Origin of the sequence: Chondromyces crocatus, assembly GCF_001189295.1 — a bacterium.
GTDB lineage: Bacteria > Myxococcota_A > Polyangia > Polyangiales > Polyangiaceae > Chondromyces > Chondromyces crocatus.
In genome coordinates, this window is the sequence record NZ_CP012159.1 from 10,714,561 (window position 1) to 10,829,011 (window position 114,451).

At 68.5% G+C, this 114,451-nt stretch carries 96 protein-coding genes, 1 tRNA gene and 1 pseudogene (2 of these 98 running past the window's edge); 60 read left to right on the plus strand and 38 right to left on the minus strand.

Translation table 11 applies throughout. From position 1 onward, the window contains the following. Nucleotides 1-1,947, plus strand: partial view of a TonB-dependent receptor domain-containing protein gene (locus CMC5_RS38885; RefSeq protein WP_245678120.1) — the 3' portion only. It extends 957 nt beyond the left edge of the window; only the last 1,947 of its 2,904 coding nucleotides appear in the window; the start codon falls outside the window, past its left edge; its stop codon occupies nucleotides 1,945-1,947. A 216-nt stretch (nucleotides 1,948-2,163) separates the two neighbouring features. On the opposite strand, the gene CMC5_RS38890 is transcribed toward CMC5_RS38885, so the two are convergent. The 6 genes from CMC5_RS38890 to CMC5_RS48820 are packed head-to-tail and all read right to left on the minus strand — an operon-like array spanning nucleotide 2,164 to nucleotide 13,232. Continuing rightward, on the minus strand, nucleotides 2,164-2,571 hold the full coding sequence (locus tag CMC5_RS38890) for a PAAR-like domain-containing protein (protein ID WP_050435139.1): 408 nt from the start codon (nucleotides 2,569-2,571) through the stop codon (nucleotides 2,164-2,166). Between the two features lie 15 nt (nucleotides 2,572-2,586). Then, nucleotides 2,587-3,453 carry a DUF3540 domain-containing protein gene (locus tag CMC5_RS38895; protein ID WP_050435140.1) on the minus strand — a complete coding sequence of 289 codons (867 nt, stop codon included), beginning with the start codon at nucleotides 3,451-3,453 and terminating at the stop codon, nucleotides 2,587-2,589. A 17-nt stretch (nucleotides 3,454-3,470) separates the two neighbouring features. Continuing rightward, nucleotides 3,471-6,971 carry a type VI secretion system Vgr family protein gene (locus tag CMC5_RS41800; RefSeq protein ID WP_063796434.1) on the minus strand — a complete coding sequence of 1,167 codons (3,501 nt, stop codon included), beginning with the start codon at nucleotides 6,969-6,971 and terminating at the stop codon, nucleotides 3,471-3,473. A 16-nt stretch (nucleotides 6,972-6,987) separates the two neighbouring features. Continuing rightward, nucleotides 6,988-7,614, minus strand: a complete 627-nt coding sequence (locus tag CMC5_RS38905) for a YkgJ family cysteine cluster protein (protein ID WP_050435141.1) — start codon at nucleotides 7,612-7,614, stop codon at nucleotides 6,988-6,990. Next, nucleotides 7,615-9,294, minus strand: a complete 1,680-nt coding sequence (locus CMC5_RS38910; protein WP_050435142.1) for a pentapeptide repeat-containing protein — start codon at nucleotides 9,292-9,294, stop codon at nucleotides 7,615-7,617. Next, nucleotides 9,291-13,232 carry a DUF2169 family type VI secretion system accessory protein gene (locus CMC5_RS48820; RefSeq protein WP_169796787.1) on the minus strand — a complete coding sequence of 1,314 codons (3,942 nt, stop codon included), beginning with the start codon at nucleotides 13,230-13,232 and terminating at the stop codon, nucleotides 9,291-9,293. Before CMC5_RS48820 ends, CMC5_RS38910 begins: the two co-directional genes overlap by 4 nt. A 108-nt stretch (nucleotides 13,233-13,340) precedes the next feature. Here CMC5_RS48820 and CMC5_RS38920 point away from each other — a divergent pair, with 108 nt between their 5' ends. From CMC5_RS38920 to CMC5_RS38930, 3 genes are all read left to right on the plus strand, one after another. Next, nucleotides 13,341-13,964, plus strand: coding sequence for a recombination-associated protein RdgC (locus CMC5_RS38920; protein ID WP_050435144.1), 624 nt, complete (start codon nucleotides 13,341-13,343; stop codon nucleotides 13,962-13,964). Between the two features lie 10 nt (nucleotides 13,965-13,974). Then, complete coding sequence (locus tag CMC5_RS38925) at nucleotides 13,975-14,658, plus strand: hypothetical protein (RefSeq protein ID WP_050435145.1); 684 nt, start codon at nucleotides 13,975-13,977, stop codon at nucleotides 14,656-14,658. Between the two features lie 140 nt (nucleotides 14,659-14,798). Continuing rightward, nucleotides 14,799-15,179, plus strand: coding sequence for an Hpt domain-containing protein (locus CMC5_RS38930; protein ID WP_050435146.1), 381 nt, complete (start codon nucleotides 14,799-14,801; stop codon nucleotides 15,177-15,179). Between the two features lie 3 nt (nucleotides 15,180-15,182). Here the strand turns inward: CMC5_RS38930 and CMC5_RS38935 are convergent, their stop codons facing one another. From CMC5_RS38935 to CMC5_RS38945, 3 genes are all read right to left on the minus strand, one after another. After that, on the minus strand, nucleotides 15,183-16,628 hold the full coding sequence (locus CMC5_RS38935; RefSeq protein ID WP_050435147.1) for a protein kinase domain-containing protein: 1,446 nt from the start codon (nucleotides 16,626-16,628) through the stop codon (nucleotides 15,183-15,185). A gap of 91 nt (nucleotides 16,629-16,719) precedes the next feature. Beyond that, nucleotides 16,720-17,520 (minus strand): hypothetical protein, encoded by an 801-nt coding sequence (locus tag CMC5_RS38940; protein ID WP_050435148.1) that lies wholly within the window; start codon nucleotides 17,518-17,520, stop codon nucleotides 16,720-16,722. A gap of 126 nt (nucleotides 17,521-17,646) precedes the next feature. Next, nucleotides 17,647-20,445, minus strand: coding sequence for a serine/threonine-protein kinase (locus CMC5_RS38945; RefSeq protein ID WP_218920184.1), 2,799 nt, complete (start codon nucleotides 20,443-20,445; stop codon nucleotides 17,647-17,649). A 205-nt stretch (nucleotides 20,446-20,650) separates the two neighbouring features. Here CMC5_RS38945 and CMC5_RS38950 point away from each other — a divergent pair, with 205 nt between their 5' ends. Beyond that, on the plus strand, nucleotides 20,651-21,292 hold the full coding sequence (locus CMC5_RS38950) for an RNA polymerase sigma factor (RefSeq protein WP_050435150.1): 642 nt from the start codon (nucleotides 20,651-20,653) through the stop codon (nucleotides 21,290-21,292). Between the two features lie 74 nt (nucleotides 21,293-21,366). Here CMC5_RS38950 and CMC5_RS38955 read toward each other — a convergent pair whose 3' ends face one another. After that, nucleotides 21,367-23,760 (minus strand): FG-GAP repeat domain-containing protein, encoded by a 2,394-nt coding sequence (locus CMC5_RS38955; RefSeq protein WP_050435151.1) that lies wholly within the window; start codon nucleotides 23,758-23,760, stop codon nucleotides 21,367-21,369. A 236-nt stretch (nucleotides 23,761-23,996) separates the two neighbouring features. Here CMC5_RS38955 and CMC5_RS38960 point away from each other — a divergent pair, with 236 nt between their 5' ends. The 6 genes from CMC5_RS38960 to CMC5_RS38985 all read left to right on the plus strand — a co-directional run bounded on the left by CMC5_RS38960 (nucleotide 23,997) and on the right by CMC5_RS38985 (nucleotide 33,325). Beyond that, nucleotides 23,997-25,271, plus strand: a complete 1,275-nt coding sequence (locus CMC5_RS38960; protein WP_050435152.1) for a hypothetical protein — start codon at nucleotides 23,997-23,999, stop codon at nucleotides 25,269-25,271. A gap of 81 nt (nucleotides 25,272-25,352) precedes the next feature. After that, on the plus strand, nucleotides 25,353-25,742 hold the full coding sequence (locus CMC5_RS38965; protein ID WP_050435153.1) for a DUF4280 domain-containing protein: 390 nt from the start codon (nucleotides 25,353-25,355) through the stop codon (nucleotides 25,740-25,742). A gap of 90 nt (nucleotides 25,743-25,832) precedes the next feature. Then, nucleotides 25,833-28,340: a type VI secretion system Vgr family protein gene (locus CMC5_RS38970; RefSeq protein ID WP_050435154.1), complete on the plus strand. Its 2,508-nt coding sequence runs from the start codon at nucleotides 25,833-25,835 to the stop codon at nucleotides 28,338-28,340. 3 nt (nucleotides 28,341-28,343) lie between these two features. After that, nucleotides 28,344-28,970, plus strand: coding sequence for a peptidoglycan-binding domain-containing protein (locus CMC5_RS38975; protein WP_050435155.1), 627 nt, complete (start codon nucleotides 28,344-28,346; stop codon nucleotides 28,968-28,970). 26 nt (nucleotides 28,971-28,996) lie between these two features. Further along, complete coding sequence (locus CMC5_RS38980; RefSeq protein ID WP_050435156.1) at nucleotides 28,997-32,023, plus strand: Ig-like domain-containing protein; 3,027 nt, start codon at nucleotides 28,997-28,999, stop codon at nucleotides 32,021-32,023. Between the two features lie 6 nt (nucleotides 32,024-32,029). After that, on the plus strand, nucleotides 32,030-33,325 hold the full coding sequence (locus CMC5_RS38985; RefSeq protein ID WP_050435157.1) for a hypothetical protein: 1,296 nt from the start codon (nucleotides 32,030-32,032) through the stop codon (nucleotides 33,323-33,325). Between the two features lie 83 nt (nucleotides 33,326-33,408). Here CMC5_RS38985 and CMC5_RS38990 read toward each other — a convergent pair whose 3' ends face one another. The 11 genes from CMC5_RS38990 to CMC5_RS39045 form a co-directional block, all read right to left on the minus strand. After that, nucleotides 33,409-34,026: a DUF4328 domain-containing protein gene (locus CMC5_RS38990; protein ID WP_050435158.1), complete on the minus strand. Its 618-nt coding sequence runs from the start codon at nucleotides 34,024-34,026 to the stop codon at nucleotides 33,409-33,411. A gap of 14 nt (nucleotides 34,027-34,040) precedes the next feature. Further along, complete coding sequence (locus CMC5_RS38995; RefSeq protein WP_050435159.1) at nucleotides 34,041-34,337, minus strand: hypothetical protein; 297 nt, start codon at nucleotides 34,335-34,337, stop codon at nucleotides 34,041-34,043. A 50-nt stretch (nucleotides 34,338-34,387) separates the two neighbouring features. After that, nucleotides 34,388-35,977 (minus strand): PPC domain-containing protein, encoded by a 1,590-nt coding sequence (locus tag CMC5_RS39000; protein WP_156339198.1) that lies wholly within the window; start codon nucleotides 35,975-35,977, stop codon nucleotides 34,388-34,390. Nucleotides 35,978-36,235: 258 nt separating this feature from the next. Continuing rightward, nucleotides 36,236-37,531 carry a glycoside hydrolase family 19 protein gene (locus CMC5_RS48825; protein ID WP_218920186.1) on the minus strand — a complete coding sequence of 432 codons (1,296 nt, stop codon included), beginning with the start codon at nucleotides 37,529-37,531 and terminating at the stop codon, nucleotides 36,236-36,238. 280 nt (nucleotides 37,532-37,811) lie between these two features. Further along, entirely contained in the window at nucleotides 37,812-39,050 is a 1,239-nt protein-coding gene (locus tag CMC5_RS39015) for a glycoside hydrolase 5 family protein (RefSeq protein WP_245678121.1), read from the minus strand. Nucleotides 39,051-39,173: 123 nt separating this feature from the next. After that, nucleotides 39,174-40,286, minus strand: a complete 1,113-nt coding sequence (locus CMC5_RS39020) for a hypothetical protein (RefSeq protein ID WP_156339199.1) — start codon at nucleotides 40,284-40,286, stop codon at nucleotides 39,174-39,176. Beyond that, nucleotides 40,270-41,757, minus strand: a complete 1,488-nt coding sequence (locus CMC5_RS39025; RefSeq protein ID WP_050435164.1) for a carboxypeptidase-like regulatory domain-containing protein — start codon at nucleotides 41,755-41,757, stop codon at nucleotides 40,270-40,272. Before CMC5_RS39025 ends, CMC5_RS39020 begins: the two co-directional genes overlap by 17 nt. 66 nt (nucleotides 41,758-41,823) lie before the next feature. Then, nucleotides 41,824-43,305, minus strand: coding sequence for a carboxypeptidase-like regulatory domain-containing protein (locus tag CMC5_RS39030; RefSeq protein WP_050435165.1), 1,482 nt, complete (start codon nucleotides 43,303-43,305; stop codon nucleotides 41,824-41,826). Nucleotides 43,306-43,378: 73 nt separating this feature from the next. Beyond that, on the minus strand, nucleotides 43,379-45,037 hold the full coding sequence (locus CMC5_RS48260) for a serine/threonine-protein kinase (RefSeq protein WP_050435166.1): 1,659 nt from the start codon (nucleotides 45,035-45,037) through the stop codon (nucleotides 43,379-43,381). A gap of 264 nt (nucleotides 45,038-45,301) precedes the next feature. Next, complete coding sequence (locus CMC5_RS39040; RefSeq protein ID WP_050435167.1) at nucleotides 45,302-45,697, minus strand: response regulator; 396 nt, start codon at nucleotides 45,695-45,697, stop codon at nucleotides 45,302-45,304. Further along, nucleotides 45,694-47,310 (minus strand): DUF7125 family protein, encoded by a 1,617-nt coding sequence (locus CMC5_RS39045; protein WP_245678123.1) that lies wholly within the window; start codon nucleotides 47,308-47,310, stop codon nucleotides 45,694-45,696. The genes CMC5_RS39040 and CMC5_RS39045 overlap by 4 nt, the downstream gene beginning before the upstream one ends. A gap of 437 nt (nucleotides 47,311-47,747) precedes the next feature. Between CMC5_RS39045 and CMC5_RS39050 the strand changes: the two genes are divergently transcribed. Then, nucleotides 47,748-48,356: a class I SAM-dependent methyltransferase gene (locus tag CMC5_RS39050; RefSeq protein WP_050435168.1), complete on the plus strand. Its 609-nt coding sequence runs from the start codon at nucleotides 47,748-47,750 to the stop codon at nucleotides 48,354-48,356. Between the two features lie 29 nt (nucleotides 48,357-48,385). On the opposite strand, the gene CMC5_RS48830 is transcribed toward CMC5_RS39050, so the two are convergent. Next, complete coding sequence (locus CMC5_RS48830; protein WP_082363233.1) at nucleotides 48,386-48,598, minus strand: SDR family oxidoreductase; 213 nt, start codon at nucleotides 48,596-48,598, stop codon at nucleotides 48,386-48,388. 206 nt (nucleotides 48,599-48,804) lie between these two features. On the opposite strand from CMC5_RS48830, the gene CMC5_RS39055 reads away from it, so the two are divergent. Beyond that, a complete protein-coding gene (locus CMC5_RS39055; RefSeq protein ID WP_156339200.1) occupies nucleotides 48,805-49,980 on the plus strand; it encodes a hypothetical protein in 1,176 nt (391 codons plus the stop codon). A 471-nt stretch (nucleotides 49,981-50,451) separates the two neighbouring features. On the opposite strand, the gene CMC5_RS39065 is transcribed toward CMC5_RS39055, so the two are convergent. Continuing rightward, a complete protein-coding gene (locus CMC5_RS39065; protein ID WP_063796744.1) occupies nucleotides 50,452-51,801 on the minus strand; it encodes an ISNCY-like element ISChcr1 family transposase in 1,350 nt (449 codons plus the stop codon). Nucleotides 51,802-52,221: 420 nt separating this feature from the next. Here CMC5_RS39065 and CMC5_RS39070 point away from each other — a divergent pair, with 420 nt between their 5' ends. Together CMC5_RS39070 and CMC5_RS39075 are read left to right on the plus strand one after the other, a co-directional pair. Continuing rightward, entirely contained in the window at nucleotides 52,222-53,241 is a 1,020-nt protein-coding gene (locus CMC5_RS39070) for a hypothetical protein (protein WP_050435172.1), read from the plus strand. 296 nt (nucleotides 53,242-53,537) lie between these two features. Further along, the gene (locus CMC5_RS39075; RefSeq protein ID WP_050435173.1) at nucleotides 53,538-54,290 is read left to right on the plus strand and encodes a hypothetical protein; all 753 of its coding nucleotides are present in this window, start codon (nucleotides 53,538-53,540) and stop codon (nucleotides 54,288-54,290) included. Nucleotides 54,291-55,332: 1,042 nt separating this feature from the next. On the opposite strand, the gene CMC5_RS49335 is transcribed toward CMC5_RS39075, so the two are convergent. Continuing rightward, nucleotides 55,333-55,620: an alanine-zipper protein gene (locus CMC5_RS49335; protein WP_425394822.1), complete on the minus strand. Its 288-nt coding sequence runs from the start codon at nucleotides 55,618-55,620 to the stop codon at nucleotides 55,333-55,335. A gap of 342 nt (nucleotides 55,621-55,962) precedes the next feature. Then, complete coding sequence (locus tag CMC5_RS39080) at nucleotides 55,963-56,268, minus strand: hypothetical protein (RefSeq protein WP_050435174.1); 306 nt, start codon at nucleotides 56,266-56,268, stop codon at nucleotides 55,963-55,965. Nucleotides 56,269-56,288: 20 nt separating this feature from the next. Here CMC5_RS39080 and CMC5_RS39085 point away from each other — a divergent pair, with 20 nt between their 5' ends. The 10 genes and pseudogenes from CMC5_RS39085 (at nucleotide 56,289) to CMC5_RS43710 (ending at nucleotide 64,081) form a co-directional block, all read left to right on the plus strand. Further along, nucleotides 56,289-56,516, plus strand: coding sequence for a hypothetical protein (locus CMC5_RS39085; RefSeq protein WP_050435175.1), 228 nt, complete (start codon nucleotides 56,289-56,291; stop codon nucleotides 56,514-56,516). 64 nt (nucleotides 56,517-56,580) lie between these two features. Further along, entirely contained in the window at nucleotides 56,581-57,147 is a 567-nt protein-coding gene (locus CMC5_RS39090; RefSeq protein ID WP_218920192.1) for a TetR/AcrR family transcriptional regulator, read from the plus strand. Nucleotides 57,148-57,167: 20 nt separating this feature from the next. Further along, nucleotides 57,168-57,830, plus strand: a complete 663-nt coding sequence (locus tag CMC5_RS39095; protein WP_050436388.1) for a Rossmann-fold NAD(P)-binding domain-containing protein — start codon at nucleotides 57,168-57,170, stop codon at nucleotides 57,828-57,830. Then, a complete protein-coding gene (locus tag CMC5_RS39100; RefSeq protein ID WP_245678127.1) occupies nucleotides 57,827-58,528 on the plus strand; it encodes a TVP38/TMEM64 family protein in 702 nt (233 codons plus the stop codon). Before CMC5_RS39095 ends, CMC5_RS39100 begins: the two co-directional genes overlap by 4 nt. A 101-nt stretch (nucleotides 58,529-58,629) precedes the next feature. Continuing rightward, nucleotides 58,630-59,505, plus strand: coding sequence for an SDR family oxidoreductase (locus CMC5_RS39105; protein ID WP_050436389.1), 876 nt, complete (start codon nucleotides 58,630-58,632; stop codon nucleotides 59,503-59,505). Between the two features lie 296 nt (nucleotides 59,506-59,801). Further along, complete coding sequence (locus CMC5_RS39110; protein WP_050435177.1) at nucleotides 59,802-60,284, plus strand: tellurite resistance TerB family protein; 483 nt, start codon at nucleotides 59,802-59,804, stop codon at nucleotides 60,282-60,284. Nucleotides 60,285-60,494: 210 nt separating this feature from the next. Then, complete coding sequence (locus tag CMC5_RS39115; RefSeq protein WP_156339202.1) at nucleotides 60,495-61,193, plus strand: hypothetical protein; 699 nt, start codon at nucleotides 60,495-60,497, stop codon at nucleotides 61,191-61,193. Next, entirely contained in the window at nucleotides 61,174-62,484 is a 1,311-nt protein-coding gene (locus tag CMC5_RS39120) for an N-acetylmuramoyl-L-alanine amidase (RefSeq protein WP_050435179.1), read from the plus strand. Before CMC5_RS39115 ends, CMC5_RS39120 begins: the two co-directional genes overlap by 20 nt. A 24-nt stretch (nucleotides 62,485-62,508) precedes the next feature. Continuing rightward, nucleotides 62,509-62,640 carry a hypothetical protein gene (locus CMC5_RS48835; RefSeq protein ID WP_281180784.1) on the plus strand — a complete coding sequence of 44 codons (132 nt, stop codon included), beginning with the start codon at nucleotides 62,509-62,511 and terminating at the stop codon, nucleotides 62,638-62,640. A gap of 208 nt (nucleotides 62,641-62,848) precedes the next feature. Beyond that, nucleotides 62,849-64,081, plus strand: a pseudogene (locus CMC5_RS43710) (IS701 family transposase). A gap of 124 nt (nucleotides 64,082-64,205) precedes the next feature. On the opposite strand, the gene CMC5_RS43715 reads toward CMC5_RS43710, so the two are convergent. Next, nucleotides 64,206-64,960 (minus strand): IS5 family transposase gene (locus tag CMC5_RS43715; protein ID WP_425394823.1). Its coding sequence is split into 2 segments (ribosomal slippage): nucleotides 64,206-64,649 and nucleotides 64,652-64,960, totalling 753 coding nucleotides; the frame shifts between segments, so codons are not numbered across the junction. 149 nt (nucleotides 64,961-65,109) lie between these two features. Between CMC5_RS43715 and CMC5_RS43720 the strand changes: the two genes are divergently transcribed. The 3 genes from CMC5_RS43720 (at nucleotide 65,110) to CMC5_RS39145 (ending at nucleotide 67,598) form a co-directional block, all read left to right on the plus strand. Continuing rightward, nucleotides 65,110-65,559: a helix-turn-helix domain-containing protein gene (locus tag CMC5_RS43720; RefSeq protein WP_082363236.1), complete on the plus strand. Its 450-nt coding sequence runs from the start codon at nucleotides 65,110-65,112 to the stop codon at nucleotides 65,557-65,559. Beyond that, nucleotides 65,528-66,337, plus strand: coding sequence for a serine/threonine-protein kinase (locus tag CMC5_RS43725; protein WP_082363238.1), 810 nt, complete (start codon nucleotides 65,528-65,530; stop codon nucleotides 66,335-66,337). Before CMC5_RS43720 ends, CMC5_RS43725 begins: the two co-directional genes overlap by 32 nt. Nucleotides 66,338-66,398: 61 nt before the next feature. After that, nucleotides 66,399-67,598, plus strand: a complete 1,200-nt coding sequence (locus tag CMC5_RS39145; RefSeq protein ID WP_050435183.1) for a serine hydrolase domain-containing protein — start codon at nucleotides 66,399-66,401, stop codon at nucleotides 67,596-67,598. Nucleotides 67,599-67,703: 105 nt separating this feature from the next. Here the strand turns inward: CMC5_RS39145 and CMC5_RS39150 are convergent, their stop codons facing one another. Further along, nucleotides 67,704-68,258, minus strand: coding sequence for a hypothetical protein (locus CMC5_RS39150; protein ID WP_050435184.1), 555 nt, complete (start codon nucleotides 68,256-68,258; stop codon nucleotides 67,704-67,706). 222 nt (nucleotides 68,259-68,480) lie between these two features. Between CMC5_RS39150 and CMC5_RS39155 the strand changes: the two genes are divergently transcribed. From CMC5_RS39155 to CMC5_RS39215, 13 genes are all read left to right on the plus strand, one after another. After that, nucleotides 68,481-68,960, plus strand: coding sequence for an acetyltransferase (locus CMC5_RS39155; protein WP_050435185.1), 480 nt, complete (start codon nucleotides 68,481-68,483; stop codon nucleotides 68,958-68,960). Nucleotides 68,961-69,038: 78 nt separating this feature from the next. Beyond that, complete coding sequence (locus CMC5_RS39160) at nucleotides 69,039-69,548, plus strand: GyrI-like domain-containing protein (protein ID WP_169796791.1); 510 nt, start codon at nucleotides 69,039-69,041, stop codon at nucleotides 69,546-69,548. Nucleotides 69,549-69,711: 163 nt separating this feature from the next. Continuing rightward, nucleotides 69,712-70,371 (plus strand): ankyrin repeat domain-containing protein, encoded by a 660-nt coding sequence (locus CMC5_RS39165; protein ID WP_050435187.1) that lies wholly within the window; start codon nucleotides 69,712-69,714, stop codon nucleotides 70,369-70,371. Between the two features lie 156 nt (nucleotides 70,372-70,527). After that, on the plus strand, nucleotides 70,528-70,971 hold the full coding sequence (locus tag CMC5_RS39170; protein WP_169796792.1) for a YybH family protein: 444 nt from the start codon (nucleotides 70,528-70,530) through the stop codon (nucleotides 70,969-70,971). Between the two features lie 255 nt (nucleotides 70,972-71,226). Then, entirely contained in the window at nucleotides 71,227-71,649 is a 423-nt protein-coding gene (locus CMC5_RS39175; protein ID WP_050435189.1) for a YybH family protein, read from the plus strand. Nucleotides 71,650-71,820: 171 nt separating this feature from the next. After that, nucleotides 71,821-72,945 carry a serine hydrolase domain-containing protein gene (locus CMC5_RS39180; RefSeq protein ID WP_169796793.1) on the plus strand — a complete coding sequence of 375 codons (1,125 nt, stop codon included), beginning with the start codon at nucleotides 71,821-71,823 and terminating at the stop codon, nucleotides 72,943-72,945. A gap of 56 nt (nucleotides 72,946-73,001) precedes the next feature. Beyond that, the gene (locus CMC5_RS48840) at nucleotides 73,002-73,916 is read left to right on the plus strand and encodes an AgmX/PglI C-terminal domain-containing protein (RefSeq protein WP_050435191.1); all 915 of its coding nucleotides are present in this window, start codon (nucleotides 73,002-73,004) and stop codon (nucleotides 73,914-73,916) included. A 65-nt stretch (nucleotides 73,917-73,981) separates the two neighbouring features. After that, complete coding sequence (locus CMC5_RS39190) at nucleotides 73,982-74,515, plus strand: AgmX/PglI C-terminal domain-containing protein (RefSeq protein ID WP_218920195.1); 534 nt, start codon at nucleotides 73,982-73,984, stop codon at nucleotides 74,513-74,515. A gap of 130 nt (nucleotides 74,516-74,645) precedes the next feature. Beyond that, nucleotides 74,646-75,434 (plus strand): AgmX/PglI C-terminal domain-containing protein, encoded by a 789-nt coding sequence (locus CMC5_RS39195; protein WP_156339204.1) that lies wholly within the window; start codon nucleotides 74,646-74,648, stop codon nucleotides 75,432-75,434. 123 nt (nucleotides 75,435-75,557) lie between these two features. Then, nucleotides 75,558-76,439, plus strand: coding sequence for an AgmX/PglI C-terminal domain-containing protein (locus CMC5_RS39200; protein ID WP_050435194.1), 882 nt, complete (start codon nucleotides 75,558-75,560; stop codon nucleotides 76,437-76,439). A 246-nt stretch (nucleotides 76,440-76,685) separates the two neighbouring features. Beyond that, entirely contained in the window at nucleotides 76,686-78,194 is a 1,509-nt protein-coding gene (locus CMC5_RS39205) for a hypothetical protein (protein ID WP_156339205.1), read from the plus strand. Nucleotides 78,195-78,339: 145 nt separating this feature from the next. After that, on the plus strand, nucleotides 78,340-79,776 hold the full coding sequence (locus tag CMC5_RS39210) for an MFS transporter (protein ID WP_218920197.1): 1,437 nt from the start codon (nucleotides 78,340-78,342) through the stop codon (nucleotides 79,774-79,776). Nucleotides 79,777-79,932: 156 nt separating this feature from the next. After that, entirely contained in the window at nucleotides 79,933-80,616 is a 684-nt protein-coding gene (locus CMC5_RS39215) for a type 1 glutamine amidotransferase domain-containing protein (RefSeq protein ID WP_050435196.1), read from the plus strand. A 66-nt stretch (nucleotides 80,617-80,682) separates the two neighbouring features. On the opposite strand, the gene CMC5_RS39220 is transcribed toward CMC5_RS39215, so the two are convergent. After that, nucleotides 80,683-81,606 carry a fibro-slime domain-containing protein gene (locus CMC5_RS39220; RefSeq protein WP_082363603.1) on the minus strand — a complete coding sequence of 308 codons (924 nt, stop codon included), beginning with the start codon at nucleotides 81,604-81,606 and terminating at the stop codon, nucleotides 80,683-80,685. A gap of 180 nt (nucleotides 81,607-81,786) precedes the next feature. On the opposite strand from CMC5_RS39220, the gene CMC5_RS39225 reads away from it, so the two are divergent. Beyond that, a complete protein-coding gene (locus CMC5_RS39225; protein ID WP_050436392.1) occupies nucleotides 81,787-82,971 on the plus strand; it encodes a thiolase family protein in 1,185 nt (394 codons plus the stop codon). Between the two features lie 42 nt (nucleotides 82,972-83,013). Then, nucleotides 83,014-83,880 carry an MBL fold metallo-hydrolase gene (locus CMC5_RS39230; protein ID WP_050435197.1) on the plus strand — a complete coding sequence of 289 codons (867 nt, stop codon included), beginning with the start codon at nucleotides 83,014-83,016 and terminating at the stop codon, nucleotides 83,878-83,880. On the opposite strand, the gene CMC5_RS39235 is transcribed toward CMC5_RS39230, so the two are convergent. Continuing rightward, on the minus strand, nucleotides 83,875-84,318 hold the full coding sequence (locus tag CMC5_RS39235) for an acyl-CoA thioesterase (protein WP_050435198.1): 444 nt from the start codon (nucleotides 84,316-84,318) through the stop codon (nucleotides 83,875-83,877). The two genes, CMC5_RS39230 and CMC5_RS39235, sit on opposite strands and share 6 nt — an antisense overlap. A gap of 75 nt (nucleotides 84,319-84,393) precedes the next feature. On the opposite strand from CMC5_RS39235, the gene CMC5_RS39240 reads away from it, so the two are divergent. Then, entirely contained in the window at nucleotides 84,394-84,852 is a 459-nt protein-coding gene (locus CMC5_RS39240) for a hypothetical protein (protein ID WP_050435199.1), read from the plus strand. Beyond that, entirely contained in the window at nucleotides 84,849-86,318 is a 1,470-nt protein-coding gene (locus CMC5_RS39245) for a hypothetical protein (RefSeq protein ID WP_156339206.1), read from the plus strand. The genes CMC5_RS39240 and CMC5_RS39245 overlap by 4 nt, the downstream gene beginning before the upstream one ends. A 12-nt stretch (nucleotides 86,319-86,330) precedes the next feature. On the opposite strand, the gene CMC5_RS39250 is transcribed toward CMC5_RS39245, so the two are convergent. Continuing rightward, the gene (locus CMC5_RS39250; protein ID WP_050435201.1) at nucleotides 86,331-87,974 is read right to left on the minus strand and encodes an AMP-binding protein; all 1,644 of its coding nucleotides are present in this window, start codon (nucleotides 87,972-87,974) and stop codon (nucleotides 86,331-86,333) included. Between the two features lie 127 nt (nucleotides 87,975-88,101). Here CMC5_RS39250 and CMC5_RS39255 point away from each other — a divergent pair, with 127 nt between their 5' ends. The 4 genes from CMC5_RS39255 (at nucleotide 88,102) to CMC5_RS39270 (ending at nucleotide 92,739) form a co-directional block, all read left to right on the plus strand. Further along, complete coding sequence (locus CMC5_RS39255; RefSeq protein ID WP_169796796.1) at nucleotides 88,102-90,171, plus strand: serine hydrolase domain-containing protein; 2,070 nt, start codon at nucleotides 88,102-88,104, stop codon at nucleotides 90,169-90,171. A 54-nt stretch (nucleotides 90,172-90,225) separates the two neighbouring features. Then, nucleotides 90,226-90,300: transfer RNA gene (locus tag CMC5_RS39260), tRNA-Cys, on the plus strand. Between the two features lie 134 nt (nucleotides 90,301-90,434). After that, a complete protein-coding gene (locus CMC5_RS39265) occupies nucleotides 90,435-92,078 on the plus strand; it encodes a glycosyl hydrolase family 28-related protein (protein ID WP_050435203.1) in 1,644 nt (547 codons plus the stop codon). 196 nt (nucleotides 92,079-92,274) lie between these two features. Further along, nucleotides 92,275-92,739: a hypothetical protein gene (locus CMC5_RS39270; RefSeq protein ID WP_050435204.1), complete on the plus strand. Its 465-nt coding sequence runs from the start codon at nucleotides 92,275-92,277 to the stop codon at nucleotides 92,737-92,739. A gap of 16 nt (nucleotides 92,740-92,755) precedes the next feature. Here CMC5_RS39270 and CMC5_RS39275 read toward each other — a convergent pair whose 3' ends face one another. After that, a complete protein-coding gene (locus CMC5_RS39275) occupies nucleotides 92,756-93,703 on the minus strand; it encodes an FHA domain-containing protein (protein ID WP_050435205.1) in 948 nt (315 codons plus the stop codon). Nucleotides 93,704-93,771: 68 nt separating this feature from the next. On the opposite strand from CMC5_RS39275, the gene CMC5_RS39280 reads away from it, so the two are divergent. After that, the gene (locus CMC5_RS39280; protein ID WP_050435206.1) at nucleotides 93,772-96,423 is read left to right on the plus strand and encodes a bifunctional serine/threonine-protein kinase/formylglycine-generating enzyme family protein; all 2,652 of its coding nucleotides are present in this window, start codon (nucleotides 93,772-93,774) and stop codon (nucleotides 96,421-96,423) included. On the opposite strand, the gene CMC5_RS39285 is transcribed toward CMC5_RS39280, so the two are convergent. Continuing rightward, entirely contained in the window at nucleotides 96,424-97,071 is a 648-nt protein-coding gene (locus CMC5_RS39285) for a hypothetical protein (RefSeq protein ID WP_050435207.1), read from the minus strand. It lies immediately after the preceding gene. Nucleotides 97,072-97,271: 200 nt separating this feature from the next. Next, entirely contained in the window at nucleotides 97,272-98,351 is a 1,080-nt protein-coding gene (locus tag CMC5_RS39290) for a hypothetical protein (protein ID WP_050435208.1), read from the minus strand. A 30-nt stretch (nucleotides 98,352-98,381) separates the two neighbouring features. Between CMC5_RS39290 and CMC5_RS39295 the strand changes: the two genes are divergently transcribed. The 5 genes from CMC5_RS39295 to CMC5_RS39315 all read left to right on the plus strand — a co-directional run bounded on the left by CMC5_RS39295 (nucleotide 98,382) and on the right by CMC5_RS39315 (nucleotide 103,516). Then, the gene (locus CMC5_RS39295; protein WP_050435209.1) at nucleotides 98,382-99,581 is read left to right on the plus strand and encodes a class I SAM-dependent rRNA methyltransferase; all 1,200 of its coding nucleotides are present in this window, start codon (nucleotides 98,382-98,384) and stop codon (nucleotides 99,579-99,581) included. A 626-nt stretch (nucleotides 99,582-100,207) separates the two neighbouring features. Then, on the plus strand, nucleotides 100,208-100,561 hold the full coding sequence (locus CMC5_RS39300; protein ID WP_050435210.1) for a hypothetical protein: 354 nt from the start codon (nucleotides 100,208-100,210) through the stop codon (nucleotides 100,559-100,561). Between the two features lie 111 nt (nucleotides 100,562-100,672). Continuing rightward, complete coding sequence (locus CMC5_RS39305; protein ID WP_050435211.1) at nucleotides 100,673-101,878, plus strand: radical SAM protein; 1,206 nt, start codon at nucleotides 100,673-100,675, stop codon at nucleotides 101,876-101,878. Nucleotides 101,879-101,934: 56 nt separating this feature from the next. Then, a complete protein-coding gene (locus CMC5_RS39310) occupies nucleotides 101,935-102,678 on the plus strand; it encodes a hypothetical protein (protein ID WP_156339207.1) in 744 nt (247 codons plus the stop codon). Nucleotides 102,679-102,715: 37 nt separating this feature from the next. Further along, nucleotides 102,716-103,516: a hypothetical protein gene (locus CMC5_RS39315; protein WP_050435213.1), complete on the plus strand. Its 801-nt coding sequence runs from the start codon at nucleotides 102,716-102,718 to the stop codon at nucleotides 103,514-103,516. Between the two features lie 75 nt (nucleotides 103,517-103,591). On the opposite strand, the gene rd is transcribed toward CMC5_RS39315, so the two are convergent. Further along, nucleotides 103,592-103,765 (minus strand): rubredoxin, encoded by a 174-nt coding sequence (gene rd, locus CMC5_RS39320; RefSeq protein WP_050435214.1) that lies wholly within the window; start codon nucleotides 103,763-103,765, stop codon nucleotides 103,592-103,594. A 152-nt stretch (nucleotides 103,766-103,917) separates the two neighbouring features. Between rd and CMC5_RS39325 the strand changes: the two genes are divergently transcribed. The 3 genes from CMC5_RS39325 to CMC5_RS39335 all read left to right on the plus strand — a co-directional run bounded on the left by CMC5_RS39325 (nucleotide 103,918) and on the right by CMC5_RS39335 (nucleotide 106,728). After that, nucleotides 103,918-104,952, plus strand: coding sequence for an AAA family ATPase (locus CMC5_RS39325; RefSeq protein WP_050435215.1), 1,035 nt, complete (start codon nucleotides 103,918-103,920; stop codon nucleotides 104,950-104,952). Nucleotides 104,953-104,996: 44 nt separating this feature from the next. Next, nucleotides 104,997-106,397: an MFS transporter gene (locus CMC5_RS39330; protein WP_050435216.1), complete on the plus strand. Its 1,401-nt coding sequence runs from the start codon at nucleotides 104,997-104,999 to the stop codon at nucleotides 106,395-106,397. Nucleotides 106,398-106,548: 151 nt separating this feature from the next. Then, nucleotides 106,549-106,728 (plus strand): DUF1328 family protein, encoded by a 180-nt coding sequence (locus tag CMC5_RS39335; RefSeq protein WP_050435217.1) that lies wholly within the window; start codon nucleotides 106,549-106,551, stop codon nucleotides 106,726-106,728. 78 nt (nucleotides 106,729-106,806) lie between these two features. Here the strand turns inward: CMC5_RS39335 and CMC5_RS39340 are convergent, their stop codons facing one another. After that, entirely contained in the window at nucleotides 106,807-107,841 is a 1,035-nt protein-coding gene (locus CMC5_RS39340; protein WP_050435218.1) for an aldo/keto reductase, read from the minus strand. A gap of 240 nt (nucleotides 107,842-108,081) precedes the next feature. After that, a complete protein-coding gene (locus tag CMC5_RS39345) occupies nucleotides 108,082-109,116 on the minus strand; it encodes an aldo/keto reductase (protein ID WP_050435219.1) in 1,035 nt (344 codons plus the stop codon). A 299-nt stretch (nucleotides 109,117-109,415) separates the two neighbouring features. Between CMC5_RS39345 and CMC5_RS39350 the strand changes: the two genes are divergently transcribed. Further along, the gene (locus CMC5_RS39350; RefSeq protein ID WP_050435220.1) at nucleotides 109,416-109,922 is read left to right on the plus strand and encodes a DUF1993 domain-containing protein; all 507 of its coding nucleotides are present in this window, start codon (nucleotides 109,416-109,418) and stop codon (nucleotides 109,920-109,922) included. A 194-nt stretch (nucleotides 109,923-110,116) separates the two neighbouring features. Here CMC5_RS39350 and CMC5_RS39355 read toward each other — a convergent pair whose 3' ends face one another. Then, nucleotides 110,117-110,923 carry a hypothetical protein gene (locus tag CMC5_RS39355; protein ID WP_156339208.1) on the minus strand — a complete coding sequence of 269 codons (807 nt, stop codon included), beginning with the start codon at nucleotides 110,921-110,923 and terminating at the stop codon, nucleotides 110,117-110,119. Nucleotides 110,924-111,822: 899 nt separating this feature from the next. After that, nucleotides 111,823-112,905: a hypothetical protein gene (locus tag CMC5_RS39360; RefSeq protein WP_050435222.1), complete on the minus strand. Its 1,083-nt coding sequence runs from the start codon at nucleotides 112,903-112,905 to the stop codon at nucleotides 111,823-111,825. A gap of 72 nt (nucleotides 112,906-112,977) precedes the next feature. On the opposite strand from CMC5_RS39360, the gene CMC5_RS39370 reads away from it, so the two are divergent. After that, on the plus strand, nucleotides 112,978-114,451 hold the 5' portion of the coding sequence (locus CMC5_RS39370) for a hypothetical protein (protein ID WP_156339209.1). It continues 113 nt past the right edge of the window; 1,474 of the gene's 1,587 nt are visible here — the first part of the coding sequence; the start codon lies at nucleotides 112,978-112,980; its stop codon lies off the right edge, out of view.

The following is a 114,451-nucleotide window of genomic DNA, read 5'->3' on the forward strand; positions in this document are numbered from 1 at the left end:
CAGGTGCCTCCGATCTCGCTGGAGCCGCTGCGCGAGGTGACGGCGGTGTCGCGAACGACGGAGCTTCTGGACGACGCGCCGAGCTCGGTGACGGTCCTCGATGGACGAGAGCTCCGGGCGTTCGGCTACCCGACGATCGCAGAGGCGCTGCGCGGGGTGCGCGGGGTGGCGTTCTCGAACGACCGGGGATACGCGTCGGCGAGCATCCGGGGGCTGGGGCAGCCCAACGATTACGGCAACCGGCTGCTGGTGCTGTCGGACGGGCAGCCGCTGAACGACAACCTGCTGAACAGCGCCTACATCGGGTCGGACGGGCGGGTCGATCTGCACGATGTGGATCGGATCGAGGTGGTCCGGGGGCCTGGGTCGCTGCTCTACGGCGCAGGGGCGCTGTCAGGGGTGATCAACCTGGTGACGCGGCCGCGGGATCTGCCCACGGGGGCGCATGTGGGCTTCGGGTCGTACGACGACGCGGTGCTGCACGCGCGGATGGGCGGGCAGCTCAACCTCGGGAGGGATCGCGGGGCGTGGGCGAGCGTGTCGGGGGCGCAGTCGGACGGGTTCCCGGTGAGCGTGCCGCTGCGGGATGGCAGCGGGTCGGTGGTGGTCCAGGGGGCGGAGTCGTTCAAGAGCGGGGGGACGGCGGGGCGGGTGTGGTGGGGGCCGGCGACGTTGCAGTGGCTCGCGCACCACCGGGCACAGTCGATCCCGGTGGGTGGGTACGCGACGATGCTCGGGAACCCGCGGACGCAGTTCGAGGACACGCGGATGATGGCGGAGCTGCGGGTGGAGCCGAAGCTCGGTCAGCAATTCCAGTTGATGACCCGGCTGCACGGACACCATTACGCGTTCGATGGGCTGTATGCCTTCGATGGGGGCGCAGCAGGCGAACTCGCCAACGAGGAGTCGTACCGGGGGACGTGGTTCGGTGGGGAGGCGCGGCTGGTCTACACGCCGCGGTTCCCGATGCGGCTGACCGTCGGCGCGGAGGGGCAGCACCACCCGCAGGCCACGATGACGGGAGACACGGTGACGGCGACGGCGACGACGAACTACCTCGACACGCAGCGAGCCTACAGCTTCGCGGCCGCCTACGCGCTGGCAGAGAGCACGCTGTTGCCCTGGCTCAAGGTGTCGCTCGGCGCGCGTGTGGACGTGTACACGACGTTCGGTCCGATCGTGGTGCCGCGCGCCGCCGTGATCATGAAGCCCGTCAAGGGCGGGACGCTGAAGCTGATGGGGGGGCGCGCGTTCCGAGCGCCGAGCATCTACGAGCAGCTCTACGAGGACGGGGGGCTGTCGCAGGTCCCGGCGATCAACACGGCGCGTGGGCGGTCGCTGGGGCCGGAGTCGGTGTACTCGGGCGAGGTCGAGTACGCCCAGCGGTTCCTGAAGGACTGGGTGGCGCTCGCGGCGGCGCACGCGACCCGCATGGACGGGATCATCACCACGATCCAGGACGAGCCCGGTTCGACGCTGGTGCGCTACGCGAACAGCGCGATCCCGGCGCTGGTGTTCGGAGGGGATGTGGAGCTGCGGCGGGAGTGGCGGAACGGGTGGATGCTCTCCGCGTTCTACGGCTATCAGCGGGCAGAGTACGTGGACGACACGCTCGAGGATACGCGGCTGATCAACGCGCCCGAGCACCTGGCGTCGCTGAAGGGGGTGGCGCCGCTGGTGCAGGAGCTGGCGTCGGTAGGGCTGCGGTTGACCGTGGAGGCGCCTCGCCGGATCAACGAGCAGGACAGCGCGACGACGGGGACGCAGGTGGTGGCCGACGCGACGGTCTCCGGGCTCGCGAGGGCGATCGGGCTGCGGTACGTGCTCGGGGTGTACAACCTGGCCGACCGGCGCTGGAACGCGCCAGTGACCGATACGTTCGCGAGCCGGGTGATGCCCCAGAACGGGAGAACCTTCCGGCTGGATCTGCTGCTGAACTATCCCTGAGCGAGGCGCGCGGCGGGGGCAGGGCTGCGGCGTACCCGCAGAGCTGGAGGCATCCTCATGGCTGCGGTCGAGGGCTTCGCCTGCTCCCCCGATGCAACGAACGTCAGGCCCGAAGCGGCGAGACGTACCTGATGGCCTGAGTGGATCGCGGGGTGGTGGGGCCCCGACGAGCTTTGCTCGGCGGGGCGGCGGGGGCGCGTGCCCCCGCTGCGGGCATCAGAAGGCGACGAAGACGGTCGCCTGGGAAGGGACCATGTGCACGCCGGCGGGCATGTTGGCGTTGGAGCCGTTGTGGCCCGTCATGGCGGTGAGCATCACGGCCTTGCGGCCCGCGAAGAAGACCTTGGAGCTGAAGGTCTTCGCCTCGACCGGCCCCATGAAGGTGCCGGAGGTGACGCCGCCGCTCACGCCCGCTTCGTCGCCGCTGCTGTTGGGGATCTTGGTCCCCTCGGTGACGGTCTCCTTGTTCTCGACGAGGACCGTGAGGACGGCGTTCAGCGCCGCCGGCCACTGCGCCATGTTGGGGTACGGCACGGGGACGGGCGGGGCCGGGGGCGCAGGCGTCAAGCAGACGTCGGGGACCCCGAGACACATTCCACCGGCTTTGGTCGCTGCAGGAACCATGATCGTGTCCTCCTCCTAGCCGAGCAGCACCTTGCTGCCGTCGATGCTCGTCTCTTCGCGTGAAGCCAGGGTGGTGCGCCTCGACCAGACGGCGTAAGCGTCGTCGACGAGGGTGCGCGCGCGGCCGGCGCGGGTCTGCAGGAGGCCCGAGGCCTCGCGGAAGGCGTCGCGGGTGCGCTCGAGGAGGCGCGTGGCGTTGACCTCCAGGCGCTCGACGGTCTGGACCAGCTCCGTCGCGGTGGTGGCGACGCGGCGTGCGACGAGGGTGGCCTGGCCAGTGGTGAGCTGAGCGGCGTCGGCCTTGATCTCGACGCGGGGGGACGCGACGGCGGTCATGGCAGCGTCGACGCGGAGCTGGGGCGGGATGTCGGCGTCGCCCGCGCGGACCTCGACGCGGTGACCAGCGCGCTGGAGAAGGGCGCCGTCGGTGGAGAGCTCGAGGTCGAGGGCCGCCTGGACGCGGACACGGCCAGCAGGCGCCGAGAGGGTGAGGTCGCCAGCGGGTGCAGCGATCTCGGCGGCGCCATCGGCGAAGCGGACGAGGAGGCGGCCCTCGGTGTCGCGGAGGGCGAGGGTGTCGCCTTCGAGGGTGGCGGTGCCGCCACCAGGGAGCGGGAGGGAAGGCGGGAGCGCTGCCTGGAGGACGCCGATGACGTAGAGGTCGTCGTCGGCGCCGGCGACGAGGACGCGGTCACCCACGGAGGGGTGGTAGGGGGCGGCGAGCGCGAGGCGCGCGACGGTCGCAGCGCGGCCGGGAGCGGGCTCGCAGACGTGCAGGAGCGTGGGGTCGTCGTCGAGGTCGACGATCGCCGCAGGGCGCACGCCAGCAGGGTCGTGCGTGGGCTTGGGCAGAGAGCGGGTGGCTTTGGTTCGGGTGGCCATGGCGATCTCCTCGTCGATTATCCCAGCAGGATCTTGCCGTTCGCTTTGACGGTCTGTCCGTCGATCTGCACCGTTCCGAACGACTGGAGCAGCGCCTTGTCGTCGGTGAGCTTCACGAGGGACTGACCTTTGCGAAGGCGGGCGAAGTCGCTCTTGAGGGTGACGCCGTTCGCGCCGTACCGTCCGAGATCCACGTCGTTGTTCTTGATGGTGAGCTTCCACTGGGAGCTACCAAGCTCGATCTCGCCCTTTTGAGCGTCCACCCGGAGGCCCCACTTGGCTCCCCCTCCCGCGAGGAGGCTCGCGGTCTGCGCAGCCTTGAGCTCCAGGGTGTCGAATGCGTCGAGGGTGGTCGTCTTCAGCGTCTCGTCGAATTTCAAGTACTGCTGCGCGGCCGTCTTCAGCTCGATGGTGCCTTTCGCAGCCACCGAGGTGGAGAGTTCGATGGTCGCCTTCGGTGCCTCGTTGGGATCACAGGAGGCGAGCTTCAAGGCGTCGTGGCCCAGGTCGATGGTGGTGCGGTCCTTGTCCTTCGCCGGCGTCTTGTCGACGGACGCGATCTTCACCGTGCCGCGCGAGAGCACGTCGACCAGGGTGGCCGAGGTGAGCAGCAGGCGATCACCGCCGGCGACCTCCGTGTCCTTGCGGGCGTTGATGACGGTCTGATCGTTCGAGGTGACGACGACCTTGTCCCTGGAGGACAGGGTCGCGTGGTCCTGGCCGGAGAGGAACAGGCTCTCCTTGCCGAAGACGATGGTGTGTCCCTCCGAGCCGACGATCTGGCGGCCTTCTTTCCATTGATCGGACGCCGCGAACTTGATCAGGCTCGATCCACCGGCCTGCTTCAGCATGGGAATGTCCCACCAGTCGAGGCGCGCGATCTGGCCGTGGGTGTCCGGGGCCGGTGTCGTCTTCGTCTTGATGCTCACGAGCCAGCCGGAGTCGGCCCACTCGACCTTGGGCAGGTTGCCGCTGCGGAACTGCCGCGTGGCCTCGGTGATGAGCAGGTTGGAGCCGAGGGCGGCATAGGCGTCGAGCCCGGTGCCCGTGGCCAGGGCGTAGATGCTCCAGAGGGCGAGGCCATTGCCCGCCGTGGCGGCGACCAGCGAGCGGGTGTTCTCGATGCTGTCCTTCGCGTGCCCCACGTTGACCATGGCGCCGCTGTCTTCGAGCGCCTTCGTGATCTTCGCCTCGTCCTCCTTCGCCGTCTCGTAATCGGCGCGGGCCGTGGTGCGGTTCGACTGCGCGGTCTCGTACTCCTTGATGGCATCTTCCACGGTGACCGTCTTGGACTCTCCCTTGGTGGGGTAGTCCGCGAGCGTCACCGTGGTGTCCTTGCACGTCTCCTTGGCCTTCTTGATGGCGGCATCGAGCGCGGTCTGCGCGTCCTTCAGCGCCTCTTTCTTGAGCTGGATCTTCCCCTTCTCGGCGGCCGTCTCGCCCTCGCGCGTGTACTCCTCGATGGGGGCGTCGTAGCTCGCGGCCACGGCGTGCTTGCCTTCGTCGGCAGCAGCGGTCTGATCAGCCTCGAGCTGCGCGAGGGCCAGCTCGTCTTCCTGGAGGGCCAGGAGCGCCTCCTTGTGGGCCTCCATGGCCTCCAGCAGCTCGGCGGAGGCTTCCCCTTTCTCGGAGCTGTCGTCGTACGCCGCAGCCTCGATGGCCAGGGTGAGCTGCTTCTCCGCGGTAGCCTCGTCCTCGACCGCAGAGTCCAGCTCGGACTTCTTCTTCGTCCGGTTGTACTCCGCAGCGGTCTGGGTGAGCGCCGCGGCCTCCTGCGTCGCCTCCAGCGCGCCCGACATGATCCCGAGGCCGGTGTCGATCGCGGTGACCACGGCCTCCACCACCATCGGGACCGTGAGCTTGCCCGCGATGTTGGTGACGTGGTTCGCCATCGTGTTGACGTAGATGCCGAACATGTTGCCCATCGAGGTGAGCGTGTTCGCCGAGGCCCCGGTGGCCGCCGTGAAGTTCGTGAAGGCGGAGACGCCGACGCCGTCCTCGGGGGAGTTGGGCGAGCCGAGCTGGAGGGTGGCGCTGCTGTGCGGCGTGGAGAGCTTGATGCGCTCGGAGCCCTCGGTGTCGTCGATGTTGATCTCGTTGCCAGCGCCGGTGCGGATGATGTTCCGGGGGGCGTTGTCCGAGACGACGGGGCTCGGGGTGGTGGGGTTCGGCAGGGTGCCCATGATGATGGGCCGGTCCGGGTCGCCGTCGATGCAGGTGAGCGCGACCTCGACGCCAGGGCGCAGAGGGAAGTGCATGCCGTAGCCGGGGCCGGAGTGGGGCTGGGCCATGCGCACGGGGCGTGAGGCCTGCCCGCCGGCGACATCCCAGGTGTCGAAGATGAACCGGACGCGGTAGCGCCCTTCATTGTCGATCTGAGCGTACTTCTCGCCTCGGTCGGAGGCGTCGATGGCGCCGGTGAGGATGCCGTGCACGCGCGGCTTGGGGGTGATGCGGGGCGGCCGGTACGGAGTGGCGTTACGGACGGCGCGGAAGGTGGCGACGTAGGGCTCGATGTCTTCGTCGCTGCCCGCGAGCGCGGTGGGTTTTGCAGTGTGCTCCACCTCGGTGAGGAGGAGCATCACGTCACCCCAGGGGTGCCCCTCGACCTTGCACGTGGCCCCCGCGGCGAGCTCGGGGAGATCGGCGGCGCCGTGGAAGACGCGGCGCTGGGCGGCGCGCTCCTCGGCACGGATCTGCGCGATGCGCGCGCCCTCTTCGGGGGTCTTGAAGTGGGATCCGTACTCGATCACGCGCCCCCCATGGCCGACGTCGGTCTCGGCCTGGGCGGTGAGATCGACCTGAGGGGTGCGGTAGTTGTAGTCGCGGACCACGTACTGGGAGGGAATGAGGCGGGTCTCGGTCTCCAGCCGGTAGATGTCGTTCTGCTCGCCGCGGGCCCTGAAGTTCGCGATGCCGCCGCCCTGGAAGGGCTGGAACCCGCCGTTGTGATCCGTCACGACGAACACGTCACGTCCGTTGGCGTGCTCGAAGAAGAAGCTCATCCCGAGGTGCTCGAGCAGGCGGGAGACGAAGGCGAGGTCGGTCTCCTTGTACTGCACCACGAAGTCGCGGCGCGGGTACTCCTCGCGCAGGCGGAACTCGAAGTCGGTGCCCTTGGTGAGGCCGATGTATTCGAGGATGTGGGTGATGATCTCGGGGACGCTCAGGTCCATGAACACGTCGAGCGTCTCGTGGAGGGTGAGCTGGTAAGCGCGGGGGACCACGGTGACGCGGTAGGTGACGTGCTTCGACTCGGTGTCGAGCTGGTCGCGCACCGAGGAGATGATCCCGTGGACGCGGCGTAGCTCCTCCTCTCCGCGGGAGAACACGAGGGTGGCCGGGGCCCCCGCCAGGACGTCGCTGTCGATGCCCTCCGGGTCGGCCGAGACGAGCAGGACGTCGAAGCTGAAGAGCTGCGAAATCACCTCTCGCCCATGCAGCTCGGCAACGCGCGCGACGCCGGGCTCGAGGACCTCGGATTCGAACTGAATGTCAACGTGTTGGTCGTCGCTCATCTTCTTCCCTCCGGGGTCAGGGCGCGGGGACGCGCTGCTCGAAATCAAGCCAGATACGTCGGTCTTCTCGGCAGTCGTAGGAGCGGCAGACGCCGGGCCGGTGCTCGTAGATGGAGCAGCCACCGGCCTCGTTGTGGACGCAGCGGCCATCCGGCCCCTGGGCGATGCGGTAAGGGCGGGCGTAGTTCCAGCGGACGACCCGCTCGTCGAGATCCTGGACGCTGAGCGCGAAGGTCAGCGTGCAGCAGCGCGCCTGGCAGAGAGGGAGGCGGGCGGCACAGTCGATCGGGGGTGGGCTCTCCAGCGCGTATTTGTCCGGGATGTCGCTCACCTCGATGCTGGCCTCGCTGGCGGAGCGCGCGTTCTCGCGGAGGATGGTGAGGCGCTTGCGCTTCTCGTACGTGTCGAGGGGCAAGGTGCCTTCACCGATCAGCGCCTCGGTGAGGGCATTGAGCGAGGCCGAGAGCTCGGCGACGCGCGCCTGGGTCTGCGCTTGCAGGAGGTGCATGAAGCGGAGGGCGCCTTCGAGGTCCTCCGGCGGGGGAGGCACGGGGCGCCCGTCCGCCGCAGCGACGCTGGCTGCGCGGGAGGTCGGATGCCCGGTCGAGGGATCGCTCGTCGGCTCTGCTTCGTCGCGTTTCACTCAGCCTCCTGCCTTGAAGTCTTCCGCGCGGGCGCGCTCGGGATCCGTGGGGCGGGCGTTGGTCAGGCGTGCTCCGGTGAGGTCCGCGGCGTCGCGTCGGATGCGGTGCAGGTTGCTTCCGGAGAGGTCGGCGCCCCGCAGGTCGGCGCCCTCGAGGCGCGCGTGGGAGAGGTCGGCATGAATGAACACCGCGTCGCGAAGGCTGGCGCTCCGCAGGTCGGCGGCCTCGAAGCGGGCTTTGGCGAAGCTGGCGCGATCGGCCCGCGCTTTCCGCAGCGTGGCGCGGTCGAAGGCGGCGTCGTCGAGCGCGGCCTCGCGCAGGTCGGCGTCGTCCAGGCAAGCGTCGGACAGATTCGCCAGGAGGCCCACGAGGCGCATCATGCGCGCCCCGCGCAAGCTCGCCCCGGCGAAGCTCGTCTGGCGGGCGGTGACCTTGGACAGGTTGGCTCCATCCAGCATGGCGCCGGAGAAGGTGCTGTCCGTCAGATCGCAGCCGGAGAAGTCGACCTGGTCTGCGCGGGCGCCGTCGAGGAGCGTCTGGATGATGGCGGCGCCCGCGACGCGGGTCTGCCGCAGATCCACGCCGCTCAGCACCGCTTTGAAGAGCCGTGCGCCGCGCAGATCCGCCTGCTCCAGGCGGCACTCGACGAGCTGCGCCGCCCTGAGGTCGGCGCCGGTGAGCACGGCGCCGGAGAGGTTGGCGCCACGCAGGTCCGTTCCCTCGAAGACGCTCTCTGCGAAGCGCGCACGCGCGAGGGTCGCGCCGGCGAGGTGGGTCCTCGTCAGGAGGCAGCCCTCCAGGGAGGCGTCCGTCAGATCGGCGCTCGTCAGGTCGGCGCCGGCGAGGTTCGAGCGCGAGAGACGAGCGGTAGTGAGGTCGGCGCCCGCGAGCGAGGCCTCGGAGAGGTCGGAGCCAGCGAGCTGGGCTCCGCGGAGGCGAGCCTCCGAGAGCAGGGCGCCGGTGAGGCGGACGCGCTCCAGGCTCGCCCCCTCCAGGTCGGCGCCGGCGAGATCGGCCCCGGAGAGATCCGTCTCCACGAGGCGCGTCCCCACCAGGCGGGCTCCCGTCAGCACTGCACCGACGAGGCTCGCGCGTTCGAGCTTGGCGCTGGTGAGCGTGGCCTTCTGGAAACCGGTCGCGCGGGCGCTCGCGGTGGTGAGGTCGGCGCCTTCGAGGCGGGCTCCCGTGAAATCGGCGTCGTCGAGCACCGCCCCGGAGAGGTCGGCGTTGCTGAGATTCGCGTCAGAGACGAGGGCACCACGGAACACGGCGCCACGGGCCGCGGAGCGCGCGAGGGTGGCGCGTGCGAGGTGAGCGCCCTCCAGGTTGGCCCCCGCGAGCAAGACCCCTGACAGATCGGCGCCGGTGAGCGTCGCGCCGGTGAGCGTGGCCCGCTCGAAGCGCGAGGGAGCGCCCGCTGCATCCCACACGGCGGTCACGCCGGTGAGATCGGCGCCCGAGAGATCGGCGCCCGCGAAGTCCACGGCGGAGAAGCTGCACCCGCGAAAGCTGGCGCCCCGGAGCTGCGCTCCTCGGGCGACGCAGCGACGCCAGACGGTGCCGCGAAAATCCGCATGGTCGGCCACGAGACCACCGAGGTCGATTCCCTCGAGGATCTCTCCATCGAGGCGCGCACCTTCGGCGAGGCGTGCCTCCAGCTCGGCACGCGAGCGGATCATGAGCCCTCCTTCAGCTTGGTCTGAGTCACCAGCGCGAGTTCGAGGCGCGCGCCGGAGAGCTTGGCCTTCCAGGTCTCGGCGGCGTGCAGGTTGGCGCCACGCAGGTCGGCGCCCGTGAGGTCGGTGGACTCCAGGTTGGCGCGCATGAGGTTCGCCTTGATGAAGCTCGCTCCCGCGAGCGCCGCGCGGCCGAGGCGGCCGTCCGTGAGGTCGGCGTTGGAGAAGATGGCGCGCTCCGCCGAAGCACGAGCGAAGCTCGATTCACAGAGGGTGGCGCCGAGGAAGCTTGCGCCATCGAGCGCCGCGCGATCCCAGACGCCTCCACGCGCCTGGAGGCCGTCGAAGGACGCGCCCACCAGAGAGACGCCATCGGCGCGAGCGCCCTCGAGGCGGGCCTCTCGAAACGACACACGCGCCCCGCGCGCGTCGTAGAGGCGGATGGCAGGCAGCACGGCCCCGTCGAAGATGGCCCCGTCGAGCGACGCTGCCGTCAGGTCGGGGCCGAGGATCTCTGCGCCTTCGAAGCGGGCTTCGCTCAGATCGGCCCCCGAAAGGTTCGGGTGCTCGCCCCGAGCCTTGCGGAAGCTCGCGCGGAACGCCTTCGCGCGGCTCAGATCCGCCGACGAGAGCTCGGCGCCGTCGAGGCGGGCTCCCGTGAGGGACGCTTCGGTCAGGTCGGCGCGGGTCAGGTTCGCGCCGTCGAGCTGGGCGTCGTCCAGCGCGGCGTGAGAGAGCTGCGCCTCCGTCAGGTTCGCACCGGAAAGGCGACACGCGATCAGCCTGGCGCCTTGCAGGTTCGTTCCGACCAGAGAGCGACCTGCGAGATCCATCGAGGAGAGATCCGCACCCGCGAGATCGAGACCGTCGAGCGACTCTCCTGCCACGAGGCGCGCCTCGATCTCCGCGCGCACGGCGGCGGCTTCGGCAGGGGTCATCGGCGTGACGGGGGCCCCTGCTGGCGATGCGGCGCCAGAAGCCGGCGTGTCGGCCGGAGGCGCCAGGGCAGCGGCTGCAGCCGCCGCTCCAACCGCGGGGACACTCGCACCAGCGAGCCGCTCGCGCACCCGATCCCCGGCGGGGTCGGCGGGCGCCGCGGCCCCGTCGTTGGCCGGGAGAGCGCCAGGGTCCTCGGAGGGCATGCCGCGCGCCGCGCGGGCCGCGAGGTACTGGGACATCACCTCTTCCGGCCGGGCCGGCGGCTCCGAGGTGGATTCGGACATCACGAAGATCTCGGCGATCTCGGAGGCGTCGTCGTCCCGGACCTCCAGGACGCCGCGCCACACGAGGTTGAGCTTCAGCGCGTCCACGTCGAAGTGCGCGGTGTCGAGGCGCAAGCGCACCTCGATCAGTTCGCCTCCCGCCTCGCGGGTCCGCTGCGCGAAGGCGCGCGCTCGGAGCCCTGGGAGGCGCCCTTCGAGGCGCGGGTGGTCCGGATGCATGCCCTCCAGCGCGAAGGGCTCGTCGCCGCGCAAGGTGTCGAGCTGCTGCGCTGGCGGGGCCGCCTGGAAGTAGGCCCAGTCGAAGTCCTCCGGGAACCAGGGCCAGCGCTCCTTGTGCCACCGCGCGTCGTAGGTGCCGAGCAGATCCGCACGACGTCGCCAGCGCGCCGGGACGGCACCGAAGCCCACGGGCGTCGGCGCGTCGTTCGGGTCGCGGATGAGCCGCTCGGGATCCTCCAGCAAGGGCAGGTACACCGCGCCATCGGGGCCCGCCGCGCGGCCGGAGCCCACCGGGTTGGCGTCGAACCCAGGGCCTCCGTAGGCGTTCTCGTGGAGCAAGGGGATGCGCACGAACGGCCTGGGCTCGGTGGGGGCGAGGGCGACCACCGCGCGCTCCCACCGACGCTCTCCGAAGACGGCGATGCGACGGTCGAAGCCTGCGCCAGGCTGCCCGAACTGGAAGCGAGCCCGGGCTGCAGGGGCCCCGCGACCTGGCGCGTAGGCGTGACCGCTCAGGGTGACGTCGGCGCGCGGCTTGAAGATGGCGAAGTCGGACGGGTAGAGCACGCTCCGCACCGGGTCGCCCTCGGCGTGCATGTCGCCCGTCGGAAGATCCGGATCGCTGCGGAGCCGTGCCTTGCCATCGGGCACCAGATCGAAGGTCGCCTTGACGATCACCACGCGCGCGTCGTGCGGCGGCTTCACCTGCCAGGACAACGTGAATGCCAGCAGGGGCGCGCCGGTGATCATCGGGATGGCGTCACTCGGACGCTCGGGCAGGTTCGGGGCGCCACGGCCGTCTCCCGGGGGTGAGATCCCGGTCGGAGGCGCTGGCGGCGCTCCCTGCGCCGTCGGCTCCGTATGAGGCGCATGGAAGAAGCGCGAGGCCGACACGGCGGCCGTCGCCGGCGCGGAGGGCGCGGCAGGGCGAGACGGCGGCGGCGGGATCGAGCCGCCCGTGGGTCGTGGAGGCGCCGGTGGGACCGAGAGCGGACGAGAGGGAAGCGGCGGCGCAGGGACGCTCTGCCTCGGCCCGGGCGGGAGTGGGAAGGTGGTCTCCTCGGTGATCGGGGAAGCCACGGGCGCGTCTTTCGCCGGCTGCTGGGCCCAGGGAGCCCCCGGAAGCGGCGTGGTCGTCGCGCTCGGACGCGGGACCAAGGGGCTCGAGGTCGTCTTGAAGGGGAGCGACGAGCGCCCCTCACCACGCTCCGACTCGGGAGAAATGGCCACGGTCTCGTCGCGCACGGCGCGAGGACGCTCGACTTCCCGGTCGAAGGGAAGCTCGGCGCGCTGCCCCGCTTCCGAGAGTTCGTCGGCGGAGAGGGCCATCGTGCCTTCGTCCACCGGAAGTGAGGCCTTGGAGGGAGCGGCTGGTGGGCGCTTCGCCGCCTGGGTCCAGGGCGTCGCCTTCTTCTCACCGGGGGAGCGCACCAGCGTGGTCGCGTTGTCGTCCACCTCGAGCGCGTCCGTCGTGTCTTCGGTGAAGGTGATCTGCACCTTCTCGGCGGGCGGGGACTCCGGCCACGCCGTGGTCTCTCCTGGCCGCTCGATCGCGACGACGATGTGCATCCCCGCGGCGTGCTCCTCGTTGCGCACCGGCAACAGCGCGCGCCAGACGAGCTCGACGCGCTGGGTGTCGGTGTCGATGCGCAGGGTGTCGGCGAGCAGCTCGATCGGTCGACCGAAGGGCGGCGAGGGGTCGGTCAGGCCGTGGACCCGCGCCATCGCCTTGAGGTTCGGCAAGCGCGACCGCACCCGCGGCAAGGTGGGATGCAAGCCTTCGAGCAGGATCCACTCGTCGCCGACGAGGTACGCGCACCGCTGGTCCAGCGGCGCCGACTGGAAGTAAGCGTAGTCGACCCCCTCCGAGACGACGGGGATCGGCAGCTCCAGCGCCTTGCGCGCGCCGGCGTCGAGCATCTGCTTGCGCGCAGGCCAGCCCCGCGCGATCGGTCCGAAGCCCGCGGTGCGCTCCGGATCCTGGGGATCCAGCACGTTGGGATGCACCTTCTTTGCGCCGCCGATGCCCGTGCCGAAGGGGTTGTCCTTCCAGCCGATGCCACCGTAGGCCCGCTCGTATGTGAGCGGCATGTGCTCGAAGGGCGCCGAGGGCTCCTCGCCGCGTCGATCCCCCACGACGCGCAGCACCTTGTCGAACACCGACTGCTCACGGAACAGCGCGAGCCGCACGTCCAGCGTCGAGACGGGGCCCTCGGTCGCGTGGGCGTGGCCGGTCAGGACGACATCGGCCTGTCGCAGGTAGGGGACGAGGTCGGTGGTCGCGCGCACGCTTCGCGTGGGGATGTCCTGGTGATGGACCTCCTCGCGCAGGAGCGACTCTGGAGATTCCAGGGTCATGTCGGCTTCGTTGGCGATGCCGAGCGTCGCCTTGACGATCACCGTCGCATAGAGCTGACCACGCGCGCGCCAGAGCAGCGCGCCGCATGCAACGGGGCCTAGCGTGGAGATGGCCAGCGGCCAGGGCGCCTCGCGAATCATGGGGCCAGCGAGCATACACGCGCGGTGCGGCGGGCGTTCGCGGTTTCCTTGGCCCCTGATGCCGGTGCCGGGTACGTCGTGCGACCCTACGTCGGAAGGAGATGGACTTTGGGCGCACTCAAAGGGACGATCACGTACACGAAGCTCTATGTGCGCGGCACGCTGGACGACAGTTTTCGCGACCTGTTCGTGGAGCGAATTCGGCTTCGCGCCTTCCAGCCGCTCACCATCGAAGGCGAAGAGGAGCAGAAGGTCGGCTGGTGCTCCATCGAGGATCCGCTGGACACCGATCTCGACCACAACAAGCTGTACTACGGCTCTTACCTCAACCTGGGGCTGAGAACCGATCGCTGGGTCATCCCAGGTCCGCTCTTGAAGGCGCACCTGGCCGAGGCCGAGAGGGCGCATTTGCAGAAGCGGGGCCGCGAGAAATTGACGCGCCGCGAGAAGGAAGAGATCCGCACGATGGTGTCCCGGCGTCTGCGCAAGCAGGTGCTGCCGGTGATGAACGTCGTGGATCTGTCGTGGAACCTCGACAGCGGGGTCGTCCGGTTCTGGAGTCAGTCCCAGCGGGTGCTCGAGTCCATGATGGAGCTGTTCGAGGACACCTTCAGCGTGAACCTCTTGCCGGAGAGTCCGGGCGCGTCGGCGATCACCCTGGAGCTGTCGGAGGCACACGCCCGCGCACTCGACGCGATCACCCCCACGACCTTCCACCCCGTGTTCGCCTGAGGAGAAGTTCATGGATCTGGTCGATCTGATCGAGAAGCGCAGGTTCCTCGGACGGGAGTTCCTCCTCTGGCTGTGGTTCCAGGGGGACCTCCGGGAGAACAGGTTCGACGTCGAAGACTTCGGGCCGTGCGACATCCAGCTGGAGGGGCAGCTCACCCTCACGCAGGAGAAAGAGCAGAGCCGGTTGAAGGGGGCCATCCCCAGCGCGGCGCCCGAGGCCCGCGAGGCGCTGCGGCAAGGCAAGCTGCCCACGCAGGCGCGCATGCGCATCGAGCGGGGCGAGCTCACCTTCACCTTCGTGCTGCAGTCCGACTCGCTCGCGCTCTCCGGGGTGCGCATCCCGGCGCAGGTGAAGGAAGAAGAAGACGAGCGCTTCTACGAGCGGATGTACCTCGTCGAAGAGCTGGAGGCGATGCTGGGCGCGCTGTACTCCGAGTTCCTCGCGCAGCGGCTGTCGACGTCGTGGGAGCAGACGGTGGCTCCGGCGATCCGCGCGTGGGTCCGAGGTGAGACGGTCGACGCGGCGGCGCTCACCAAGCTCCGCGTCAAACCGCTGGGTCGACGCCCGGGGCAGAGCCCGTCGGACAAGGGGGATGCCCCTGCCGCTGGCCGCGCTTCACGGCCGACGACCATGGCGCCACCCGCGCTGGACGGCAGCGGCCGTGGCAAAGCGAAGGCGAAGGCGGTCGCCTGACGCAGGTCGTCGCCTGGTCGCGCGCTGTTGCTCGAAGGCTGCTCGTCGGTCGAACCTGGCCGACGTCCAGCCGACGCGACCGCCCCACCTCTCACGCCCCCGAGTGATACGCTGAGGGGCCGCGCTGGAGGCGGCCTCTCATGACCCAGCCCCATGATCCAGGGCCTCCTCCGCCACGCCCGGATCGCGCCGCAGCGATTCGTGCCGCACTCGAGGAGATGCGCTCGGAGTACCGCGCCGTCGTCCCCCAGCAGCTCGACGAGATTGCGGTGCACCTCGCCCAAGCTCGCTCCGGAGGCGACGAAGCGAGCGTCGCCGAGGCGCTCACGCAGATGCGCCGGCTCGCGCACCGCATCCGCGGGACGGCGGGCTCGTTCGGCTGGGTGAGCCTGAGCCAGGCGGCAGGCGCCATCGAGGACGCCCTCGAGGAAGGAGCCGTGTCCCTGCCCGACGAGACGACCCTGCACCTCGCCGCCGCGCTCGAGGAGGCGCGCGCGGCGGTCGCGGTCGGCCTCTCGTGATCCTCAGGCCGAGAGCGCGCTGGAGACGGACGAGCGAGGCACAGCAGGCCACGCAGCGCGGGCGGAGATGCGGGAGATGGTCTCGATGAGCTGCTCCAGATCGATCGGCTTGGCCACGAAGTCCCCCACGCCGAGGACCGAGAAGCGCCAGCGGTCTTCCTCGCGCAGCCTGGCGCTCATCACCACGACGCGCGCCTGATCGCCCCGGGGCAGCGAGCGCAGACGCGACAGCGTGCCCACCCCGTCGAGCCCGGGCATGTCGAAATCGAGGAGCACCAGGTGCGGAGGGTGGCTCCACGCGCTCACCAGCGCTTCGGCGCCAGAGGCTGCGGACACGATCTCCGGGGGCTCTTCGTAGAAGGCGAGCTGCACGGCCCGGGTGGCGAACCGACGGAAGATGGGATCGTCATCGACGACGAGCACGCGCCGCGCGGTGCTGTCCTCGTGCTCACGGCGCGACGAGGCCTGGGAGAGATCGACGGGCTCCAGGCCACCGAACGAGGTGGCGCTCGCCGTGAGCGCGCGAGCGAAGGCGGCGCAGGTCTCGTAGCGATCCCCGGGCTTCTTGGCGAGGGCACGCGCGAAGACGTCATCGCAACCTGCCAGGTCGGGCCGGAAATCGGAGAGGCGTGGAGGCGGCGTGCGCGCCTGATCGATCATCACCTGGTCCGGGACCGGATCGTCGAACGGAGGGCGCCCGCAGAGCATTTCGAATGAGAGGCAGCCCAGCGCATAGACGTCGGTCTGGGGCGTGACGTTGCGGTTGGCCGTCAAGCGCGTCTGCTCGGGCGCCATGTAGAGGGGCGTCCCACCGCTCATCGCCCAGGGATCGGTCGGATCACTCACGGCAAGCCCGAAGTCGACCAGCACGGGTCGCCCCGATCCCTCCTCGATGACCACGTTGTCGGGCTTGAGATCCCGGTGAACGATCCCCTCCGCGTGCACCGCGTCGAGGCCCGCGGCCAGACGGCCGATGATGGTCAGCACCCGGTGGATCGGGATCTGTGCGCGGTGCATCCAGTGCTCGCTCAGGATGTCCCGCAGGTTGCGTCCGCGGACGTACTCCATCACGAAGAAGCACGTCGACTCATGCCGCCCGAAGGCATGGACCTGCACCACGTGCTGGCTCCGTATCGAGGCGAGCGCCGCGGCCTCCTTGCGTAACGCCTTCACCCACTCCGGATCGGTCCCGAGCGCGGGAGAGATCACCTTCAAGGCGACCTTGCGACCGAGCCCCTCGTCCGTAGCGAGGTACACGATGCCCATTCCGCCCCGGCCCAGCTCGGACTCGACGCTGTAGCGCCCGTCCACCACGATCTTCGCTCCGGCTGCACGCCTGCCATTGCAACGTGGGCAATGGGAGCCGGCCAGCGGCCACGCTGGAACGCTGGCCACTGGATCCAGGCCTCGCGCAGCGAAGCCGCACCACGAGCACTCGCTGTTCATCATTCCCCCTGACATTCTGGTGTAGTGGAGCCGCTCGAACGGGGCAAGCGAGGCCAGGGGGGAGCCTCGCCGTCGAGACGGCGCAAAATGCCGTTCAGAGCACGAGTCGCTCGCCCCGACGGACACGGGCGAGCGTGGTGTGGGGAGCCGTGAGACGGACCTCTTCCACGAAATCCTCCCCGGCATCCGCGGCGTGAGGGCCAATCACCGCGGTCGTGCCCTGTTCGTGGCGCACGGCGACCTGGTCCTGCGGGATCAACCAGCCCTCCCGTCGGTCGAGATCGATGCGTCGTACCCACGTATGTGCGCTCCCGGCGCGAAGCATCACCCACGCAGCCACAGGGGTGGCGATCGTGATCCCCGCTCCTTCCAGCTCCCCACATCCTGCTGCGGCAGCCTCGTCCTTCGCTCCGGCTACCTGCCCACCATCCCAGGGGGGAGCATAGACCCACGGGGTGTCCGTCGTCACCCGCTGCTCCGCGGCCCCCTCGGGCGTGGAGACCCGGACCACACCGCCCACCGCATCGAGCTGCATCCGCGCGACGAGCACTTCGCCCGCCGACAGCGAGACCGTCGCGGAGACCAGTCGACCCGCGGGATCGAGCGTCACATCCTCCACCACCCGCCGCCCAGCGTCGGCTCCCCCCTCGAAGAGGGTCTCGCCGTGGAGCTTCTCCAGACCTTCCTGGTTCACGCCCCGCGTGACGCGCGCGCGCACGCCGTTCCCCGAGAAGGTCATGGTCTCGGCGTGTCCCTGAGGCGTCGCGCCGCGCGCGGTCTGCTCGGCGCCAGCCTCGGCACAGCCTGACGCGGCGAGGCCCATGAGAACGACGAGTGCGGCGCGATGGCCGCGCTTCCAGAAGGAGGTGGGCGAAGTGTGGGTGGCGAGGTTCATCGGCGGTCGCTCCTGTGACGATTGGCTCCGCGTCGCGCTCGAAGCGACGTCGGGCCTCTCCATCGGATAGCTACCGAGCCGCGAGGATGTGACGGACCCGGAGAAGAATTTTTCGCAGACCCGAGGTCAGCTTCCGCAGCCGAGCGCCTTGGCGCGATCCCGCGCCAGCTCTGCCGTCACGCTCCGCGGACGTGCGGCCCCCCACCGCGCCTGCACCAGCCGGTACGCCGCGCAGGCGCCCACCCGATCCCGGACCGCCTCACGCGCTTGCCCCAGCCAGAAGTGAGCGCGCGTGTGCTCCACCGGAAACTCGAGTGCGGCGCACCGCTGGGTCGCCCCCTTCAGCCACCGGGTGGCCTCTTCGCCCTCGCCGGCGAACAGGAAGGTGCGTCCCACATCCGCGTCGACCAGCGTCTCCAGACGAAAGGGGGGTAGCGGTTCGAACCTCGGCAGCGCACCGAGCGCGTCGCGTGCGTCACGCTCGTCCTCGACCAGCGCTGCGTAACCGTGAAGCCAGAGGAAGCTGCGTGACACGGGTGTGAGGCGCGCTGCCCAGCCGCTCAACCAGGGCTCGCGGCGGGCGGCAGCGCCGCGACGATCGATGGCACCCGAGCGACGGGCGATGAGCAGCAAGGCCGGGGTCACGTCGCTCGCGAGGGCCGAGTCCTCCGCGCCAGGGCCGGGCTCCCAGGCGTCACGCCGATCCAGGAACTCCAGCGCCACCTTGCCCGCCTCCGCGCCGCGCCCTTGCTCTTCGAGCGCCCAGGCGAGGAGCAATGCAGCTTGCCCTCGCTCGTGCTGGAGACGACTCTGCGCGGCCACGGCGCGCTCGACCGCACGTGCTCCCTTCTCTGCGGCCCCGAAGTCTCCCCCCAGCAGGTCGGCCCGGATTCGCGAGACCAGCAGCATGCGACGCAGCTCGCCGGCAATGGAGGCGGGGAAGTGCGCGGTCTCCTCTTCTCCCTGCCGCAGCGCTTCGAGCACCGTGGGAAGAGGCTGCCCCCGGGAAGCGAGCGCGCTCGCGAGCAGCGGGTACGCGGTCGCGGGTGTCGCGCCAGTGGCGACCAGTGTCCGTGCAATCCGCTCGACTCCCTCGCAGTCGCCCCGGTCCGAGCGGTGGACGAGCTTCAGCTGCAGACACGTCACCGAGCCTGGGTTCTTTTCGAGGCAGCGTTCGAGCACCTGGTCGGCCTCGTCGATCCGACCACGGTAGGCGTGGTAGGTGGCCAGCGCCCCGTGCGCCCGCGAGAACCCTGGGTCGATCTGGAGTGCACGCTCGATGTGGCCAATCGCGACCTCGAAGTCCGAGTAATTCGCCGTGGCGACGCCGAGCAGGTACCAGATCTGTGCGTCGCCCGGGGACGCCAGAGCCAGCCGATGCAATCGCTGGATCGTGGACGCCCAGTCGGCTGGCTGGCGACGCACCACGGGTTCCACGGCGTCGAGCAGCGACTTCTCACGCTCGCTGAGGGCAGCACGCTTCTCCTGGGCCCGCCTGAAATGCTCACGCGGTCGCTCCATGGTCTTCACCTGGGCCAGTCCCCCCAGCGCGAACTGCACGTGCGCCGACACCATCTCGGGGTCCAGCTCGAGCGCACGCAGGAGCGCCGAGTACCAGGTGCCACCCGAACGAAACGTGGCGAGCGCTTCCCGGTACTGTGCGACCGCCTCCGGCTTGCTCGACGGAGGTGCGGGTAGATCGAGCAGCGACGTCGGCACCACCGCCGGAGCCAGCGCAGCGGCAGGAGCCCCCACACCAGGCAGCAAGGGCGGCGGCGGGAGCGGTGGTGGTGGAGCCGGCAACGACGCGGACTCGGGCGACACCGACGAGGCCTCGCCACTCAGCATCTCGATGCCCAGCACACCGAGCCCCCCGAGCGCCGAGATGGCCGCCGCGGCGCCCGCCCAGGCCCACCACCGCCGCGACGACGACGGCGCGTGCTCCAGGTCGCGCAGCAAGGCGCCCCCATCGGCGTACCGCTGGGCCGCGTCCTTGCGCAGACACCGGAGCGCCACCCGCTCCAGATCCTTCGCCACCCCCGTCCTGATCGTCGAAGGCGGCGGAGGTTCATCGCGATCGATGGAGATGATCAGCTCCATCAGCGTGGCCCCCGAGAAGGGGCGCCACCCGGTGAGCATCTCGTAGAGCAGGACCCCGAAGGAGAACACGTCGCTCCGCGGATCCACCGGCAGCCCCTTGGCTTGCTCGGGCGACATGTACCCGGGCGTCCCCATGATGCGCCCCTCGGCCGTCTCCGTGGTCGAGACCGCGCCCGGCACGCTCCCGGCCCGCGCCACCTTGGCCAGGCCGAAGTCGAGCAGCTTCACGTGCCCATCGACCGCGATCATCACGTTCTCGGGCTTGAGATCCCGGTGGACCACCCCCGCCGCGTGGGCCTTGGCCAGCGCCCCGGCGATCGCGCCGGCCACGCGCCGCACCTCCACGGCAGGAAGAGCGCGCGCAGCATCCGGTCTGCGCTCCAGCAGTGCGCGCAGGGTCTCGCCACGGACGAGCTCCATCGCGATGAACACCCAGCCATCGGCTTCGCCCACGTCGAAGACGGTGGCGATCCGCGGATCGCTGAGCGCCGCGGCCGACCGCGCCTCCCTCAGGAAGCGCCGCCGCCGCCCCTCGTCGTCCGACCACGGGAGCACCTTCAGGGCGACGTGCCGCCCCAGCGTCACATCCTCCGCGGCGAACACCACGCCCATGCCGCCCCGACCCAGCTCACCCCGGATGACGAACCGACCCAGCGTGTCCCCGGGCCGCGGCATGCGCCCGTGAAGGTCGGCACGGCGTGGAATCCTCGCGACCTCCGAGAGAAAGGGGTCGGGCGTGATCGACCCGTCGCTGTCGAGCCCCGACAGATCGTCGTCGCCCTCCTCGCCAGCTTCGTCGCCGCGCTGCTCGGGGACTTCTTCCATGAACGCGTGGAGCATATCGCGGACATCGCCTGGATCGAGCCAGAGCCGACCGCTCTTGCTCGCTCACCTGGTCTCCTGGTTCCTGGTCGGTCGACCTCCGTAGGGTTGGCTACCGGTCGGAGCGCTTGTGAACACGATCGTTGGCGATCCGGTCCCGGCCCGGCCAAGATGCGCCGCCCCCCTCCGCGGGGACGCGGCCGACCTCATGAACCCGCAGCAGAGAGAAGAGCTCGAAGTCACCATCCGGAGCCACGCCGAGGGCGGCGATCTCGCCGGCGCCGCCGAGATCGCGCTCCGCGGCTACGGTCGGGAGATCTTCGAGTTCCTCGCGGCGCTCCACCGCCAGGACGACGACGCCGCCGAGGTCTTCTCCCTCTTCGCCGAAGGCCTGTGGCGCGGCCTACCCCGCTTCGGCTGGCGCTCGTCGTTCCGTACCTGGGCCTACGCCGTGGCGCGCAAGGCCTCCCTGCGCTTCCGACGCGACGCCAGGAGGCGCGCAGCCCGGGGCGCTCCCCTCCCCGACTCGTCACGCCTCGAAGCCATCGCCGCCGAGGTGCGCACCCAGACCCAGTCGTGGCTCCAGACCGAGCGCAAGAACCGCTTCACCGCCCTGCGCGAGTCGCTGCCATCCGAGGATCAGGCGCTGCTCCTGCTCCGCGTGGATCGCCAGCTCTCCTGGATCGACCTCGCGCGCGTGCTCCACGAAGACGACGGCGCGCCGCTCGAAGGCGACGCGCTGAAGCGCGAGGCCGCGCGCCTGCGCAAGCGCTTCCAGCTCATCAAGGAGAAGCTCTACGAGATGGGGCGCCGTGAGGGGCTGGTGCGCCGCGACGACGACGACACCTAGAACACCGCCCCCGACTGGACCACGCGGTCAGAAGGGCCCCGAGGGCGGCGCACAACGCACCGCCCGCTTACGCCTCATTGCGGGCAGATCTGCAGCGTCCCCGCGCCCTGGTTGTTGCCCGGGTGGCAGTCGGCGATCGTGTTGCTCGGATCGACCACGACGAAGATGTTCCCCGTCCCGGGTACGAAGCCCGTGCAGGCCACCTCCTCGCAGTCTCCCGGCATGAGCAGCGCCTCGGTCTGCGACGAGCACAGCGCAGCGACGCCGCCAGCGCCGTCATCCACGTTGAACTCGACCGTGACCCCATCCTGCACCGGGTTCGTCCCCCGGTTGCAAACGCGCGTCTTCAGCGTGACGTCGCCCGCGGTGCCGCTGCACAGCGCGCCCACGTCGGTGATGACCGCCGTCAGATCGGCGACGTTCAGCAGCCCGAGGCTCCCCTGCGTGTTCTGGCGGAAGTTGTTCAGGCCAGCCTGCGTCCAGTTCGGCGCCACCTGGCTCGACCGCGGGATGCGCGCGTCGTCGGTCACGTTGGTGATCGAGTAGGCGTGCTGGTTCCAGATGGGCCGCGAAGAGGCCCAGGCATCGTCGGGGTCGCGCAGGATCATGAAGCCCCCCCGCTGCACCGCGGGGCCCGAGCCGGGGAAGAGCGGATCGGTCGCCGGGCATGCCGGAGAGGGCGAGCGCGCCACCACGATCTCGGTGGCGAAATCGCCGTCCACATCCGCGATGACCGGCAGCTCGAAGCCCGTCGAGTTGGAAGCCGGCGCGCTGAAGATCACCTTGCCGCTCTTGCCTTCGTAGACGCGGACGTAGCATTCGTCGCCATACACCGCCTCGGCGTTCCCATCGCCATTGAAGTCGAACACCGACGAGCCCGTCCCGCTCGACGAGAAGTCCTGCGAGAGCTGCGCCCAGAGCACACCGTCGGGGAGCGATTGCATCTCCGGCGGGCGATCGCACTTCCCACCAGGTCGCTCCGGCGGGCTCTGTCCACCGAGCGCCGCCACGCAATCGGGATCGTAGACGGCGTAGTACTGGTTGGCCGCCGCGGCGAACTCCACCTGCCCATCGCCGTCGAAGTCGCCTGCCGTCGGCGGGCCACCATGACCACCGGGCACGCCCGGATCGTGGTGCAGCGGCACCGGGCCCCAGACCACCGTCCCGTCGAGCGTCTGGACGCGGATCGTGCCGGAGGAGTTCGCATTGAACATCGTCGTCTCGGCCGACACCACCACCACCTCCGGTAGGTTGTTCGGCAGCGGCTTCCCCGGGATCTGCGAGTACTGCCCGAGATCGACGATCGCCACGTGGCCCGGCTTCTGCGTCACCGCATTATGGACGAAGAAGCTTTCGTTCACCCAGTCCGAGGCCGCCGCGTCCCAGCGCGCGATCCGATCGAAACGCACCAGCTCGGGCCGACCATCGAGATCGACATCGGCAATGGCCGACATCACGCCGTGCTGGAGGTAGTTGAGGAAGCTCACTCCGTTGCGCAGGCAGCCATCGGCGTCGAACACCATTTCGTCGACGATGATCTCGGGCGACCCATCGTCGTCGATGTCCCAGATACCTGGCCCGAAATTGGCCTGGTTCGAGGCGAAGTCGACGATGGTGTCGCCACTCTGGCTGCAGATCCGCCCGACCCAGCGGCGCTCGAGCCGAGGCGCTGCGCCGGACGCATCGATGCCGAGCGCATAGAGGTTGAGGGGCGCATTGATGCCCGACCCCGTGGTCGACCGGCGCATTCCGACGATCTCCGGATGCCCGCCCGAGGGCACGTCGCCGTCGAGATCTCCGATGGCCCACTGTGTCCCGTACGCTGGCCGGTTCTCGTTCGAGGGGTCGTCCGCCCCACCGAGCCGCATCTGCTCCTCGCACGTGCGGCCATCGAAGACACGCAGCGTCCCCACCCGGTCGCTCCCGGCGTGCTGGAAGGTCGTCACCACGATCGACGGCTGGAGCTTGCCGGGATCGAGATCGAGGTTCAGGTCGGCGACCACCGGCGCCGTGTAGACGTAGATGGACGCCGCCGTCGGGTCCCCCGGTGCGGTGGGACCCGCCCACTCGCACTGGACGGTCGGGACCACGCCATCGGGCACCACTTCCTTCTTACAGTCGGGGTCGTTGATGACCTCCGGCGGCACCCCGTAAGGGATGCACTCGCCATTGGCATCGCAGTACGAGTCCCCGGGGCAATCGTCATGGGTCGAGCAGGACCCCAGGTTCGGAATGCACGTGTCGTAACGGCAGATGAACGACTGAGGACAGAACTCCCCTCCGCATCGGCCATCGTCACCGGCCCCGCTTCCCCCCTCACCTCCGCCTGCCCCGCCCCCCCCGCCCGGGCCGCTCGTCCCGGAAGGCTGGGTGCTGGAAGCGCCGTCGGAGCACGCCGCATACAGAATGGCAGCGAGCGGCAGGAACAGCAGCGCTCGGGATCGAGCGAGGGAGCGGCGAGATAGCATTGTCGACCACCGTACAGAGGACCTGAGCGATGCGTCAACCGGACCAGGCTACCCGCCAGGTCCGCGAACCCAGGTCGGCCACCTCCTCCATGGCGGTCCGGCCTCCCCGCCAGGTGACAGGTGAACTGATGACGGGTGGAGGTCGACGATGGCGTCCCGGGACACGTCACGTCGACACGTGGATGTCACCAAAGAACCCACCAGCGGATCACGGAGCCATGGTAAAACTCCTGGTAATGCTTCGCGCTCACCTGCTCGCTCTGGTGTTGCCTGCGCTCTTTACCGGAATGTATGCCTGTGCCGCTGGAACGAGCGGCAGTCCTCTCCCCGAAGGAACCAGCGGCAACTCCGGCGGCGACCCGGGGAGCGGCGGGTCGGGTGGCGGCGGGCTTCCTCCGGGGGACGACGGCGGCATCGATATCGACAATGACGCCTCCACCGAGGAGCCGCCCCTCGAACCGGATTCGGCGTGTGCCACGGCCGTAGAAGAGGCCGAGGCGGTGCCCCTCCCTGTCGACATCATCTGGATGGTCGACAACTCCTCGAGCATGGCGCCCGCCGTCACGCAGATCAAACAGGGACTCAATGCCTTCGCGGCCCTCATCGCCGCCAAGTCCCTCGACTACCGCGTCATCATGCTCTCGCTGCGCGGCAAGACCCAGTCGGGCAACCTCCACCCGATCTGCATCCCGCAGCCGCTCGCCGGGAACGACGACTGCGGCAACAGCCCGCGGTTCTTCCACTCGAGCATGAACATCTACAGCACCCAACCGCTCGAGCAGATCCTCGGCACCCTCGCGCAGACCGACGGCTACCAGCAAGGACAGGCGCGCGGTGGTGAACCCTGGGCTGGCCAGCTCCGCCCCGAAGCGACCAAGACCTTCGTCGTCGTCACGGACGACAATGCGCGCCTCAGCGCCGACAACTTCGAGAACTTCGCGGGCGGCAAGAACCCGTACAACAACAATCAGCTCCCGCCGGGCATCCTTCGCCCCTCGTGGAATGGTCTCTTCGACGACTACGTGTTCAGCGCCATCTATGGCTGGGGAGCGCCGAACGACCCGTCGACCAAGTGCAAGTACTCGAACCTGACCGAGCCGCCGAGTTCCGGCCCCACGTACACCACCCTGGTCGCCAAGACCGGCGGTGTGCGCGCCAAGATCTGCGACGGCCAGGCCGCCTGGGGACCGTTCTTCGATGCGGTCGCCGACGCCGTCATCGAGACCGCAAAGCTCTCCTGTGAGCTCGCCATCCCCACCCCGAGCTCTGGCACCATCGACCCCGCCAAGGTCAACGTCGCCTTCACCAGCGGCAGCGACCAGACCCTGATCAACCACGTGCCCACCGCAGCCGACTGTGGCACGAGCGCCGCCTGGTACTACGACGACCCCGTGCACCCCACCAAGGTCATCCTCTGCCCCCAGGCCTGCGACGACGCGCAGGACGCCATCGGTCCGAACAAGCCCGGCAAGATCGAGGTGCTGTTCGGCTGCGCGACCATCGTTCAGTAACCCTCCCCCAGCAGCAGCTCCGAGCAGGGTGAATGGCGGCGTTGAAGACCGCCATCGGGACCCCTAAGCTCGTACGCCATCATGGCCAGGCTCGTGGTCGATGGCGCAACGCTCCGATGCAATCAGGGCTCGACCCCTGGGCGCCTCTCGGTTGCGACCCCGCACGGCGTCGCTGGACAGAAGCGCCAGGCAGCGACCGTCGACGACCATCGACCCAACCTCCACGTCGCCTCCTTCGGCATGTGCCGCTCCATGTCCAACCCACAGGTCTCCGCTGCAACCTCGGCGGCCAATGGCGTGCTGACGCCACAGCCCTGTGTGCCTGCCACCCCAGCTCCCTGGCAATCGGGGCACCGTCATGTCCGGCTCGTGCGCGGCGTCGCGCTCACGGACGACGCGACCTGCGCGTGTCAGTGGGGAGGTACGATCGAAATCGCCGATCCAGGCGCAGGCGGCATCCAGACGCGATGACATCGTGCGGACCGCACGACCCTGATCGGTTCTCATTCCGACGACACCACGATTGACGTTCCGTTTCCAGACACGCTATCGCCAGAGAGCATGCCCGAGCTCGACGCTTCGAAACCGTTCCAGCTGACGACGAAGCGCCTCGGTCGTGGAGCGCTCGACGTCACGCGCTTCCACGGAGAGGAGTCCCTCTCGTCGATTTATACGTACCGCATCGAAGCCCTCTCGGCGCAGCCCTACCCTGCGCTGGAGGAGGCCCTCCTCGGCGAACGTGCCGTCCTCTCCCTGGACACCGTCGCCGGCCCGCACGTCATCACCGGCGTCGTCCGCGCCACGTCCTCGTACGGTACGAGCAACACGCCCGGCGGAAGACGCACGGCGCTCACCTTGGAGCTCGTCCCCCGACTCGCCTTGCTCTCGGAGCGCCGGACCTCTCGAATCTTTCAAGACCTCTCGGTCTCGGAGATCATCTCCCAGATCCTCGGCGAATGGCGGGTCCCGCACCGCTTCGCGCTCGCCGAGCCACGCAGCGCGTGGGAGCACTGCGTCCAGTATCAGGAGTCCGACCACGACTTCCTCTGTCGCCTCCTCGCCGCCGAAGGGATCTACTTCTACTTCGCCTTTCCTCCCGCCGACGACGCCTCACCGGATGCCGAGGAGATCGTCGTCTTCGGTGATACCCCCGCCGCACACCAGAGTCCCCCCGAGCAGTGGTTCTCACCGCCGAAGGGTTCCAAGGGCCTCCCCGTAGGCGGCGCCATGCCCTCGCTCCGCGTGTGCTCCTCGGGCGCCATGAGCGCGCTGGACACCGAGGAGCTGGTGTCCTGGTCGCGACGCCGTGCCATCGCTCGCGAGACCGTCAAGTTCCGCGACTACCTCGCCGTCAACGCCAGGTTCGATCTGGTCGCCGACGCAAGCGGCCCGCGCGACCTCGCCATCCCGAGCCACATCGATGGCTGGCTCCCTCCCCGCCCGCTCATGGGGAACGAACTCGTCGACGACGCGACCACCCGGCGTGCACTCGAACAGGCCCGCACCGAGACCATACGCTATGAGGGTGCGGGCAACTGCCGACGCCTCCACGCAGGCCACCGCCTCCACGTCGAACATCCCGACGACCTCGGCTCTCGAGGCGACCACCTCGTGGTCCGTCTCGTCTGCGATGGGCGCACCCCCCAGCTCACGGACGACACGAACGTCTATGAAGTCCGCTTCGACGCCATCGGCGCCGAGACCCCCTGGAGACCTCCCCCGCTCCCCACGCGCCTCGCGCCACCGCTCGACACCGCCGTCGTGGTGAGCCCCGGCGGCGGCGATACCCATACCGATGCCCTCGGCAGGGTCCGCGTCCAGTTCCGCTGGGACCTCGACCGCACGCTGGACATCGGTCGCTCCTGCTGGCTGCGCGTCGCCCAGGCGTGGTCCGGCGCAGGCTTCGGGACGCACTTCTTGCCGCGCGCTGGCATGGAGGTCCTGGTGAGCTACCTCGGCGGTGACATCAACCGACCGATCATCATCGGCTGCGCGCCCAACAGCTCCAACCCGGGTCCCTTCTCCCTGCCCGCCGAGGCGGACAGGAGCGGCATCGTCTCGCGCTCCACCCCGCGCGGCGACGGAGGGAGCGCCATCATCTTCGACGACACCTCGGCGAGCGAGTGCCTCCTGATCACGGCCCAGCGCGATCTCGAGACCACGGTCCCCAACGAGCACAGGACCCAGGTCGCCGGCCATCAAACGATCAACGTCGCCAAGGATCGCAAGCTCACCGTCGAGGGGCATTGCGTCGACGTCATCGCCGGCGACGAGGATCGCACCATCGGTGGGCACGCCCGGCAGACCATCTCGGGGCGCTCCTCGCAGAAGGTCGCAGGGCACGCCGCGTCCAGCTACGAGGGCGGCCTCGGGGTGAACGTGAAGGGGCGCGCCGCGCTCCACGTCGATGGCGATGCCGAAGCCCAGGTGAACGGCCTGCTGAACGCCCAGGTCGAGGACGACGCCATCGTACGAGGCGGCGGACACACCGTCCTGCTCGTCGGCACCCACGCCGCCCCCCGCTCCATGTTGCTCCACGTCGAAGGCACCAGCGTCTCGGAGGCCACGCGCACCCTGGAGCTGACGTCCGACGAAGCGATCCGCCTCCGCTGCGGCGACTCGTCGATCGTCCTCACCCCCACGGCCATCCAGCTCGTGGCCCCGAAGGTACGCATCGACGCGGGCATCGTGGAGACCGACGGTGACACCTTGAACCTCAAGGCCAGCAAGCTCGCTCGCCTCGAAGGCAAGAAAGCGTTCGTCCTTTCCCAGGGGGCCTCGGTCTGCCTCACGGCCGACGTGAAGATCGACGGCGGCACCGTCTACCTGAAAGAGCCGCCCGATGCGAGTGACGGCCCCGAAGCGCGGCGCGCGCCACCTCCCCCCACGCAGATCAAGCTCACCGATCAGGATGGGAATGCGCTTCCAAGCGAACGCTATCTGCTCATCCTCGACGACGGAACCGAGCGCGCCGGGGTGCTGGACGAGAACGGAGAGGCGACCGTCCACGGCCTCGAAGGCAAAGCCAAGATCCACTTCCCCGAGCTGCCCTCACGCGCAGGAGGCTGACCGATGCCGTACCACGTCGTGCGTCGAGGCGAGCACCTCGAACGAATCGCCCACCGGGTCGGCGCGACCCCCGATGCCATCTGGAACGCCAAGCAGAACGAGCGCCTGCGCGAGCTCCGCGGCGATGGCCACATCCTCGCCCCGGGAGATCTCCTGTTCATCCCACGACGCAAGGCCCCGGCCGCGCGGGACCTCACCGTCGGCGCGCCCAACCACTTCACGGTGAACGTCCCCAGGACCCGGGTCGAACTCACCCTCGTCGACGGCGACGAGCCCATCGCGAACGAACCCTTCCGCGTGCTCGAAGTCCCCTCGGCGTCCGGCCAGACCGACGGGGACGGCAAGCTTTCCATCGACCTTCCGGTCGCGCTGCGCCGGGTGCGCCTCCACCTCGAACAGCGGGACGTCGTCCTCCCGCTCGTCGTCGGAGGCCTCGACCCGCTCCACGAGGTGACCGGCGTGCAGATGCGCCTGCTCCACCTGAACCACTACCACGGCCCTGTCGACGGTCGCTTGAGCGCTGCGACCCAGACCGGCCTCAAGCACTTCCAGCGCGCCTGCGGCCTCGTGCCTTCGGGCGTCCCCGACGCGGCCACCCTCGACGCCTTGCGCGAGGCTTACGGCGCCTGAGCCGAACGACGACCGGAGGAGGACCGATGAGCGACGAGAGCCCCGATGGACAGCCCGACGACGATCTCGACGGGTCATGGAACGACGATGCCCCCCTCGGAGAGGGCGGCCCCTCGCGCCGCCTCCCCATCGCCGCGAGCGACACGGCCGTCGCCACGGGCCATCCCCAGACCGTCGCCCTCCCCGCCCGCTACCTGATCGTCGTCACCGTCCGGGATCGCGCCGGCTCGCCCCTCGAAGAAGCCCCCGTCACCTTCACCACCGATGGCTCTGCGATCGGCACCGCCACCACCGACGCCACCGGTCTCGTCCCACCGCGCCTCGTCGCCCCGCGGGCCCTGCTCGAAATCAGCGCAACCTTCCCCGCCCCGCCCCCGGACGCCGAACCCACACCTGGCGGCTTCGGAGAAGGTGAGGATGAAGCCCGCGTCAGCCTCGACCTCGACCAGCTCGCCGCGCTCGCCGTGCCCTTGAACCCCGGCCCGGAACACCCGACGTTCGATGGCGTCGAGCGCGTCAAAGGCGTCGTCTACCTGACGCTCCAGCCAGTCCTCCGCTACTACCCCCGGCACCTCTTCCCCTGGCAGAACAAGATCCTCCGGCAGCTCATTTACCGGAAAGACGAGCAAGGACCTTCGGACCAGGGGCGGACCCGCTCGGGCACCGGAAACGCCGAGAGCGACGCCGATGTGAAGGACACCCAGGACCGCAAGGAGCGCCTGCGAGACTTCATCGCCCACTACCGCCTGCGCGTCGCCGACGCCGCCTCCATCGACGACTTCCGTCGACGCCATCGCTCACCGAAACCAGACACCTCACCGCACGAGACGAGCGACGCCACCCCGCACGAGCTCGCCATCGAGGCCGACCGGAAAGCCAAACAAGAGCGGCTGGAGCAGCTCGACCGCGCCGACCGCATCGACGCCCGTCTCAGCTGGCTCAAGAACCGTATCGCCCGGCGGCCCAAGAACGCGGTCGCAGGCGCCACACGGTCAGCGCCTCGCAACGCCAGGGACAAGGTGGGCCATGATGTCGCCGCCGGAGAGAATGCTCGCGCCGAACTCGCCACCCCCGAGGGCTCACCCGACGCACTGCCGCCCATCCGCACCGACGACGACGTCCACGAGTACGAAGATCTCACGCAGCGCAAAGCGCTCCTCGGAGAGACCAGCACCCAGAAGACCCGTCTGAGTGAACGCCGGAAGATCCAGGAAGAACTCAAGAAGACCGGCAAGCGCCTGGAGCGCGCCGCTTACCTCGCGCTCACCCATGGCCAGCTCCTCACCTACATCCATGACGAGATCTTCGCGAAAGACCCCAGCGAAGAGGTGATCCCCGGCTGGGTCCGCTACGCCGTCCTGCATTACTCGGGGCTCCGTTATGCCGGCGCCCACAACGCCTACTACCCGCCCCACCTCCTGGTCCTCACGCTGAGAGCCCGCGAGATCGACGAGCGCGAGATCCCGACGGCCGGCGCGCTCGATCCTCAGCGCATCGCCATCCACGTCCAGGCGCTCCGCGCCCTGCTCACGGCGAACCCCGACCTCTCCAGCCGCGCCTTCAAGGGAAGCCGGACCAAGGCAAGGCCATCCCGCACGAATCCCCTCGCCCCCCTGGTCGAAGCCGAGACCGCCCTGGCGAACCACAACACCGCCGCGGCAGCGAACGTCGTGCGCCACCTCCTGCACAACCTCGCCATCATCTGGACCGAGCGCATGGATGACCCAGCCACGACGCTGGCCGCGCTCTCGCCCCCCTTGCCAGAGGTCCCGTACCCCTCGCTCCCGCAGCGGGAGGCGTGGGGACTCCTCGTGCGCTGGCGGGACACAGGCAAGCTACCCGCCGAAGCATGGCCTGGCGTGGTGCAGTACACCGAGCTGCGCAACGACTTCGTGAACGTCGCCGAGGTGACCCCCACGAAGTCCCCCAAGCCCCCCGCGGCGCCGCAGGACCAGGAGACCGGCGGCGAGACCCCACCGCCGTCCCCCGCCGCCTCGTCGGGTCGCTGGCCCGTGCGCGCCCCCAGCCTGGAGGGCAAGGTCGTCGACGAGAACCCGACGCTCGCCTGGCTCTTCCGGGAGAAGGCGCAGCAGAAATGGAAGTCCAAGCAGAAGCAGGACCTCGGGATCGTCACCTCGCGCGCCGTGTGCAACCAGATCACCGAGATGGTGGCCGCGGCCCGGAACGTCCAGCTCGACGGCGGACTGACGGCCAACGCCGGCTACGACTACGACGACCGGGAAGCGGACGACGACGAGGAGGCCCGGGCGAGCCAGGACAGCGCCGCCTCGCTGGCGTCTCGCTTCCGGCTCTTCCGGCCCAAATCTCAGCGCGATCTCCAGCCAGGTGACGTGATGCTGTTCCTCACGTGGCGTCAGATCGGCAGCAAGGACGACCCCTGGTCGCTCGTCTCCCTGCGTACCCCCATGCCGATGCGCGTCGGCTTGCTGGACCACGCCCCCGTGGACGGGCGGCGCGGGCCCGCCATGACGACCCAGCGCCACGAAGCCGAGATCTCCGCCCAGGTTCTCGATGCCGTCCTGCAGCACGGCACCTCGGACACCGCGCTCCGCTTCGTGGAGGAGCACGAGCTGAAGCGCGGCAGAGGCATCCGCCCCTCCCCCCTCCCGCGCGACGCCCTCGGCACCAGGACCCCTGGACTCATCAGTGCCCAGGACCAGCTCGGCGTCGCGCGCACCCTCCTCAGCGGCGCCAGCAAGAACAGCGCAGCCTTGAAGTACATGCTCGTCCGTCGCCGCCCTGACGCCGTGTACTACAACGAGGTCCTCGCCTGGGCGCACGCGGCCACGGTCATCGACATCCCACCGAAGCAGGGAGACCTGATCGCAGTCTTCGAGACCAACGAGCCCACCGGCATCAACATTCGTCCCTGGCGCGCCTACGGGCACCAGGACCCCGAACGGCGCCCCTACTGGGATGTCGTCTACGGACGCCCCGCGCGCGCCACGAAGGCACTGTCCCATCTCGCCTACTACCTCGACAGGAGCAACCTCCTCTACGAGGCCCACCTCCCCCCCGACGAAGACGGCTGAGGCACCATGGACGACCTCCTACCTCTCGAACGTGTCGCCACCCTCGCGGCCGACCTCGAAGCCGGCGTCCCCCTCGATGCGCTGCTCGAACGAGAGGGGCTCACCCACGACCACTGGAGCGACAGCCAGACCGAGTGGCTCACCCGCATCAGCGAAGAAGCGGCACGTCGACGGACGACCCTGACCGACCTGTACAAGGCAGCCTTCGCCGCGCGGCTCCCCCTCGCCGAAGCGGAGCACCGAGCCACCACGGCCGCGCGCCTCGCCGAGGCCCCCCCGCACGCCTCTCCCCCTCCTGACCCCGCCGACGAGCAGGACGACGACACCGACCTCGCTCCGCCTGCCCCCGCTGCCCCCGCCGCCCCCAGACGCGCCGTGCCTTCCTACCTCCAGACGGAGACCGCGGCGTCCACCTCCTCTTCCACGGGCCCTGCCTCCTCCGCGCTGCCCTCCTCCCGGGCACACACGCCCGACCCGACGCCGCCGAGCCCCACGAGCGACCTGTCGACCACCCGCCTCGGAGCCCTCACCCCCGACGGCCCAGCGCTCCCCTTCAGGCCTGCCAGCGCACCTGGGGTGCAGCATGCCCTCGGCAGCCCCGCACCCTCGACGTCCACCCCCCGCCCCCTCGACCAGACGGTGGATGAACCCTCACGCCCGAGCGCCGACGCGCTCGATGCCACCCGCCTCCCTGACCCGACGCGCACCGCCGAGCGCCCCCTCCCTTTCCTGGAACCTGGGGCCTTCCCGATTCCCCCACACCCCTCCTCTCCACCATCGCCCCCCAGGCACGTTCCCGCGCCTGCCGGAGCCACCGTCGCCCTCCCGGTGGCGCCTGCCGCACCTTCCACGCCTGCCGGGGCCACCGTCACCCTCCCGGTGACTCCTTCCGTGCCTGCCGTGGCCACCGTCGCCCTCCCGGTGACTCCTTCCGCGCCTGCCGCGCCCGCCATCACCCTCCCGGCGATTCCTCCACCTCCCGTGCTGCCCCCACCTCCCGTGCTGCCCCCTTCCCCGCTCGCCCCCTTCTCACCCGGAGCGACCCCTTCTCAGGAGGCCCCCCCCTCCAGACCCGCGGGTCCGCGCATGAGCCTCGAACAGTTCGCAGCCTTCTCCGCGGAGCTGTCGCTCGGCAACACCACGGCCGAAGCCGTCCGCGCGCGCTGGCAGCTCACCGAGACCACCCACCGCGCCGAGCAGCTCGCCTGGAGCCAGCGGTTCGGGGTGGAAGGAGAGCTGTACGACCGCTTCACGGCCCTGCACGATCACTACCGCACCTGGCTCCTGAGCTCCCGGCGCTGACCGACCAGGCGACATCACCACCGATATCCATGGCCTCCCCGGGCTCGTCTCCTGGAGAGGCACCTCGCGGCTCCCGACCCCTTTTACACCTCTGCCGTTTTCCTGGAGACCTCTGCCGCTCTCCTGGAGCGGCGTCGACGCTTGGCCTGACGTAGCCCGAGATCGTCCTGGATCAGATCGACGCACACCATGAAGGCACACCAGAAGATGGGCGCGACGACGAGACTCACAAAGGGAAGCGTCTGGACGATGCACGCCGTCAGGGCGACGAGCGAAGGGCCCCGCAGTGGTGATTTCAAGCGCCGGGCGTGACGATCGAGGGCACCGCACAGCCCCAGATTGACCACATACATCCAGTACAGATTGTAGAACGGAATGAGCAGGCGCCCGACGGCTTGCCCTGGCGAGATGCTCCTCTCGGAATGGGTCAGCCGACACGACGAGGGGATACGCGTCCACGCCCTGTACAGCCAACCCATACCGAGAATCGTGGTCAGGAAGAAGAGCTGCGGCTGCGCGACGCGAGCCTTCATGAAATTCGATACGACGTCTTCCGGAGAGCCATACTCGAACAGAATGAGCACGGTTCGACTCACGACGAGCAACAGGTGGACGTGTGTGATCGCGGTCATGCTCTGGAAGAACCACCGCGTCTTCTCCTTCTCCGCGCCCGAGACGTCGTCGCCGATCCCTTCTTCCACGAGCCTCCTCCTTTTCACCGCTCCAGAGCCGCCTGCGTCCAGTCGACCCGCACCGTGAACGCGCACCAGAGACAGGGCGCGAGCATCAAGCCGAAGATGGGAATGAGCTGGACGCGAAACGCCGCCATGGCAAACCGCGACGGCCCACGCACCGACGCGAAGGCCCGCTGGACGCCCGGAGGGCCATCGATCTTTCCCAGCTCGTAGAAGAGCCTGAGGACGACGCTCGCCGCGTACACCCACGTCAGCGGCGTCAGGCGGCGGAATAAGCCAGATGGCGTCGAGGCTGAGATGGCGGCGTCGGGGCGCATCCCCGAGACACTACATGCGACGGGGAACGCTGAACAGCGTCCCCCAGCGCTCAGTTGATGGCGGCGGTCATCGTGAACTCCCCGCCCACGTCGAAGCTGTAGGGCGAGTCGACCACGAAGTAATAGGTCCCCGCCGTCTGCGCCGTGAACTGCAAGCGCTCGCCGTCGTTCACGGTGGCCTCGGCCGCGGCGCAGCCAGCCAGCGTCGGATTGCAGACTGCCGGGCTCCCCGGGCCGAACAGGTAGACATTCACGTCGAACTGGGTGGAGGACACCTGCACGTCCAGCGTCTGACCGGCCTGCAGGCTCACCTGGTAGACGACATCCGGCCCCTCCTGCACGGCGAACCCGATGCACACCCCATCCACCGGATTGGCACCGTAATCGTCGGCCGCACCGAGCGTCGTCCCGGTGCTCGTCCCCAGGGGCAACGGCAGCGCCATGGCGCACGTATCGTTCGACACCGGAGGCGCGCACAGATCCGCCTGCACGCACACCTCACCCGAAGCGCAGCCGGTCACCGGCAAGGACCTGTCGTCACAATCGGGATCCGTCACGCCGCACTCACAGTTGCACTCGGCACCGTCCGCGTACAGCTCACCGCCGCACGTCCACCCCGGCGGGTAATTCGGTGCGCAGAAGCCCTTCCCGGAGAGATCGCCGAAGACCGGGAAGCACACCTCTTGCTGGCCAGCATCACAGTCGTGATCGCTGCGACAGATGGAGCGGCACACCCTGTCGTCACGGAAGTTGCGGTCGCACAGCCCCTCGGAGAACGAGCCGTTCACCGCGCAGAAGACCGCGGTGTCCGGACACGCCTCGCCAAATTGCACCGACCCTGCCACGACGGGCGGGTCGTCATAACAGAGGTCACTCGGCCATCCCACGCTGCAGACCCCGGCGCTGCATCCCGACTTTGGCTCGAATGCACTGCACTTGTCGAAGCACATACCGGCAATGCAGGCTTGCGCTGCGTCGCACCCCTCGATGGGCATCAACGCTCCAGGCTCGCAATCCGCATCGGCTGCACCGCACTCGCAATCGCAGGTCGTACCGTCGTTGTATCGCGCCGGGTCACACGTCCAGCCGGAAGGCACGTACCGGTAATTGATCTGCATGTCCGGCACCGTGAAACAGCCACCACCAGGCACGGGCGTCGACGCGGTGGTCACCGGATCGAGCGTCACCTCGACGAGCTCCAGCCCCTCCAGAGAAGCCACGAGATCGAGCGACACCCTCGGATCCCGGGAGAGCGTCATCCGGCCCTTCGACTGGAAGAAGAATTTGTCCGAAAGCTGCCCGTCGAAGTCCTGCGCGATCAGCACGCAATGGCCACAGGTGCCGAAATTGTCATCGGGGGTCTCGGACAGGTCGAAGACGCCTATGGGGGTATCGACGAAATCTCCGACGTTGTAAAACTGGAGGAAGAATCGATCGGGCAGATCACTCCCGATATTGGGCTCGACCTCGCCGCGATAGCCGATCGACACATCGTCATAAAGGTCGAAACGCAGGTTGTTCAGGGAGATGACCTCGCAATTCCCGGTGCCACCAGCGCCACCAGCACCGCCAGCGCCGCCAGCGCCGCCTGCCCCCCCACCTCCGCCGTCATCCGGTGGGTCTTCACCGCCACAACCCACAGCAGCCAGGGACAGGAGTCCCAGGGAAATAAGCCCGATACGAGCAAGATGGATCATGCTCGTACGTAGCTTTTTCCAGCGATTCCTGTCCAGGCGAACGCCGTTGGAATCCTGCTCTTCTCACCGAAACCGCTGGCCACCTGCTCACGGGACACAGCAGCAGCGTGCGACGAAATGATCGACGTCGCGCTGCCCGCGTACCCGCGCTGCCCGCACTGCCCGCACTGCCCGCGCTGCCACACGCCTCGAAGCGACTCATCAATAGTGGGTCATCTGCTCGCAGGTCAGGTTCGGCCCGGTGCTCACACCGATCAGCCCCGTGAATCGCTCGTAGAATCCGAGCCGGCTCTGGACCTGGGGCGGCGTCGGCTTGCTGCATTCGATGCCGCCATTGATGACGTTCACCGTCATCCCGAACCCTGGCGCTCGTCCGAGAGCCGTGTCCTGCGCCGAAGGAGTCCAGCCGCCGGTCATCACCGCGTGGGCCGAGGGCTTCGGGGATTGGGGCGTCATCCAGAACCAGACGGCCGTCTCGAAAGCGACGACACCGTCGGAGGTCACCAGATCGGGGTTCGCCAGCAGCGGCAACCCGAGCGCGTCCCCCACCTGGCCATAGTTGTAATTGTAGCTGAGCTGAATGGGACCACGCCCGTGGTAGGTCTTCCCGGGCGCGCACGGGTACTGCGCATTGCTCGCCTCGCAGTAGCCCGTGCAGGCCCCATTCTCGCAACCAACCTCCTGGGTGAAGTAGAGCCCCCAGGCGTAGGGCCCCGAGGGTGCCGAAGGCCAGCCCCCCGTGGTCTCGTGCCCGATGTTCGCGAGGAATGCGGCGACCTCCCGCTTCCGCTGCTCCAGCGTCCCGGTGCGCGCGAAGGCCGGGAAGCGCTCGGCGGCCGCAACCCATGCCGCGTAGCCGTAGAGCGCATTCCGGTACGGGAACATCGCCTCGTACAGCTCCTGCGAGACCAGCTCGCCCAGTCCGCCGCCAGCGCCTCCTGCGCCCCCCTCACCGCCCTCTCCGCCGCTGCCGCCCTCGCCCCCTGTGCCCCCCGCACCGCCCACGCCGCTGGAAGGGCCACCCCCGTTACAGGCCACGCCGTTCACCGCGAAGTTCGTCGGTGCCTCGTTGGCGCCGCCTTGCAGCGTCCCGCTGAAGCCCACCGAGACGGTGTCGCCAGGGGCGATCCTGCGGTTCCACCCCGCATCCTGGATCGACACCTCTGCCCCCTGCTGGGTGACGGTGCCGTTCCACAGGCTCCCGATCTGCTGCCCGCTCGGATAGGTCCAGGTCAGCGTCCAGCCGTCGTAGGTCCCCGTGCCCTCGTTACGGAGCTCCACCTCGGCGGTGAAGCCGGTCGACCAGACGTCGCTCACCCCATGGGTCACCGAGCAGGCGGGGCTCCCGAGCGCGCCGCCTTGCCCGCCGACCAGGTCACCTCGATCGTCTCCCTCGGGGTTGCCCCCACAGTTCATCGCAGAGAGGGCAGCGCCGACGAGGGCGAGGGACCGTACTGCGCGCAGTGCCGACTTCATCTTCGTCTCCCGACCCCTCATGGCCGACCCATCGCGGGCTCGCGGTCACCATCCCAGGGGATTCGCGGAGCCATTGCAACCCCCAAGCCAGCGCCAGCTCGCCTCCCCCTGCCTCCCAGCCATCGTCTCTGTCGAAGATTCCAGTCGAGGTCCTCGTTCGATGGCACGACCCGTGGGGCGACACACCCCGAGGGCACCCGCACCAGGACTCATGGCGGCCACCGCGGACGCAGGGGGCGATCTCCCCGATCACCCCCCTGGCGATCTCCCCGATCGCCTCCGCTCTCCTCACCACCCCGCCTCAGTAGCGCGTCTCGCAGACCTGCCCGTCTGCGAAGGCCTTCATCGCGGTAAGCTCCTGCGGCGACGCCTCGTCGTAATGCCAGCCCATGGCCCCCGCATAGCCATTGCCGTACCAGCTCTCGACCAGCGCCCCGTAGGACGCCCCGCTCAGCCCGCGCAAGGGGAACTCCCCCATGACCACGGGCTTGTCGTCGACACCGAAATCGGCAGGCGACAGCGTGTAGGGCCAGTAGGTGTCGATCCAGTCGTACATGTGGAACTGATAGAAATCGACATCGACCGCCGACCACGCCTTCGCCCATTTCATCGCCGCACCACCCACCGTGATCAGCGCGTCGCTCTCCTCGCGCAGCACCCCGATCACCCCGGCGACGAACGCCTCCATCTGCGCGTGCGACACCGACGACAGCTCGGGCATCGGGTCATAGTCCTCGTCGTCGTAGGGGCTCGTCCCCGTCATTGCCCACTCCGGCTCGTTGATCACGTCCCACGCAATGAGCCGCCCCCGGTGCGGGCTCGCCGCCGCCGCCCGCGCGAGAGGACGCACCACGTTCTCGAGCAGCATCGCCCGCCGGCCTGCGTCGGTGACCATCGGCGTGATGCCGGGGACCCAGATCCCCGCCACCGTCTCGCTGGGCCTGAACGCATCGAAGGAGAACAGGCACGGCATCAGGTACACGTCCTCCTGCGCTGCCAGCTCCAGCGCTTTGTGAAGGTCGGCCACGGCCGTCGCGCCCAGCCCCGTCGGCTGATCGCTCCCGTCGAAGGTGACCCCATCCCCGCGGAAATCGGGGAACACCCACCACCGCACCACGCTCCCCCCGTGCGCGCGGATGTCGGCGAGCCGCGCCGCGTGCGCGCCCGGGTCCGCCGCGACGCCGGGCTGCTGCCACGCGGCGATGCCCCCGAAGTCCGCGCCGAAATGGCGCCATGCGTAGTTGATGCCGTACAGGAAGCGGTGCTTGCAGTCGAACGTCACCCCGCCTTGCGGCGCCGGGCACACGTCGACACCGCAGACCTCGCCCCCACCGTCGCCTCCCCCCCCGGAAGCAGCCCCCATCCCGCCCGTGAGCCCAGAGCCCGCCCCGGGCCCGCTGTTGCCGGTCCCCCCCTCACCCAGCCAGTCGGCGTCCCCCCCTGCATCGCCCGCCGACGAACACGCGCCCACGCACAGCGCGGCACACAGCGCGACGCTCAGCAGGACGCCCGAGGATTTCGACACGAAGACTCCCTTCACGACTGCCTCCTTCGCTCCTGCGCCTGGTGAAGCTGCGCTCCGGTGCCTTCCCGCTCTCCTGCCTTGCCCGTCCCCGTCCCCGCCCCCGCCCCCGCCCTCTCCCTTCGCCCCCCGCACTCTCGCTCAGAAGCGACCGCTCATCAACGCCGCCCCCCCGCCGGGCAGCGGCGTGGCCCCGAAGCTCACCTTGGCCTGGGTCGGCGCCGCCTTGCCCCCGCTCAAGAGGAGCATCACCGTCCCGGCGCCCACGCCCGCGATCCCCAGGCCCCAGCCCACATAGTTGGCGATGAACAGCCCATCGCTCCCGTCGCGGATCTCGACCCCTTCCGCCGTGCAGCGCTGCGCCGGGCACGCCTCCTTCAGCTGCCCATCGCGTGACAGCAGCATCCCTCCGGTCACCCCGGCGAGCACCGCCCCGGCCACGCCCACCCCGAGCGAGATGAAGCCCGCCGTGCGCAGCCCGCTCGACCCACCCGACGCCGGCGTCTCTCCGGGCCCCCCTGGACCTCCCACGACGGAGACCTCGCCTGGCGCGCTCGACGCTTCCGCCGCCGCGGGAGCGAGCTCCAGCTCCTTCTTCTCGCCCTCTGCCAGCGAGACCTCGAACGTCCGCTCCGGCCGCCCTGGCGCGCGCACCACGACGGTGTGCGGCCCGGGATCGATCGGGAGCGACAGCCCCAGCGCGCTGCTGGAGAGCGGCACCCCATCGCGCAGCACACTCATGTCGGCGGGCGCGCCCACCGCAGCACGGAGGGTCAGGTGCGGCACCCGCGGCTCCAGCGCCGAGATCCGCGCCCGCACCAGCTCGCGCCGCGGATCCTCGGCCCCCAGACGCTGCTCCACCTCGCCGTAGAGCGCCCAGGCCGTCGCGATCCGCGAGCGCTGCTCCTCGCACTCCGCCAGCTTGAACGCCGTCCCCGGCGCGGGATCCAGGTCCTGGCTCTGCCGCAGCTTCGCGCACGCCGCGTCCCAGTCGCCCTTCGCGGCGTCGCTCTTCGCCGCCTGGAACAGGGCCTCGGCAGCCGCGGGATCCCGCGTGGTCGCGGAGCGCTCGGCCGGCTGCGCCGCCGCCGGTACGGTGGCGAGACACAGGCCCGTGAACAGCGCTGCCGCGATGAATGGGCCGCGACGTGAGCGCGTCGACTCCCGTGCGCGCTCGCTCCTGCAGGGCGTGGGCTCGGTCATGGGGTGGGTGGGCTCGGTCATGCGCGGCGCGCGATCAAGGAGGCGTGACACGGAAGAATCCACGGTAAAGCTCGCTCTGTCGGAGGATCTGCGCCCCAGGCCCGACGACCTGGATGAGGTAGCTGTAGTGATCGTACTTCTTGAGCTGGCCGCTGCTCGGCGTCCAGGTGCTCCTTCCCTGCGCCTGGAAGGTGAGCTGCACGGTGTCGAGGAGCGAGCCACCAGGACCGAACACGACCAGCTCGGCCGACACCAGGCCCACCTCATCCACGTCGAACGAGATCGGCGCGTCGAGAAGGACGTCCTGCCCGGCGGCGGGGCTCACCACCGAAATCTCTTTGAGAAGCGGCACGGTGCCGACGTCCACGTCGGCGTCGCCCACCACGATGACGTCCTGCAAGCGACGCCAGATCACCGCACCGTCGCCCAGCTCCAGAGCACCGATGAGGCGGTAGTGACCTCGGGGGACGTCCGAGAACGTGAAGGTGTCGGACGAGGGGATCGAGGTCCGCATCCCGGGCGGCACATGACCTGTCCCTGCCTGCAGGTTCGCAGCGCTCTGCGGCACGAGCGCCAGCGTCGGCGCCACGATGGTCGTGCCCCCGAGCGCCGCCACGATCCCCGACACCTTGAACGTCGTGCTGTTGAGGACCTTGAGGTCCTGGGACGGGAGGTTCCCCGAGTTGGGGACGTTGAGCGGGACCGACTCGAAGGTCACCCCTGCGGCGTGGGCCGTCAGCTCCATGGCCCCGGGCGGGAGGTTGTAGAGGACGAACGCACCATCGGCATCGACGACCGACATCGCCCGGGCCCTGACGGTGCTGGGATCGGCGCTCAACGGATTCGCCACGACGAGGGCACCAGGGACGCTCCCTTGCTTCATGCTCCCAGCCAGCGACACCCCCGAGTTGGGCCCCTCGCAGGCCAGCTTGATCGACAGGAGCCCCTCGTCGGGAAGCTTGCCGAGATCGCCAATCACGGGAGGGCTCACCCAGGTCGGGTAGTTCGTGCAGCCCGCCGCCTGCACCGCAGGGTAGACGCGCTGCGAGACGGGCGCCCCGTCCGAGCGGCGCGTCGCTGGCACCGCGACCCGGTAGATGTCCTTCTCGTCCCCCAGCACGATGGGCTCCTCGACCGCCCTCGTCAGCGCGCGCCCCGTCACCTCGTCGACGATCACCACGCGCGCGCGCGGAATCGACGCGCCAGCCGCGGAGATCTGATCGTACCGGCGCACCTTCACGAGCAGGTGGAGGGGTGGGAAGCACGCCGTGCCACCGCTCTCGAGCCGCTCGCAGACCTCGTCCGCAGGGCACGCCTCCTCACAGACCGGCGCGCCGCCGCCCTGGTTTCCGTCTCCCCCCTGCCCACCGTGCCCTTGCCCACCGAGGCCCGACGAGGCCGAGGCCCCCGCTCCCCCCGCCCCATCGTCGTAGCCGCTCCAGTCCAGGACGAGGCCACACCCCCCCAGCACCAGCGCTCCGCCCAGCATGACGACGCTCATCCCAGCGCGCGACGACATCATGACGCTTCCCTCCGCCCGACACCCTTCAACCCGGCCATCGCTCCCTGCTCTCGCCCTGCGACGCGCTCACTGCCCCGGGGTCCGGAAGAACCCGCGGTGAAGCTCGCTCCGCTCGACGCTTCCATTCAGGTAGGTCGCCTGGAGGACATAGCTGTAATCCCGGTACGGCAAGAGGCCACCGGCCTGTGCCTCCACCTCGCCCCCCTCCGTCACCGGGAAGGGCGACCCGAAAAGGGGCCTCCCCCCTGGACCGAACACGAACGCCACGAGCGCCGCGCTCTTGAGCTCTTCGGTCGTCTCGAACGTGAGCGAGATCGGCCCGCTCGTGACCAGCTCCCCATCGATCGGCTTCTCGAGGCGAATCGCCTCGCGGAGCGGGACATCACCGAGATTTTTGTCTCCGTCCGTCACGGCGATCACGGAAACCGCCAGCGGATCGAGCGTGAGGCGATCCATCGGTTCCAGCCCGGCGACGAGCGCATAGTAGCCGCTGGGGACCCCCTGGAACGTGAACGCGCCCTGCCCGTCCACCTGGACCTGCCACCCGGGCGCCACGGGCCCGACGCCCGCCATCAGGTTGAAGACGTTCATCGGCACCAGCCCGACGCGCCGACGCTCGTCGGGGGCGGGGTCGACATCCGGCGTCGTCAGTCGCCCCGACAGCGTGAACAAAGGTCGCTCCGTGAGGATCTCGAGATCCTGGGTCACGCCCACGGAGCTGCCGGAGCCCAGCACGTCGAGCGTCTCCTCGCGCCCCCAGACCCCTGCCGCGTGCACGCGGATCTTGAACGTCCCCTGCGGGAGATTGTGGAGCACGTAAGCGCCCTCTGCGTCCACGATCGACCACGCCCCTGCGGCCCCGGGATCGCCTTCGGTCCGGTTGTGATCCGTCGCCACCACGAGGGCGCCTGCCACCCCCGCGCCGTTCACGCGACCTCGCACCGTCGTGTCGAAATTCCCGGAGCGCGCCGCGAGCTTGACGCTCAGGAAGGGCCCCTCCGGCATCTTGGCGAGGTTGCCCATCTCCACCGGCCGCACCCACGAGGGCTGGTTCTCGAACCGATCCGCTTGCACCGCGGCGTAGACCACCTTCGTCACGGGTTTACCGTTCGCGTCGCGTCGCGCGGGCACCTGGATCCTGTAGATCCCCGCTCCGAGCGCCGGGTCGGAGCGCTCCACGGCCTTCGACAGCGCCCGGTGATCGTCCGCCGCCACGATCACCACGCGCGCCGTATCGACGGCGGATCCCCGCTCGCTCGCCCCGTCATACCGGCGAACCTCCACGGGAACGAAGAGCGGAGGGAAGCAGGCCGCGCCTCCCCCTTCAACGAACTCGCACACCATGTCCGCCGGACAGGCCTCTTCGCAGGACGGCGTGCCGCCTGCGCCGCCTCCCTGCCCATCACCGCCCTGCCCGCTGCCCCCTGCGGCCGCGGCGCCCTGGCCTCCATCGTCGTAGCTGCTCCAGTCGAGGACGAGCCCGCACCCACCGAGCGCGAAGACCCCCCCGAGCAGCGCGACGGGCAGCCTGCGGCGCGCCGCAGTCATGGACCGCTCGCCTCCAGCAGACCGCTCGCCTCCAGCAGCCCGCCCGCTCCTCACGAAACGCTCCCGGGAACGCTCAGAACCGCCCATCGAACCCTACTTTGGGCTTGCTGGTCGACCCCGACGTCCCCGCGGGCTTGGCTCCGTTGCCCGAAGCCCGCCCTCCGCTCTGTGCGCCGCTCGCCGTCCCCGCGCCACCGACCACCTTGCCTGCGCCCGCGCCCGCGCCCGCAGTCCCCCCCACCGCGCCCTTCCCGGCCGCCGCAGTCCCCTGGGCCGTCGTCCCCGCCGTCGTCCCCGGCGCGGGCGTCCCGCGCGCACCGCTCACGCTCTCCGCGCCTTCGCGTCCCGAGCCCGCCGTCTTCGCGCCCTCCTCCGAGCCTGCCGTCTTCGCTCCTGCGGCCTCTGCGCCTGCCGCCTCGGCGCCCGCCGTCTCCGCCTCCCCCGCCTCCGGATCGACCACCTTCCCGGACGAAGCCACCGGCGCCACGATCACGGCCGTTTTCTCCGGCAGCCCGGCCGCCGCCCCCGCGCCCTCTGGCCCCACCGAGACCGTGGTCCCCGCGCTCCCGCGCTCATCGCCGTCCCCCATCGCCCCCATCCCCAGGAACGCGAACACACCGATCGCCGCGAACACCGCGCCAGCGACCACCGCGATCGGGAGCCCCCACCGGCCGCGCAGCGCCTTCACCGGGCCCGTCACATCCGCGCTCTGACGCACCCCCGTGGACATCGCCACGATCGACACGCCGTGCCCGCTCGACGCCCCCACCGCCACCTCTTGCAGCGGAGGCATCGAGCCGACCGTCGCCACCGGCACCAGCGGGAACGACCCCCGCGCCACCGCCTCGCGCGCGCGCCGCACCGCCTGCTGCATGGCGGCCGCGTCCGGCCAGCGCTGCTCCCGCGTGAACGAGAGCGCCCGATCGATCACCGTGCACACCTCGGGCGGCATCCCGGGTGCGACCTGCGCGAGCGCTGGCGCCGGCTTGGTCATCGCCGCAAGCAACAGCTTCTGCATCGTGTCGCCGTCGTGCACCAGCCGCCCCGTGAGCAGCGTGAACATCGTCGCCCCGACCGACCAGAGATCCGTGCGCTCGTCGACCTCGCTCCAGTTCCCCAGCGCTTGCTCCGGCGGCATGAACGCCGGGGTCCCCATCGTCGACCCCTCCTGCGTCGTCTTGCCCGCCGAGTGCAGCTCGCGCACCCGCGCGATCCCGAAGTCGAGCACCTTGAGCTCCCGCGACCGCGTGTAGAACAGGTTCTCCGGCTTGATGTCGCGGTGCACGATCCCCTTGCCGTGCGCCACCACCAGCACGTCGAGCAGCGCGTCCGCCATCGCCAGCAGCTCGTCCACCTCGAGCTGCTTCGAGGGTCGCGACTCCGCCAGGCTCTCCAGCGTCGCCCCCTCCAGCAGCTCCATCACCAGAAAGACCGACCCATCCTCCGCCACGTCGTCGTCGAGCACCCGCACCGCGCCCGGGTGGTCCACCCGGTTCGCCACGTAGCCCTCGCGCAGGAAGCGCTGCCGCACCTCCTCGTTCGCGCAGAACTCGAGGTGCAGCATCTTCACCGCGCCCCGCATCCCGTTGCGATGCGTCGCCTGGTACACCGCCGCCATCCCACCGACGCCGAGCAGCCGCTCCAGCCGCCATTTCTCGCGCAGGTAGTGGCCGACGCGCTCCTGCGCGCGCCTCGAGATGGGAGACTCCGCGTACCCCGGCTGGCTCGTCATCGACGCGCTCCCCCCGTCACCGCGTGACCACGATCCACAACCGCCTGGCAGCGATCCATCAGGCCAGAGCTTAGTCGCCTACGGTCCCTCCTGTCACCGAGGCCGCACGCTCACGCCCATCCTTCGTCGCGCTGTCACCGAGCAGCCGTTGCCTTCCTCACAGTGCCACGGGCTGGTGGGACAGGAACGCTGAGGGGCAGGTCACCGACGTCGAGACGTTCCGTCCTGTTGGTCCTGCCCAGCACCTCGAGGCCCCCTGCGCCGTCAGGTCCCTCCGGCCATCTCCGCGTGCTCCGCGCCGACCGGGCTCCCGATCAATCCCTGCACCGCCACGAGGAGTGCCGTGATGTTGAACGGCTTCTGGAGGAAGAGCTGCCACGGCGCCCCTGCACTCGCCTGCTTCGGCTTCACCGCGCTCATCACGATCACCGGCAGATCGCTCGTCCGATCATCGCTCCGGAGCCGGCTCAGCACCTCCAGCCCGTCCATCACCGGCATCATCACGTCGAGGAGCAGCAGATCCGGCAAGCTGCGCGCGATCTCCTTCATCGCGTCCAGCCCGTTGCTGCATACCCGCACCGCGTACCCCTCCACCTCGAAGATGGCGGCCAGCGCGTCTGCGATGTCGAACTCGTCATCGACGATGAGGACCGTCTTCATGACCGCCTCCCTGCTACACGCTTCCCGGACGCTCCGGGTGACTTCCGCATGCCTCTCGGCTTTTTTCGCTCGGATGCCCCTCCCCTCGCGCCCTTCACGTCCAACCCGCCAGACGCCCGGGAGATTCCACCTCGCACGGCCAGGATGCGCTCCGCGCTCCGGAACGACGACGCCACCACGATCCCGCCGTCCGTGATCCGGAACTCTCGCGCCGCCGCCTCGTAGTCGCTCTCACGCATCTTGCGGATCGAGAGCAACCGACGGAGCTGCGACCCCACCTCGACGTGCCGAAGCACGAGGATGTTCTCGACCACCGCCGCCAGCACCTCGTCCGGGAGCTGGATCTCCGCGCGGCAGAGATCCGCCTCCTCCGCGAACACCGTGGTCACGTCGAGGTTCCGGAGCTCGTGCGTCAGCGCCGCGAAGAACCGCGGCAGCCGCTCTGGGTACACCAGCGCGCTCCTGAACCCCGCGAACCCGTCGATGAACACCCGCAGCCGCTCCACCTTGCGCGCCTGGATCCGCTCGATCAACTGCTCGGCCAGCGCGTCGAGGTGCTGTTCCAGCGGCGGCTGCCACTGCACCTCCACGAGCCCCGACGCGCAGTGGCGCTCCAGGTCGATCTTCACCTCCCGCGCCTTCTCCAGGAGCCGCGGCGGCGTCTCGTAGAACCCGAAGTACATCCCTGGCTGCCCCTCGCTCGCCCCGTGCGCCAGGAACTGCAGCCCGAGCAGCGTCTTGCCCGCCCCTGGCGCGCCGAGGAGCATCGTCGTCGACCCCGACACGATCCCCCCGCAGAGCATCTCGTCGAGCCCCGCGATTCCGAACGGCATCCGGATCCTGCGCTCCACCGCCCGTGCCGGAGGCCGGTCGAACTGCGCCTCCGTGCGCGGGTGGATGATGAGCCCCTCCGGCCCGATCTCCACCTCGTGCCGCCCGAGCAAGCACTCGCTCCCCCGGAACTTGTGCACCGTCAGCTCCCGGACCGCGCGCGCCCCGAAGAGCCCGTGGCTCAGCTCCAGCACCCCGTCCACCATCGCGTTCTCCGCGTGCGCCTGCGCCGCGGTCGTCGGTGTCAGCAGCAGCACCGTGCAGTCGAGCAGCCCCGCATACGCCTGCAGCTCCCGCAGGAACTTCTGGAACGCGAGCGGCGACTCCGCATACGTCTGGACCGCCTGGAGCCCATCGATCACCACGACCGTCGCCCCCTGCTCCCGGATCGAGCGCCGCAGAAGCTCCTGCAGCCCCCCGAGCCCCTGCTGCTCCAGCACCGCGAAGGCGCTCACGTACTGGATCGCTTGCCCCACCAGCTCCGGCCGGAAGAAGCGCATCGACCGGATGTGCAAGATCATCCGCGCGTGCGACTCCGCCAGCAGCGTGACGTAGATCGCGCGCCGCCCCTCGACCCCGGCGTGGTGGAAGCACAGCTGGTTGCCGAGCAGCGTCTTGCCCGACCCTGGCGGCCCCATGACGCTGTACATCCCGCCGCGCAGGAACCCTCCGCGCAAGATGCTGTCGAGCCGCGGCACCCCACTCGCCACCCGCGGCACCACCGCCTGCGCTCCGGCGCCAGCGGGCTGCACCACCTCGCTGGCGCCGCCCCGAGCTTGCACGCGCGCCGTGCTCCGACGTCTGGCACTAGGCATCGACGCCCCTCTCGGGTCGGCTCATCTCGACCTCGCGCACGTGCACACCTCGTCTTCCCATGCTCTTGCTCTTCGCCGGGAGCCCACCTCCCGGACCGACGGCCTCGCCCCTTTCCCATTCAACGCAAGCACGAGGACCGCGCAGAGGAGGGTTCGGAGCCAGCACCAGGGCAGCCTGGACAGCAAGGCACGTGCCAGCTAGCGCGCGCCTCAACTGTGAATGGCTGTGACATCCCCCCCACGCGTGCGCTGCACCGCAGATCCAGCGCAGCTTTTCATCCCCTCCGCCCCTCGTCTCCGGCCCCTCGTGCGCCGCGTTCGCGGTCGCACCACGCGCGCCCCTCGTGGTCACTCCGCGCGCGACCGTTGCACGCGCCACGTGCCCTGGGTCACCCTCTCCGGCCGTGGACGACGACCGAATCCGCTGGGACGCGCGCTGGCGCGAGCGCGGCGAAGGCCCTGGCGAGCCCTCCGCGCTGATCACCGCCCTCGCCCCCCAACTCCCGACACGAGGCCGTGCCCTCGACATCGCCGGAGGCGCCGGCCGTCACGCCCTGTGGCTGGCACGACGGGGACTCGACGTGACCCTGGTCGACATCTCCGAGGTGGCCTTGACCATCGCCCGAGCCGCCCCAGGGCCCGACGTCACCGAGAACCTCGGCGCAGCGTCAGGCCTCGACGCAGCGCGCCGGGGTCGACTGCACACCCTGGCGCTCGACCTGGAAGAAGCCCCGCTGCCCCCCGGCCCGTGGGACGTGATCCTCTGCTTCCATTACCTGCAGCGATCCCTGTTCGCGGCGTTCCCGGAGGCGCTGGCCCCAGGCGGGCTGCTCGTGATCGTGCACCCCACGCGCACCAACCTGGAGCGGCATCCGCGCCCCAGCGCGCGCTTTCTGCTCGACGACGGCGAGCTACCGGGCCTGCTGCGCGGAGGGCTCGACGTGGTGCGGTACGAGGAGGGCTGGCTTTCCGAGGGGAGGCACGAGGCCCGGCTGCTGGCGCGACGACCCTGAACGGGAACCCGACGAACCTTCGGATGCGCTCACGGGATCGTCGAGCCGCCGTCGGTGTCCGCTGGCCCAGGGAGCACCGCATTCACCCGGATGTCGCTCGCAGCCATCTCGATGGCCGCCACCTTGGACGAGCCGATCACGCCGTGCCTGGACGACAGGTACGCAGCGCAGAGGACCAACGTCGAGACGCCACATCCGCTCCCAGATAGTCTGACGAGCGTCGCGCATGAAACACCAGCCAGCGCTCCGCAGCCTCCGCGAACGTCTGGCGGCCCTCAGCGCTGCTCGACGCGATGTCGAGCGCCAGATTCAGCGCCTCGCCAGGGACGATGCTGGCAACCCTCGCCCCGAGACCCGACCTGAACGGTCCGCCTTGTGGGCACAGCATGTCGCTCGAACGCGGCCTCGAGCCCGGCTCCTTCACCTGGCGTCGGGGCTCCTCCGAGGGGTGGACTATCGGACCATCGAGGGCAGTCGCCAGGTCGCCAATCGTCCAGACCCCAGGGACCTTCTCTCCATTCTGGGACCAGCGGGGGAGGAGTGGACCGAGGAGACCATTGCCGAATGGCTCGATGGCCTCCCCGTCGCGAGCCTCACCCCGGAGAACCTGGACGACGTCGAGACGTTCTCGTCGCCCTCTGGAGCGTATCGCCTGGAGGTCGCTTGTTACCGAGGAGCGACCCATCTGGCATATTCGCGCGGCACCGTGGTTCGCCGAGGAGAATCGGCTCCCGTCGCCGTGGTGGATCGCAACGACGCCTTTTTCCCGCAGCTGTTCATCGAGGACCACCCCGAAGGACCCTTCCTCGTGTGTGGCGCCGATTATCAGGGGCAGACCGTCATTCACCTTCCAACCGGAAAACGACGGGACTTCCTCCCCAGAGCCGCGGCGCGCGGTCACGGATTCTGCTGGATGGAGTACGCCTACCACGCGGCGAGTGAGACCCTCATCGTCATGGGGTGCCACTGGGCCTGTCCGTACGAGCATCGCCTGTATGACTTTTCGCACCCGATGCGAGGCTGGCCTCACATTGGCGCTGACGTCTGGCTCGATGAAGACCCACGAGCCCCGGACATCCAGGGGAATCGAATCACGGTTTACCAGACCGTCACACCCGAAGACGGCGCGCGCGATGGAGCGCGAGAGATCGCCTCTTACCAGGTGTTCGAGCGACGAGGTCTCGACCTCCTCCCCCGGAAGGCATGGATCTCCGAGAAGGCATTCGAGCGACAGCGCGCGACCACGGCAGCGATGGAGACGCGCAAAGCGACCATCGAGGCCATGAGGGCGAGCCCGCTCTTCCAGCTGCTCGTCCAGGAGACCCGAGAGCGACCCTTCGACCCGGAGAGCGGCTTCTACACGGGCGAGACCTCCCCTGGCTGGTGTCCCTTCTTCGAGGGCCGCGAGCCCCTCATCTCCAAGATCGTCGCGAGGGGTGAGCCGCACATCGAGATCGCGTGGGGGCTTCAGGAGGCCCCCGTGAAGCTCACCATGTCCAGAGGGGGCGGCTCGTCCGAGGAGCTCTTCGAGCGATCGGAAGCTGGCATGCGTGCCGCCATCGAAGCGGCGCGCGCCTGCCTGGAGGAGGCGGCTCCTCGTGAGCGTCACGTCCCGGATGGGTGAACTCCCCACGGAAGACGCCAGCGCTCAGCTCCATGCAGAACGCGGTCGCGCAGACCGCGCATGTCATCGAGGGTCATACCGTACTCCTCGTCATTGAACGACACGCCAGCCGCGACGTCTGGCCGCACGCCTTCGCAGACACAACCGCCGGCGACATGCTCCCGGGGCTCATTGCCCTGCTGCTCTCAATCTTTCCTCTCTCACGTCCTCTGTCACTTCTACGAGACGGCCGAACGCTCATCGGCCATTGCGCAAACGACGCCTTTCTTACCTAGTTCCCGTCCCAGAAGTCAGTCTCCAGTAGAGAAGCGAGCTACCTACCGCAGGCTCAGCGAGTGATCCTGAAGCCGTTGGCGGGCCATCTACGACGCCTCTCGAGTGCTTTTCAACAATTGGCACGCATCAAGGGCGCACGCCTCCAGCCGCCCCGTGCTTACGGGGTCCTCTCACGGCATCGGAGCGAATCAACGGCTAACGCGCGACGCCGAGCGCAATGGTCAGCAGGTTCGCCGCGATCACGGAGGCCATGACGTACGCTCTGAAGGACGCGAGCGTGCGCCAGTCACAGCGAGCCAGACCGAAGGCGCGCTTGAGGTACGAGATGATGCCCTCGATGCCCGCCCTGAAGTTGCGTAGTGCGCGGTAGATGCGCGGGCTCTTGACCATCTCCATGACGTCGAGCCCACGGCGCTTGCTGAAAGCGACGTCGCGGATACCGAGGCCCTTGAGCGCGTCGAGATTGGACTGGGAAGCAAACCCGCCATCGAACGCCGCCTGCTTCGGCGGCTCGCCGCAGATCTCGACATGCCGCGTCATCATCGTCGTGGCCATGGCGGAATCAGCTGGATTGCCTCGGGGGACAACGACATCGACGACCAGCCCCGATGCGCCAGCCGAGAAGAACACCTTGTGCCCATACAGTGTCTCGCGGTGATCTTTGACGATCACATCGACGTGTGGCTCGAAGATAGAGACCACCTTCTGCTGCGCTGGAACGGATTGCCCCCTCAGCACCCGACGCTCTGCCTGGTCGAGCACGCGCTCAGCCGCCAAGACGTGATACCGCAGCTGCTCCACCAACCTGTCCACCTCGGCTTGCTCCTTGCCGGCTTGCACCCTGGGCAAGATGCTCGACGCGACCCGCGCAGCGCGGAGCGTCTTCTTGGTCACGGCGATGAGATCCCGGTACAGCGGCAGCCGCTGCTCTGCTGACCTGGCATGCGTAATCCCGAGCGCACGACGCTTGGCCCGTCGACGGTGGTCGGTCGACTTCTTCTTCGTCCACCGACGGGCGCGGCTCAGCAGTCGCGTCAGAACGCGAACGCTATCTTTCAGCAGCGATGAGTCGGTCGGAGGATGAATGGCTGCGTTGATGACAGTCGAATCGACACGAACGCGCTTTCCGTTGTCGACCCCCTCACGCTTGGCGCAGGCGACGACCATCCGATGGATGGCCTCCAGGGTCTGCTCGGAAATCACCTTGATGTTTCGTTGCAACGTCGATTTGCTCGGCGCCGTGTCTGCGATCCCCAATCCACAGAAGGCTCGGTAGGTGGCCGAGTCAGCCAGATGGAACTCCAGCTCCTCATAGCTGAAATCCTGCATCTGCTTGAGAATGAGCACGCGGAGCACTTGCTCGGCGCTCATGCCCTGCCGCCCCAGGTGAGGGTCGACGCCAGCTGCGACGAGGTCCCCAAACGCGAGCTCCGTGGCCTCGGGCAGCGCGTCCAGAAGCTGCGCCATGTGCTCCAGGTGCTTGGCTTGGGGATGGTCGAGCCACAGGTGCGTGAGGGGTCGCTGTCGGTCAAAGCTCTTGCGCATCGGAGCGCCGTCCTCCCTGACGGTGCAGGGGACCGCCGTGAACACGGTCCCTCCGACAAACAAAATTGCGGACAGCTCGCCGGTTTTTCCTCCTCACGCCCTTCTCTTGGAAGTTGACCATGCCGCGATGGCTATCTTCCTGATGCTCTCCCGCTCTTCTCTCCTCGTTCCTCGCATTTCGCAGAAGCATTCGCCCCCGGAATCGCGCTGAGTCGCCTCTCTCCCGGAGAGATACGTCACGTCGGAACCCGCTCACTCCTACGGATCAAGGCTTGCCGCGTTTCGGGACGGGAACTACCTACCAAAAACATCCTCGAATACCGATTCCACTTTCCGCACAGGCCATCCGCGCTCCTTTTCACCGATTCAGCCCCGATCACCTTGACCGCACCGGGCGCAGCGCACGAATACTCACACTCTGTGACACCGAAATCACTTCAGCTCCTGGCGAGCCTGGGCTGCCTCGTCGCCCTGGTGACGTGCGGTCATGTCGACGAGCAGAGCGCCACCTGCGAAGACCCTTGCTGCCCGGGCGCCTGCGACCCCTGCCGTGACGGGCGCTGCGACGACGAGGACGCGCTCGGATGGGAGCCTCCCGTGCTGCTCTGGTGGGGTGACGCCGACGCGCCTGCGCCAGGCTGCCCTGCCTGGGCCCCCGAGGTGGTGTTCGAGGGCGTCGACGGCCTGTCCGCAAAGCAGCAGTGCCCGTCGTGCTCCTGCGGCCCTGCCGCATGCAAGCTGCCCGCAGGCCTGATCGTGTGGAACGAGCACATGTGCAACGCGCATGACGTGCCCGACCCGCAGTTCATTCGGTATCCCGCGCCCGATCCCTGGGATGGCTCGTGCGTGACCGGTGAGATGATCCCCCCGCACACCTTCAAGTCGGTCCAGCTCCTGAGCACGACGCTGAGCCCGTGCTCGCCCATCACCGGGCCCGAACCCGTGGTGGCGGAGCCAGTCTGGGAGACGCAAGCGCGCGCATGCGGTGCCGGAAAAGTCGCTCCCGAAGACGAGCAGCCACCGGAAGCGTCGCTTCCGCCAGACGGGTTCAAGGAGTGCTTGTGGCGACAAGGAGAGCCGGGGCCTTGCCCGGCCGATCATCCCGAGCGACGGGTGTTCTACCGCGAGATCGAGACGTCGCTGACCTGCACGGCGTGTACGTGCGGGGAAGCGACGGACGCGAGCTGCATCGCGCAGGCCCGTGTGTTCATGCGCCCCGGATGCGACATGACGCCGGGACAATGGGGCGGGTGGGCCATGGACCTCGACCACTCGCCCTGTACCGGCTCCGCAGCGGGCACCATGAGCCTCCGCATCGGGAGCATGGACGCGATGTGGTACGGGCAGCAGCCTGGCCGCTGTGAGCCCGCCGGAAGCGACCCGACCGGTGAGGTGTGGGCGAACGAGCAGACGACGTTCTGCTGTGCGGAGGCGAGATGAGCGGCCGGGAGATGCACCGCAGCAGAGCGACGCGATCGAGGAGCGCGACGTGGTCCGCCCTGATCGCCCTCGCGGCGTTCATCACGTTGCTCCCGGCGGCCTGCAAGACAGGGCGGGTCATGATCTAACCCTGTCCTGAACCCTGCGAGACGTGCGACGACCCCTGTCATCCCTGCATCGAGGCCAAGGGCGAGTGCGTACCAGAGACGCTGTTCGGCTGGGTGGGTCCCGTGCTCCTGTGGGCGGGGCGGCGAGAACTGGAACCACCGCCGTGCCCGGAGCACGCGCCGACGCGCATGTACCATGGGTATGACGGCCTCAAGATCGAGCGGGGGTGCCCTTCTTGCTCCTGCGGCCCCATCACGTGCATGCCCCCGAGCGCCGTGGCTGCGCGCGACCAGCCCATCTGCACCGCTGATGGGCCGAGCGACGACGATCTGCACCTGCCCATTCCTGAGACCTGGGATGGTGCGTGCCTGGACGTGCCCGCCGTCGCCGAAGCCGACCTGACCTTGCTCGTCGCGTCGGAGACGCGCCTGGGCGCCTGCAAGCCCAACCTCGGGATGGTGCCTGCGTCGGACGCCTTCGCCTGGGACTTCCACGCGATGGCCTGCGAGAGAAAGCGTATCCCGCGCACCTGTCACGACGGCGTGCAGTGGTGCGCGCCCCAGGCCGAAGGGGACTTTCGCCAGTGTGTCTATACCCGCGGAGATGAGCCCACTTGCCCTGCCGGCTATTCGAAGCGGCGCGTGTTCTTCGATGGGATCGCTGGATCCCTCGCGTGCTCCTCCTGCACGTGCGAAGCGCCTGCGGTCAGTGCCTGCGAAGGAGTCCTCACGGCCTTCAGCGCGCCGGGATGCGATGACTTCGTGTCGAACGTCATCGTGAACCTCGACGAGCCTCAGTGCTCGGGCCAGGTGCTCCCCGGTGGACTGAGCAGCCTCTCGCTGAGCTGGACCCTCGACGAACCTGGCGCCTGCACCCCGCGCGGTGGGAGCCCGACCGGCAGGGTCGACGCCGAAGGCCCGACCACCTTCTGCTGCCTCTGAAAGGGGCTCGCCAGGTCGCGCCACGGTCCGACGTCAGCGCCGAGCACGTTATCTGGCGCAGCAGGGGACGTGGAGCGACGATGCCTCACGGTGATCCAGGACCGAGGCTGACGAGAAGACAACGCCTGCGCCTCGCGTCGGCGGTGGCCAAGCCCGAGGCAAACGACAACGCCTGCGCCTCGATTCGTCCATTCGCCCCGACCCGCAGAGCCCCGACCGGGGCCCGTTCGAGGACCGCTCACGTCACCACGCAGCTCTCGTGCCCTGCGCCGACGTGCCCCATGAAGCGGAGCTGGCTCACGCCCACGCCAAGGAGGCGCCTTGCAGGAGGTGTTCCACTCGCTGCCCGACGGTCGCGATTCTCGGCTCAGCGGAATGGCTTCCACGCTCGGTGGTCCGCTCCCTCGTGCTGGCGGGAGGAGGTCACGCGCACGCAAGGCAGGACGACACGGGCGCGGCTGTCGCATGCTGACCCGTGATGGTCTTGTAAGCGTCGAGAATCGCAACGCTTCGAGGCGTGAACGGCGCCTTCGTGGGGAGGAAACGGGTTCTCGTGCCAGTGAATTTGCTGTTCTGGTCCGTAGGTGCGCTTCTCGAGCCAGCGATTTGGCTTCCCTGATCAGTGGTCGCGCTTCTCGTGCCAGCGGTTTGGCTTCTCTGGTCAGCGGTTGCGCTTCTCGTGACAGCGAACTTGCTTCGCTGGTCAGTGGTCGCGCTTCACGTGACAGTGAATCCGCTTCACGTGACGTCGAATCAACTTCGCTTGGCAGCGAACCGCGTTCACGTGACAGGGAACGTGCCTTATCCGACCCTGTGCGCAACCATGCCTCGGCGAATGCTGGTTCACGTGACGTCGAACGCGCTTCACGTGTCGTCGAACCAACTTCGCTTGCCAGGCAACGCCGTTCACGTGACGTCGAACGCGCTTCACGTGCCGTCGAACCAACTTCGCCTGACAGGCAACGCCGTTCACGTGACGTCGAACGAATTTCCCTCGGCAGCGAACCGCATTCACGTGACGGGAGCTTCGCCCCATCCTCCCTCACCCGCGAGCCTGCCTTCGCGATGTCGATTCACGAGCCAGCGAATGAATTTCGCTGACCGTCGAACCAACTTCACGTGCCGTCGAACGCGCTTCACGTGCCGTCGAACGCGCTTCACGTGCCGTCGAACGCGCTTCACGTGCCGTCGAACGCGCTTCACGTGCCGTCGAACATCCATCCCTCGTCAGCCGTCCCGACGCGACGCCACGCACCTGACGACCCCCCGCCAGAGAGCGCTGGAGGCGAGGTGGGATACGCTGACCGGACGCCCGAGGACCGCGACGCACTGCTCACGCTCCTCGAACGAACAGGGTCCCAGGTCGCCTGGAGCCGGTCGGCAGCGCGTCACCGCCGCACCGATCCCCTCGGTCGCACAGCCCTTCGTCCCATGGTCGACTCGTCCAGACGAGCCCATTTCCAAGCAGGAAGCGATCGATTCGCATTCCCATCGCATCGAACTCACCCTGGCCTCTCCGGAGCCGAGGTCGCACACGCCGACGACACGCCCGCAGCAACCTCCACGGGCACGACGACCGTCGCAACGTCGGTGCGCCAGCGCCTCCACGGGAACGCACCATCACCCCAGGGAACCAGACTTCCGCGACGGGAACTCATCTCTCCCTGCCATGTCATGGCTCAATGGGTTCATTCGTTACTCGCCATACCGGCAACAGTTGCCCCTCCGCCACCAAGCGTTCTGCAATCTTCTGGAGGGACTCACGCTCCGCGACCTCCACGAGCAGATCCGGACCCTTTGAATAATAGGGCGGACCCATTTCATCGCGAACGTCCTCGAGCGCGCGGGCGGCATACGCAAATGTCCACACATTCAGGGCATAGCTCGTCCCATCCGGCAACTTGATGTGCATGTTGAAGAAGTCGCGCTCGGCTGAGGCTTCCCAGCACTCGAACTCGAGCCAGATTTCGCATGCCATGACTCACCTCCGATGACTTCATGACCGGGCAGACGAGGTTCGCCGCCAAGACTGCCGCAGGCCACCTGAAAGCGATCGCAACGGTCCACGCGGCTGGGCACGACATCAAACTCGGCAGCGCGCGCAACCTGCTGGCCGCGGCGCACCCCGAGAAGCACCCCAGGATCGAGACGGCTGGCGCCCGAGCCAAGATGCGGACCCATGCGCGTGATGCGGCCAGGCCCCCTGCACCGTGCGCCCTCCCGTGACGGCCATCCAGGTTCCAACCTGGAACGTGTTGACAACAAGCGCACTGATTGTCAACATGTCCACATGGCAGCGACCATGACCGAGGACGAAGCGGCCTCGCGCCGCTCGAAGATCCTGCTCGCCGCGCGCTGGTGCTTCCTCAACTTCGGGTTCGCGAAGACCTCGTTCGAGGACATCGCCAAGCGCTCGAACCTCTCGCGCACGCTGCTCTACCGGGTCTTCAAGGACAAGGAAGACATCTTCAGGGCCGTCTTCGTGGACTGGCTGGTCTCGCGCCATCCCGCAGCGAAACAGGCCGTGAGCGCGCCGGGCAGCCCGTACGAACGCCTGGTCGAGGTGTGCCGCCTGATGGTCATCGACCCCTGGGCCGACATGCTCGGCGCGCCGATGGGGCGTGAGTTCTTCGACGCCTGCGAGCGGATCGATCCCGACATCGACGCGCAGCACCGCCAGGTCTTTCTGCAGTGCGCATCCGCACTCCTGGGTGATGACGAGAGCGCCATGGTCTTCCTCCTCGCCCTGGATGGCCTCCTGGCGGATGAACCCGCGACGGAGGTGCTGGAACGACGAACACGGATTCTCGCGGCCCGGTTCATCCCCCCCGCGAAAGAGAAAGGGAAGCGGAAGTGAGCAACGAGGGAAAGGCACCGCTGAGAATCATCGTCTTCGGCGCGACCGGCATGGTCGGCGCTGGGGTCCTGCGTGAAGCGCTCGATTCCTCCGAGGTCGGGTCGGTGCTCAGCATCGGACGACACCCGTGCGGCGTCGAGCACCCGAAGCTGCGTGAGCTCCTGCTGTCCGATCTCTTCGACTTCGCCGCGGTCGAGAGCCAGCTCGTCGGCTACGACGCCTGCATCTGGGCGATCGGGATCAGCTCCATGGGCCTCGACGAGGCAGCCTACGCCAGGGTGACCGAGGAGCTGACGCTCGTCTGGGCACGCGCACTCCTCCGGCTGAACCCGGAGTTTTCGTTCTGCTACTGCTCCGGAGTCGGTGCAGACGGCCGCGCGATGTGGGCACGCGTCCGGCAGCGCGTCGAGGGGGCGCTGAAGGCGATGCCGTTCCGACATGCTGGCGTCGTCCGGCCTGGCTTCATCCGGCCCGGCCCAGGCATTCGCAGCCGCACGCGCTTCTATCAGGCGGGGCTCGTCCTGCTGAAGCCGCTCTTCCCGCTCTTCCCCTTCTTCGTGCGGACCTTTCCGTTCCTTTTCACCACCTCCGAGATCCTCGGTCGCGCAATGCTCCGTATCATCGAAGGGCAGGCCGATCGGTACATTCTCGAGTCTGCCGACATCAACCGGCTCGGCGCGTGAGTACGACCATGCGCTCGCTGCGCAGTGCCAGGCTGGGCGCCATCGTGCTCGTACTCCTCACGCTCGCCGGTGCCTACCACCTCGGGTTTTTCGCGCGGGTCGCCGAGCCGAAGATCCTGGCCGAGACGCTGGTCGAGATGGGGGCGTGGGGCCACCTGGTGTTCATCCTCGCCTACACGGTGCTGCAACCGTTCGGCGTCCCAGGAACGATCTTCATCGTCGCGGCGCCGCTGATCTGGCCGTGGCCAACGGCCTTCACGCTCTCGATGATCGGGACGATGGCCGCGAGCGTCGTCGGGTTTTCCTTCGCGCGTTTCGTGGCGAAGGACTGGGTCTCGGCTCGCATTCCCGATCGGTTCCGCAAATACGACGCGTCTCTCGAGCGGAGTGCATTCCAGACCGTGGTCGTGCTGCGGCTGATTCTCTGGATGCCGCAGGCACTCCACGCCTTCTTCGGTGTCTCGAAGGTCGGGTTCTGGACCCACTTCTGGGGTTCATTCGTCGGCTACGTGCCGCCTCTCCTCCTCGTGAGCTATCTCGGCAGCGAGATGTTCGATGCGTCGGGGAGAATTCAGCCCGGCGCGTGGCCGATCCTTGCCGGCCTGCTCGTCGCTTCGCTGCTCATCGCCGTGCTCGCTCGAGCCCACGGGCGCCGTCGATCGTCTGCACGGCTCAGCGACGCACAGCGCCTCGTCTGAACACGTCCTTTCACGAGGCGTGTCTCTTCGCGAGGCGTGTCTCTTCACGAGGCGTGTCTCTTCACGAGGCGTGTCTCTTCACCGCATTCATGGAGCAACTCATGGCACGAGACCTCGAAGGCAAAGTGATTCTGATAACCGGAGCAACGGATGGCATTGGCAAGGCGGCTGCGCTGGAATTCGCCAGGCGCGGAGCCACATTGACCATCGTCGGACGCAGCAAGGAGAAGACCGCGCAGGTGCTCGCCGAGCTGAAGGAAGCGAGCGGGAATCAGAACCTCGACGCGCTCATCTGCGATCTGTCGCGGATGGCTGACGTGAAACGCGCCGCCGAGGCGTTCGAGGCCAGGCACGACCGGCTCGACGTCCTCGTGAACAACGCTGGTGCAACCTTCAGATCACCGGTGAAAGGCCCTGACGGATTCGAGCTGACCTTCGCACTGAACCACCTCGCCTACTTCCAGCTCACGACGTCGCTGCTCGACCTCATCCGGAAGACAGAAGGGGCGCGCGTGGTGTCGACGTCGAGTGCCATGCAGGCACGCGGGGTGCTCGACCTCCAGAAGACGCCGACATCGCTGGCGGGACCGGGATGGCGGGCCTATGCGACATCGAAGCTCGCGAACATTCTCTTCACGAAGGAGCTCCAGCGGCGCCTGAAGGGAACCACGGCGACGGCGAACTGCTTCGAGCCAGGCATGGTCCAGACGCGCTTCGGTGCCTTCGGGTCGGACCTGGGGCTGCTGCAGAACGTGGTTTACGCACTCGCAAAGCCCTTTGCGAAGACGCCGGAGGAAGGCGCGGATTCGCTCCTCTGGCTCAGCACCTCGCCGGACGCTTCGGCACTCGAGGGCCAGTTCGTGTCGAATCGCCGTTCCGTGGCCCCAGCGAAGCAAGCCATGGACGCGAAGCTCGCGGCCGATCTGTGGGCGCTGAGCGAAACGCTGTGCGCTGAGGCGATGGCTCGCGCGGCATGAAGGCCGCACTGCGGCCAAGGTCGGACTCGAAGCGCTCGCGCCGGATGCCGACGTGCTCGCGATCCGAGCTGGGCCACGAGAAGCACGCCGCAGCCCAGGAGGCCAGCCGGGCCTGAGCGGACCGCTGCGCGCGAGGAACGTGATGGCCCCGCGTGTTCGTGGCGAGGCCCCGGGGAGCCGCTGGAGGCAAGCCGGTAGGCGTCATGGGCTTGGACTTCATCTGGCGGAAAATGCGACAGTGCTTCACGCTGGCTTACAAAGCACCAGCACCATCGCGAACGCACAGAGGTCCACGCATGACGACGAATCGAGAGATCGGTTACCGGTGGCTGTTCAAGGACAAGGCCAATTTCGGCGCCCTTCCGTCGGATGAAGCCTTCGACGGCTACATGAAGGCGCTCCTCATCTGTGCCAACGGAGACGGCACGCTGGCGCCTGAAGAGAGAGAGTGGGCGGTCGGCCACGCTGCTGCGCTCGGCGCGACGGACAAGCTGGTGGATGAGCTCAAGACCTACAAGGCCGAGGGCGACATCGAGCAGATCATCGGTGCAGACCATGCGTCGAGTGAGTCACGCCGTTATCTCATCTATGACGCGGTCCGAGCGTGCAGCGCTGACGGGGAGTACAGCGACAAGGAGCGGGCCACGGTGATCAAGATGGGCGCGAAGCTCGGGCTCTCGGAGGAGCTGGTCCGGGAGATCGAGGACATCTGCCTCGAAGAGCGGCGGCTGCGGGAGAAGCGGCTGAAGCTGCTGTATCCGGAGGGGTCGCCGCTGTAGACGGCAGTCAGCGCGCGCGGCTTCGCTCGCTCCGACGAGGCTCTCCGGCAAGGCGCTCTTTCGCTCCCGCGGCTCGCGCGAGCGGATGCCATTGCCTGCTGCCCACTGGCGCGACCACGTCTCCCGTCGAGATTCTGCACCACGACGAGCCCGCGAGGGCCATCGAAATGGGGATGTCGGCTCGCGCCGGCGACCGCTATCATGCGCTCGATGCTGAGGATCTCCCGCGAGATGCTCGCGCAGCTCGACCACGAAGCACGCCGCGATTTCGCCTCGGAATTGCGGAGCTGGTGGCGTGTGCGCTTCCCGTGGTTCGTCGAGCTTCTCCGGGACGATGCGGAGGCGGCCGCCCTGGAGTCCATCGAGGAGGCCGCGTCATGGGGGTACCGGCGCAAGGGCGACATCCTGCGCTACTCGGTCGGGTACGTGTTCTTTGGCAGCCGCTTTGCGGACAGCCCGTTGCACGAGAACTTGATGGCGCGATGTTTCTGGCGGGCACCGGTCGCACCGAGCCTCCGCGTGGCTCGCCTCCTCGAGCATGTCGACATGCTGACGTGGGATGGCACCTTCAGCGAACAGCGAGGTTGCCTCCTGAACGTGCCCGAGATGGCGGACGGGCCCGTGGCCTTACCGACGTCGCAGAGCCTGGCGAGCGCGTTGCAAGGCATCCCCGCACGTCGCCTCGCCCATCTGGACCTCGACGCGCTGGATCCCTTCCTGGAGCGCATGCGCCCAGCGCTCTCGGCCTGCGGCGTTCCCGAGGCCTGGCACCTGCGTGGTGCTCTCCTGGGCGTGCTTCTGGGATGGAATTACGCGCAATCACCAGCTCATGCGTGGCTGGTCGCGGCCATGCAACGCGGCGACGCCGACACCATCACGAGGAGGCTCCGTGGATCTGCTCAGGCATGAGGTCGCGCCCGGGGAATCCCTGTATGGCATCGCGCGGCAGCACAACACCGACATCCGCAACCTTCAGGTGGTTCGCGGCGACAGGACGTTCGACCTGGGTGCCCCGGACAACGGCTTCGATCCCACGAGTCTCAACTCCAGCGACACGGTGCTCGTGCCCAATGCTTCTCAGCAAAGCGCATGCGGCGTTCAGGGCTGCGGGACAGAAGCGGAGGCCCAGGCGGCGCTGGCCAACGCCGACACGCAGACGTTGACCCCGCAGGGCGAGGCTATCGAGAAGGACTGCGCGGCAGCGGAGGGCGACCTCTCGAATGAGTCGCCGTGCGAGAAGCCGCGCTACGTCATCGTCATCGACCCGGGTCATGGCGGCACCAGCTCCAAGGACAATCTCACAGCGAGCTCGTGGACCAATGCCATCGGGGCGGTCAGCGACGTGCTCGAGAAGACGATGACCCAGCGCTTTGCAGCACTCTTGAAGCAGACCCTCGATGGCTGGGCCGGGAAGTTCACTTCCTACGTCGACATCAAGGTGCTGTTGACCAAGACCGACGAGAACGTCAACCTGTCAGCGAAGGACCGGGCGACGATCGCGAAGGATGAGAAGGCCGATATTTTCTTCATCATTCACTTCAACTCGCTCCTGGGTGCGTCGCTGTTTTCGAAGAACAACCTCATACAGGAGGACGGGGAACAGGCCATCGTTCTGGACCTCACCCCCGGCTACGTCGGCGAGACGCGAAACCAGCCCGAGGGCTTCAAGCGGCGGCTGTTCTCGACAACCTCGTCGACCCGCGGCCCGCAGCGAGTGAAACGGACCAATAAAATCAACGCGGACCCCACGCTCGTGACCAGCGACGCCCTCTCCAAGGTGGTCGTGAACAATGTGGCCGCGGTGATGAAGCAGCTCGACACCACCCCGAGCATCAGGGCGCTCGGCGATTTCGGGAACAACGTGGCCATTCTCTCCAGGGACAACCTGGGCGCGAGGGGAATCGCCTGCTGCTTTCTGGAGGGCGACTTCATCAACGTTGAGTCCGGAGACCGGCTCTGGAACCCGGTTCAGTACGCGGCGAACGTCAGCTCGCTCAATGGCGGCACGGCGGTCGATGCCAGCACGCTGCCCAGCGAGAACGCGATGTTCGAATCGGGAGCCTTCGCGAGCGCGCTGGCCATCATCATGCCGATCCTCCGCACAGCCGTCGTGCCGCGCAGCAAGCAGGACCTGAAGACGCTGGTCGACATGCTCGATCCTCAGGGAGGCATCAAGCCCGTCCTGGAACCGGAGCCGTAGTTGCGGAATGAGAAAGACGGGCTGATGAGCGCGTCGCTCGAGAAGCCCGACCCAGATGGGAGCGCCGAGATCTACACGGGTGGGCAGTTTCATACCGTGGCCGTCGAGAACCCTCAGGACACATTCACCCCGCAGTGGTCCATGCGCGTTTCATGAAGGTGCGTCTGGAGCCCGCGTCCAGGCTCACCGTGTGACTTCAGGACGCCGACGTCTTCGGGGCGCATGAGGACATCGGGGCCTTCGACATCGACGACAAAGACCTCCTAGTACTACAGTTGCACTTGGCTCTTGGCGGTGATCATGCATGGTCACCCATCCCTTGAAGGCATCGAATGACACGCGGGGTTGCCCGGACGCCACCCTACTGCACGCACCGGCGGTCTTGACCACGGTCTGGGACAGCGCTTGGTCACAGCTGCTCGAGCGCGTGGGCGTGCATTTCTCGCGTTCTGATGTGCGGACTCACGCTGGTGCTTACCTCAAAGGCTTGCTCAGCCCGGTGGAAAGAAAGAATGGCTGGCAGCTCGCGGAGGTCGTCGGCGACCAGACGCCCTATGCATTGCAGCACCTGCTGGGTCGAGCGCGTTGGGATGCTGATGCGGTCCGAGACGATCTACGTGGCTACGTCGTCGATCATCTCGGCGATCCAAGCGGTGTGCTCGTGATCGACGAGACGGGATTCCTCAAGAAGGGCACGCACTCGGCGGGTGTCCAACGCCAGTACAGCGGGACGGCGGGGCGTATCGAAAACTGCCAGGTTGGTGTCTTCCTCGCTTACGCCACACCGCACGGTCATACCTTCATCGATCGCGCTCTGTATCTACCTGCGTCGTGGCTCGACGACCGCGGTCGATGCGAGCGCGCCGGGATCCCTGCGGATGCGACCTTCGCGACCAAACCGCAACTGGCCTTGCAGATGCTCGAACGAGCGCTGGACGCTGGGGTAACCGCTTCCTGGGTCGTCGGAGACGAGGTCTACGGTCAAGACAGCAAGGTACGACAGTGGCTGTAAGAGCGCCGGCAACCGTACGTGCTTGCAGTGTCCAGTCAGCATCGCATCTGGAGGGGCTTTCGACGGCTCAAGCTCAGCGAGCTGGTGGACCAACTTCCTGCCAGGGAATGGCACCGTCTCAGCGCTGGCAATGGTTCCAAGGGACCACGATGGTACGACTGGGCGTACGCTTGTTGTGAAGGCCCGGAGCCCAAGTCTTGGCAACGCGGCATCCTGTTCCGTCGCAGCGTCACGGATCCGTCGGATGTTGCTTACTACGTGGTAGGAGCAATCGCCCCAATCCCACTCAAAGCGCTCGCCTGTGCGGCCGGCAGCCGTTGGACCATCGAGGAGAGCTTTGAAAGCGCCAAAGGCGAGGTCGGTCTCGATCACTACGAAGTGCGCAGTTGGACCGGATGGTATCGCCACGTCACCTTGGCGCTTTGGGCCCATGCCTTCCTGACGGTCCAGCGAGCCGCTGCAGACGCCGAAGCGCCGAGAAGAAAAAAAGTCCGCTTCACCGGCTCACGACGCTCCGCTGATCCCGTTGACGGTCCCCGAGGTCCGACGTCTGCTCTGGTGGCTCCATTGGAACGCGCCTCCTGAACCAGACGCCGTGCTGCGATGGTCGTGGTGGCGCCGCCACCATCAAGCGATAGCCCGCCGCTGTCATTATCGACGCCGAGGAGCACGGTCTGCGTAGGTACAACTGTAGTACTAGGGCGTGTCCCTAAATTCGCAGCCAGCAGAGAACGCAGGCCAGCGTCACTATCGCGGCGTAGTTGCGAACCGTCTTCTCGTACCTTGTTGCGAGTCGGCGCGCCCCCTTGAGTAGGTTGAACGTACACTCGACGGCAGCACGCTCCTTGTAGAGGTGCTGATCGTGGGGGATCTGTGGCTTGCGGTTGACCTTGGATGGGATGACCGCGATGGCCCCCAGGGCGTCCAGCTGGGCTCGAATGTCGTTGGTGTCGTAGGCCTTGTCCGCGAGGAGACAGCGGGGCGCACTGCGCGCGATGAGTTCAGGAGCCGCGATGATGTCGTGACGTTGACCTTCGGTAATGATGAAGTCCAGCGGTAGACCCAAGGCATCGACGGTCAAATGCACCTTCGTTGACAGACCTCCGCGAGAGCGCCCAATGCACTGACCCTGGCTCCCCCTTTTGCCCCCGCCGCGTGCTGATGGGCGCGAACGATCGTCGAGTCGATGCTGATCCACTCGTCGTCGATGTCTGTCTGCAGCACCTTGAACAACCGTTGCCACTTGCCGGTTTTGGACCAGCGGTCGAAGCGGTTGAACACGGTTTGCCAGGGACCGAATTCCGTTGGCAGGTCCCGCCACGGGGCCCCCGTGCGGAGGATCCAAAGAACGGCATCCACGAAGAGACGGTCGTCGAGTGCGGGTCGCCCTCTACCCCGCTCACTCGCCAAGAAGCTCTCGATGCGTAACCACTGCTGATCGTTGAGTTGCCGTCGAACTGCCATCGTGGCCTTGCCTCAGCACACTCAGGGCAGGTGGGCCAAGTTTTTGACGATGGGGAAATTTAGGGACAGGCCCTAGCCAAGGCTCGGCGAGGTTCGTGTGACGGGGGCGGTGCCATTTTCCTCGAGAGGAACGTCGAGAGACGGCGTGAGTGCTGACGCCGGGCACCGGATCCTGGGCTAAGCGTTCCAAAGGCGCACACATCAGCAAGCACACCTTCCCACACAGAGAGGTCTGCACGTTTCATCGCGCCGGCGATCGGATCGCCCTTGCAGTGCAGTATGAAGAGCTTTATATCTCTCTTGTGACACCCACGAGAGTAAAGGCTCTACGAACCACGCTCGGACTCTCTCAGCAGCAGTTCGCTTCGATCCTCGGGTTTTCATTTGTCAGTATTAACAAATGGGAAAATGGGGGGTCACAACCGACGGACATGAGTGCCGCTCTTCTTGCACTGCTTGAGAGCGCTCTGAAAATTCACTCACCCGCCCATGTCCTTTCGGAACTTCGCCCTGCAGGCGGGACACCACTCGAAGTGATTCGCATTCTTGCAAGACTGGAGGTGACCAATGTCACGCTACAACGTTCCCGTCGTGTATGAACTTCATTCTGTCATTGGCGCGGGTGGATTTGCTGACGTGCACCGCGGTCGTCGACGCGACACAGGCAGCGTGTATGCCGTAAAAATTCTTCGTGAAGCATGGGATCCTTGCGCACGCCAACGCTTCGTTGCAGAAGCGCGACATCAGCTCCGTGCGCAGGGCAACCATGTAGTTCGTATTGTAGACTGGAATCTAGAGGCGCCTGAACCGTTCATTGTTCAGGAGTACATGCCCGAAGGCAGCCTTGAGGAACGATTGATTCGCGAGCGCGAAGCTGGGCAGTATACTTGGCGAACTTGCTGCGCTTTGCGTGCAATGACGGAAGTCGCCGAAGCTCTCACAGATCTGCATTCGCAAGGATATGTCCACCGAGACGTAAAGCCAGGCAATCTACTCTTCGACCAACGTACTGGAAGACTCAAGTTGAATGATTTCGGATGCTCAGCGACCGTAGATGCGCGTCTTGTCAGCGCTGGCTTTTGCGGCACACCAGCATACGCCGCTCCTGAGCAGGAGATCAGCCCAGGACCCAAGTCTGACATCTACCCTCTTGGCGTCATGCTCCACGAACTTCTCGCAGGCTCACGCTTGCCTACTGAATGGTGGAATCAGTCGATTGCTTGGCCGTCGCAGATTCACACATGCGGCCTGGGCGTCGAAATCGACCAACTGATCCGGTGGCTTGCAAGTCCAAATCCACTACGTCGTCCCACCGCCGTTCAAGCCTATCAGGTGCTCAACGATGCTTGGGCACGCTATTCGTCACGCGCCGCCTGACATCAAAATCCCCTCAATCAGTCGGATAACCCTACGAATTCCCCCCGAAAGGCCACGCTTCATGACCACCAGCGGACTCTCCAGCACGCGCCTCGCCCGCATGCGCAACGTCATGGCGGAGCACGTGGCGCGGGGCGTGGTGCCCGGCGTCGTCACGCTGGTCAGCCGGCGGGGGGAGGTCCACGTCGAGGCGGTCGGGGTGCAGACGCTGGGGGGCGCGCCCATGCAGCGGGATTCGCTGTTTCGCATCGCCTCGATGACCAAGCCGGTCGCGACGGTGGGGGCGATGATCCTGGTGGAGGCGTGCAAGCTCCGGCTGGATGAGCCGGTGGAGCGGCTGCTGCCGGAGCTTGCCGACCGCCGGGTGCTGAAGCGCCTCGATGGGCCGCTGGAGGACACGGTGCCAGCGCGGCGGGCCATCACGGTGCGCGATCTGCTGACCATGGGGATGGGGCTCGGGCACATCCTGGCGAATTCGCGCGATGTTCCGATCCAGAAGCGGTTGAATGAGCTGAACTTGCTCCAGGGGCCGCCGCAGCCGCTCTCGGTTCCAGCGCCGGAGGTGTGGATGCGCGAGGTGGGGACGCTGCCGCTGATGCACCAGCCTGGCGAGGGGTGGATGTATGATCTATCGCTGGACGTGCTGGGGGTGCTGATTGCACGGGCGGCGGGGAAGCCGCTCGATGTGTTCTTGCGCGAGAGCGTGTTCGAGCCGCTCGGGATGAAGGACACGGGGTTCAGTGTGCCGGCGGAGCAGATGCACCGGCTGGTGACGTGCTATGCACCCGGTCCTCGGGGTGCGCTGGTCGTCTACGATCCGGCGGAGGGTGGGCAATGGAGTCGGCCACCGGCGTTTCCGGCAGCGGCGTCGGGGCTGGTGTCGACGGCGGACGATTGTCTGGCGTTCGGGGAGATGCTGCTGAATCAGGGGCGGCACGGGCGTGAGCGCATCCTGTCGCGGCCTGCGGTGGAGCTGATGACGCGCGATGTGCTGACGCCGGAGCAGCAGGCGAGCGCGCGGCTGTTCGTGGGGGAAGGTGGGGGCTGGGGGCTGGGGATGTCGGTGATCACGCGTCGCACGCACCTCGCGTGGTCGGTCGGGAGCTTCGGCTGGGATGGGGGGCTGGGGACGTCGTGGCGCTCGGATCCGGTGGAGGGGCTGGTGGGGATCCTGCTGACGCAGAGCGCGTGGACGTCGCCGAGGCCGCCCGAGGTGCTGCTCGATTTCTGGACGACGGCGTACCAGGCGATCGACGACTGAGAGCACCGAACGGAGCGGACCGAGCCGGCCAAAGACACACGAGCACGTCGAGGACGAGGGACCTGGGGGTCGTGGCGCCGTGGCGTGCTCAGCGCGGGCGCGGCGTCACTTCCAGCTGTCCTGGACCTGCTGGGGGGTGGGAGCGGGGCTCTGGAGGCCGTCCTGGGCGAGGTCCCAGGCCCCTCCCTGGATGGCGGCGCGCACGTCGTTCAGGAGGTGCGCGCCCATGTCCTCTCGGAAGGCCGAGGCGCGCTCCTCGCCGCTGGTCTGGACGACGATGCGCTTGGGGTCGGCGAAGGAGACATCCACGTGCTCGCTCTGAACCGAGCAGGTGCGGAGAACAGAGCCGGTCTTCGTTCGTCCGTCATGCAGGCGGAGGGTGTATTCCAGGCGGCTTCGTCTCCAGGCGCTCCGGTCGCAATGGAACCGGAGATGCACCACCTGGGGCGCGACGAGGGTCATGGCGCGCTCGCCAGGGGTCGGTTGGGGTCGGGTCAGGCCAGGGAATGACGGTGGGTCGAGGGTCTTCAAGAACTCGGGCCAGCGTCGGGTCATCTCGTCGCTGAAGCGGTTGTTCTCGCTCCAGGAGATGGACTTCCCGCAACCGACGAGCGCCAGGGCAAGGAGCAAGAGGGCGAGGCTCGATCGCAGGGCGTGCATCCGCTCGTCCTACAACGCGCGTTCGGGATGGCACAACCCGGCACGGGATCGGCGCGGCAGGAGCGATGGCGGCGTGAGAGCGTGCCGTGGAACACGTGCCGAGGCTGCACGGGCGGTGGGTGAGCTGCCGCAGCGCGAGGCGCCTGCTACGGTGCGCTCGTGACCTCCAGGGCCGTGACGTGGAGGCGCGATGGGGCTGGAGCCGAGGCGAGCAGGGGCACGATGCAGGTGACGTCGGTTTCAGTCGAGGAGTTCGACAGGCTGGTGGAGGTGTGGGAGGCCGCCGTCCGCGCGACGCACCACTTCCTGAGCGAGGAGGACATTGCGCATTTTCGTCCGCTGGTGCGGAACGAGTTTCTCCAGGCCGTGTCCCTCTTTGCGGTGCGTGATGCGCGCGGTGTGGTGACCGGGTTCGCCGGGGTGGCGAACGGGAAGCTGGAGATGCTGTTCGTGCATCCTGCACACCATGGGGCGGGGATCGGGAGGTGTCTGGTCGAGCACGCGATCGAGGCGCACGAGGTCGTCGAGGTGGACGTGAACGAGCAGAATCCGCAGGCGGTGGGGTTCTACGAGCGGCTGGGATTCTCGACGTACCGGCGATCGCCCACGGATGGGATGGGCAAGCCCTTCCCGATCCTGCACATGAGGCTGCGAGCGCCAAGACGCCAGGACGACGAGGAGCGACGCGGGCACGAGGCGTGACGGCGTCGAGGATCGAGGGTTCAGTGGATGGCCGAGGAGCGTTGCCGTCCGCGCGTGAAGGAAGGAAAGGAGATCACCATGGCAATGAGCGAGCCGAAGCTGGATGAGCGCGCCGAGCTGCATTACGCGGCGATTCGCACGCAGGGGACGATGCAGGATCTGATGAAGCTCCCGCACCGCATCGTCGAGATCTTCGGGTGGCTGGCGGAGAAGGGGGAGATGCCGCTGGGGGCGCCGTTCATGCGGTATCTGGTCATCGACGGCGACGACAGGTTCGATGTGGAGGTGGGTGTCCCCGTGGAGAACGCCATCGCAGCGGAAGGCGACATCACGCCCGGGGTGCTGCCGGCAGGGCAGTATGCGGTGATGGTGTACACGGGGCCGTTCAGCGGTCTGCACGAGGCCACGAAGACGCTGCTCGCGTGGGGTGAGCGGACGGGTGTCCGGTGGGAGACCTCTGACGGAGGCAAGGCGTGGGGGGCGAACGTGGAGACGTACGTCACCGATCCACGTGCGGAGCCCGATCCGCAGAAATGGCAGACGGAGCTCGCGATCCTGGTGGCGGGGGGCGCAGCAGTATCGTCCTGAAGCCCACGGCCGGTGATTTCGTCCGCTCCTCGCGGCGGCGGGGGCGCGTGTCCCTGCCGTGGGAATGAGGGGCGGGGGGCGGGGGGCGTCGTGCCGGCGCTGGCGTCCTCGCCGCACGGCGCAGGAGGAGGGCTCGCCGCACGGCGCAGGAGGAGGGGATGAGATGAGCGCTCGGTGGGATGGGATCACGCGCGCCGAGTCGTTGCTCGGGGGGGCGGTCCGGATCAGGCACGAGGTGGCGGACGCGGCGAAGCGGTACGACTGGCCGGAGCTTCTGGCGCTGCTCTCGGCCAACCCGGCCCTGATCAACGCGACCCGTCCGGGAGGCCACGCGCTGTACACGCCGCTTCACCAGGCCGCTCATGGCAATGCGCCCGTCGAGGTGGTGGAACGGCTGGTGGCGATGTCCGCGTGGAGGACGCTCCGGAACGCGCAAGGGGAGACGCCGCGCGATGTCGCGCTGTGGAGGGGGCACGGGCGGCTGCTCGAGGTGCTCACGCCGGTCTACCAGCACGATGTGCCCCTCGGGAGGCTCGCCGCGATGCAGGCACACCTGCACGCCGTGATCCGTGAGCGGGTGGAGGAGCTGGTGACGCGGCACGCGCTGCGCTTGCCGGAACTCGAGCCGCTGCTGGAGATGGAAGAAGCGGCGATGTGGTTCGCGGTGCCGGGAATGTACGGGGGATTCAACATCACGCTGGAGGGGTCGGGCGAGAAGGCGCACCTGGTGAGCGAGAGCTGGTGTCGGGTGGTGGGGGGCTCGGGGGAGCGGCACGAGATCGATGCGGAGGGGAGCCGGCTCGTGGCCGTGGGGTTCGTGTAGCGGCCCCAAGGACGTCGGCTCGGGGCGAACTTCGGTCCGGCGAGCGCGAGCGCGTCACAGCCAATCCCCGAAGGCGGGGGTTCGGGGAGTCCCCGAGGAGGAATGCTGTGGCCCGCTGATGGTGAGGCCCCAGCGCGCCCCGGTAGTCTGAGCATCATGAGCGCCATCCATTCAGCATCGACCAATGAAACTCAGATTCGCTCGCTGCTCGGACAATGGGAGAAGACCCTCCGCGCCAAGGATACCGACGGGATCATGGCCCTGTGTGCCCCCGAGTTCGTGTGCTTCGATCTCGCGCCCTCCCACAAATATGGCGTGGACAGGGCCCGGCTCGCGATCGCGACCTTATTCGATGCGCTCGACGAGGTGCTGTCGTACGAGGTCCGCGATCTGGACATCATGGCCGGGGACGATCTCGGCTTCTGCCACGCATCCTACCGGCTCCACGCGAAGCGAAAGGACGGAGGTGTGACCGACCTGTGGTTCCGGTCGACCCTCTGTTTCCGCAAGGTGGATGGCCACTGGCGGGTGAGTCACGAGCACGCGTCGCTGCCGATGGACCTCGCCACGGGCAAGGTGCTGGCCGACCTGGAACCCTGAGGCGCGTCGACGGGGGGCTCGCGCAGGGTGCGTCACCCGCAGCGGAGGAGAGGGTCTTCTGGACGGTGGCTTCAGTTCACCAGAAGAGGATTTCACCCGAAAGAGGTGAGCCTGCACCCAGGTCGCCGCGTCGCCCCGACCGTCATCGTCGGCGCTCGGGTCGGCGCTCGGGTCGACCCTCAGGGCGGCCCTGAGTCGGAATGCGCTGGACCACTGAATGGCAGTGCTCGCGCCGAGGCCTCTAGCCTGGACGACATGAGCCACAACAATCCTTTATCCCACGAAGAAATCCAGATTCGCTCGCTGCTCGACGACTGGGTGAAGGCGATTCACGTGAAGGATCTCGAGCGGGTCCTGTCTCGTTGTTCGCCAGGGATGGTGTCTTTCGACGTTACCCCGTCTTACAAGCATGTCGGCCTGGATCGAGCCCGGGAGTTCATCCACGAGCTGTTCGTCTCGTTCGACGGAGACCTGGCGTACGAGATCCGCGATCTCGACGTCACGGCGGGGAGTGAGGTCGCGTTCTGCCATGGCCTCCATCGGCTCGAAGGCAAGAAGAGGGGCGGGGGGCAGAGTGAGATGTGGTTCCGGTCGACCCTCTGTTTCCGCAAGGTCGAGGGTCACTGGCTGATCACGCACGAGCACGTGTCGATCCCGGGCGAGATCGACGTGGAGTAGGGCTCGTCACGGGTGGGCGCCGAACGCGCTTGCGCCGTCGTATGCGAGCAGTGGTAGAGCGAGGGCCACGGTCCTGCGGGGAGCGAAGTACGCGCCCGGCGACCGGGGGAAGGCGCTGGGATGTCGGGACACTGCTTTGTTTCGCCGTTGCGAGGTGCGCTGGGCAGCCTCGTGCTTCTCGTCGCGCTCGGGGCGTGCGCAGGGGGCAGCCAGGGCACCTCGCAAGGCGCCGTCGTGAAGGCCCCACCCGCTGGCAGCTCGGTCGAGGGCGCCGTGGCCCTGCAGAAGGGCGATCGGGCCGCACATGCCGGGGAGGCGGCGGCCCGCACGGCGCGCTTCACCCTGGGAACCCGCCGGCCGCTCCATGGGGTGCTCGCGGTCGCCGATGGGTCCGAGGTGGTGTTCTCGAGCGCCCACGGGTACGCCGATCGCGAGCGCTCGGTGGCGTCGGCGCTGGAGAAGCGGTTCGCGATCGCGTCGCTCGGCAAGCAGATCACCGCGGCGCTGGTGATGCAGCAGGTCGACCAGGGGAAGCTGGCGCTCGACGCGCCGGTGAGCACGTACCTGAGCCTCGGGGCCGACTGGGCGAAGCAGGTGAAGGTGCGTCATCTGCTGAACCACACGTCGGGGATCGGGAAGGTCGATGAGCCGCTGCGCTCGGCCCCCGGGTCGACGTTCGCATACTCGAACGCGAACTACGATCTGCTCGGGAAGATCGTGGAGCGGGTGTCGGGGCAGTCGTTCGCCGAGGTCGCAGGGCGTCTGTTCGCCACCTGCGGGATGCGAGAGACCGCAGGGCTCGATACCCCGGCGGCGGCGGAGCGGGTGGTGGGGTACGCGGAGCAGGAGGACGGGTCGCTGGCGATCGCGTCGCTGGAAGGGATGGCGGAGCATGTGCCTTCCGGGGGCATGGTGTCGTCGGTGGCGGATCTGATCCGCTGGAACCTGTGCCTGCACGAGGGGAAGGCGGTGTCACGGGCGAGCTACGAGGCGATGATCCGGCCGACGACGCGGCGCGCGCACCGCTGGGGCGAGCTGGGGTACGGGTTCGGGTTGCAGGTGTCGACCGCGGAAGGGATCACCGAGTTCAGCCACAATGGCTACATCGAGGGGTTCATCGCGACGCTGATCTACTATCCGGCGCAGCGCAGAACGCTGGTGGCACTGGAAAACGTGGCGCTCGACTCCGGCGATATGGGCCGGGTGTTCGCGCCGCACGACGAGGTCCGAGCGCAGGTGCGCGCGGAGCTTCGAGGGTCGTCCGGTGGCGCCGAGGTCGCCGCTCCCTCCGAGTGAGAGAGCGCTGGCCAACGAGACTTGACGTGGATTGCAGGCGCGCACAGCGTGGCGGCATGACGTATCGCGCCGCGGTGCTCGGCTTGATTCCGTTCGTCTCGACGCTGGTCGGCTGTCGACCGGAAGCGCCGCCCGCGTCACCCGCGGAGGTCGCCGTGATCGATCTCGGCGCCGGCTCGACGGCAACCGGGCCAGCAGCTCCCGCCGCGCCAGAGAAGCCTGACCAGGAGGCGGGGAGCGATGAGGAAGACACGTCGGACGAGCCGTCCGCCGAGGCGCACGGAAACAGGGGGCTGTTTCAGGGCGCAGAGTCCCCGTACGGCGGGACGGCCAGCATCCTCAGCGCCGATGTCGCCATGGACCAGGGCGTCATGAAGGGCAACGCGATCGGGGAGAGTTACGGGGTTGGTGGTCTCGGGCTCTCCGGTATCGGCACGGGCGGGGGAGGGACCGGGGAGACCATCGGCCTCGGAACCATCGGCACGTTCAGGAGCGGCGCGGGGACGGGTGCGGGGTTTGGCTCGGGCGCTGGGCGGCTGGGCGGAGCGTCATCCGCGCTTCCGAAGGTGAGCGTCACGGAGCCCACCGTGAAAGGAGAGCTGCCACGCGAGGTCGTTCAGCGGCTCATCCGGCACCATGTGGGTCGCTTCCGCCAGTGCTACCTGACCGGGCTCCGCAGGAATCCGGCGCTGAAGGGCAGGATGAACGTCACGTTCGTCATCGGCAAGGAGGGGAGCGTGACGTCCGTGCGCGAGGGTTCCTCCGACATGGGCAACAAGGACGTCAGCGCCTGCGTGATCCGGGCGTTCCAGTCGATGAGCTTTCCCATGCCGAAAGAAGGCGTGGTGATCGTCAGCTCCGCTCTCCAGTTCGAACCTGCCCCGCCTCCGAGCGCCGATGCGGCTGCGGCTCCGCCTCCAGCGCCGTCACCGGCTCCGTCTCCAGCGACCTCGAAACCGGCGACGAAATGACCTGCAGGCGTGGCGGAATGAGGTCCTGCGTCGCAGCAACGGGTTTGCTCTCCTTCGCCTTGGCGATGAGCGGCTGTCGATCGGAGCCACCGCCGGAAGAGGACGCGGAGCTCGGTGTCGATGCGGTGTCGACGACGACCCAGACAGCGTCTCCCGCCGCCTCCGCCGAGCCTGCCCAGGGCGCGGGAAATGACACGCAGGGGACGTCGGCCGAGCACGCCGCCTCGACACTCGGCACGGCCACAGGGCGCGTGGACGGTGCGGTTCTTGGACGACCAGGCACGGTGCCCACCGATCCCACGGCGCAAGGGGAGCTGCCGCAGGAGGTCATTCAACGGGTCATCCGGCAGCACGCCGGTCGCTTCCGCTCGTGCTACGAAGACGGGCTCCGCACGGATCCGAAGCTGAAGGGGACCGTGAACGTCACGTTCGTCATCGGCAAGGAGGGGAACGTGACGTCTGCGCGCGAGGCCTCCTCCGACATGGGCAACGAGGGCGTCAGCGCCTGCATGGTCCGGGTGTTCCAGGGGATGGTCTTTCCGGCACCGAAGAACGGCGTGGTGACCGTCACCTACCCCCTCCGGTTCACGAGCGGCTAGCACTCCGGTGCAGAGGGACGCGCGCTCAGGAGGCTCGATGTGCAGGGTTGACGTGTCGAGCAAGGGCGCCCAGCGTGACGGCATGAGGTGCCACGCCGCCGCACTTGGTTGGATGTCCGTGGCTTTGACGATGGTCGGCTGTCGACCGGAGGCGCCACCCGCTTCGCCTGACACGGTGGCCGTGATCGATCCCGCCGCCGGGTCGACGACGAGCGCGCCAGCTTCAGCGACCAAAGCGGAGGAGCCTGCTCAGGACACCTCGGCGTCTCCGTCCGACGCGACGAGCAGCAGGAGCGGCCCCGCAGGTGACGAGGACCCCGCAGGCCCCACGAAGCAGTACGCCATCGAGGTCAGCCGCGAGGATGACGAGGCGAGACGCCGCGGCGTGGGCCAAGGAGGAGGAGGCCTGCGCGGCGTGGGCCAAGGAGGAGGAGGCCTGAGCGGCGTGGGCCAAGGGGGCGGCGGCAAGGGCGAGAGCAGCGGCGCCGGAAGCAGCCCGGGGGCAGGCTCGGGATTCGGACGCATGGCCGGGTCGAAGAGCGCCGGCGCGAACGTGCACCCCCTCGCGCCGAAGGTGCAAGGAAAGCTGTCGTCCGCAGTCATCGAGCAGGTCGTTCAGAAGCACATCAACTTCTTCCGCTTCTGCTACGAGCTGGCGCTCGAAAAGGATCCGATGCTGAGGGGTGGCGTGAACGTCACGTTCGTCATCGGCAAGGAAGGGAAGGTGACGTCGACGCGCGAGGCCGCCTCCGACCTCGGCAACAAGGAGATGACCACCTGCGTGGTCCACTCGTTCCAGGCGTTGAAGTTCCCCGAACCCGAGGGAGGTGGCGTGGTCACCGTCACCTATCCTTTGCGGTTCTACAGGGGCGCCCCGCTCCAGAGCGACCCCCCGGCGGCACCCGCGCCAAAGCAGTGACCACCGCGCGGTGATGCAGCGTCGTGGGTGACGTGGCGATGCCGTGACCTTCGACGAAGTGACCTCCCGGCGGTGAGGCCCACGAGGCTTGACGTGGGGGGTTGGCGCACTCAGCGTGGCGGCATGAGGTATCGCGCCGCAGCGCTCGGCTTGTTCCCCTTCGCCTGGACGATGAGCGGCTGCCGCCCGGAAGCACCAGCAGCATCCCCCGCAGAGGTCGCGGTGATCGACCTCTCCGCGGCGCCGGCAGCCAGCACGCCAGCATCGTCCGCCAGTTCGACCGAGGCGGCTCAGGACGCGCCCAGCGATGAGGCGGGCACGTCGGATGGGAAAGCCATCAAGGAATACGGGGTGATCGGGCTGCTCCAGGCCACCTCGGAGTCGCCGTTCGAGACGCCAACGAACATCTTCGGCCCTGCCGACGAGGGCAACGCTGGCGGCTTCGGGCTCGGGGGGCTGGGGCTCCGCGGCGTGGGCCAAGGCGGGGGAGGCACGGGAGAGGGCATCGGCCTCGGCACCATCGGTACCATCGGGCGCGGTAACGGGACGGGCGCGGGATACGGGCGTGGGGCAGGTGCGACGACCGGCGGCCCGGAGGTACGCACCGTCGCGCCGACGGTGAAAGGGAGCCTGCCACCCGAGGTCATTCAGCGGATCATCCGGCAGCACAGGGCTCGCTTCCGTCATTGCTACGAGGTCTCGCTCCAGAAGGATCCGACGCTGCAGGGTGGTGCGAGCTTCACGTTCGTCATCGGCAAGGAGGGGAAGGTCACGTCCGCGCGCGAGGCCACCTCCGACCTCGGCAACAAGGACGTGAGCACCTGCGTGGTCCAGGTGATCCAGTCGCTGGTGTTCCCCGCGCCAGAGAAGGGTGGCGTGGTCACCGTCACCTACCCCCTGCGGTTCTCCAGCGCCGCCCCGGCTCCGAGCGAGAAGGACGCTCCGCCGAGCAAGGACGCCCCCGCAGCCCCGCCCACCACGACGTCCACGCCGACGAAGAAGTGATCTCTCCGCGCTGACGGGAGCGCCATCGAGGAGTCGTCTGGGGAGCGGTGCGAGGTGCCGCGAGGGGTCGTCGTCGACGATGGCGCGACGTCGGGATGGCAGGGCACAACCGGCAAGCGCGATGGGGACGGGCGCCTGGTAGTCTCGCTTTCGCGCGTCGCACGGGGATCCTTGCCGCAAGGGTCCGCGATGTCCCGGGTGGTCCCGGGGCGTCGACGAGGCGGCGTGCGGTCGAAGGAGAATGCCATGGGGCAGGATCGTCGTGTCGTCGCCGAGACGCGCGGGGTGGGTGGTCGTCGAGGTGCGCTCGCCGGGTGGTTGGGCGCGCTCGTGGTGGCGGGGTGCGGGCAGGGAGGGGTCGACGTGGGGCCCTCCGAGGAGCCGCTGGGCGAGTCGGTGCAGTCGGTGGTGACGCAGTGCATTTACCTGGACCCGGCGCTCACGCCGCCGCTGCCCGTGCCCGTCGACTTCGAGCGCGAGCTGGTGATCACCGATCTCGCGGTGGTGGACGATCCATGCCTGACGACCTGGTCGACGGCCTGTCCCCTGTCCGGGGCATGGACGTTCGGGCAGCTGATGATCGACATGGCCGGCGCGACGCCACCCGAGCAGTTCGTGGCCGAGTGGCTGCACCAGTGGGAGGTCTCCACGATGACGCCGACCGGGGTGGTGGTGCCGCCGCGAGCGGGAATCCGGCCGCAGGTCATCGATCCGTGGCTGGTGGTGAGCGGGTGCACGCCAGGGAGCCCCATCGTGGGACCAGGTGCGTCTTGCTTGCTCGATCTGAAGCAGGCGCCTTTCCGTCTGCTGGGGATCGTGAACCGGGTGGATGAAGACGTTTCGTTGACGGCCGCAGGGGGGACGACGCACGGAGAGGCGCGGTTCGTGTTCGGCTTCGTCGATCCGCTCGGTGGGAACCCGCTCCAGGCGACGGTGATCCTGGAGTACAAGCTGCCGACCGCGCGCATGGGACTGTCTTACAAGGTCCACGACTGGGCGCACGACTGGCACTTCCTGAGCGATCCGAGCCTGGGTCCGATCGGCTCGCCTCAGTACATGCAAGTGCTCTACAGCATCCTGCACGACATCACCTCGCCAGGCGTGGAGCCGGGAAACCCGAACTTCGGGAGCGCCATCGGGCAGGTGCGCACGAACGAGATCGATTTCGGCGGCGGTCCGTGGAAACTGCGGGAACACACGCTGCAGGATGTGGGGCTGGGGCCAAACGATTCGGCGCTGGCGGTGCACACGCTGGCGCTCACGCCGGACGATGGCTTCAACCTGACGCCAGCACTCGACGCGCACCTGCAGGGTTTGTCGCTCGGGTCGGGGAGCCCGGTGCTGATGGATTACCTGCACACGAGCCCGCCGGACGATGTGCCGAGCGCCATGCTGGCAGGAGAATCGTCGGCGCCGCTGCTCTGGGACCATTCGTCCCCGGGGACGCTGCTTCCCGAAGAGCGACATCATTTCGCGCTGGCGACGTGCAATGGGTGTCATCTGGACGAGACGCAGACGCCCTTCGTGCACCTCTCGCCGAGATCAGCAGGGGTGCCGACGACGCTGTCACCGTTCCTGAGCACCCCGACCGTGGCGGCCGGCGCAGGGTTGCCGATGTTCTCGCTGAGCGTGCCGGACCCGGCCGGGAGCGGGACGATCTTCGACTACAACGAGCCGTGGCGGCGGATGTGCGAAGTGACGCGCATCCTGACGGGCGTGACGACCCCGTACACCCGCGCGAACGGCGCCCACTGACCCGCCCCGGACGCGGCATGCGCGAGGCGCTCGGGCTGAAACGCCGCGGGTGACCTCGCCACCGCAGAACCCTTCCCCCATCAGGTCAATCAGAGCGCTGGAGCGTTCGCGCCCTGTGCCAGCGCGGCAGGCTGGCAAGGCCCACATGCCGGGCTTGGCGAAGGGGCGGGATCAAGGGGGTCGCATGGCGGTCGGGGGGCGGACGGTGGACGTGGGGGCGCTGCTGGACGAGGGGCCCTGGAGCGGTTTTCAGAAGCAGGTGCTCGCGTGCGCGGCGCTGGCCGTCGTTCTGGACGGGTTCGACAACCAGGCGCTGGGGTTCGCGCTGCCGATGCTGATCGCGGAGTGGGGGGTGGCGAAGGGGGACTTCGCGTCGGTGCTCGCGGTGGGGCTGCTGGGGATGGCGCTGGGGACGGCGATCGGAGGGTTCGCAGGTGACCGGGTGGGGCGGCGCCGGGCGCTCGTGGGGAGCATGTTCGTGTTCGGGGCGATGACGGCAGGGATCGCGCTGGTGACCGGGCTGTCGGGGTTGATGGCGCTGCGCTTTCTGGCGGCGCTCGGGCTGGGGGGGTGCTTGCCGAACGCGACGACGCTGGCGGCGGAGTACACGCCAGCGCGGCATCGGCCCTGGGCGGTGACGGCGACGATCCTGTGCGTGCCGCTGGGGGGGATGGTCGGGGGGCTTCTGGCCGGGGTGCTCTTGCCGTCGCTGGGGTGGCGGGCGCTGTTCGCGGTGGGTGGGGTGGCGCCGCTGATCCTGGGCGGTGTGTTCGCGGTGGTCGTGCCCGAGTCACCTCGGTATCTGGCGCGAGAGCCGTCCCGCGAGGGTGAGCTTCGCCAGGTGCTGGCGCGGATGGGGCGGCCCCAGGAGGGGGCGACGACGCTGGTGGATCGGGGGGAGGCGCAGGGAGGCAGCGGGGCGGGCGGCAAGGATCGGTCGCGGCTGAGGGCGCTGTTCGGCGGGGCGTACCTGCGCGACACGCTGGGGCTGTGGCTGGCGTTCTTCTCCTGCTACGTGGCGGTGTACGTGGTCTTCAGCTGGGTGCCGACGCTGCTGGTCGGCCAGGGGATGAGCCTGAAGGCGGCGAGCAGCGGGCTGACGGCGTACAACCTGGGCGGGGTGCTGGGGGCGCTCGCTGGAGGCTGGGCGATCGGGCGGGTGGGGTCGCGGCCGGCGATGCTGGCGATGGCGATGGGGGGCGTGGTGAGCGCGGTGGCGCTGAAGCTCGTGCCGCTCACGGGGAGCGAGGGGTCACTGGCGCTGCTCCTGTGGCTCGCGCTGCACGGGGCGTTCGTCAACGCGGCGCAGTCGACGTTGTTCGCGCTGGCGGCGCATGTGTATCCGACGGGTGTGAGGGCGACGGGCTCAGGATGCGCCATCGGGGTGGGTCGTCTCGGCGCGGTGCTCAGCTCCTACGTGGGCGCGCTGGTGCTCGATGCCGACGGGGGCAGCGGGTACTTCACGCTGATCGCGGGAGCGATGCTGGTGACCTGCGCAGCGCTCGCAGGAATCGTGCGTCACATCCCTCGGGCAGAAGCGAAGGCGAGGCTCGCCGCCGCGACAGCGAGCCCGGAAAGCTGAAGCGCCGAGCCTGGTTTCCGTTTCGGTCGTCTGCATTCGCTTCACGCTTTCACGTCAATGCGAGCGCATTCGCGGTGTCGAAGAAAGGAATGAGCAGCGTGACGTCGCGGGCTACAGTGCCGCATCCGCAACGACGCGCACACCCCGGAGGGAAACATGAAGGTTCTCGTCGTCCTCACCTCGCATGACCAGCTCGGCGACACGGGCAAGAAGACAGGCTTCTGGCTGGAGGAGTTCGCTGCTCCCTATTACGTGCTGAAGGACGCAGGGCTGGCGGTCACGCTGGCGTCGCCGAAGGGAGGGCAGCCGCCGCTCGATCCGAAGAGCGATCTGCCAGAGAACCAGACGGAGGCGACGAAGCGCTTCCGCGCCGACAAGGAGGCCCAGGCGCAGCTCGCGAGCACGAAGAAGCTCGCGGACGTGTCGGCGGTGGACTTCGACGCGATCTTCTATCCCGGGGGCCACGGCCCGATGTGGGACCTGCCGGACAACACCGCTTCGATCGCGCTCATCGAGGCGTTCACCCGGGCCGAGAAGCCCGTGGCAGCGGTCTGTCATGCGCCGGTCGCGCTGGTCAATGCGCGGGCGAAGGACGGCAAGTACCTGGTCGAGGGGAAGCGCGTCACCGGCTTCACCAACACGGAGGAGGCGGCGGTGGAGCTGGAGAAGGTGGTGCCCTTCCTGCTGGAGGACAGGCTGAAGGAGCGAGGCGGGGTGTTCAGCAAGGCCGCCGACTTCGCGCCCCACATCGAGGTGGACGGGCGCCTGGTGACGGGCCAGAACCCCGCGTCTTCCGCCCCGGTGGCGGAGGCGTTGCTGAAGCTCTTGCGCTCCCGCTGAAGACACGAGCGCAGACGCCGGAGGTGCCACGCCGAGGGACGGTGGCACGCCCGGCGTCGGCTCCGCTCACTGAGGCGGCGTGACGGGGGTGAAGCAGGAGATCGAGGTCTCGATCCGGAAGTTCGACTGGGTGGTGTGCCGCTCGGCGAAGAAGAAGTCGAGCGTGTAGCGGTTGCCAGGGGTGATCCCCAGCTCGGCGGCGCGGGCGTCGAGGTCGACGGTCGACTCCATGGCGCCGTGGACGCCGCCGAGGTCGATGGCGAGGCGGCCGTTGATGAACGTGAAGAGGTCGTCGTCGCCACGGAAACGGAAGACCTCGCCGCCCTTGTATTCAAACTCGGTGCGTATCTCGAGCGTGAAGTGGAAGTTGTGGTCGAGGGACTCGTTGCCGAACCCCTGGCCATCGATGGGGAAGAAGGCGGTGCTGTCGTAGGTGTAGAGCCCGCCGTCGATGGGCTCGAGGGGGATCTCGATCGGGATCGGGATGTTGACGCCGGGGACGTCGCGGTACCACTGGTCGAAGTGCTCACGGCCGTTGGTGGTGGGCGTCGTCGGGTTGCCCGCGTAGATTGGCTTGCCGTCGGCGGCGAGCATGGAATGCACGATGCCGTAGTCGACCCCGAGGGCGTACTCGAAGTCGGGATGGTCTCGAGAGAAGTCGCGGACGACGCCTTGAAGCACGGTGCCGCACGATCCGCCGGAGCCGCCCGCGCCCCCTGATCCGGAGGTCGGGATGTCGATGCCGCCGCCTGCTCCGGAGGGGAGGCCGCCGCCCTGCGCCCCGGTCCCAGCGCCGCTACCTCCGTTCCCACCGGCGCCGCTCGTCTCGGAACTCGCCCCGCTGTCACCACCACCGCATGCTGCCGAGAGGAGCAGGGCAGCAGCACCACCGGCGATGGCGAGGAGGTGCCACGTTCGAGTGATGTCGCCGCGGGCGCCGCGGCTCGACTGTCGGGCTGGAAGCGAACGAAGTTCCGGAGGTCGGCTCATGGTGTCAGCGTAACGTGGACCTCGTGCGGTCGCCACGGGCTCGTGCCCGCCGAGCCGCTCGGTTCGCACCTGGAGATCCGCGCCTCGGTAGGCCGCTTGCTCTCGGCGCATTCCAGGACTACCCCCAACGGCTGAACGCCAGAACGCTGGCGCTCCAACCGTTTGCTCCGGAGCACGACCATGACCCTGCCCGTCCCCGTGTACATCGTCGCCGCCACCCGTACGCCCATCGGCGCGTTCCAGGGTGCGCTCTCCTCGCTGACGGCACCGCGCCTCGGCGCCGCGGCCATCGAGGCGGCGCTCCAGCGCGCCAACCTCCCCGCCGACGCCATCGAGGAGGTGTTCATGGGGAACGTGCTCTCGGCCGGGATCGGCCAGGCGCCCGCGCGCCAGGCCGCGATCTTCGCCGGGATCCCGGACAAGGTGCCCGCAACGACGATCAACAAGGTGTGTGGCTCGGGCCTGCAGGCGGTGGTCTTCGGGGCGAAGACGATCGCGCTGGGCGACGCGGACCTGGTGGTGGCCGGCGGCATGGAGTCGATGTCGAACGTGCCGTACTACCTGCCGCAGGCGCGGACGGGCTACCGGATGGGGAACAACTCGGTCGTGGACGGGATGATCCACGATGGCCTGTGGGACCCGTACGGGAACTTCCACATGGGCGTCGCCGGCGACAAGTGCGCGAAGGAGCACGGGTTCAGCCGCGAGGCGCAGGACGAGTACGCGAAGGAGAGCTTCCGCCGGGCGCTGGCCGCGCAGAAAGAGGGGCAGTTCGACGCGGAGATCGTGCCGGTGAGCGTGCCGCAGAAGAAGGGCGATCCGGTCGTGGTGAAGCTCGACGACGGTCCGGGCGCGGGCAAGCCCGACAAGTTCGCGTCGCTCCGGCCGGCGTTCCAGAAGGACGGGACGGTGACGGCGGCGAACGCTTCGTCGATCAACGACGGCGCGAGCGCGCTGATCCTGGCGAGCGAGAAGGCGGTGAAGGAGCGGGGGCTGACGCCGCTCGGGCGGATCCTGGGCTACGGTGGCGCGGCGCAGGCGCCGGAGTGGTTCACCACGGCGCCGGCCGCGGCGATCGCGAACACGACGAAGAAGCTCGGCATCACCACGGAGCAGATCGATCTGTACGAGGTGAACGAGGCGTTCGCGGTGGTGGCGATGGCCGTGAACAAGCTGAGCAACCTCGACCCGCAGAAGGTGAACGTGCGCGGCGGGGCGGTGGCGCTCGGTCACCCCATCGGCGCGAGCGGCGCGCGCGTGCTGACGACGCTGCTCTACACGCTGAAGGACCAGAACAAGAAGCGGGGCCTGGCGACGCTGTGCATCGGCGGCGGCGAGGCCCTGGCGCTGGTGGTCGAGCGATGACGCGAGGGGCGCGGTGATCGGGTCGGGCTCCGGAGGAGCTGGATGATCCGGCCGCGCCTCGTGGCGCGCGGGGTGGAGGCCTTCCCCGCGCGCACGCCGACGTTGCCTCCTGCGACCCACACGAACAGCTATGCGCTCGGTGAGCGCGAGGTGCTGCTGGTCGAGCCCGCCACGCCCGACGACGAGGAGCGGCGCGCGTGGCTCGACTGGGCTCGGGGGATCGCCTCGTCCGGGCGGCACCTGCTGGCGATCGCGCTGACGCACCACCACGTGGATCACGTGGGCGGAGCGGCGTTCTTTGCAGAGGCGCTGGGGCTGCCGGTGTGGGCCCACGCGGAGACGGCGGCGCGCTTGCCCGAGCTGCCGGTGGCGCGGCACCTGGTCGAGGGGGAGACGCTGGTGCTGGAGGGGCCGACCGCGCGTCGGGTGCAGGTGCTGCACACGCCAGGGCACGCGCCGGGGCACGTGTGCTTGCTCGACGAGGAGAGCCGCGCGCTGGTGGCGGGGGACATGGTCGCCAGCGTGGGGACGATCTTGATCGCGCCCGGCGAGGGGGACATGCAGGTGTACCTGGAGCAGCTCGAGCGCCTCGCCGGGGTGGGGGCGCAGGTGGCGTTGCCCGCGCACGGGGATCCGATCGAGGCGCCCGAGGCGCTGTTCCGGCACTACATCGCGCACCGGCTGGCACGCGAAGCGCGGGTGGTGGCGACGCTGGTCGGGCTCGGGGAGAGCGCTGCCGCGCTGGAGGCGCTGGTGCCCATCGCCTACGCGGACACGCCGCCGCAGGTATGGCCCCTGGCGCGGCTGAGCCTGGAGGCGCACTTGCTCAAGCTGGAGAAAGAGGGGCGGGCGCGGCGTGATGCGGAGGGGCGATGGGCAGCGACAGAGGCGGCACAGGGAAGATCATGAAGCCGCGGGTGCGGGCTGGAGCAGGGGCGTGACCACGGCGCGCAGGTGCTCGCTCCAGGGGCAAGGGCGGTAGGTGGTGGGGTCGAGGCGGACGATGCGGGTGTCGCCCTCGGCGTGAACGACCGTCCCGTCGGCCGAGAGGACGCGCGCGGTGATGGTCATGCTGGTGCGGCCCAGGTGAGAGATGGCCAGCTCGACCCCGAGGACGCCCTCTCCGCGCACGGGCGCAAGGTAGCGGATGCGGTGCTCGGCGATGACGTTGAACTTGTCGGGGTTGACGGTGAGGTCGTCCTGCCAGTGGAAGCCGAGGGCGTTGAACAGCTCGCCTCGGGCGCGCTCGATGAACAGCAGATAGCGGACGTTGTGCAGGATGTTGAGCGCGTCCAGGTCATCGAAGTAGACGCGCTGGACGGAGAGGTACGGGACGGAGACCGACATCCGGCCCTCGTACCACAGGGGTGAGGCTCATCCGGAAGTGCATCACGCGGCAAGGCGTCATGAGAGGATGGGCGCATGCTCGCTTCGCGTCCGGTCGCCTGGCTCTCTGCGTGCGTCCTTCTGGGCTACGTGGCGATCAGCCGAGCGGTGGAGGACGAGTATCCTTTCTCCACGTTCTCGATGTACGCGCGACACGGGAAGTCGTCTGTCTCCCGGGTGGCAGCGCGAACGCGCGATGGTCACGGCCACCCGGTGCGCTCGTTCGTCGACTGGTCTTGTGAGGAGGAGAAGCTCGACCTCTCCGTGTCCCGGTGCGCCGAGCTGGGCCCGTTCGACTTCACGGGCTACCTGGACACGGAAGACGAAAACCACCTCGATGCGCACCGCGCCCGCGCGCCTCGAGGTGGTGAGCCGGGGGACGCAGAGCCCGTGGAGATCGTGCGGCGGGTGTGGCGGCTGAAGGAGCAGGCCGGCCCCCCGGAGGTCGAGGATTGCGTGCTCCATCGCTGCACCGCGCGGCGGGCGTCGCCATGAGCGCGAGCCCTTATCAGGGAGCTTCACGCGCGCCCCTGCGGGTGTCGCTCGCCGTCGTCGCGGCCCTGGATGCGATCGTGCTCGGTGGGACCGTCGCCAAGGGGCAGGCGCTTTCCGAGGAGGTGCCGCGTGTGTGGCGCTGGCTGTCGGGCTCACCGCTCGCGGCCTGGGGCGTGGCCGTGGTGGCCCTGGGGGCGCTCGCGGCGTTCGCCCGGCGATGGCGTCCGCTCGTGAGTGGCGCCGTCGCGCTCGGGGCGCTGGCCTGTCTGGTTGCGACGGTGGAGCACATCACCGGAGGCGCCCGGCGCAGCTTCTACCTGAGCGGCGCCATGCTCCTCGGGTGGCTCGTGGGGCTCGCTTACGCGCGGTCGCTCGGCCACGGGGACACACCGATGGGGAGGACAGCGTCAGCGCGCAGTCCAGCAGAGATCAGGCCTCACACCGGGGAACCTCGGGGAAGGCGCATCTGGCCCGAAGAGATCCTTGCCGAGGCAGGCGCGACCGCAGCACTCGCAGCGACCTATGTGAACGGGGCGTCGAGCAAGCTTCTCTCGGGCGGCGTGGAATGGGCCGATGGCGTCGCGCTGCGCAGCCTGGTGGTGACCTCGACGTTTCATGCAAGCGGGGAGGGATGGCTCGACGCGTACAAGCGGGTGGTGGTCGAGCAGCCGGTGCTCGCGCAAGGGCTGGCCGGAGCTGCACTGCTCATCCAGCTCGGGAGCGCGTCGATGCTGGTCGACCGGCGGCTGCGCGTGCTGTGGGGGACGCTTCTGCTCGGCTTTCATGCCAACGTCCTGCTGCTGACGGGGATCCATTACGGATCGGCGATGCTGCTGCTCCTCGTCTGGTCGTATCCGTGGCCGGGCATGATCTCGTGGGTCCGGCGACGGCTCGTGGAGGGGCGCAAGAGCACGCCGCAGCGCACGGAGGAGGGGGAGAAGGACCCCCCCTTCCAGGATCCTCCACTCGTGAGCACCGAGCCCGCAGCACGCCGACGGCTGCACCTGGTGATGGCCGGGTCGGTGGTGATCACGCTGAGCGCGGTAGGCGTGGCCAGCGCGTGGCCAGAGTCCCCCACCAGCAAGGAGGCCTCGGAGGAAGGAGAGGCCTCCGACGAGACGCTCAGCCAGGATCTGAAGGTGCTCGGCCCCTTCGCCGTGGGCGACGCGCTCACGAGCGGGCTCCACATCACGCGCATCACCCGCACCGAGGAGGGGTTCGAGATCGAGCTGGCGCGCGCCCCGGAGAAGGTCACGGTGGCGACGCTTCAGCTGAGGCCATCCGCGGCCGGCATGGATCCAGGCCCCTTCGAGGCAGGGACCGCCGAGCTGCGCTACGATCGCGACGCTCGGATCCCTCTGGAGGCGTTGCTCCCCGCGGGGAAAGAGGTGGCGCGACGGCTCAAGGCAGCGGCCGGGAGCGCCGAGACGGCGAAGCTCGTCGAGCAGTGGCTCAGCGCCCCTTGAGAAGCCCTCGGCTCACGCCGTCTCGATCTGCGAGGCGGTGGTGAGCCCCAGCTCGGCGGTGGAGATCTCGCGCATCTTGAACTTCTGGACCTTGCCGGTGACGGTCATGGGGAACTCGTCGACGACCTTCCAGTAGCGGGGGATCTTGTAGGTCGCGATCTTGCCGGAGCAGAACGAGGTCAGCTCGTCGGGTGTGGCGGCCGCGCCAGGACGAAGGCGGACCCAGGCCATCACCTCTTCGCCGTACCGCGCGCTGGGGACCCCGATGACCTGGGCCTCGCTGATCGCCGGGTGGGTGTGGAGGAACTCCTCGACCTCTCGGGGGGAGATGTTCTCGCCACCGCGGATGATGGTGTCCTTGATGCGGCCGACGATGTTGACGTAGCCCTCGGCGTCCATGGTGGCGAGGTCGCCGGTGTGCATCCAGCCCGCGCGATCGATGGCGGCGGCCGTGGCCGCCTCGTCGTCCCAGTAGCCCAGCATCACGCTGTAGCCGCGTGTGCACAGCTCTCCACGCTCGCCATGAGGCACGATGGCCCCGGTGGCAGGATCGATGATCTTCACCTCCACGTGCGGGTGGACCCGCCCGACCGTGGACACCCGGCGCTCGATGGGATCGGTGCGCGAGCTCTGGGTGGAGCCCGGTGAGGTCTCGGTCATGCCGTAGACGATGGTGACCTCGCTCATGTGCATCTGGCTCACCACGCGCCGCATGACCTCCACGGGGCATGGCGAGCCGGCCATGATGCCGGTGCGCAGCGTGCTCAGATCGAACTCGCTGAACCTGGGGTGGTCGAGTTCGGCGATGAACATGGTGGGCACACCGTAGAGCGCGGTACAGCGCTCGGCCTGCACGGCTTCCAGGACGGCGACGGGCTCGAAGGACTCGCCGGGGATGATCATCGCCGCCCCATGGGTGGTGCAGGCGAGGTTGCCGAGCACCATGCCGAAGCAGTGGTAGAACGGCACCGGGATGCAGACCCGATCCTCGGGCCCGTAGCCCAGGGCCTCGCCGATGAAGTAGCCGTTGTTGAGGATGTTGTGGTGCGAGAGGGTGGCGCCCTTCGGGAAGCCCGTGGTGCCCGACGTGTACTGGATGTTGGCGGGGTCGTCGAACTGGAGCGAGCGCTCTCGCTCGGTCAGCGTGGCCTCGTCGACGCCTCGGCCGGCCTCGCGCAGTCCCGCCCAGTCGTCCTCGAACGTGAGCGCGAGGCGCAGCGCTGGAAGGCCAGGGCGGACCGCGGCCAGCATGTCGACGTAGTTCGCTTGCCGGAAGCCGCGCGCGAGGAGAAGGACGCTGACGCCGCACTTGCGGAGGGCGTATTCGAGCTCCGTCGTCCTGTACGCGGGGTTGATGTTGACCAGGATCGCGCCGGCGCGAGCGGCGGCGTACTGGAGGATGACCCACTCGTGGCGGTTGGGGGACCAGACGCCGACCCGATCCCCACGCTGCACGCCAGAGGCGATGAGGCCTCGGGCCACCTCGCTCGTGGCCTGCCACAGCTCACGCCACGTCGCCCGGAATCCCTGGGAGCGAACCACGAGCGCCTCCCGGTCCGCGTGGGCCTCGACCGTGCGGCGGAGGTTCTCTCCGATGGTCTCGCCGAGCAGGGGGACGTCGCTCGCGCCATGGGCATAGGAGAACAGGGTGGTCATGGCGATCAGGGTGCCACATCCCCTGGCCCTCGGACGGAGATCGACGCGCGTCGCCTGGCGCCTGCAACCCCAGGCGGTTCACGCTGGACGCTTGAGCTGTCCGCGCCGCCCCGGCAGGATGCGCCGCATGCAACGCGCTCCGCACCGCCGCCTGTCCCTGGCCCTCGTCGTCCCTGCCCTGGTAATCGGCTGCGCCGCTGCACCCCCGCCCGAACCTCCGGCGCCGACGGCCCCCTCGGGACCGGCCCCCGCACCATCGACCGCCACGGCCCCCGAGAGCGCGCCCGTGACGACCCGGGTCGAGAAGGACGACGTCCACGTCACGTCCGCTGGGACCAGCATCCCGCGGCTCGGTGGATGGTTCTTCACCCAGGCCGCACAGCACGTCGCGCTGGAAGACCCGGAGCGCGAGGTCCTGCTCGCCGTCGTCGAGAGCCGTGGGCAGAGCGCCGCCGAGGCGATCCCGAAGGCCTGGGACACGGTGAAGCCCGGCGCCGCCCGGAAGGTAGAGCAGACGCTGACGCCACCCGCAGACAGCGGCCTCGACGAGATCGTCATCGTCAACTACGAGCGTGGAACCGGCGAAGGGCGCCTCTCGCAAGCCCTGGCGCGGCGCAAAGGCGACGTGGTGGTGGTCACGCTGATCGATGGCGCGCTGGCCAGCGTGAGCCGGCGCAGCGCGCAGCTCCGCGTCGTCTTCGGCGGGATCAAGCTGCCTGGCCAGGAAGAGGAAAGCTACAAGGACACGCCCGCCAGCGCCTTCGACGCGGAACGCCAGCAGCGCTTCGACGCGTTCATCGCGAGCGCCCTGGAAAAGACGCGCGTACCGGGCGCTGCGGTGGCCGTGGTGCAAGGCGGCAAGGTGATGTTCGAGAAGGGCTACGGCGTCCGCGAGCTCGGGAAGAAGCAGGCGGTCACACCCAGTACCCTGATGATGATCGGGTCGACGACGAAGTCGATGACGACCCTGCTCATGGCGTCGCTCGTGGACGAGAAGCGGTTTACCTGGGACACGCCGGTCACCGAGGTGATGCCGACGTTCGCGCTGGGCACGCCCGAGGCGACGCGCCAGGTGACCATGAAGCACCTGGTGTGCGCCTGCGCCGGCATGCCGCGGAAGGACATGGAGCTCTTGTTCGAGTTCGGTTCGGCGACCCCGGAGTCGCTGATGGAAGGCCTGCGGTCGCTCAAGCCGACCACCGGCTTCGGTGAGACGTTCCAGTACTCGAACCAGATGGTCGCCGCGGCGGGGTTCGTGGCAGGGCGCGCATTCGACGCGAAACGCCCCCTCGGCGCGGCGTACGACGCGGCCATGCAGGCCAGGGTGTTCGGGCCCCTCGGGATGAAGTCGACCACCGTCGACTTCGATCGCGGCCTCAAAGCGCCGGACCACGCGAGCCCTCACGGGCTCGATCTGAGCAAGGCACCGAAGGTCATCTCACCCGCAGTGGAGCGCTTCGTCGTGCCGCTGCGCCCCTCGGGGGGAGCCTGGTCGAACACCCGGGACCTGTCCCGCTATCTGCTGACCGAGCTGGGGCGCGGCAGAACGCCGGAGGGCAAGCAGGTGGTGTCGGAAGCGAACCTGACCAGGCGCTGGGAACCGCAGATCGCCACGTCGAGCAAGGGTGCCTACGGGCTCGGCTGGGCCGTGGCGACGCACAAGGGCGTCCGGATCGTGGAGCACGGCGGAGGCACGATGGGCTTCAACGTGCAGCTCGCGTTCTATCCGGACAAGGACCTGGGGCTGGTGATCCTCACCAACACCCAGGGAGGCGGGGCGTTCATCGAGGCCGTCCAGAGTCGCCTGTTCGAGCTGGCCTTCGGCGCGAAGGAGGAGGCCCAGGAGCAGCTCGCGTTCAACCTGAAGGCGCGCGCGGAGGGCGTCGAGAAGGCGCTGGCCCGCGTGGACGCGCCGGCCGACACGGGCTGGATCGCTCCCTGGGTGGGGACGTGGCGTGATCCGGACCTCGGCACCCTCGAGCTGGAACTCACGAAGAGCGGGCCTCGCCTCGACGCGGGCGAGTGGGCGGGCCTCGCGTCCCGAGAGCGCGCCCCCGATGGCGCGACCCTGCTGATCCTCACGGACCCGCCGCTGGCCGGGCTGAAGCTCATCCTGCGGGAGAAGGAAGGGAAGCGGACCCTGGTCCTGGAGAACCCGCAGCACGACTACGTGTTCGAGCAAGCACCGAAGCCCTAGCTAGGCGTTGACAAGGGAACGAAGCTGGTGCAGAAATGCCGCTCGTTTCCGTCCGGTGAGGTAGCCAAGCGGTTAGGCAACGGTTTGCAAAACCGTTATACGCGGGTTCGAATCCCGTCCTCACCTCCAGCATCCCTGTGAGCCAGTTCCCTGGCTGCAGCGAGCCGATGCCGCGGGTCTCCGCGTGAGCGGTTCGCCGACGGGAGCCACTGATACCTCGGCGCGAGGAAGGTGGCCGACATCATGTACGATGGTCGGTTCTCATGCGCCCGTCCTCGCCCGCCCTCCCGCTGGTCGCGCTCCTGATGCTCGCCGGATGTGCCGCCGAGGAGGCGTCGCCAAAGGCGCCTCGATCGAATGACGACGGGGGCGCTGGTGGCCCCTCCGTCCCCTGGCGGAGCGCGCTGTACGAGGAGACCTGGACGCCCAGCACGACGGACGCCGAGGGGCGGTTCCTGCACGACTTCTCGTATGCAGGCTACCGCCATGGCGAGGCGGAGCCGGGGGCGCCCGAGGGCGCAGAGCTTTTCGATGTGGTGGACCGATACGGCGCCGATCCGGAGGGCGTCACCGACGCCACCGCGGCGATCCAGCAAGCGATCGACGACGCTGCTGCGCTCGGAGGCGGCGTCGTCTTCTTCCCCGCGGGGCTCTACCGCGTGGACGATGTGCTCTCGGTGAGCGCCTCGTCGGTGGTGCTGCGGGGCGAGGGTCCAGAGGCATCGCGGCTCTTCTTCACCCGCAGCCAGGGGATGAGCGACGCGGCCCACATCACCTTCACCGGCAGCGCCACGAGCGACCTCGAGCTCCGCCTCCGGACCGACGCCACGCCGCGCGGCGAGGTGCTGGAGGTCGACGACGCAGCCGATCTCGCGCCCGGCGACGACGTCGAGGTGGGCTGGGTCATCTCGGCGGACTTCGTGGAAGAGCACGGGATGACCGGCACCTGGCAGGCGTTCAACGAGACCTGGCAGCCCTGGTTCCGGCGCGCCGTCGTGGCGGTCGACAGGTCCCGCGCCCCGCACCGGATCCAGCTCGACGTGCCCCTTCGCTACCCCGCCAAGGTGCGCGACCGGGCCAGCGTGCGGCGCGTCCACGGGCTGCTGCGGGAGTGCGGCGTCGAGTCCCTCGGCGTGTCCAACGCCGTCGGCTGGGACCAGGCCTGGGAGGTGACGCGCACCCACGTGATCGACCTGCGCCAGGTGAAGGACTGCTGGATCCGCGACGTCGCGTCGTTCCCCTCCCCGGTCGCACCCCGAGAAGGTCCTGGGGCCTCGGCCCACCTCCTCTCGGGCGGCGTGCTCCTCGCCGACGCCAAGCAGGTGACCGTCGACCGTACGCGCCTCGGCTTCGCCCAGAACCGGGGCGTGGGCGGGAATGGCTACCTGTTCGAGGTGCAGCGCAGCAGCGAGCTGTTGATCCAGGACAGCCAGGGCGAGGCGGGCCGGCACAACTTCATCCAGAACTGGGGCTTCGGGACGACGGGATGCGTGCTGTTGCGGGTGGAGAGCCGCGGGGGCACATCGATGCTCGGCAAGGACGAGTCGCTGTCGACCACGGGGATGTCCGAGTTCCACCACTCGCTGGCCCTGGCCAACCTGGTGGACTCGTCCGCTTTCGACGACGGGTTCTCGATCGTGAACCGCAACGACGAGAGCACGGGAGCGGGGCACACCGGCACGCAGAATGTGCTCTGGCGGCTGCGCGGTGGGGGGATGGTGCGCTCGCTCCAGTTCGGCATGGGCTACCTGATCGGGACCGAGGGGCTCACCGCGGTGACCGAAACCCCGCTGCCCATGAGCGCAGGCACGGAGCCGGTGGACTGGGTGGAAGGGCTGGGCCAGGGCGCCCAGCTGGAGCCCGCCTCGCTTTACGACGATCAGCGACGCCGGCGCCTGGGGCGCTGACCCCCCGGGGAGCGCATTCGCTCAGGGGTGCGGAGAAGGCGCCGCACCCTCCACGCCGCAGCCAAGGGGGTGCGGCACCTGCTCCGCGGCCAGTTTGGCGGCGTTTTCTGGATCCAGCGCCTCGATCCCCTCGGCACGCCCCGTGCTTTACCCACGAACGAACAACGCAGCTCAGACCGCTGCAAGGAGCGCCACCATGTCGAGCATCCGCATCTTCGCCCGTTCCATCGCCGCCGCCCTCACCCTCGCCGTCGCTGCGGTCCCCACCGTCGCGCTCGCCGAAGGACGCCCGGCTCCGACCGAGGGGAAGCGCGCCGAGCACGGCAAGCACAAGCGGGAGGGCCGCAAGGAGCAGATGCAGTTCCCGGTGTCGGCGCAGAAGTTCCAGGAGATGGTCGAGAAGCGGCTCACCAGGTCGCGCGAGCGCGTGAACCACATGATGGAGAAGCGCAACGTGCCCGAGGCCACGCGGGCGCAGATCCGCAAGGATCTCGATGCGGGCGCCAGCGCGGTGCGCGAGGCGGCAAAGCGGGTCGGTGCGGACGGCGTGGTGACCAAGGAAGAGGCCCAGCAGGTCCGACAGCTGACCAAGGAGATGAAGAAGAAGGCCAAGGAGAAGCTCGGCCCGATCGTGAAGGACAAGACCGCCGGCCAGGCGTGATCCCCTGAGGATGGCCTCAGATCGGCCGGATCTCGATGTGGTCCGTGGCGAGACGGAGCTGCCGCGTCGTCGGGCGGCGCTCGAAGAGAGATCCAGCGTTCAGCACCCCGGCCTCGGCGAGCTGCTGACGCGCTCGGTAGATGAACATGTTCACGCGCTCCGACTCGACACGAAGCATGGCGGCCACGTCGTCGACGTAGAGCCAACCCCGCTCCGACTCGGGCTTGTCCACCTCGCCACGGGCGGCGATCCGGGCCCGCGCGAGCGTCAGGATCAGCTCGTGGTGTGCGCGCGCGTTCAGGTTGATCGTCTCGCTCCCTTGCACCAGCGCGAGCTGCACGTACTCGTTGTCGAGGCTGACGTGAAACAGCAACGTCAGCACGCCGATCATCTTGGGTAGCCCCATGTCGCGTCGCGTGGTGGCCACGACGCCCCCTGGCGACGGAGGTGGGATGCTCAGGATCCAACCGCTGTCCGTGCAGTCGAGCCGTTCACCGTCGACGCCCGGCCGCGCCGGCCCCCCTCCCTCGACGAACCACCGCCCCCCCTCGTTCTCGAAGATGGAGATCTGAGGGTCGTCCGCGCTGGGCAGCGCGAGCAGGCCGTCCTGAGCAATTCTCATCTCCCTCTCGCCCACGGGCACGTCGCACCGGGTCGCGGACGCCACAGGCGGCAGGTCGTTCACCAGCGCCCAGCAATCATCCGGGCTGGCGAAGGACAGCCTCGTACCCTCCCGCAAGGCGATCCGTTCCCCTGGTGCTGTACGACGCCCATCGACGAACGTCCCGTTGCGGCTGCCGAGATCACGCAGCTCCCAGCGCTCTCCGGTCCAGAAGATCGATGCGTGCTCGGCAGAAACACGCGGGTTGTCCAGCCTCAGCAGGCAGCCGGGAGCACGACCGACGACCATCCGAGCGGAGAGCGTTTGCCGCGCCTGGGTCGCTTCACGCTTCAGGACGCCCACCCCTCCAGGGTAGAATCCCTGTGATTGCGTGACAATGGGCGCCCTGCCGCACGGAGCGAGACTGAGTCATGAGCTCGACGGCTCGCGGGTCGGCCCGCACGCCTGAAGCGCTGGAAAGCCGGGATCAACCCTCCGATCAGCAGGGCTCCACGATGTTGCGCGCGCACGACACGGCGGACAGCATGGACCACACGCCGGACGTACCCCTCAGCATGGTGGACAGCTCGGAACGCACGCGAGGCGTCCCGCTGAGCGAACGCTACGAGGATCTCGGACGCATCGCGCGCGGCGGCATGGGCGATGTGCGGCGCGTGCGCGACCAGATGATGCAGCGCACGCTCGCGATGAAGGTGCTCCCCTGGGAGATGCTCGACTCGCCGCGTGACCGGGCTCGTTTCCTCAACGAAGCGCGCATGACGGCGGCGCTCCAGCACCCGGGCGTCGTGCCGGTGCACGACTGCGGGGAGCTGCCGGATGGGCGGGTGTGGTTCACGATGAAGGAGGTCCGCGGCCGCACCCTGCGGGAGGTCCTCGACGAGCTGCACCGCCCGGTGGAGGTGCACGCGCGCCCGGGCGGCGCGACCGCCACCTCGCCCCCGTTCCGTCGGGTGATCGACCAGTTTTTGCGTGCGTGCGAGGCCGTCGCGTATGCGCACAGCGTCGGCATCGTCCACCGCGATCTGAAGCCGGACAACATCATGGTCGGCGAGTTCGGCGAGGTGCTCGTCCTGGACTGGGGTCTCGCCAAGCGCGTGGGGGAGAGCGCCTCCGACGCCGTCACGCCGCCTTCCAGCGAGGGGCCAACCATCACCCCCCGCGACCAGCAGCTCACCATGCCCGCGCCGACGTGCCAGGAGGATCTCCACGACGACGGCCAGCTCACCATGCCTGGCCAGGTCATGGGCACCATCGCCTACATGCCCCCGGAGCAAGCCCGCGGCGAACTCGGGCGCATCTGCGCCGCCACCGACGTCTATGCCCTCGGCGCCGTGCTGTACGAGCTGCTCGCTGGCCGCCCCCCCTACATCGGCACACCAGCCTCCGTGTGGGGCGCGCTCCTCGCGGGCCCTCCCCTCCCGCTCGAAAAGACGGCCACCATCCCCCCACCCCTGGAGCTGAGCGCCGTGTGCGCGCGCGCCCTCTCCAGAGAACCCGATGATCGCTTTCGCACCGCCGGCGAACTGGCCACAGAGCTCCGCAACTGGCTCGACGGCGCCCGCCGCCGAGAACGTGCCCTCACCCTCGTGACGGACGCCCAGGCGGAGGCCCCCCGCATCGACGCACTCCGCCGCCGGGCCGAGGCCCTCCGCACCGAAGCGCGGACCCTGCTCGGACAGCTCCGCCCTTATGACCCGGCGTCACTCAAGGCGCCTGGATGGCGGGCGGAGGACGAGGCCGAGCGGCTCGAGAACGAGGCCGCGGCCGCCGAGGTGGCCTGGCTCCAGGCGCTGCGCTCCGCGCTCAACGAGGCCCCGGATCTCCCCGAAGCCCACGAGGCACTCGCCGATTACTACCACCAGCGCCTCATCGCGGCAGAAGAGGCGCGGGACGTCCGCCTCGCGGCCGGCTACGAGACCCTCCTCCGCGGACACGATCGCGGCCGCCATGCCGCCGTGCTCGCGGGCAACGGCGCCCTCACCTTGTTCACGGATCCGGAGGGCGCCGAGGTGGTCGCCTACAGGTACGTGGAGCACGACCGCGCCCTCACCCCGCAGAATGCGGTCCACCTCGGGCGCACCCCCATCCGCGCTGCGCCCCTTCCCCGCGGGAGCTACCTCCTCCGGATCAACGCCCCGGGATGTGACGAGGTGCGTTACCCCGTGCTGATCGGCCGAGGCGAGCACTGGGATGGCGTGCGCCCCGACGGCAGAGACCCTCACCCGATCCACCTCCCCCGGACTGGCACCCTCGCCCCCGAGAGCATCTACGTGCCCGCTGGATGGTTCATCTCCGGCGGCGACCTCGACGCGGGCGAGAGCCTGCCCCGCCGCCGCCTCTGGGTCCACGCACTCGTGGTGCAGAAGCACCCGGTGACCAACGCCCAGTACCTCGAGTTCCTGAACGACCTCGTCGCCCGCCAGCTGGAGGCCGACGCCCTCGCCGCCTGCGCACGCCCCCCCCTGGGACGCGCCAACCCCGGAGAAGACGCGCTCGCGTACGAGCGAGGCCCGGACGGACGCTTTCGCCTCTGCGCGGGGGCCACCCTCGACGAGCTGCGCTGGCCCGTCGCGTTCATCGACTGGCGAGCCGCCATGCGGTACGCCCACTGGCTGGCCGACCGCACCGGGCAGGCCTGGCGCCTGCTCAACGAACTGGAGTGGGAGAAAGCGGCGCGTGGTGTCGACGGCCGGCGCATGCCGTGGGGTGACCACGTCGAGCCGACGTGGGCTTGCATCCTCGGCAGCCACCCCGGGGTACCTGGTCGCGCGCCGGTGGAGATGTATGCCACCGACGAGAGCCCTTACGGCGTGCGCGGCATGGTCGGGAACGTGCGCGATTGGTGCGTGAACGTGTGGCAGCACGATGGCCCCGCCGTGGCAGGCGCCATCGTGCTGCCGGACATCGCTGACAAGGAAGATACCGCGCTGCGGGCGGTGCGCGGAGGAGCGTGGATGAGCGGCCCCGCCATGTCTCGGCTCGCCGGTCGCTTCGCGACACCACCCGACGATCGCTTCGGTGGCATCGGCATTCGCCTGGCGAGGCCGCTCATCGACACCTGATCAGCCGTCGCTGTTCGCGTAGTACCAGGTGCCGTTCTCGATGTCGTTCGGATCGACGCTCGGCTCGTTCTCCGCGTTCATCACCGCGGTGAACGTCAGCTCCTCCGGCGTCACATCGAAGATCTTGCCGGTGTTGCTCTGCTTGTACCAGGTGACGGAGCGCAGGTTGTTCTCGTCGTCCTGCTCGAGGAGCAGGCCGATCTGCTGACGATCGTCGTCCGGATCCGTCGCCTTGTAGAGCCGCGCCTTGTAGGCGGTCGGCGTGTAGGTCCCAGCCGTCCAGCCGCCGGTCCCGATGACCTGCGTCCACATGACCGCCAGGTCGAGACTGCCCACGAACGACGCGATCTGCGCCGTCCCGTAAGCACCGGACTGCGAGCCCATGTCGAGGCTCGTCGCGTCATCGACGGACACCGAGGGCGAGGCATACCAGTACTCGGTATTGCTCGCGTAGGTACCCACCGTCAGGTTGTTGGTGATCACCACCTTGATGAACACCGAGACGCCGAAATCGAGCCAGATTTCAGTGATTTTGCTGGTATCGACCGGGATCTGCCGAGCGTGATAGCGCTTGCTCGGCGTCGGCTCTTCGCCGCGGGTGGAACGGAAAGACTGCGAAGGCGTGGGGGTGGAAGCGGGGCCGATCATGGGAACACCTCTCGTCGTGCGCTGGATTGCGCGAGGATGGTTGAGTGACCTCAAGAGCGGTGGCGCTGCCGGCCGCGCCACTCGCTAAGCACAACCAATTCGTAGATCACGAAAAGGCCAAACGCCATTTCAGTCTATTTCAGTCTATTTCAGTCTGTAACACCGGGCCATACACATATGGTCATCGGCCCCGGTCCTCGTCACGGATCTGCGGGAATCAACGCATAAGTCAGCGCATGCCAGAACGGCCCTGCCGGTACCCCGGGGGCAGCCCCCACCGCCACCAGGACCACCGCTTTGCCATTGCCCACATCTGTCGACCCGAGGCCACTCCGGGTCCGGACCTCGCTCATGGCCACGGTGGAGAGAGGGTTCGAGGTTTGATTGGGGTGGTGGACACGGATCTCCGCTTCTGGCTCTACATCCGCCGCACTCAGGGTGGACGTCGGGGGAAATGGCTTCACGGCTCCGAAGGTGAGCCCCGACGCAACCAGCCAGCCCACGGGATCCGACGGCCGCGCTCCCAGGCGCACGTCGACCCTCGTGAGCGCCGCGTTCGCGTGCACCACCTGGTACGACACCCGGTCCGACACCGTGAGACGTGACATCGGCGCGGCGACGAGCGTCAGGGTGGGCGTCGTCTCGGTGTAGAACGGACCGCAGCCCAGCGCTTCCGCAGGGTCGGTCTGACCTGGAGCGCCCATGCAACCCGCAGGGACCAGCAGCAGGCTGCGTTCCGCCGCGAGCGCCGACGCCGGCACCACCGGGAGCGCCGCCGCGAACACCGGCCCCTGCCCTCCCGCCGCGAGCCCGAGGATCTGCGCACAGTCTCGCCCGGCGGTCGCCGCCAGATCACCCGCGACGACGTGCATCTGCAGATCGGACCCCGGCGGCACCAGGCTCTCGAGCGACGTCACCACGGCCCCCCGCGCGAACCCGAGCCCTGCTGCGTTGCTCGGCCACGGCGGCACACCCACCCCGTCACCAGGGTAGGTCAGCAAGCACAGCTTGATCGCATCGTGGTCGTTGACCCCGTTGACCACCGTCAGCACCGGCGGACCCGGGGGCTCCACCGGCACTTCGTCTCCTCCTGCCCCGCCCGCGCCTCCCTCGCCACCGCTCCCTCCGCCCGACGCCGTCCCGCTCGTCGTGCTGCTCGTCTTGTCTGGCGCCAGGTAGCTCCCGTCATCGTTGCACCCCGACGCTCCGCCGAGCACGAGCGCGACGGAGGTCAAGAGACCCGAGGCCAGGAGGAAAGAGCGAAGGAGGCCGTACGCCACGCGCTGAGCTTACCGTGCTACGCGGGGCTCATGCTGATCCAACTCACCCCGACCGCCGCCGCCGCCGTGCGCCGCGGCCACCCGTGGGTGTTCCGTGAAGGCCTCGTCTCCAGGGATGGGCGCGGTCACCCGCCTCGCCAGCGCGCCACCGGTGACGTGGTCGAACTCGGCGACGGCAAGGCCTTCGTGGCCCGCGGCCTCTGGGATGCCGACTCCCCCATCGCCGTCCGCGTCTTCGAGCGGTCGGCCGGCCGAGCGCTCAACATCGGCGCGGTCTCCGCACGTGTCGAGCGCGCCATCGCCCTGCGCGACACCTGGTTCCCTGACGACACCACCACGGCGTACCGTCTCTGCAATGGCGAGGGAGACCACGTCCCCAGCCTGGTGATCGACCGCTACGCCCATGTCGCCGTCCTCCGCCTCGACGGGGGCATCCTCCTCCCCTGGCTCGATCGCCTCGTCCCCCGCATCGCCAGCGTGCTCACCCGACGTGGCGTCCGCACCCTCGGCCTGCGCGCCACCGCCGACACGGGCACGCCAGAAGACGGCAAGAAGATCACCCTCTTGCATGGCCCTCCCCTCCCCGACCGGCTCGTCGTCCGCGAGTCCGGCATGGCCATGGAGGTCGACCTCGCTCGCGGCCAGAAGACCGGCGCCTTCCTCGACCAGCGCGACAACCGCGCCCGCGTCCGCGCCCTTGCCAGTGGCCGCGCCCGCGCCCTCAACCTCTTCAGCTATGCCGGCGGCTTCTCCCTCGCTGCCGCGCTCGGAGGCGCCGCGCACGTCACCTCCGTCGACTCGGCCGCAGCCGCTCACGCCACCGCCCAGCGCAGCTTCCGCGAGAACGGACTCGACCCCACCCAGCACGACTTCATCACCGCCGACGCCTTCGACTTCCTCGACAAGGCCCACGCCCGCGGCGACCGCTGGGACCTCATCGTCTCCGACCCCCCGAGCTTCGCGCCCAGCGAGCGCGCCAAGCCCCGCGCCCTCGCCGCCTACCGCCGCCTCCACGGCGCCATCGCCCGCGTCCTCACCGACGGCGGTGTCTTCTGCGCCGCCTCCTGCTCCAGCCACGTCACCGCCGAGGACTTCGCCACCACCCTCGACCACGCCACCCTCGACCGCGACGACCTCCGCCTCTGCGCCCTCCTCGGTCAGCCCCCGGATCACCCCACGCTCCCCGCGTGGCCCGAGGGTCGCTACCTGAAGATGGCCGTCCTCGCCTGACCCACGCGACCGAAGCGAAGCCCTCTCTCGACACGACCCGCGACACACAGCGACGCAGCGCAACGCAGCACGTCGCAGCACGACGCGGCACGACGCGGCACGACGCGGCACGACCAGAAGCTCTCCCCCTTCGCCGACAGCTCGCCGCCGCCCCGGTCCTGTCGCCCCTCATCCCCTCACCCCAATGAGATCGCGGCGTTTCGAAATCCGGTGAGCCGTGATTTCATGCGCATTGAAATCACCTCCCAAGCGACGTCGTGCTCCGCCGAGGAAGAATCGTAACGGACCGGTAAAGACCATTCATCCTGACGAGCAACGAATACGACATCGACATTGACACGGACAGCCCCAAGCTGTTAGCCACAGAACTGGCTCACCTCACTCCATATCCTAGCGGACCCTCGAGAACGCCGAACCAGACCGGACTGCGTGATCCCGAGGGATGCGAGCCTGCCAGAACGCGAAGGCCATCGCGTGCATTGCACGCCCATGGCCCGAGCAACACTGGTGGACACTCGCATCTCTGCGGGTCACCACGGGAGGGTCATCGACGGAGCTTCGAAGCCATCCAGCATGGATATGCGGGCTCGCGCGCGTCACTCGACACTGCTCGATGGAGGCTAACGATGGGCACCAAAGACAACGCTTTCGTCAAATATCTCCTGACTCTTGCGCTCACGCTCCCCACGGCGACGGCCATGGCCGCACCCAAGGACGGGCCCAGGGTCGATAACGCCGACAAGAGTCTCAGCTTCTCTCCGAACCTCGAAAACAAGCTCGGCCTCGCGGGGCCTACCGAGGCGACGACAGGGGATCAGCAGGAAGCCGCACCAGGGTGGCTCCAGATCATCTGGGAAGAGATCATCTGGCGGCAGCTCATCCTGGTCAAGCAGACCGAGGGAAGCGAACAATCGCTGGAAGGTGCCGACACCACCCCGGCGGCCGACATCCTTCGCGAGCTTCGCAACGAGGTGGTCTGACCCGAGGCAGAGCGCTCCCCTGGGGTGACCAGCTTCGAGCCAGTCGCCACGGGGGAGTGCAAAGGGCCCGGTCACGAAAGGCGAGGAGCAGAACGACGCGACGAGGACACCATGGTGCAAATCCCGGCACGCACGGTCCATTACATCGTCAAGGTATCCAAGTTCTGCAACCTGCGCTGCAGGTACTGCTACGAGCTGCCGGAGCTGGGCAATCCCGATGCGATGTCCCTCGAGCGGCTCGATCGCATGTACACCCACATTGCCGATCACTATGGCACGCAGGAACGACCGACACGGGTCGTCCTCGTCTGGCACGGCGGAGAACCACTGATTCAGGCCCCCGACCTCTACTGGGAGACCTTCGCGCGTCAGAAAACAATCTTCGGTGCGCACCCGCAGATCACCGTGGAGAACGTGGTCCAGACGAACCTCACCCTCCTGGACGACGAGCGCATCCGCCTCTTGAAGGAAGGCTTCCAGGGCGTCGGCGTGTCCATCGATCTGTTCGGTGGATTGAGGGTGAACCTCGCTGGAAAGGATTCGCAGGCGCGCGTCCTGTCGAACATCGATCGGCTCCGCGCCGCCAGTGTCCGGTTCGGCGGCATCAGCGTGCTCACGCGCCGCAACTTCCACGAGGTGAAGAAGATCTTCCGCTTCTACGAGCGGCTGACCATGAGCTTCCGCTTGCTGCCTCTCTTCCCCGGGGCGTTCGACGGACAGCACGCCGACTATTCGATCAAGGCAGACGAGGTGCTGGAGGCTTTCTGCACGGTCGCCGACCTCTGGCTGGAGAGTGACAAGGTCTTCGACGCCATCCCGGTGACGGGCCACATCCAGGCGGTCGCCAGGCGGCTCCGAGGGAATACGCGGCCGGTCTATTACAACCGCCGCGACTGGGAGACCGCCATCATGGTGAACACCAATGGCGACGCTTTCGGCTATCCGGAAGCGTATGACGCCGCTTACTGCTACGGAAACATCTTCAATACCTCGGTCACCGACCTGCTCTCCTCGGAGAGCCGCGAGCGCTCGGTGAAGGCGTCCGAGATGCGGATGGCACTGTCCTGCGCTCGGTGCACGTACTTTGGCTCCTGTTCGGGCTACTCCATGGCCGAGGACAACCACCAGTACATCGGGCCCGAGGCGCACGGCATCGCCTTGTGCCACGTGGAACGCAACCTCATGCAGCACATCGAGACGCGCCTGAAACAGACGGGGCTCTTCTCGGACGCAGGCTTCGTCGATCCTGCAGGTGCCGCCTCGCGACGTCTCGACGAGACCTTGCAAGAGAACCCGTCGCTCAGCGTTCCCGCCTGAGATTCCTCGACCTATCCCGTGAAACGATGGCTTGATACATTCGGTGCACAATGGCTATGAGCACAGGCGGTTCATCCAGGGCAGGGTATCTTCTGTCCGCGGCTGCCGGAGCGGCGGCCACCGTTCTCGTTCATCAGGTGGTCGCGATCGGCGGAGCGACGGCTCAGCCCGCGCCAGCAGCGACGGAGCAAGCCATTGCACCGCCCTCACCGAAGCCACCGGCAGAGCGCCCCCCGACGTCACCGTCGAAGGAGAGCCCCCCACGGCGCGCGATAGGTCAGCTCGTCACCGAGAAAGAGAAGGAAATCAGCCGCCTCCAGGAGGAACTCCGAGGGCTCCGAGCCGAGGCGGGCTACACGCAGGAGCGAATCGAGGCCCTGGAAGGAACACCGCAGCCGTGGCCTGCGGACATCCCTGCGGGCTTCCGAGAGAAGCCGCTGGAGGCCAATTTTCAGGCCGTCCTCGAGAAGCACAAGCTCGGCGATCTGGTCGACATGGAGTGCGACGAGTTCCCCTGCATCGCCGTGGTGAAGGCGAGCGAGGCGGACCCGCAATGGCAACAGAAGTTCCAGGCCGCGCTCAAAGAAATGAGCGCATCGCCCGAGTACGGCGGCAAGGTGGGCCTGTCGATGTGGTCGAACGACGTCCAGCAGGACGACCAGAAGACCCGCTACACCGCGGTGTCGATGGCGCCCCCGGGCACGGCCGATGGTGAGGACGCGCGAACGAGGAGCGGCCACCGCGCCCGCGGCATGCTCTCGGACGCCACCACCCCCCAGCAGCAAAGGGGTGCGCCGTGAACCCGGGCGAGATCGGCCGAGGAAAGCAGAGCGCGGCATGAACACGCAGCAACGCCCCGAAGCGTCGGACGGCTGGAGGGACCCCTTCGAGGCGGCTGCGCGACGGATCGTGGCAGCCTCGGGAATCGCCGAGGTCGTCACCGTGCTGACCGAAGACCAGCCCGGCATCGTGGTGGTGCAGGTCCGCATCGAAGGCGATGGCTGGCGCGACGCGGTGAGGGGTGTCGCCCGCGAGCTGGCCCAGGAGACCGCAACCGGCGAGATCGCCATCTGGATGACGCAGATGGCGCCGAGGTCGGGCGGGGCTCCGCTCACGCTGTTCGCTGCAGTCCCGGCATCGACACTCGACAGGCAGGGCACAGGCCACCTGGCCCTACGGGCCGCGACCTACCTGCGCGCCCACGAAGAGAAGCAGCAACCTCCTCCTCGCTCCCCCGGGAACGGAGCGGGAATCAGCGCCCGACCCTGGCCTGCATCGACGCCCGTGCATTGCCTTCGGTCCTTCCTCGAACCGCGGGTCGTGGCGCACCTCGCACAGGATCCATGTGCCGCGCTCGTCGCGCTCGACGACACCGAGTTCCCCTGCGTCGTGGTGCTTCGCCCCACGCAACCGCTCGCCTCCTGGCAGACGCCCGTCGAGCGGCTCGTCGCCGCCATGCACCCACCGGATCAAGGACTCCGCGTCCGACTCTACTCCCGCGTCCTCGAGGTCCCTTTCGCCGAGGGCAGCAGGTTCGCGCTCGCGTGCAGCGCAGTGCCCGAAGGGCTCGACTCCCCCGAGCTACGTGCGCGGGTGGCCCAGCGGCTCCTTGCCTGCCTCGAGCAAGCCCTCCGCTGACCCACCCCCGGACGCGCGAGCGCGGTTCGTGTCGACGCGAACCACCGCCGCAGCGACGCGCCTCGCCTGTGCCGATCAGTCGAGCGGCTCGAAGTCCGCCTTCGTCGCCCCGCACACCGGACACATCCAGTTCTCGTCGATGTCCTCGAAGGCCGTACCGGGCGGGATTCCCGAGTCCGGATCGCCCAGGTCCGGGTCGTAGACATGCTCGCACACCGTGCACCGATACTTTTGACGCTTGCTGGCCATTTCGAGGCTTCCTCCGGTGCCCCCAGACGCCCGCGACGGTACCACGAGGCCAGGACACGCTCCATGGAACAGTTCCACGCGAGCACGCGCACGCCCCCCCGTCAGCGACCCCTCGACGGCCGCACGGCACCGCATGGTATCTTTCCCGAGGCGTGCTTCTATCCCGCGTTCGCCTGATCCAGATCGGCCCCTTCGACGACCTCACCCTCTCGCTGGAGGACGACGCGGGCACCCCGCGGCGGCTCATCGTGCTTTTCGGCGGCGAAGGTGTCGGCAAGACCTCGGTCCTTGCCGCCATCGCGTCCACGCGCCCCGGGCACGCCATCGCCCAGCTCCGCCAGCGCGGCGACGAAGGCCCACCCCCGCACGTCGTCACCGACTGGCTGCTCGGCAGTGACGACCCCGCGCGCCTCCACCCCTTGCGCGTCACCGGCCCGAACGTCCGCCTCGACGAACCCGAAGAAGCCGCCCTGCTGCGCCGCCGCGAGCAAGCCCACTTCGACCGCCGCGCCCAGGAAGGCGGCTTCGTCCTCGTCTCCTTCTCTGGTGCCCGCTGGTTCTCCCGCTCCGGCGTCGTCCTCTCCAGCCCCGACCGGACCATCCTCCGCTACGACGTCCGCACCGCCGCCAGCTTCGACGACGCCACCCGCACCGACCTCACCCGCGAGACCAAGCAGGTGCTCGCCTACATCGCCATCGCCGCCTCCCTCTCCCCTGGCAGCCGCTTCGAGCACATCGACCAGGCCCTCCGCGAGGTCCTCGCCATCCTCCTCGAAGGCTCTGGCGTCACCTACCTCGGCGTCGACCCGGCCCGCCTCGAGCCCATCTTCTCCGTGACCGGCGACCGCCGCGTCGAACTCGACGAGCTCGGCCGCAGCGACCGCACCCTCGTCGCCATCGGCGCGCTCACCCTCCGCGCCCTCGCGGCCGCGCACCCCACCACCGCACCGCGCGAAGCCGAAGGCGTCGCCCTCATCGACGACCTCGACGCCCACCAGCCCCTGCACCGCCAGCGCTCCCTCCCTGCCCGCTTGCGCCACGCCCTCCCGCGCGTGCAGTGGATCGTCACCACCGCCTCCCCCATGGTCACGCTCGGCTGCGAGATGCCCGACGTGATCGCCCTCCGCCGCGAGCCCAGCTCCGGCCGCGTCGAGCTCCACGAAGGCCCGGACGCCATCATCCACTGACCCCCTGGCCACTCGGCCGCCCCCCCGTTAAGGTCGCGCGCGAGATGCCGCCCTGGCTGAAACAGCTCCTCCCGATCCTCATCCTCCTCGCCGCGATCTTCTTCGTCCTCAAGCGGCTCCCGAAGGTCGACCTCGGCCACTCCGAGGCCTTCCTCCGCCGCAGGCGCTGGAACTGGCTCCCCCTCGGCCTCACGTACGCGTTCCTCTACATGGGACGCTACAACCTCTCGGCGAACATCCCCGTGCTCCAGGGCATGGAGATCCTCAGCAAAGAGGAGTTCGGCAGCATCGACGGCGTCGGCTCCGTGGCCTACGGCTTCGCCTTCCTGCTCAATGGCCCCCTCACCGACCGCTGGGGCGGCCGCGCCACCATCCTCATCGCCGCCGCCGGCTCCGCCCTGATGAACCTCCTCATGGGCGCCACCATGCAGATCGCCGGCAAGGGCGAACTCGATCACGGCACGTTCATCACCGCGCTGACGGTGCTCAACGCCGCCAACATGTACTTCCAGAGCTTCGGCGCCGTCTCCATCGTCAAGGTGAACGCCCCCTGGTTCCACGTCCGCGAGCGCGGCGTCCTCGGCGGCGTCTTCGGCATCCTCATCTCGCTCGGCCTCTACTTCGCCTACGACTGGACGCGCTTCATCGGCAAGGCCCTGCCCATCCAGTGGGCGTTCCACATCCCCGCCGCCCTCCTCGTCGGCTTCTTCATCATCGACTACTTCCTCATCCGCGACACCCCGGGTGACGCCGGCTTCCAGGACTTCGACACCGCCGACGCCTCCTCGGGCGACACCGGCCCCTCCCTCGGCGTCGTCGACGTCGCCCGGCGCATGTTCTCCCAGCCGGTCATCTGGATCATCGTCGCCATCGAGTTCTGCAGCGGCTTCCTGCGCAACGCGATCATGAAGTGGTATCTCGTCTTCGCCGACAAGACGGGCGAGAAACTCGACTTCGTCGCCTCGAACTGGGGCGTGCTCCTCTGCGTCGCCGGCATCCTCGGCGGCGTCTTCGCCGGCTTCATCTCCGACCACGTCTTCGAGTCACGCCGCGGCCCCGTCGCCACCGTCCTCTACGCCGGCCTCGTCGTCGGCGCCGCCGTGGTGAGCTTCACCCTCGGCAGCCCTGCCGTCGGCTGGACCGTGGTGTTCATGTCCCTCTGCGTCATCGGCGTCCACGGCATGCTCTCCGGCACCGCGAGCATGGACTTCGGCGGCAAGAAGAACGCTGGCGTCGCCACCGGCATCATCGACGGCTTCGTGTACCTCGGCACCGGCGCCCAGGCCTTCCTCTACGGCCGCATCCTCCCCTCGGGCGACGCCGCGAAGGACCCGCAGAACTGGTCCCAGTGGCCCCTCGCCATGCTTCCCGTCGCCATCCTCGGCCTCGTCCTCGCGACCCGCGTGTGGAACGCCAGGCCCCAGCGCGCCGCCCCCGCCCACTGATCGTCCGCTGCGCACGGCCCGCGCAGATCGACCCCACCCCGCCCCCGAGATTCCCTCCTCGCAGCGACGAGCGCGCACAGATCGCGCCCGCACGCACCACCCCTCGACGGCACACCCCCTGCAATGCCTGCGACCCAGGAGGGTTTCCCCGATGGGTATTCTGAAGTGGGCTCTGATCTTCGCTGTGGCTGCGCTGGTCGCGGCGGTCTTCGGCTTCGGCGGCATGGCCGAGGGCTTCGCCGACATCGCGCAGTTCCTGTTCGTCGCGTTCGTGGTCGTCGCCGTGATCATCGGCGTGCTCGGTCTCCGCGCCATCAAGCGGGTCACCTGAGCCGCGTCCCACGCGACGGCCTCGGCCCCCCGGGCGCCTCGGTCCTCCATGGACTGCGGCGCCCGGCGGCTCCTTGGCTCAGCCGGTCGGGAACGGATTCCGCTCGGCGAAGCCCCGCTGATGCCAGTACGGATACGCCGACGTCACCTGGCTGGCGGCGTCGAGCCGGGCCACCTGCTCTGCCGACAGGTTCCAGCCCACCGCGCCGAGGTTCTGGCGAAGCTGCTCTTCGTTGCGCGCCCCGATCACCAGCGTCGAGACCGTCGGCCGCTGGAGCAACCAGTTGAGCGCGATCTGCGGGAGCGTCTTCCCCGTCTCGGCAGCGACGGCGTCGAGCGCGTCCACCACCGTGTAGAGGTACTCCTCCGGGATCGGCGGACCCATGTCGACGTTGGCCTTGCTCAGCAACCGCGTCCCCTCCGGCACCGGCTGACCCCGGCGGAACTTCCCCGTGAGCCGCGCCCACCCGAGCGGACTCCACACCACCGCCCCGACCTTCTGGTCGAGTCCCAGCGGCATCAGCTCCCACTCGTAGTCGCGGCCCACCAGCGAGTAGTACGCCTGGTGCGCCACGTAGCGCGAAAGCCCGTACTTCTCCGAGATCGCCAGCGACTTCATCAGGTGCCACCCCGAGAAGTTCGACGCCCCGATGTAGCGAATCTTCCCCGCACGCACGAGATCGTCGAGCGTCCCCAGCGCCTCCTCGATCGGCGTGTGCGCGTCGAAGCCGTGGAGCTGGTAGAGGTCGATGTAGTCGGTCCCCAGCCGCCGCAAACTCGCCTCCACGCTGCGGACGAGGTGAAAGCGGGACGACCCCACGTCGTTCGGTCCCTCGCCGTGGCGGAACGTCCCCTTCGTCGAGATGAGCACCTTGTCCCGGCGCCCGGCGATCGCCTTGCCGAGGATCTCCTCGGCCAGCCCGTTCGAGTAGATGTCCGCGCTGTCGAACATCGTCAGCCCCGCGTCGAGGCACACGTCCACGAGCCGCGTGGCTTCCTCCACCCCGCTCGTGCCCCAGGCCTTGAAGAACTCGTTCCCTCCACCGAACGTCCCCGTCCCGAAGGTCAGCACCGGGACCTTGAAGCCTGATCCGCCGAGGTATCTGTAGTCCATGACCGCTCTCCTTGCTGGCCACCGCTGCGACGCCGGCGACCGCTGCTCGCCCCCGCACGTCACGCCTCCACGAGGCCCTGCGCACGCAAGCACAGACCCCTCACGGCGACGCCGCGCCCTGCGGGCAGCACGCCTCGCAGCATTTTGAACCAGTCGGTCCGGAATTACCCCCGGGGAGCGATTCCGTCAAGGAGCCCCCGGCGTTTGCCCGTGCGACGCGCGCCCATCGCGCGCGGCGGTTCAGCCAGTCGGAGACGGATACAGCTCCGGAAAGACGCGCGAATGCCAGTACGGGTACACGGGTGTCACCTGGCTGGCGGCGTCGAGCCGGGCCACCTGCTCTGCCGAGAGGTTCCAGCCCACCGCGCCCAGGTTCTGGCGGAGCTGCTCTTCGTTGCGCGCCCCGATCACCAGCGTCGAGACCGTCGGCCGCTGGAGCAACCAGTTGAGCGCGGTCTGCGGGAGCGTCTTCCCCGTCTCGGCAGCGACGGCGTCGAGCGCGTCCACCACCGTGTAGAGGTACTCCTCCGGGACCGGCGGACCCAGGTCGGCGTTGGACTTGCTCAGCATCCGCGTCCCCTCCGGCACCGGCTGGCCCCGACGAAACTTCCCCGTGAGGCGCGCCCACCCGAGCGGGCTCCACACCACCGCCCCGACCTTCTGGTCGAGCCCCAGCGGCATCAGCTCCCACTCGTAGTCGCGGCCCACCAGCGAGTAGTACGCCTGGTGTGCCACGTAGCGCGCGAGCCCGTATTTCTCCGAGATCGCCAGCGACTTCATCAGGTGCCACCCCGAGAAATTCGACGCACCGATGTAGCGAATCTTCCCCGCGCGCACGAGATCATCGAGCGTCCCCAGCGCCTCTTCGATCGGCGTGAACGCGTCGAAGCCGTGGAGCTGGTAGAGGTCGATGTGGTCGGTCCCCAGCCGCCGCAAGCTCGCCTCCACGCTGCGGACGAGATGAAAGCGGGACGACCCCACGTCGTTCGGCCCTGTGCCGTTACGAAAGGTCCCCTTCGTCGAGAGGAGCACCTCGCCCCGACGCCCGGCGATCGCCTTGCCCAGGATCTCCTCGGCCAGCCCGCTCGAGTAGACGTCGGCGGTGTCGAACATCGTCAGCCCCGCGTCGAGGCACACATCCACGAGCCGCGTGGCTTCCTCCACCCCACTCGTACCCCAGGCCTTGAAGAATTCGTTCCCTCCTCCGAACGTCCCTGTCCCGAAGGTCAACACCGGGACCTTGAAGCCTGATCCGCCGAGGTATCTGTAGTCCATGACCACTCTCCTTGCTGGCCGCGGCTCCGGCGCCTGCGACCGCTCTTCGCCTCCTCTCAGCGTGCCTGCGCGAGCCCCTGCGCGCACCTGCACCGAGCGCTCCCCACGACGCCACGCCCTGCGAGGAGCGCGCCCCGCAGCAGGTCGAACCTGAGGTCCGGAACTCCCCTGGTGGACGGTTCCGTCAAGAACACCTAGCGTCTGCGCGTGGCTGGCGCTCGAACCGACGGGAAGCCCCCATCCTCCTGGGTCAGACGCCATCTGCGAGCGAAGTTCCCGCTGTTCACGGAAAGAGCACCATGACGCTATCCATGTACGAGTCGTCCGTTCCGGTCTTCCTGCGCGCCTTCGCGAACCTCTCGGCGATCCTCCGCAAAGCCGTCGACTACGCCGAGGTGGAGAAGCTCGACCCCGACACGCTGACGCAAGCGCGCCTGATCCCCGACATGGCTCCCCTCACGGCCCAGGTGCAGTTCGCCAGCGACATCGCGAAGGGGTGTGCCGCGCGTCTCGCCGGCGTGGAAGTCCCGAGCTTCGCCGACAAGGAGACCAACTTCACCGAGCTCCAGGAGCGCATCGCGAAGACGGTCGCCTTCCTGGAGTCCATCGACCCCGCCAAGTTCGAAGGCTCCGAGGAGCGCGGCATCGAGCTGAACATCGGTGGCAACCCGCTCGGCTTCGAGGGGCGCCGCTACTTGCTCGATTTCGCGCTGCCCAACTTCTATTTCCACGTCACCATGGCCTATGCCCTGCTCCGCCACAAAGGCGTGCAGATCGGCAAGCGCGACTTTCTCGGCGGCGTCTGAGGCTCGACTGAAACCAGGCCCCTCCCCGCACGCGGTCACCCCGCAATCACGAGGAAGGGCCTTCGCAGGATCATGGCCCTGAGCCGGGCCTTCGCAGGATCATGGTCCTCCCGAGGGGGCACCCTCGATCCGTGCGTTCGGCGCATTGAACGCCGTTCAGCTCACGTCACGCGGCCAGGTGCAAGGCACCCAGGTCAGCCTGCCGCGGGCGCTTCCCTTGCACAGGGAGCCTGCGGTCCTTCGGCCTCGGGCGCGTCGGCATTCTCGCGCCGCGTCTTTCGCGCCGCCGCCTCCGCGCGCAGCCGCTCCAGCACCGTGCGCAGCGGCGCCAGGAGCGAGTCCCCCTCCGCACGCCGCGCCAGATCATGCCGCCCGGCGCGGTTCGCGACGTAGCTCCGCAGCCGGCTCATCACGTCGATCCACGCCTCTTCTGCGTCGCGGCCGAGTCCCACGTGGACGCGCTTGTCCTGCCGGACGCCGGCCAGATCACGCTGCGAAGCCTCGCTCTCGGTGAGCGCCGCTTCGAGCCGGTCCAGCCAGGCCATCGGGAATTCGATGCTCGTGAGGATGCCGGCATTCACGGGGCGCCGCAGCGCTTCGAGCATGCCGCGACAGAACGCATTCTGCACTGGAATGCGCTCGTCCACGTGCGCGAGCCCCTTCGGACACGCCGCCGAATGCACCGCACGGGCGCCGACCACGTGCGCACCGCCGCGGCGATTGGCTTCCACCGAAAGGTAGCGCTCGATGTGCCTGTACCAGGTATCGACCTCGATATCGGCCAGCTCCGCGCGCCCCAGGAGCGCCTGGTGCTCCGTCCCGGCTGCGGCCTTGCCATCGACGTGACCCGCCAGCTCCGCAATCAGAGAGGCAATCACCGGAATGTAGGTGTCGAGCCCCTCCTCGGCAGGGCCATTGCTCTGCCGGGCGATCAGGTTTGCGTGAATGCTGCGCGCCACCGTCAACTTCTCAGGGCGCGAGATGTTCCTCAATTGAGTCATGGGATCCTCTCACTTCGGCAGCACTGTGCTGCCAGTGGATATACGGCCGGTATGCTCCGTTCATTCATCTTTCTCAGAATTATTTTTGGGTCTCAAATCTCACGCAACTGCAAGCATGGCCCCATCCAGACATCCGGTTACGCCGCCCATTCGCGCCAGAGCGGCCTCGAAACCATCGCGTCAGCAGTCCGGACATACGCACGCATTGGCTTGCCGCCATCGCCAGGCATCAGCCCAGGTGGCCTTCAGGCCATTCCGACAGCAGCCTGGACAGATCCCCCTCGCTGGCGCATGGCCGCGCCTCCCTCTCTGGCGGGTGGCCACTGGCAGGAATCAGCCATCTACGCCATGCCGTGAACCTGGATTTCGGTCGCCCGTGGACCGTGGTTCGCAGAAGCGCCGTGGTTGAAGCGCGTGTCCCATGACGCGCCAGTCAACCAGCGCGGCGTTGAAGCATCACCGCTCCCCCCACGGCCTTCCCTTCGGCCGCGGCGCGACCCCTGGTGACGACCCCCTGGAACGGTCCCCGCTTCCTCTACTGGTCCAGCGACACCGCCTCCGAACGGTCCCCACTTCCTCTACTGGTCCAGCGACGCCTCCTCCGAACGGTCCCCGTTCCCTTTCCTGGTGAAGTAACGACGCCCCCGAACGGTCCCCGCTCCCTCTCCTGGTCAAGTAACGACGTTCCTGGGCGGTCCCCCCTTCCTCTACTGGTGCAGCTACGGCACCTCCGAACGGTCCCCGCCTCCTTTACTGATGCAGTAACGACGCCCCGGAACGGTCCCCCCCACCTTTGCTGGTCCAGACATGACCTCTCGGAGCGTTCCGACCCCTCTCCTCCCTCCCTTTCCTGGCGGGATGGGCGGCGTGTGGGTCAGGAAGGTCGGCGCCGCGCTGGCTCAGCGGCCGACGAGCGCGCCGTGCAGATCGATCGCCTGGGTCAGCGTCGCTTGCAACGACGTGCTCGCACGCAGTGCACCACCGAGCTCCGGGGCGACGCAGCTCGCGAGCACGGCGCCGATGACGACCCGACGCTCGATGGCCTTGTCGCCATCCATCAAGGTGTCGATGGTGGCGGCGAGGTCCTCGACGAGGGCGGTCACGTCCTTCCCGAGCTGGAGGGCGCGCGGTCCGACGGAGGCTCCCAGGGTGACGAGGCGCGGCAGATCGCGGCGCAGGCCCTCGGCGACGGCGGCGAAGCGTGCGTCGGTGGCGCCGTCGCCCGTGCCGAGGCGGACGTCGACGTTCGCGGAGCAGCGGACGTCACGCAGCGCGCGAACGGCGCACTGGGTCACGCACTGCGGAGAAGCATCGGGGAGAGCGAAGTCGAGCTGGCAGGACGGGCCGCTCGACGCGAGGCCACAGTCGACGGCACTGGTGATGCCTTCTTTGCCCGTGAGGCACTCGCCAGCGCAGGAGGCGACGGCGTCCTTCGGGATGCCGCAGCTCACGTCGCTCACGGAGACGGAGAGCTGCGCGGTGCCCAGCGACTTGCGGAGCGCAGCGAGGCGCGTGGCGGCGGTGACGCACGGGTGCGGTGCCCTGCTCGCCGAGGCGCCGTTCGCCGTGGCGCTGCTACCGGAAGCCGACGCCGACGCCGTGCCCAGCTCGGCGGGAGTGGCGCCGAGGTCCACGGCGAGTGCGCTGCACGTGGCGCGCGTCTCGGTGTCGAGCGCCGTCGCCGTGCGCTCCAGCTCTCCGACGAGGCGCACCATGCGCGCGAGCCGCGCTCCCATCGCCTCGTCGACGCCGAAGGCCGTGGCGAAATCGAACGGCCCGCTGGCAGCGTCGCCCCCGAAGCTCGGACAGGTGACGGACGCCGGCTTGGTCGTCGTGGCCCCTGCGGCCGTCGCCGCAGGTTTCGCCGGGGCGCTCCCTCCACATCCGAGCACCACGGCCGCGACCAGGGGTCCCAGGAGCCCCAGGACCCGAGACGCCGAGGCAGCCTGCGGGGCGAGCCAGGACGCTGGTGAGATGCGCATAACCAGGAATTAGACCTGAACGGAATTGGCTTGCAAAGATGAAATGAATCGTCGATTCATGATGGGATCGCGATGAATCGGGTTCTCTCGTCGCTGCTTGCGTTCACCGTCATGGTCACTCCTGCGCTCGGAAGGACGCAGGGGGCCGGAAGCGCCGCGCCATCGGCGGCGACGGCACCGGGTTCCAGCGCAGCCCCCCCAGGCGCGCCAGCACCAGGACCGGCATCCCCTGCCGCGGCGCCTTCAGGGGGGTCTGCGGCGCCGTCTCCAGGAAGCCCGGCGCCGTCGTCGGGGGCCGCAGCACCGGACGCAGGCCCGACGTTCCAGGGCATCGAGACGGTCGATGGCCGCAGCTTGCCGGGCCGTGTCGTCGAGCAGAAGCCGGGCTCCTACGCCATCGTCGAGCGCGAGGGCGGGCAGAAGGAGGCGGTGGACTGGAGCCGCATCGCGCGCATCGACGGCAAGCCGCCGCCGCCCGTGGCGCCCGCTGGCGCGTCGAGCTTGATCCCGGAAGGGTTCACGCCAGCGCGGGTCTCGAAGATCGCGGAGGCGGGCGAGAAGCTCACCGACGTGCTGCCCGGCCTGTTCGCGCCGAAGGATGGATCGCAGCTCATCGGGTCGGTCAAGGGGGCGCAGGACGCCCTGGAGGCGCTGGGGCTGAAGCGCGGGGCGCCGAACGGTTTCATGATCGGCTACCCGCTGGTGATGATGCCGCTCTGCTTCGACGCGAGCCGAGGCACCATCGGGCGCGTCGACGGGACCGGGTTCCTCGGCAGCCTCTGCAACTACGTCATCGTGCCCATCTCGGTCGGGTTGCTGGTCGCGGGCCCGTTCCTCTCGCTGTGGAGCGAGGAGCAGGAACTCGCCGGGCCGACCGTCCACCACATCGAGGCGTCGGTGTACGCGCTCGACTACTCGAAGAAGTCGGCGCTCACCGGCAGCTTGAACCGCGAGCCTTCCGGCGGCTTCCTCGGCAACAACCTGGGGTACGACTTCGGGTACAGCTACATCCACCCCACGGTGGGCATCGTCGGCTACGGGCACCTCACGCTCCAGCAGACGAGCATCTCGCGGACCGACTTCCTCCAGGTCTCCAGCTCGTTCTTCAAGGCCGACGCGCAGGCGGGCTTCGACGCGATCCGCTTCCTGAGCAAGGGGAAGAAGGACAGCTACTGGTCGCAGCACACCGCGTTCTTCCGCGCGGGGCCGAGCATGTTCCACAACTGGATCCTCTCGCGTGACGTGAGCGCGCCTGGCGTCGGCGCGGCGGTGGACAACCCGCTGAACAACTCGATCGGGCTGGTGACCGGCCTGGGCTACGAGCTGGCAGCGGAGCTGGACTTCCGCTTCCCGGAGGTCTTCGGCTGGTCGCTGGGCGGGGTGCACTTCAAGTTCGAGCGTGGCTCGTACCCGGCGCTCTCGTTCCCCGACCTCAACCCACGGCAGGGGGCGTTCGTGGCGCTGATCGGGTTCGACGACCTGCGGCAAGGCGACTCGTACACCTGGCAGCGGCTGAAGCTGGAGCTGGAGCTGCCCATCAACTACT

Excerpts from the sequence above, each read along its gene's own strand:
- CMC5_RS38890 (WP_050435139.1), bottom strand. The coding sequence starts at position 2,571 with ATGGTTCCTGCAGCGACCAAAGCCGGTGGAATGTGTCTCGGGGTCCCC.
- CMC5_RS38895 (WP_050435140.1), bottom strand. The coding sequence starts at position 3,453 with ATGGCCACCCGAACCAAAGCCACCCGCTCTCTGCCCAAGCCCACGCAC.
- CMC5_RS41800 (WP_063796434.1), bottom strand. The coding sequence starts at position 6,971 with ATGAGCGACGACCAACACGTTGACATTCAGTTCGAATCCGAGGTCCTC.
- CMC5_RS38910 (WP_050435142.1), bottom strand. The coding sequence starts at position 9,294 with ATGATCCGCTCGCGTGCCGAGCTGGAGGCACGCCTCGCCGAAGGTGCG.
- CMC5_RS48820 (WP_169796787.1), bottom strand. The coding sequence starts at position 13,232 with ATGATTCGCGAGGCGCCCTGGCCGCTGGCCATCTCCACGCTAGGCCCC.
- CMC5_RS38925 (WP_050435145.1), top strand. The coding sequence starts at position 13,975 with ATGGATCTGGTCGATCTGATCGAGAAGCGCAGGTTCCTCGGACGGGAG.
- CMC5_RS38930 (WP_050435146.1), top strand. The coding sequence starts at position 14,799 with ATGACCCAGCCCCATGATCCAGGGCCTCCTCCGCCACGCCCGGATCGC.
- CMC5_RS38935 (WP_050435147.1), bottom strand. The coding sequence starts at position 16,628 with ATGATGAACAGCGAGTGCTCGTGGTGCGGCTTCGCTGCGCGAGGCCTG.
- CMC5_RS38940 (WP_050435148.1), bottom strand. The coding sequence starts at position 17,520 with ATGAACCTCGCCACCCACACTTCGCCCACCTCCTTCTGGAAGCGCGGC.
- CMC5_RS38945 (WP_218920184.1), bottom strand. The coding sequence starts at position 20,445 with ATGGAAGAAGTCCCCGAGCAGCGCGGCGACGAAGCTGGCGAGGAGGGC.
- CMC5_RS38950 (WP_050435150.1), top strand. The coding sequence starts at position 20,651 with ATGAACCCGCAGCAGAGAGAAGAGCTCGAAGTCACCATCCGGAGCCAC.
- CMC5_RS38955 (WP_050435151.1), bottom strand. The coding sequence starts at position 23,760 with ATGCTATCTCGCCGCTCCCTCGCTCGATCCCGAGCGCTGCTGTTCCTG.
- CMC5_RS38960 (WP_050435152.1), top strand. The coding sequence starts at position 23,997 with ATGCTTCGCGCTCACCTGCTCGCTCTGGTGTTGCCTGCGCTCTTTACC.
- CMC5_RS38965 (WP_050435153.1), top strand. The coding sequence starts at position 25,353 with ATGGCCAGGCTCGTGGTCGATGGCGCAACGCTCCGATGCAATCAGGGC.
- CMC5_RS38970 (WP_050435154.1), top strand. The coding sequence starts at position 25,833 with ATGCCCGAGCTCGACGCTTCGAAACCGTTCCAGCTGACGACGAAGCGC.
- CMC5_RS38975 (WP_050435155.1), top strand. The coding sequence starts at position 28,344 with ATGCCGTACCACGTCGTGCGTCGAGGCGAGCACCTCGAACGAATCGCC.
- CMC5_RS38980 (WP_050435156.1), top strand. The coding sequence starts at position 28,997 with ATGAGCGACGAGAGCCCCGATGGACAGCCCGACGACGATCTCGACGGG.
- CMC5_RS38985 (WP_050435157.1), top strand. The coding sequence starts at position 32,030 with ATGGACGACCTCCTACCTCTCGAACGTGTCGCCACCCTCGCGGCCGAC.
- CMC5_RS38995 (WP_050435159.1), bottom strand. The coding sequence starts at position 34,337 with ATGCGCCCCGACGCCGCCATCTCAGCCTCGACGCCATCTGGCTTATTC.
- CMC5_RS48825 (WP_218920186.1), bottom strand. The coding sequence starts at position 37,531 with ATGAGGGGTCGGGAGACGAAGATGAAGTCGGCACTGCGCGCAGTACGG.
- CMC5_RS39025 (WP_050435164.1), bottom strand. The coding sequence starts at position 41,757 with ATGATGTCGTCGCGCGCTGGGATGAGCGTCGTCATGCTGGGCGGAGCG.
- CMC5_RS39030 (WP_050435165.1), bottom strand. The coding sequence starts at position 43,305 with ATGACTGCGGCGCGCCGCAGGCTGCCCGTCGCGCTGCTCGGGGGGGTC.
- CMC5_RS48260 (WP_050435166.1), bottom strand. The coding sequence starts at position 45,037 with ATGACGAGCCAGCCGGGGTACGCGGAGTCTCCCATCTCGAGGCGCGCG.
- CMC5_RS39040 (WP_050435167.1), bottom strand. The coding sequence starts at position 45,697 with ATGAAGACGGTCCTCATCGTCGATGACGAGTTCGACATCGCAGACGCG.
- CMC5_RS39065 (WP_063796744.1), bottom strand. The coding sequence starts at position 51,801 with ATGCGCAAGAGCTTTGACCGACAGCGACCCCTCACGCACCTGTGGCTC.
- CMC5_RS39075 (WP_050435173.1), top strand. The coding sequence starts at position 53,538 with ATGTACCATGGGTATGACGGCCTCAAGATCGAGCGGGGGTGCCCTTCT.
- CMC5_RS39080 (WP_050435174.1), bottom strand. The coding sequence starts at position 56,268 with ATGGCATGCGAAATCTGGCTCGAGTTCGAGTGCTGGGAAGCCTCAGCC.
- CMC5_RS39085 (WP_050435175.1), top strand. The coding sequence starts at position 56,289 with ATGACCGGGCAGACGAGGTTCGCCGCCAAGACTGCCGCAGGCCACCTG.
- CMC5_RS39090 (WP_218920192.1), top strand. The coding sequence starts at position 56,581 with ATGGCAGCGACCATGACCGAGGACGAAGCGGCCTCGCGCCGCTCGAAG.
- CMC5_RS39105 (WP_050436389.1), top strand. The coding sequence starts at position 58,630 with ATGGCACGAGACCTCGAAGGCAAAGTGATTCTGATAACCGGAGCAACG.
- CMC5_RS39110 (WP_050435177.1), top strand. The coding sequence starts at position 59,802 with ATGACGACGAATCGAGAGATCGGTTACCGGTGGCTGTTCAAGGACAAG.
- CMC5_RS39115 (WP_156339202.1), top strand. The coding sequence starts at position 60,495 with ATGCTGAGGATCTCCCGCGAGATGCTCGCGCAGCTCGACCACGAAGCA.
- CMC5_RS48835 (WP_281180784.1), top strand. The coding sequence starts at position 62,509 with ATGAGCGCGTCGCTCGAGAAGCCCGACCCAGATGGGAGCGCCGAGATC.
- CMC5_RS43725 (WP_082363238.1), top strand. The coding sequence starts at position 65,528 with ATGTCACGCTACAACGTTCCCGTCGTGTATGAACTTCATTCTGTCATT.
- CMC5_RS39145 (WP_050435183.1), top strand. The coding sequence starts at position 66,399 with ATGACCACCAGCGGACTCTCCAGCACGCGCCTCGCCCGCATGCGCAAC.
- CMC5_RS39150 (WP_050435184.1), bottom strand. The coding sequence starts at position 68,258 with ATGCACGCCCTGCGATCGAGCCTCGCCCTCTTGCTCCTTGCCCTGGCG.
- CMC5_RS39155 (WP_050435185.1), top strand. The coding sequence starts at position 68,481 with ATGCAGGTGACGTCGGTTTCAGTCGAGGAGTTCGACAGGCTGGTGGAG.
- CMC5_RS39160 (WP_169796791.1), top strand. The coding sequence starts at position 69,039 with ATGGCAATGAGCGAGCCGAAGCTGGATGAGCGCGCCGAGCTGCATTAC.
- CMC5_RS39165 (WP_050435187.1), top strand. The coding sequence starts at position 69,712 with ATGAGCGCTCGGTGGGATGGGATCACGCGCGCCGAGTCGTTGCTCGGG.
- CMC5_RS39170 (WP_169796792.1), top strand. The coding sequence starts at position 70,528 with ATGAGCGCCATCCATTCAGCATCGACCAATGAAACTCAGATTCGCTCG.
- CMC5_RS39175 (WP_050435189.1), top strand. The coding sequence starts at position 71,227 with ATGAGCCACAACAATCCTTTATCCCACGAAGAAATCCAGATTCGCTCG.
- CMC5_RS48840 (WP_050435191.1), top strand. The coding sequence starts at position 73,002 with ATGACGTATCGCGCCGCGGTGCTCGGCTTGATTCCGTTCGTCTCGACG.
- CMC5_RS39190 (WP_218920195.1), top strand. The coding sequence starts at position 73,982 with ATGAGCGGCTGTCGATCGGAGCCACCGCCGGAAGAGGACGCGGAGCTC.
- CMC5_RS39195 (WP_156339204.1), top strand. The coding sequence starts at position 74,646 with ATGGTCGGCTGTCGACCGGAGGCGCCACCCGCTTCGCCTGACACGGTG.
- CMC5_RS39200 (WP_050435194.1), top strand. The coding sequence starts at position 75,558 with ATGAGGTATCGCGCCGCAGCGCTCGGCTTGTTCCCCTTCGCCTGGACG.
- CMC5_RS39205 (WP_156339205.1), top strand. The coding sequence starts at position 76,686 with ATGGGGCAGGATCGTCGTGTCGTCGCCGAGACGCGCGGGGTGGGTGGT.
- CMC5_RS39210 (WP_218920197.1), top strand. The coding sequence starts at position 78,340 with ATGCCGGGCTTGGCGAAGGGGCGGGATCAAGGGGGTCGCATGGCGGTC.
- CMC5_RS39215 (WP_050435196.1), top strand. The coding sequence starts at position 79,933 with ATGAAGGTTCTCGTCGTCCTCACCTCGCATGACCAGCTCGGCGACACG.
- CMC5_RS39220 (WP_082363603.1), bottom strand. The coding sequence starts at position 81,606 with ATGAGCCGACCTCCGGAACTTCGTTCGCTTCCAGCCCGACAGTCGAGC.
- CMC5_RS39225 (WP_050436392.1), top strand. The coding sequence starts at position 81,787 with ATGACCCTGCCCGTCCCCGTGTACATCGTCGCCGCCACCCGTACGCCC.
- CMC5_RS39230 (WP_050435197.1), top strand. The coding sequence starts at position 83,014 with ATGATCCGGCCGCGCCTCGTGGCGCGCGGGGTGGAGGCCTTCCCCGCG.
- CMC5_RS39235 (WP_050435198.1), bottom strand. The coding sequence starts at position 84,318 with ATGTCGGTCTCCGTCCCGTACCTCTCCGTCCAGCGCGTCTACTTCGAT.
- CMC5_RS39240 (WP_050435199.1), top strand. The coding sequence starts at position 84,394 with ATGCTCGCTTCGCGTCCGGTCGCCTGGCTCTCTGCGTGCGTCCTTCTG.
- CMC5_RS39245 (WP_156339206.1), top strand. The coding sequence starts at position 84,849 with ATGAGCGCGAGCCCTTATCAGGGAGCTTCACGCGCGCCCCTGCGGGTG.
- CMC5_RS39250 (WP_050435201.1), bottom strand. The coding sequence starts at position 87,974 with ATGACCACCCTGTTCTCCTATGCCCATGGCGCGAGCGACGTCCCCCTG.
- CMC5_RS39255 (WP_169796796.1), top strand. The coding sequence starts at position 88,102 with ATGCAACGCGCTCCGCACCGCCGCCTGTCCCTGGCCCTCGTCGTCCCT.
- CMC5_RS39265 (WP_050435203.1), top strand. The coding sequence starts at position 90,435 with ATGCGCCCGTCCTCGCCCGCCCTCCCGCTGGTCGCGCTCCTGATGCTC.
- CMC5_RS39270 (WP_050435204.1), top strand. The coding sequence starts at position 92,275 with ATGTCGAGCATCCGCATCTTCGCCCGTTCCATCGCCGCCGCCCTCACC.
- CMC5_RS39280 (WP_050435206.1), top strand. The coding sequence starts at position 93,772 with ATGAGCTCGACGGCTCGCGGGTCGGCCCGCACGCCTGAAGCGCTGGAA.
- CMC5_RS39285 (WP_050435207.1), bottom strand. The coding sequence starts at position 97,071 with ATGATCGGCCCCGCTTCCACCCCCACGCCTTCGCAGTCTTTCCGTTCC.
- CMC5_RS39295 (WP_050435209.1), top strand. The coding sequence starts at position 98,382 with ATGCTGATCCAACTCACCCCGACCGCCGCCGCCGCCGTGCGCCGCGGC.
- CMC5_RS39300 (WP_050435210.1), top strand. The coding sequence starts at position 100,208 with ATGGGCACCAAAGACAACGCTTTCGTCAAATATCTCCTGACTCTTGCG.
- CMC5_RS39305 (WP_050435211.1), top strand. The coding sequence starts at position 100,673 with ATGGTGCAAATCCCGGCACGCACGGTCCATTACATCGTCAAGGTATCC.
- CMC5_RS39310 (WP_156339207.1), top strand. The coding sequence starts at position 101,935 with ATGAGCACAGGCGGTTCATCCAGGGCAGGGTATCTTCTGTCCGCGGCT.
- CMC5_RS39315 (WP_050435213.1), top strand. The coding sequence starts at position 102,716 with ATGAACACGCAGCAACGCCCCGAAGCGTCGGACGGCTGGAGGGACCCC.
- rd (WP_050435214.1), bottom strand. The coding sequence starts at position 103,765 with ATGGCCAGCAAGCGTCAAAAGTATCGGTGCACGGTGTGCGAGCATGTC.
- CMC5_RS39330 (WP_050435216.1), top strand. The coding sequence starts at position 104,997 with ATGCCGCCCTGGCTGAAACAGCTCCTCCCGATCCTCATCCTCCTCGCC.
- CMC5_RS39335 (WP_050435217.1), top strand. The coding sequence starts at position 106,549 with ATGGGTATTCTGAAGTGGGCTCTGATCTTCGCTGTGGCTGCGCTGGTC.
- CMC5_RS39340 (WP_050435218.1), bottom strand. The coding sequence starts at position 107,841 with ATGGACTACAGATACCTCGGCGGATCAGGCTTCAAGGTCCCGGTGCTG.
- CMC5_RS39345 (WP_050435219.1), bottom strand. The coding sequence starts at position 109,116 with ATGGACTACAGATACCTCGGCGGATCAGGCTTCAAGGTCCCGGTGTTG.
- CMC5_RS39350 (WP_050435220.1), top strand. The coding sequence starts at position 109,416 with ATGACGCTATCCATGTACGAGTCGTCCGTTCCGGTCTTCCTGCGCGCC.
- CMC5_RS39355 (WP_156339208.1), bottom strand. The coding sequence starts at position 110,923 with ATGACTCAATTGAGGAACATCTCGCGCCCTGAGAAGTTGACGGTGGCG.
- CMC5_RS39360 (WP_050435222.1), bottom strand. The coding sequence starts at position 112,905 with ATGCGCATCTCACCAGCGTCCTGGCTCGCCCCGCAGGCTGCCTCGGCG.